Annotated in this window: 98 protein-coding genes and 1 pseudogene (2 of these 99 cut by a window edge); 43 read left to right on the plus strand and 56 right to left on the minus strand. The window is 64.6% G+C overall.

The features are described from left to right. Positions 1–142 carry the beginning of a DUF6331 family protein gene (locus AC54AF_RS01160; RefSeq protein ID WP_496634718.1) on the minus strand. Its footprint begins 251 nt before the window's first position, so 142 of the gene's 393 nt are visible here — the first part of the coding sequence; the start codon lies at positions 140–142; the stop codon falls past the left edge of the window. A gap of 81 nt (positions 143–223) precedes the next feature. Then, positions 224–1,123, minus strand: a complete 900-nt coding sequence (gene lpxO, locus AC54AF_RS01165) for a lipid A hydroxylase LpxO (RefSeq protein ID WP_496634720.1) — start codon at positions 1,121–1,123, stop codon at positions 224–226. 143 nt (positions 1,124–1,266) lie between these two features. Between lpxO and AC54AF_RS01170 the strand changes: the two genes are divergently transcribed. From AC54AF_RS01170 to AC54AF_RS01180, 3 genes are all read left to right on the plus strand, one after another. After that, a complete protein-coding gene (locus AC54AF_RS01170) occupies positions 1,267–1,701 on the plus strand; it encodes a hotdog fold thioesterase (protein WP_496634722.1) in 435 nt (144 codons plus the stop codon). A gap of 268 nt (positions 1,702–1,969) precedes the next feature. Then, positions 1,970–3,550: a methyl-accepting chemotaxis protein gene (locus AC54AF_RS01175; RefSeq protein WP_496634724.1), complete on the plus strand. Its 1,581-nt coding sequence runs from the start codon at positions 1,970–1,972 to the stop codon at positions 3,548–3,550. Positions 3,551–3,644: 94 nt separating this feature from the next. Continuing rightward, on the plus strand, positions 3,645–4,181 hold the full coding sequence (locus tag AC54AF_RS01180; protein ID WP_496634726.1) for a hypothetical protein: 537 nt from the start codon (positions 3,645–3,647) through the stop codon (positions 4,179–4,181). On the opposite strand, the gene AC54AF_RS01185 is transcribed toward AC54AF_RS01180, so the two are convergent. Further along, a complete protein-coding gene (locus AC54AF_RS01185; protein ID WP_496634728.1) occupies positions 4,163–5,662 on the minus strand; it encodes an MFS transporter in 1,500 nt (499 codons plus the stop codon). The genes AC54AF_RS01180 and AC54AF_RS01185 overlap by 19 nt on opposite strands. A gap of 109 nt (positions 5,663–5,771) precedes the next feature. Between AC54AF_RS01185 and AC54AF_RS01190 the strand changes: the two genes are divergently transcribed. From AC54AF_RS01190 to AC54AF_RS01235, 10 genes are all read left to right on the plus strand, one after another. Next, entirely contained in the window at positions 5,772–6,665 is an 894-nt protein-coding gene (locus AC54AF_RS01190; protein WP_496634730.1) for a LysR family transcriptional regulator, read from the plus strand. Continuing rightward, on the plus strand, positions 6,662–7,306 hold the full coding sequence (locus AC54AF_RS01195; protein WP_496634732.1) for a DUF6000 family protein: 645 nt from the start codon (positions 6,662–6,664) through the stop codon (positions 7,304–7,306). The genes AC54AF_RS01190 and AC54AF_RS01195 overlap by 4 nt, the downstream gene beginning before the upstream one ends. A gap of 295 nt (positions 7,307–7,601) precedes the next feature. Next, positions 7,602–10,646 carry a calcium-binding protein gene (locus tag AC54AF_RS01200; protein ID WP_496634734.1) on the plus strand — a complete coding sequence of 1,015 codons (3,045 nt, stop codon included), beginning with the start codon at positions 7,602–7,604 and terminating at the stop codon, positions 10,644–10,646. 90 nt (positions 10,647–10,736) lie between these two features. Then, positions 10,737–12,908 (plus strand): type I secretion system permease/ATPase, encoded by a 2,172-nt coding sequence (locus AC54AF_RS01205; RefSeq protein WP_496634736.1) that lies wholly within the window; start codon positions 10,737–10,739, stop codon positions 12,906–12,908. Further along, a complete protein-coding gene (locus tag AC54AF_RS01210) occupies positions 12,905–14,248 on the plus strand; it encodes an HlyD family type I secretion periplasmic adaptor subunit (RefSeq protein ID WP_496634738.1) in 1,344 nt (447 codons plus the stop codon). Before AC54AF_RS01205 ends, AC54AF_RS01210 begins: the two co-directional genes overlap by 4 nt. Beyond that, on the plus strand, positions 14,238–15,599 hold the full coding sequence (locus tag AC54AF_RS01215; protein WP_496634740.1) for a TolC family protein: 1,362 nt from the start codon (positions 14,238–14,240) through the stop codon (positions 15,597–15,599). Before AC54AF_RS01210 ends, AC54AF_RS01215 begins: the two co-directional genes overlap by 11 nt. 204 nt (positions 15,600–15,803) lie before the next feature. Then, complete coding sequence (purT, locus tag AC54AF_RS01220) at positions 15,804–17,033, plus strand: formate-dependent phosphoribosylglycinamide formyltransferase (RefSeq protein ID WP_496634742.1); 1,230 nt, start codon at positions 15,804–15,806, stop codon at positions 17,031–17,033. A 40-nt stretch (positions 17,034–17,073) separates the two neighbouring features. Then, the gene (locus AC54AF_RS01225) at positions 17,074–17,787 is read left to right on the plus strand and encodes a DUF6058 family natural product biosynthesis protein (RefSeq protein ID WP_496634744.1); all 714 of its coding nucleotides are present in this window, start codon (positions 17,074–17,076) and stop codon (positions 17,785–17,787) included. Next, the gene (locus AC54AF_RS01230; protein ID WP_496634746.1) at positions 17,784–18,254 is read left to right on the plus strand and encodes a DUF6678 family protein; all 471 of its coding nucleotides are present in this window, start codon (positions 17,784–17,786) and stop codon (positions 18,252–18,254) included. The genes AC54AF_RS01225 and AC54AF_RS01230 overlap by 4 nt, the downstream gene beginning before the upstream one ends. Next, positions 18,247–18,984 (plus strand): hypothetical protein, encoded by a 738-nt coding sequence (locus AC54AF_RS01235; protein WP_496634748.1) that lies wholly within the window; start codon positions 18,247–18,249, stop codon positions 18,982–18,984. The genes AC54AF_RS01230 and AC54AF_RS01235 overlap by 8 nt, the downstream gene beginning before the upstream one ends. Here AC54AF_RS01235 and AC54AF_RS01240 read toward each other — a convergent pair. Continuing rightward, positions 18,971–20,278 (minus strand): hypothetical protein, encoded by a 1,308-nt coding sequence (locus AC54AF_RS01240; RefSeq protein WP_496634750.1) that lies wholly within the window; start codon positions 20,276–20,278, stop codon positions 18,971–18,973. The genes AC54AF_RS01235 and AC54AF_RS01240 overlap by 14 nt on opposite strands. A gap of 259 nt (positions 20,279–20,537) precedes the next feature. Between AC54AF_RS01240 and AC54AF_RS01245 the strand changes: the two genes are divergently transcribed. Next, the gene (locus AC54AF_RS01245) at positions 20,538–21,716 is read left to right on the plus strand and encodes a chymotrypsin family serine protease (RefSeq protein ID WP_496634752.1); all 1,179 of its coding nucleotides are present in this window, start codon (positions 20,538–20,540) and stop codon (positions 21,714–21,716) included. 170 nt (positions 21,717–21,886) lie between these two features. Further along, positions 21,887–22,219 (plus strand): PDZ domain-containing protein, encoded by a 333-nt coding sequence (locus tag AC54AF_RS01250; RefSeq protein WP_496634754.1) that lies wholly within the window; start codon positions 21,887–21,889, stop codon positions 22,217–22,219. Positions 22,220–22,258: 39 nt separating this feature from the next. Here the strand turns inward: AC54AF_RS01250 and AC54AF_RS01255 are convergent, their stop codons facing one another. From AC54AF_RS01255 to AC54AF_RS01285, 7 genes are all read right to left on the minus strand, one after another. Then, complete coding sequence (locus tag AC54AF_RS01255; protein ID WP_496634756.1) at positions 22,259–23,695, minus strand: catalase; 1,437 nt, start codon at positions 23,693–23,695, stop codon at positions 22,259–22,261. Positions 23,696–23,978: 283 nt separating this feature from the next. Beyond that, on the minus strand, positions 23,979–24,671 hold the full coding sequence (locus AC54AF_RS01260) for a tetratricopeptide repeat protein (protein ID WP_496634758.1): 693 nt from the start codon (positions 24,669–24,671) through the stop codon (positions 23,979–23,981). Between the two features lie 56 nt (positions 24,672–24,727). Next, positions 24,728–26,830, minus strand: a complete 2,103-nt coding sequence (locus tag AC54AF_RS01265) for a bifunctional 2',3'-cyclic-nucleotide 2'-phosphodiesterase/3'-nucleotidase (RefSeq protein ID WP_496634760.1) — start codon at positions 26,828–26,830, stop codon at positions 24,728–24,730. Between the two features lie 83 nt (positions 26,831–26,913). Further along, positions 26,914–27,369, minus strand: a complete 456-nt coding sequence (locus tag AC54AF_RS01270) for a TlpA family protein disulfide reductase (RefSeq protein ID WP_496634762.1) — start codon at positions 27,367–27,369, stop codon at positions 26,914–26,916. Then, positions 27,366–27,833: a DUF3299 domain-containing protein gene (locus tag AC54AF_RS01275; protein ID WP_496634764.1), complete on the minus strand. Its 468-nt coding sequence runs from the start codon at positions 27,831–27,833 to the stop codon at positions 27,366–27,368. The genes AC54AF_RS01270 and AC54AF_RS01275 overlap by 4 nt, the downstream gene beginning before the upstream one ends. Positions 27,834–27,844: 11 nt before the next feature. After that, positions 27,845–29,032, minus strand: a complete 1,188-nt coding sequence (locus tag AC54AF_RS01280) for an FtsX-like permease family protein (RefSeq protein WP_496634766.1) — start codon at positions 29,030–29,032, stop codon at positions 27,845–27,847. Then, entirely contained in the window at positions 29,029–29,685 is a 657-nt protein-coding gene (locus AC54AF_RS01285; RefSeq protein WP_496634768.1) for an ABC transporter ATP-binding protein, read from the minus strand. Before AC54AF_RS01285 ends, AC54AF_RS01280 begins: the two co-directional genes overlap by 4 nt. A gap of 145 nt (positions 29,686–29,830) precedes the next feature. On the opposite strand from AC54AF_RS01285, the gene zigA reads away from it, so the two are divergent. The 3 genes from zigA to AC54AF_RS01300 are packed head-to-tail and all read left to right on the plus strand — an operon-like array spanning position 29,831 to position 32,893. Further along, a complete protein-coding gene (gene zigA, locus AC54AF_RS01290; protein ID WP_496634770.1) occupies positions 29,831–31,057 on the plus strand; it encodes a zinc metallochaperone GTPase ZigA in 1,227 nt (408 codons plus the stop codon). 22 nt (positions 31,058–31,079) lie between these two features. Then, positions 31,080–32,108 carry a CobW family GTP-binding protein gene (locus AC54AF_RS01295; protein WP_496634772.1) on the plus strand — a complete coding sequence of 343 codons (1,029 nt, stop codon included), beginning with the start codon at positions 31,080–31,082 and terminating at the stop codon, positions 32,106–32,108. Next, positions 32,105–32,893 (plus strand): HoxN/HupN/NixA family nickel/cobalt transporter, encoded by a 789-nt coding sequence (locus AC54AF_RS01300; RefSeq protein ID WP_496634774.1) that lies wholly within the window; start codon positions 32,105–32,107, stop codon positions 32,891–32,893. The genes AC54AF_RS01295 and AC54AF_RS01300 overlap by 4 nt, the downstream gene beginning before the upstream one ends. Before the next feature lie 55 nt (positions 32,894–32,948). Here AC54AF_RS01300 and AC54AF_RS01305 read toward each other — a convergent pair whose 3' ends face one another. The 9 genes from AC54AF_RS01305 to AC54AF_RS01345 all read right to left on the minus strand — a co-directional run bounded on the left by AC54AF_RS01305 (position 32,949) and on the right by AC54AF_RS01345 (position 43,641). After that, entirely contained in the window at positions 32,949–33,374 is a 426-nt protein-coding gene (locus tag AC54AF_RS01305) for a Fur family transcriptional regulator (protein WP_070218730.1), read from the minus strand. Between the two features lie 102 nt (positions 33,375–33,476). Next, positions 33,477–34,829: an alpha/beta hydrolase gene (locus AC54AF_RS01310; protein WP_496634776.1), complete on the minus strand. Its 1,353-nt coding sequence runs from the start codon at positions 34,827–34,829 to the stop codon at positions 33,477–33,479. A 107-nt stretch (positions 34,830–34,936) separates the two neighbouring features. Continuing rightward, complete coding sequence (locus AC54AF_RS01315; protein WP_128141527.1) at positions 34,937–35,815, minus strand: proteasome-type protease; 879 nt, start codon at positions 35,813–35,815, stop codon at positions 34,937–34,939. Positions 35,816–35,906: 91 nt separating this feature from the next. Then, complete coding sequence (locus AC54AF_RS01320; protein WP_496634778.1) at positions 35,907–36,716, minus strand: transglutaminase family protein; 810 nt, start codon at positions 36,714–36,716, stop codon at positions 35,907–35,909. Continuing rightward, positions 36,716–37,660 (minus strand): alpha-E domain-containing protein, encoded by a 945-nt coding sequence (locus AC54AF_RS01325; protein WP_496634780.1) that lies wholly within the window; start codon positions 37,658–37,660, stop codon positions 36,716–36,718. Before AC54AF_RS01325 ends, AC54AF_RS01320 begins: the two co-directional genes overlap by 1 nt. Further along, entirely contained in the window at positions 37,654–39,108 is a 1,455-nt protein-coding gene (locus AC54AF_RS01330) for a circularly permuted type 2 ATP-grasp protein (RefSeq protein WP_496634782.1), read from the minus strand. The genes AC54AF_RS01325 and AC54AF_RS01330 overlap by 7 nt, the downstream gene beginning before the upstream one ends. A gap of 128 nt (positions 39,109–39,236) precedes the next feature. Beyond that, positions 39,237–40,394, minus strand: a complete 1,158-nt coding sequence (locus AC54AF_RS01335) for a sensor histidine kinase (protein ID WP_496634784.1) — start codon at positions 40,392–40,394, stop codon at positions 39,237–39,239. Between the two features lie 68 nt (positions 40,395–40,462). Then, on the minus strand, positions 40,463–41,338 hold the full coding sequence (locus tag AC54AF_RS01340; RefSeq protein WP_496634786.1) for a hypothetical protein: 876 nt from the start codon (positions 41,336–41,338) through the stop codon (positions 40,463–40,465). A gap of 95 nt (positions 41,339–41,433) precedes the next feature. Next, a complete protein-coding gene (locus tag AC54AF_RS01345) occupies positions 41,434–43,641 on the minus strand; it encodes a TonB-dependent receptor (protein WP_496634788.1) in 2,208 nt (735 codons plus the stop codon). A 233-nt stretch (positions 43,642–43,874) separates the two neighbouring features. Between AC54AF_RS01345 and AC54AF_RS01350 the strand changes: the two genes are divergently transcribed. After that, positions 43,875–44,552, plus strand: coding sequence for a hypothetical protein (locus AC54AF_RS01350; protein WP_496634790.1), 678 nt, complete (start codon positions 43,875–43,877; stop codon positions 44,550–44,552). A gap of 241 nt (positions 44,553–44,793) precedes the next feature. Beyond that, complete coding sequence (locus AC54AF_RS01355) at positions 44,794–45,744, plus strand: 2-hydroxyacid dehydrogenase (RefSeq protein ID WP_496634792.1); 951 nt, start codon at positions 44,794–44,796, stop codon at positions 45,742–45,744. 15 nt (positions 45,745–45,759) lie between these two features. On the opposite strand, the gene AC54AF_RS01360 is transcribed toward AC54AF_RS01355, so the two are convergent. From AC54AF_RS01360 to AC54AF_RS01380, 5 genes are all read right to left on the minus strand, one after another. Further along, complete coding sequence (locus AC54AF_RS01360; protein WP_496634794.1) at positions 45,760–56,301, minus strand: LysM peptidoglycan-binding domain-containing protein; 10,542 nt, start codon at positions 56,299–56,301, stop codon at positions 45,760–45,762. Positions 56,302–56,366: 65 nt separating this feature from the next. Beyond that, entirely contained in the window at positions 56,367–57,866 is a 1,500-nt protein-coding gene (locus AC54AF_RS01365; RefSeq protein WP_496634796.1) for a hypothetical protein, read from the minus strand. Further along, positions 57,863–61,531, minus strand: coding sequence for a hypothetical protein (locus AC54AF_RS01370; protein WP_496634798.1), 3,669 nt, complete (start codon positions 61,529–61,531; stop codon positions 57,863–57,865). The genes AC54AF_RS01365 and AC54AF_RS01370 overlap by 4 nt, the downstream gene beginning before the upstream one ends. 180 nt (positions 61,532–61,711) lie before the next feature. After that, a complete protein-coding gene (locus tag AC54AF_RS01375; RefSeq protein WP_071077346.1) occupies positions 61,712–62,089 on the minus strand; it encodes a hypothetical protein in 378 nt (125 codons plus the stop codon). A 460-nt stretch (positions 62,090–62,549) separates the two neighbouring features. Beyond that, positions 62,550–63,008 carry a hypothetical protein gene (locus AC54AF_RS01380; protein ID WP_496634800.1) on the minus strand — a complete coding sequence of 153 codons (459 nt, stop codon included), beginning with the start codon at positions 63,006–63,008 and terminating at the stop codon, positions 62,550–62,552. Positions 63,009–63,176: 168 nt separating this feature from the next. On the opposite strand from AC54AF_RS01380, the gene AC54AF_RS01385 reads away from it, so the two are divergent. Beyond that, on the plus strand, positions 63,177–64,367 hold the full coding sequence (locus AC54AF_RS01385) for a low temperature requirement protein A (protein ID WP_496634802.1): 1,191 nt from the start codon (positions 63,177–63,179) through the stop codon (positions 64,365–64,367). Positions 64,368–64,380: 13 nt separating this feature from the next. On the opposite strand, the gene AC54AF_RS01390 is transcribed toward AC54AF_RS01385, so the two are convergent. Further along, complete coding sequence (locus AC54AF_RS01390) at positions 64,381–64,911, minus strand: GNAT family N-acetyltransferase (protein WP_496634804.1); 531 nt, start codon at positions 64,909–64,911, stop codon at positions 64,381–64,383. Positions 64,912–65,002: 91 nt separating this feature from the next. Here AC54AF_RS01390 and AC54AF_RS01395 point away from each other — a divergent pair, with 91 nt between their 5' ends. Further along, the gene (locus AC54AF_RS01395) at positions 65,003–65,569 is read left to right on the plus strand and encodes a helix-turn-helix domain-containing protein (RefSeq protein ID WP_496634806.1); all 567 of its coding nucleotides are present in this window, start codon (positions 65,003–65,005) and stop codon (positions 65,567–65,569) included. Between the two features lie 13 nt (positions 65,570–65,582). Here AC54AF_RS01395 and AC54AF_RS01400 read toward each other — a convergent pair whose 3' ends face one another. Beyond that, on the minus strand, positions 65,583–66,476 hold the full coding sequence (locus AC54AF_RS01400) for a LysR family transcriptional regulator (protein WP_496634808.1): 894 nt from the start codon (positions 66,474–66,476) through the stop codon (positions 65,583–65,585). 63 nt (positions 66,477–66,539) lie between these two features. On the opposite strand from AC54AF_RS01400, the gene AC54AF_RS01405 reads away from it, so the two are divergent. From AC54AF_RS01405 to AC54AF_RS01415, 3 genes are all read left to right on the plus strand, one after another. After that, positions 66,540–68,045, plus strand: coding sequence for an MFS transporter (locus AC54AF_RS01405; protein ID WP_496634810.1), 1,506 nt, complete (start codon positions 66,540–66,542; stop codon positions 68,043–68,045). A gap of 115 nt (positions 68,046–68,160) precedes the next feature. Further along, on the plus strand, positions 68,161–69,729 hold the full coding sequence (locus AC54AF_RS01410) for an EAL domain-containing protein (protein WP_496634812.1): 1,569 nt from the start codon (positions 68,161–68,163) through the stop codon (positions 69,727–69,729). Next, the gene (locus tag AC54AF_RS01415) at positions 69,726–70,079 is read left to right on the plus strand and encodes a hypothetical protein (protein ID WP_496634814.1); all 354 of its coding nucleotides are present in this window, start codon (positions 69,726–69,728) and stop codon (positions 70,077–70,079) included. The genes AC54AF_RS01410 and AC54AF_RS01415 overlap by 4 nt, the downstream gene beginning before the upstream one ends. A gap of 90 nt (positions 70,080–70,169) precedes the next feature. On the opposite strand, the gene AC54AF_RS01420 is transcribed toward AC54AF_RS01415, so the two are convergent. Further along, positions 70,170–71,255 carry a serine hydrolase domain-containing protein gene (locus AC54AF_RS01420; protein WP_496634816.1) on the minus strand — a complete coding sequence of 362 codons (1,086 nt, stop codon included), beginning with the start codon at positions 71,253–71,255 and terminating at the stop codon, positions 70,170–70,172. A gap of 122 nt (positions 71,256–71,377) precedes the next feature. Further along, positions 71,378–72,322 carry a VirK/YbjX family protein gene (locus AC54AF_RS01425; RefSeq protein ID WP_496634818.1) on the minus strand — a complete coding sequence of 315 codons (945 nt, stop codon included), beginning with the start codon at positions 72,320–72,322 and terminating at the stop codon, positions 71,378–71,380. Between the two features lie 189 nt (positions 72,323–72,511). Here AC54AF_RS01425 and AC54AF_RS01430 point away from each other — a divergent pair, with 189 nt between their 5' ends. The 3 genes and pseudogenes from AC54AF_RS01430 to AC54AF_RS01440 all read left to right on the plus strand — a co-directional run bounded on the left by AC54AF_RS01430 (position 72,512) and on the right by AC54AF_RS01440 (position 73,907). Further along, on the plus strand, positions 72,512–73,120 hold the full coding sequence (locus AC54AF_RS01430; RefSeq protein WP_496634820.1) for a hypothetical protein: 609 nt from the start codon (positions 72,512–72,514) through the stop codon (positions 73,118–73,120). A gap of 59 nt (positions 73,121–73,179) precedes the next feature. Next, positions 73,180–73,359, plus strand: a pseudogene (locus AC54AF_RS01435) (DUF1801 domain-containing protein); the annotation flags it as partial. Then, a complete protein-coding gene (locus AC54AF_RS01440; RefSeq protein WP_496634822.1) occupies positions 73,356–73,907 on the plus strand; it encodes a hypothetical protein in 552 nt (183 codons plus the stop codon). The pseudogene AC54AF_RS01435 and the gene AC54AF_RS01440, both read left to right, overlap by 4 nt. Positions 73,908–73,962: 55 nt before the next feature. On the opposite strand, the gene AC54AF_RS01445 is transcribed toward AC54AF_RS01440, so the two are convergent. Further along, positions 73,963–74,985 carry a DNA-binding protein gene (locus AC54AF_RS01445; protein WP_496634824.1) on the minus strand — a complete coding sequence of 341 codons (1,023 nt, stop codon included), beginning with the start codon at positions 74,983–74,985 and terminating at the stop codon, positions 73,963–73,965. Between the two features lie 221 nt (positions 74,986–75,206). Between AC54AF_RS01445 and AC54AF_RS01450 the strand changes: the two genes are divergently transcribed. After that, complete coding sequence (locus tag AC54AF_RS01450; protein WP_496634826.1) at positions 75,207–76,226, plus strand: tyrosine-type recombinase/integrase; 1,020 nt, start codon at positions 75,207–75,209, stop codon at positions 76,224–76,226. Positions 76,227–76,947: 721 nt separating this feature from the next. Here the strand turns inward: AC54AF_RS01450 and AC54AF_RS01455 are convergent. The 3 genes from AC54AF_RS01455 to AC54AF_RS01465 are packed head-to-tail and all read right to left on the minus strand — an operon-like array spanning position 76,948 to position 79,145. Next, a complete protein-coding gene (locus AC54AF_RS01455; protein WP_070288367.1) occupies positions 76,948–77,400 on the minus strand; it encodes a PaaI family thioesterase in 453 nt (150 codons plus the stop codon). 32 nt (positions 77,401–77,432) lie between these two features. After that, positions 77,433–77,924: a MarR family winged helix-turn-helix transcriptional regulator gene (locus tag AC54AF_RS01460; protein WP_496634829.1), complete on the minus strand. Its 492-nt coding sequence runs from the start codon at positions 77,922–77,924 to the stop codon at positions 77,433–77,435. A gap of 45 nt (positions 77,925–77,969) precedes the next feature. Next, positions 77,970–79,145 (minus strand): citrate synthase, encoded by a 1,176-nt coding sequence (locus AC54AF_RS01465; RefSeq protein WP_496634831.1) that lies wholly within the window; start codon positions 79,143–79,145, stop codon positions 77,970–77,972. Positions 79,146–79,245: 100 nt separating this feature from the next. Here AC54AF_RS01465 and AC54AF_RS01470 point away from each other — a divergent pair, with 100 nt between their 5' ends. Further along, positions 79,246–79,788: a GNAT family N-acetyltransferase gene (locus tag AC54AF_RS01470; protein WP_496634833.1), complete on the plus strand. Its 543-nt coding sequence runs from the start codon at positions 79,246–79,248 to the stop codon at positions 79,786–79,788. Positions 79,789–79,810: 22 nt separating this feature from the next. Then, positions 79,811–80,866, plus strand: coding sequence for an NAD(P)/FAD-dependent oxidoreductase (locus AC54AF_RS01475; RefSeq protein WP_496634835.1), 1,056 nt, complete (start codon positions 79,811–79,813; stop codon positions 80,864–80,866). A gap of 3 nt (positions 80,867–80,869) precedes the next feature. Here AC54AF_RS01475 and AC54AF_RS01480 read toward each other — a convergent pair whose 3' ends face one another. From AC54AF_RS01480 to AC54AF_RS01490, 3 genes are all read right to left on the minus strand, one after another. Continuing rightward, entirely contained in the window at positions 80,870–81,328 is a 459-nt protein-coding gene (locus AC54AF_RS01480; RefSeq protein WP_496634837.1) for a hypothetical protein, read from the minus strand. A 72-nt stretch (positions 81,329–81,400) separates the two neighbouring features. Beyond that, positions 81,401–82,021, minus strand: coding sequence for a hypothetical protein (locus AC54AF_RS01485; RefSeq protein ID WP_496634839.1), 621 nt, complete (start codon positions 82,019–82,021; stop codon positions 81,401–81,403). Between the two features lie 152 nt (positions 82,022–82,173). Further along, complete coding sequence (locus AC54AF_RS01490; RefSeq protein WP_496634841.1) at positions 82,174–83,055, minus strand: LysR family transcriptional regulator; 882 nt, start codon at positions 83,053–83,055, stop codon at positions 82,174–82,176. A 97-nt stretch (positions 83,056–83,152) separates the two neighbouring features. Here AC54AF_RS01490 and AC54AF_RS01495 point away from each other — a divergent pair, with 97 nt between their 5' ends. Continuing rightward, on the plus strand, positions 83,153–83,737 hold the full coding sequence (locus AC54AF_RS01495) for a GNAT family N-acetyltransferase (protein ID WP_496634843.1): 585 nt from the start codon (positions 83,153–83,155) through the stop codon (positions 83,735–83,737). Between the two features lie 128 nt (positions 83,738–83,865). Next, complete coding sequence (locus tag AC54AF_RS01500) at positions 83,866–85,344, plus strand: MFS transporter (protein ID WP_496634960.1); 1,479 nt, start codon at positions 83,866–83,868, stop codon at positions 85,342–85,344. Between the two features lie 379 nt (positions 85,345–85,723). Here the strand turns inward: AC54AF_RS01500 and AC54AF_RS01505 are convergent, their stop codons facing one another. Both AC54AF_RS01505 and AC54AF_RS01510 read right to left on the minus strand, forming a co-directional pair. Next, positions 85,724–87,163 (minus strand): alpha/beta hydrolase, encoded by a 1,440-nt coding sequence (locus AC54AF_RS01505; RefSeq protein ID WP_496634845.1) that lies wholly within the window; start codon positions 87,161–87,163, stop codon positions 85,724–85,726. An 85-nt stretch (positions 87,164–87,248) separates the two neighbouring features. Next, positions 87,249–89,528, minus strand: coding sequence for a heavy metal translocating P-type ATPase (locus AC54AF_RS01510; protein WP_496634847.1), 2,280 nt, complete (start codon positions 89,526–89,528; stop codon positions 87,249–87,251). Between the two features lie 99 nt (positions 89,529–89,627). Here AC54AF_RS01510 and cadR point away from each other — a divergent pair, with 99 nt between their 5' ends. Both cadR and AC54AF_RS01520 read left to right on the plus strand, forming a co-directional pair. Then, a complete protein-coding gene (gene cadR / locus AC54AF_RS01515) occupies positions 89,628–90,059 on the plus strand; it encodes a Cd(II)/Pb(II)-responsive transcriptional regulator (RefSeq protein WP_034787498.1) in 432 nt (143 codons plus the stop codon). Between the two features lie 12 nt (positions 90,060–90,071). Next, entirely contained in the window at positions 90,072–91,154 is a 1,083-nt protein-coding gene (locus tag AC54AF_RS01520) for a hypothetical protein (protein ID WP_496634849.1), read from the plus strand. On the opposite strand, the gene AC54AF_RS01525 is transcribed toward AC54AF_RS01520, so the two are convergent. From AC54AF_RS01525 to AC54AF_RS01555, 7 genes are all read right to left on the minus strand, one after another. Further along, positions 91,151–92,701, minus strand: a complete 1,551-nt coding sequence (locus AC54AF_RS01525) for a methyl-accepting chemotaxis protein (RefSeq protein WP_496634851.1) — start codon at positions 92,699–92,701, stop codon at positions 91,151–91,153. The genes AC54AF_RS01520 and AC54AF_RS01525 overlap by 4 nt on opposite strands. A gap of 60 nt (positions 92,702–92,761) precedes the next feature. Beyond that, positions 92,762–93,229: a cache domain-containing protein gene (locus AC54AF_RS01530; RefSeq protein WP_496634853.1), complete on the minus strand. Its 468-nt coding sequence runs from the start codon at positions 93,227–93,229 to the stop codon at positions 92,762–92,764. Positions 93,230–93,508: 279 nt separating this feature from the next. After that, on the minus strand, positions 93,509–93,910 hold the full coding sequence (locus AC54AF_RS01535; protein ID WP_496634855.1) for a hypothetical protein: 402 nt from the start codon (positions 93,908–93,910) through the stop codon (positions 93,509–93,511). A gap of 13 nt (positions 93,911–93,923) precedes the next feature. Continuing rightward, positions 93,924–94,310, minus strand: a complete 387-nt coding sequence (locus tag AC54AF_RS01540) for a hypothetical protein (RefSeq protein ID WP_496634857.1) — start codon at positions 94,308–94,310, stop codon at positions 93,924–93,926. Between the two features lie 103 nt (positions 94,311–94,413). Then, on the minus strand, positions 94,414–94,965 hold the full coding sequence (locus tag AC54AF_RS01545) for a DUF4142 domain-containing protein (protein WP_496634859.1): 552 nt from the start codon (positions 94,963–94,965) through the stop codon (positions 94,414–94,416). A 100-nt stretch (positions 94,966–95,065) separates the two neighbouring features. After that, positions 95,066–95,716, minus strand: a complete 651-nt coding sequence (locus tag AC54AF_RS01550) for an SMI1/KNR4 family protein (protein ID WP_496634861.1) — start codon at positions 95,714–95,716, stop codon at positions 95,066–95,068. A 3-nt stretch (positions 95,717–95,719) separates the two neighbouring features. Beyond that, positions 95,720–96,112 carry a MerR family transcriptional regulator gene (locus tag AC54AF_RS01555; protein WP_496634863.1) on the minus strand — a complete coding sequence of 131 codons (393 nt, stop codon included), beginning with the start codon at positions 96,110–96,112 and terminating at the stop codon, positions 95,720–95,722. Positions 96,113–96,182: 70 nt separating this feature from the next. Here AC54AF_RS01555 and AC54AF_RS01560 point away from each other — a divergent pair, with 70 nt between their 5' ends. Further along, positions 96,183–96,977 (plus strand): SDR family NAD(P)-dependent oxidoreductase, encoded by a 795-nt coding sequence (locus tag AC54AF_RS01560; RefSeq protein WP_131686602.1) that lies wholly within the window; start codon positions 96,183–96,185, stop codon positions 96,975–96,977. A 3-nt stretch (positions 96,978–96,980) separates the two neighbouring features. Here AC54AF_RS01560 and AC54AF_RS01565 read toward each other — a convergent pair whose 3' ends face one another. Beyond that, positions 96,981–98,282, minus strand: a complete 1,302-nt coding sequence (locus tag AC54AF_RS01565; RefSeq protein ID WP_496634865.1) for an NRAMP family divalent metal transporter — start codon at positions 98,280–98,282, stop codon at positions 96,981–96,983. A 76-nt stretch (positions 98,283–98,358) separates the two neighbouring features. Then, a complete protein-coding gene (locus tag AC54AF_RS01570; RefSeq protein ID WP_496634867.1) occupies positions 98,359–99,270 on the minus strand; it encodes a LysR family transcriptional regulator in 912 nt (303 codons plus the stop codon). Positions 99,271–99,371: 101 nt separating this feature from the next. On the opposite strand from AC54AF_RS01570, the gene AC54AF_RS01575 reads away from it, so the two are divergent. Continuing rightward, positions 99,372–100,808, plus strand: a complete 1,437-nt coding sequence (locus tag AC54AF_RS01575) for an amidase (RefSeq protein WP_496634869.1) — start codon at positions 99,372–99,374, stop codon at positions 100,806–100,808. Positions 100,809–100,817: 9 nt separating this feature from the next. Here AC54AF_RS01575 and AC54AF_RS01580 read toward each other — a convergent pair whose 3' ends face one another. The 3 genes from AC54AF_RS01580 to AC54AF_RS01590 form a co-directional block, all read right to left on the minus strand. Beyond that, complete coding sequence (locus AC54AF_RS01580) at positions 100,818–101,240, minus strand: DUF2061 domain-containing protein (protein ID WP_496634871.1); 423 nt, start codon at positions 101,238–101,240, stop codon at positions 100,818–100,820. A 241-nt stretch (positions 101,241–101,481) separates the two neighbouring features. Beyond that, the gene (locus AC54AF_RS01585; RefSeq protein WP_496634873.1) at positions 101,482–102,819 is read right to left on the minus strand and encodes a chitinase; all 1,338 of its coding nucleotides are present in this window, start codon (positions 102,817–102,819) and stop codon (positions 101,482–101,484) included. Between the two features lie 261 nt (positions 102,820–103,080). Then, a complete protein-coding gene (locus AC54AF_RS01590; RefSeq protein ID WP_496634875.1) occupies positions 103,081–104,679 on the minus strand; it encodes a M28 family peptidase in 1,599 nt (532 codons plus the stop codon). A gap of 212 nt (positions 104,680–104,891) precedes the next feature. Here AC54AF_RS01590 and AC54AF_RS01595 point away from each other — a divergent pair, with 212 nt between their 5' ends. Then, the gene (locus tag AC54AF_RS01595; RefSeq protein WP_496634877.1) at positions 104,892–105,530 is read left to right on the plus strand and encodes an SDR family oxidoreductase; all 639 of its coding nucleotides are present in this window, start codon (positions 104,892–104,894) and stop codon (positions 105,528–105,530) included. A gap of 443 nt (positions 105,531–105,973) precedes the next feature. Here the strand turns inward: AC54AF_RS01595 and AC54AF_RS01600 are convergent, their stop codons facing one another. Genes AC54AF_RS01600 through AC54AF_RS01610 form a run of 3 tightly spaced genes read right to left on the minus strand, consistent with a single transcriptional unit; the run spans position 105,974 to position 108,168 of the window. Then, positions 105,974–106,630, minus strand: coding sequence for a hypothetical protein (locus AC54AF_RS01600; protein ID WP_496634879.1), 657 nt, complete (start codon positions 106,628–106,630; stop codon positions 105,974–105,976). Beyond that, positions 106,617–107,480 carry a cupin domain-containing protein gene (locus tag AC54AF_RS01605; RefSeq protein WP_496634881.1) on the minus strand — a complete coding sequence of 288 codons (864 nt, stop codon included), beginning with the start codon at positions 107,478–107,480 and terminating at the stop codon, positions 106,617–106,619. The genes AC54AF_RS01600 and AC54AF_RS01605 overlap by 14 nt, the downstream gene beginning before the upstream one ends. Continuing rightward, the gene (locus AC54AF_RS01610; RefSeq protein ID WP_496634883.1) at positions 107,470–108,168 is read right to left on the minus strand and encodes a ferritin-like domain-containing protein; all 699 of its coding nucleotides are present in this window, start codon (positions 108,166–108,168) and stop codon (positions 107,470–107,472) included. Before AC54AF_RS01610 ends, AC54AF_RS01605 begins: the two co-directional genes overlap by 11 nt. Before the next feature lie 550 nt (positions 108,169–108,718). Here AC54AF_RS01610 and AC54AF_RS01615 point away from each other — a divergent pair. The 5 genes from AC54AF_RS01615 to AC54AF_RS01635 all read left to right on the plus strand — a co-directional run bounded on the left by AC54AF_RS01615 (position 108,719) and on the right by AC54AF_RS01635 (position 112,367). Continuing rightward, positions 108,719–109,009: a hypothetical protein gene (locus AC54AF_RS01615; protein WP_131686594.1), complete on the plus strand. Its 291-nt coding sequence runs from the start codon at positions 108,719–108,721 to the stop codon at positions 109,007–109,009. 125 nt (positions 109,010–109,134) lie between these two features. Continuing rightward, positions 109,135–109,653 (plus strand): 2'-5' RNA ligase family protein, encoded by a 519-nt coding sequence (locus AC54AF_RS01620; RefSeq protein WP_496634885.1) that lies wholly within the window; start codon positions 109,135–109,137, stop codon positions 109,651–109,653. A 78-nt stretch (positions 109,654–109,731) separates the two neighbouring features. Next, positions 109,732–111,075 (plus strand): sulfatase-like hydrolase/transferase, encoded by a 1,344-nt coding sequence (locus AC54AF_RS01625; RefSeq protein WP_496634887.1) that lies wholly within the window; start codon positions 109,732–109,734, stop codon positions 111,073–111,075. A 27-nt stretch (positions 111,076–111,102) separates the two neighbouring features. Continuing rightward, a complete protein-coding gene (locus tag AC54AF_RS01630; protein WP_131686591.1) occupies positions 111,103–111,807 on the plus strand; it encodes a hypothetical protein in 705 nt (234 codons plus the stop codon). A gap of 14 nt (positions 111,808–111,821) precedes the next feature. Beyond that, entirely contained in the window at positions 111,822–112,367 is a 546-nt protein-coding gene (locus AC54AF_RS01635) for a methyltransferase domain-containing protein (RefSeq protein ID WP_496634889.1), read from the plus strand. Here the strand turns inward: AC54AF_RS01635 and AC54AF_RS01640 are convergent. The 3 genes in view from AC54AF_RS01640 to AC54AF_RS01650 are tightly spaced (each overlapping or abutting the next) and all read right to left on the minus strand, a layout consistent with a single transcriptional unit that may run on beyond the window. Beyond that, positions 112,352–113,077, minus strand: coding sequence for an ABC transporter ATP-binding protein (locus tag AC54AF_RS01640; protein WP_496634891.1), 726 nt, complete (start codon positions 113,075–113,077; stop codon positions 112,352–112,354). The two genes, AC54AF_RS01635 and AC54AF_RS01640, sit on opposite strands and share 16 nt — an antisense overlap. Then, complete coding sequence (locus AC54AF_RS01645) at positions 113,077–113,886, minus strand: ABC transporter permease (RefSeq protein ID WP_496634962.1); 810 nt, start codon at positions 113,884–113,886, stop codon at positions 113,077–113,079. Before AC54AF_RS01645 ends, AC54AF_RS01640 begins: the two co-directional genes overlap by 1 nt. After that, positions 113,886–114,134: the final stretch of an ABC transporter substrate-binding protein gene (locus AC54AF_RS01650; RefSeq protein ID WP_496634893.1), read on the minus strand. It continues 735 nt past the right edge of the window; the window shows 249 of its 984 coding nt (coding positions 736–984); the start codon falls outside the window, past its right edge; the stop codon is at positions 113,886–113,888. The genes AC54AF_RS01645 and AC54AF_RS01650 overlap by 1 nt, the downstream gene beginning before the upstream one ends.

Genomic DNA, 114,134 nt, shown 5'->3' on the forward strand with positions numbered 1-114,134 from the left:
CCAGGCGGCAGATCAACGGCCATAGCCCGTCCAGCAGGGTATCGATGCCGATCGCCTGGTCATAGCGGCCGTCAAGGCTGATGAATTCGATCCATGTCTCATCGCCGATCTGGATATCGTACTGGCGGTCGCGTTCGGTCATTTTCAACATTCTCCTGCTCAGTGGCATCGCATGAAAAAAACCGCCCGAAGGCGGTTTTGATCAAACAGGCAATGCCAGTCTCTAGATATAGTAGATCAGCGCGATCACGCCCACGACGAGGGCCACGCGGGTGACTTGGTAGGCCGTCTTGTTCCACGCCTTGAAGCGGCGGCGGTACTGGCCCATGGTCCAGGAAATCTGGAACAGTTTGCTCACGCCCCCCACCTGGTCGCCCAGTTCGTTGGGCGAGGCGGCGGCCGTCATCAGGGTGCGGCCCAGCCAGCGGTTCAGGCCTTGCGCCCAGCGGTAGCGCATCGGGCGTTCGATGTCGCAGAACAGGATGATGCGGTCGCTGTCGGCATCGTTGCGTGCCCAGTGGATATACGTTTCATCGAACATCACGGCCTTGCCGTCGCGCCAGCTGTGGCGTTCGCCATCGACGTCGATGAAGCAGCGGTCGTCGTTCGGCGTCTGCAAGCCCAGGTGATAGCGCAGGGAGCCGGCGAACGGGTCGCGGTGCGGGTTGAGCTTGCCGCCTTGCGGCAGTTCCGCGAACATGGCCGCCTTGATCGACGGAATCGATTGCAGCAAGGCATAGGTTTGCGGGCACATCTGCTGTGCCGACGGGTGGTTCGCGTCATACCATTTCAGGTAGAAACGCTTCCAGCCATACTTGAAGAAGGAATTGAAGCCCACGTCATTGTTCTTTTCAGCGGCCTTGATCTTTTTCATTTCCTGCATGCGCAGCGCTTCATCGCGGATGATTTGCCAGTTCTGCTGCAGCGGCGCCAGTTCCGGGAATTGCTCGACGGACAGATAGGGCGTGGCCGGCACCTTGGAAAAGGTGTGCATGAACAGGTTCAGCGGCGCCATGAACGAGGAGTGATCGAAGATCTGGCGGCGGAACGGCAGGCGCACCTTGCCACGAAAATGAATATGTAAAACAGAAAACACAAAAATGCCCAGCAAGGCCCACTTCATACACAACCTCGTTTTTTAAGAATGGGGCAATTATAACCAGTTAATGCCATCGCCACCCCGGGCCAGGGTGAAGGAAAGATGAAGCGGCGCGCGGCAGCGCTCTGTCCTACAATGGCTCTAATTCACACTTATCCGAGAGAACAATGGAAATCTGGCACGCACCGCTCGACCTGGCCACCCTCAACGCCGCCAGTGCAGGCACGGCCATGCGCCACCTGGGCATCGAATTTACGGCCTTCGGCCCCGACTGGATCGAGGCGACCATGCCCGTCGACCACCGCACCATGCAGCCGTTCAAGCTGCTGCACGGAGGCGCATCGGTCCTGCTGGCCGAAACCCTGGGCAGCATGGCCGCGAATGCCTGCCTCGATGCCAGCCGGCACGTGAGCGTGGGCCAGGAAATCAATGCCAACCACCTGCGCGGCGTGCGCGGGGGCCAGGTGACGGGGCGCGCCACGCCGATCCACCGGGGCCGCAGCAGCCAGGTCTGGGAAATCCGCATTGTCGACGACGCTGGCAAGCTGTGCTGCATTTCGCGCATCACCATGGCCGTCATCGATGCCCCGGCCGCGGGCTGATACGCCCCCTTGTTGACTTGCATCAAAGCATTAAAAGTGAACGCGTGGAATCATCCATAACGCTGTTCGCTTATAATTCAGTGTGCTGTTGTATGGCGCAGGGTTTGTCCCGCGCGCCTGCATTGCCCGACATTAGAAGCTGACTGCCCAAAAAACGCCAGTTAGAAACCCCTCCTGCGCCATGCAGGAAAGGCAACACGACGGCGAGCAGATCGCTGGTTTTCAGATAACCAGCAACAATCAACTTTATTACAGGGCAATAACAACAATGATGTCATTCAATCGTTTGACGATAGGCGCGCGCCTGAGCGCAGGCTTCGGGCTGCTGGTGGTATTGATGCTGGCGCTGGCGGCCTTCGCGCTGCTGCGCATCGGCGCCATCTCCGGCGCCATGGACGCGCAAGAAAAAGTGCAACAGCAAAAACTCGAACCCCTGTACGTGGCGCGCGAAGCGCTCGACCAGACGGGACTGGCCGCCCGCAACGCGTATATCTTCCATGACCAGGCCGCCGCTGAAAAGGAGCTGGCCATCCTCGACAGCCAGAAGGCGCTGTACCTGGATGCGCTGGGCCGCCTGGCGCCGCAGTTCGCCGGCGATCCGCAATTCGAGAAAGTCAGCACGGGCTTGAAAGCCATGGCGCTGGAATTGCAGCGTCCGCGCCAGTTCCGCGCCTCGGGACAGATGGAGCAGTACGGCACCTTCCTCGTCGCAGAATGCAGTCCCCTGCGGCGCCAGATCGTCGCCGACATCGATGCCGTGCTGAAAAACGTGCAGCGCGAATCGGATCAGGCCAGCGTGGCCGCGCGCGCCATCTACGGCCAGTCGCTGCGCTGGATCGGCGTGCTGGCCGCGCTCAGCGTGCTCATTTGCATTGCGGTCGCCACCGTCATCACGCGGGGTTTGCTGCGCCAGCTGGGCGGCGAACCGGCGTATGCGGCCTCGATTGCCGGGCGCATCGCCCTCGGTGAACTGGCCATCGACGTGCACACGCGCGACGGCGACGACAGCAGCCTGCTGTTTGCGATAAAAACCATGCGCGACAACCTGGCTGCCATCGTCGGCAAGGTGCGCCACGGCACGGAAAGCATCGCCATGGCCTCGACCGAGATCGCCTCGGGCAACCGCGATTTGTCCCAGCGCACGGAGCAGCAGGCCGGCTCGCTGGAAGAAGTGGCGTCGTCGATGGAAGAACTGATTTCCACCGTGCGCCAGAATGCGGAGAACGCGCAGCAGGCAAATCACCTGGCGCGCGAAGCGTCGAAGGTGTCGGAGCAGGGCGGCAAGGCGGTGGCCGAAGTGGTGCACACCATGGGTCTGATCAATGCTTCGTCGAACAAGATCGTCGACATCATCGGCGTGATCGACAGCATCGCCTTCCAGACGAATATCCTGGCCTTGAACGCGGCCGTGGAAGCGGCGCGCGCGGGCGAGCAGGGGCGCGGCTTCGCCGTCGTTGCCACCGAGGTGCGCAGCCTGGCGCAGCGTTCCAGCGCCGCCGCGCGCGAAATCAAGGCCCTGATCGACGACTCCGTCAGCAAGGTGGGCACGGGTACCGTGCTCGTCGAACAGGCGGGCGTCACCATGCATGACGTGGTGGCCGGCATCGGCAGGGTAACGGGCATCATGGCCGAGATCAGCCACGCCACGCAGGAACAGGGCGCCGGCATCGAGCAAGTCAACCGCGCCATCGTCGACATGGACCGCGTGACCCAGCAAAATGCGGCTCTGGTGGAACAGGCGGCCGCCGCCGCACACGAATTGCAGCAGCAGGCGGCGCAACTGGAACAGGAAGTGGGCATCTTCAAACTGGCCCCGCCGGCCAACGGACCGCTGCGCCTGGCCGCCTGACGCCGGACGCGCTGCAGCACGGCGCGCCACCAGGCATGCGCCAATAGTCATATTCCGCGCTACAATGAGCGCTGGATCACCGCCAGGACGACTCATGCAAGTGCGCAGCAGCCATGATCTATCCAGCCCGCACGACGACGGACCGGCGCCGCCCGTGCTGCAGCTGGCCCTTGCCGGCCTGGGCTGGGGTTTACTCACCTGCATGCTGTGCTTTGCCATCCTGTTCCTCACCAAATGGCTGTTGCCGCCCGAATACTGGGGCGCACACACGGGCCTGTCCAAGTTCAAGCGCGAAATGTCGCTGCCCCTGCTGGTGTTCTGGGTCGTCATCTATTCTCCCATCCTGGAAACCTTCCTCGGCCAGCTGCTGCCGCTGGAAATCCTCAGGCGCCTGGGCGCCAGCCGCCAGCTGAGCATTTTTAGCGGCGCCATCCTGTGGGCCATCGTGCATTTCATCAGCGGCGGCTTGCTGCACGCTATCGTCGCTCTCGGTTCGGGCGCCATGTTCAGCTTTGTCTACCTGCGCTATCGCGGCCCCGGCGTGGCCGTTGCCTACGCGACGACGACATTCTCGCGCGCCTGCAACAATATCGCCGTCCTCGTTGCCGTGTTCTATGGCCTCGATGCGTGAGTCCCTTCCTTTCCAAGTAAATACAGCACCAGCGCCGCCAGCGCCACGGCCAGCACGGCCAGACCGTTCAGCAACTGGCGGAAGGCGGCGTCATAGCTGGCGCGCAGCAGCGCTTCGTGGCCGCCCAGCAGTTGTGTCGCCTGTTGGAGATCACCGAGCGCGGCGCGGCTGGCGGCGGCCAGCACGGGCAGCTCGGCGGGCAGTTGCCGCGCCAGGCCCGTGCCGATCAGGCCTGCCAGCACGGCGCCCGCCAGGGCCAGCGCCACGCCGTCGGCGCTGACGCGCACGGTATTGAAGATGCCCGTCGCCATGCCGGCCCGCTGCGTTTCCACCACGCTCAGGGCCATGCCATCCATCAAGCCCCACGGCAAGCCGATGCCCACGCCGATCAGCAGCAGGGGGCCGGCCAGCGCGTCGGCGCCACCGCCGCCCAGCACCTGCGCCAGCCAGACCAGTCCAGCCGCCGTCAGCAGCAATCCCGCCGCGCACGCGGTGCCGGCCTGGGCCCAGCGCAACAGCAGCGCCGCCAGCATGGGCACGAGCAGCAGCGGCGCGGCCAGGGCGATCATCAGACGGCCCGCCGCCAGCGCGGACAAGTTGTCGATGCCGATGAAGCGCCCTGGCAACATGACGATGAGCACGATGAACAGGAAGGCGGGCGAGGCGGCCAGCACTTGCACGGCAATAAAGCGGCGCTGGCGGAACAGCGATAGATCGAGCAGGGGCATCGCGGTCCTGCGTTCGACCGCGATAAAAAGCCAAAACAGCAGCGCGGACGCGGCGACGGACAGCAGCACGGCGCTGCTGCGCCAGCCATGTTCGGGCGCCAGCAGCATGCCGACGGTCAACAAGCCCAGCGCGGCGCTGAAGCTGAGGGCGCCAGGCCAGTCCAGCCGGCCCTTGCCGCGCGGCGGATCGGCCGGTACGCTGCCCCATACCAGCAGCATGCCGATGGCGCCCAGCGCTGCCGTGGCATAGAAGATGGCGGGCCAGCGGGCCAGTGCCAGCATGGCGCCAGCCGCCAGCGGACCGAAGGCCAGGCCCAGGCCAAACGTCGTGCCCAGCACGCTCATCACCCGGTTGCGCGCCGCGCCGTGGAACAGGGGCGCCAGCGACGACATGGCGGCGGCGAACGCGGCCGCGCCGCCGAGGCCCTGCGCGAAGCGCAGCGCGGCGATCCATGCCACCGAGGGCGCGACGGCAATGGCCAGGGTCGCCGCGCAAAATAGCGCCAGCCCCGCCAGCCAGACGCGGCGCCGTCCCAGCACGTCCGTCAGGCTGCCGGCCACCATCATGGCGCTGCCATAGCTGAGGATATATGCATTGATGACCCAGTTCAGGGCGGCGGCGCTGCCGTGCAATTCGGCGCCGAGCGCGGGCAGCGCCACGGCCGGACCCGTGAAGCACAGGGGAATCAGCAAGCCCGTCAGGCAGGCGGCCAGCACTTGCAGGGGGAGTGAAAGACGTGAGGAATAAGGCATGGGTGTCGGATATGAAAGAAAGAGGGCGAGTATGGCGCACCCATCATTGAAGAAAAATGGGCTAAACTGATCAGCATATCGGACAAGAATGTCTTCAATGGGAAATTGCATGGATAGCTTGGGTGGCATCGCCATGTTCGTGCAGGTGGCCGACAGCGGCAGTTTTTCGGCCACGGGCAGGCTGCTGGGCCTGTCATCGTCGGCCGTGGGCAAGAGCGTGGCGCGCATGGAGGCGCGGCTGGGCGCGCGCCTGTTCCAGCGCAGCACGCGGCACCTGGCGCTGACGGCGGAAGGGGAAAAGTTCTTGCAGCGCTGCAAGCGCATCCTGGCCGAGGTGGAAGCGGCAGAGCGCGAGCTGGGCGAATCGGGCGGCGCGCCGAGCGGCCGCCTGCGCATCAGCCTGCCACGCTACAGCGGCCTGTTCGAGCCGGCCATCGGCGCCTTCATGCAGGCGTATCCGGCCATCGAACTCGACCTCGATTTTTCCGACGCCATGGTCAACATCGTCAGCGATGGCTTTGACGCGGCCGTGCGCACGGGCGAGCTGGCCGACTCAAGCTTGATGCGGCGCAAGCTGTGCGCGTTTCGCCGCCTGCTGGTGGCGTCGCCCGCCTACCTGGCGCGCCACGGCCGGCCCGCCGATGGCGCCGCGCTGCTGCGCCACGCGCGCCTGGACTACCGTTTTCCCGCCACGGGCCGCCTGGAACAGTGGCCGCTGATGGACGAGGCTGCTCAGCCGGCGCCCGGCATGGTCTGCAACAGCGTGGAAATGCGCGTCTTCCTGGCCGTGCAGGGGAAGGGTATCGCCTACCTGCCAGCTTTTGCCGTGCAGCGCGAGCTGGCGACCGGGCAACTGGTTTCGCTGCTGGACGAGCATACGCAGGCGCGCACGGCCTTCTGGCTGCTGTGGCCAGCCAGCCGCCACCTGCCGCCGCGCCTGCGCGCGTTCATCGATTTCCTCGTGGCGCAGTTACAGGATCAAACTTTTGGAGGTTTGCCATGACGCAGGACGCTTCCCTGACGCCCTTGCAGTTGCATGTGGCTGGCGCTACCGTGCGCCACGCGCATCCGTTTCCCTTGCCGCAGATGACCCCGCAGGAACCGCTGACGGCGGCCCTGCGCGATGACTGGGTGCGGCCCTTGTACATGGGCTTGCACCAGCCCCAGGCGCGCGCATGCGTGGCCCGGCTGGCGCTGGCCGACGATGCCGTCATTGCGCGCCTGCTGGGGCAACTCGACTGGCGCAGCCGCACGGCGGGTGCCTGCCTGGCCGCATTGACCGAGCAGACTGCTTTTACGGACCAGCTGGGCGGCCTGCTGTTGGCCAGCGAGGTCTGCTACGCGGGCAGCGCGTATTGCCTGGCGCTGGCCGTTTTCGATACGCCCGGCAGCCGCGCTTACCTGCACCGCTATCTTGCGCATTACCTGCGCCAGCCGCAGCTGTACTTTGATCAGGAGCAAGCCATGGCTGCCATTGCCTACCTCGATGGCAAGCATGGCCGGGATGAGGCGGCCCGCCACGCGCCAGCCTGGGCCGATTTCGCCGCCAGCCGGCCTGGCCTGGTGCTGGACGAAGCGCTCGCAGCATTTACTGACCGCATGGCCACCCTGCGCGCCTTGCAGGCCGCAGCGCCTGGCAAATAAGCGCCATCTCCCCAGGCGCGCACGCGCGCGCTTTCTTCCGCCTTTCCTTTTCCTTCCACCATGCAGTGTGACATTTGCATGACAAACAACAGTGTTGCGTCCGCTTGAACGTCAATAGGGGGTGCATGCGAGGCGACGCTCAACCGCGCGCCGTCCATGCGCCGAAAGTGCCGGACCGTTGACGGTGCACGCTGTACGGCAAGTGGATGCGGCCGGGACTTTTGCCTTGCATGTCAGCTTGCGCCGACATATTCAATCTTGGTTTTTAAGTTGTTTAACGACAGGAAACTGCAACATGACTGAAAAATTTGCATCGCAAACTTCCACCTCCGCTGACGACGGCATTTCCGCCATCGAGGCATACCTGAACAGTGCCGCTGCGGCGGTCCCGCAGCGCTTCATGGGCACGGCGGACGCCGATGTCCTCAGCGGCACGGCGGGCGCCGACGTGCTCGAAGGCCTGGCCGGTGACGACACGTATTATGTCAACGACAGCGGCGACGTGATCGTCGAGTTGGCCAATGGCGGCACCGATACCGTGTTTACCAGCGTCAACTACACGGTGGCCGACAACGTCGAGAACGTGCGCCTCGCCGCCAACGGCCTGACGGTGACGGGGAGCGCCAACACCAACAATATCTTTCATGTCAACGTGGCCGGCGGCAATGTGCTCGACGGTGGCGGCACGGGCAACTCGGTCAATTACCTTGGCTCCAGCGTGGGCGTGACGGCGACGCTGGCAAATCCGAATGCCCCTCACACGGCGCCGGCCGGCAGCGATGTGCTGCTCAATTTCGCCAGCGTCGTCGGCAGCAAGTTCGACGATGTACTGACCGGAAACGAGCTCAAGAACACCCTGGTTGGCAATCTGGGCAACGACATCTTGCGCGGCGGCAAGGGCGATGATTTGCTGGCCGGCCTGCAGGGCGACGATACCTATATCTTTGCCCGCGGCGACGGCGCCGACGCCATCATGGAGATGGAAGAGGCGGGCAGCCGCAATATCGTTTCCTTCCTGGCTGGCGTCAGCGCCGACCAGCTGTGGTTGCGCCAGGTGGGCGTGAACCTGGAAGTGAGCACCATCGGCACGAGCGACAAGATCACCATCAATGGCTGGTACAGCGCAGGCATCGCGCCCCGGATACAGGAATTCCGCACGGCCGACGGCCGCGTTCTGCTGGGACGCGATGTGCAAAACCTGGTGCAGGCGATGGCGGGCCTGGTGCCGCCCCCGGCCGGCCAGCTGACCCTGCCGGACAGTCTCGCCGCCATCCTGGCGCCAGCACTGGCGCAGAGCTGGCGCACGGAGGGCCCGAATCAGCCAAGCAACGGCGCTTTTGTCGGCACGGCGAACCCGGACATCATCAAGGGCACGGCGGGCGCCGACGTGATGGCTGGCCTGGCTGGCGATGACATTTATTACGTCAACCATGGCGGCGACGTGGTCATCGAACAGGCCGGCGGCGGACGCGACATGGTGTATACGACGGTCGATTACACGCTGGCCAGCCACGTTGAAGAGGTGCATGTCAGTGCCGCCGGCCTGAGCGTGACGGGCAATGGCAACGGTAACGTATTCCATGTCGATGTCGCCGGCGGCAATGTGCTGCGCGGCGTGGGGACGAACGTTTCCGCCACCTACGCGGGCGCCAGGGCTGGCGTGACGGCCAGCATGATTTCCATCAACGATAGCCCCACGGCGCGCCCGGGCAGCGACGTGCTGATCAACATGTCCAGCGTGGAAGGCAGCGCCCATGACGACGTGTTGTCGGGCAACGAACTGTCCAACACCCTGTCCGGCGGCCTCGGCAACGATACCTTGCAAGGCGGCAAGGGCGACGACATGCTGGCCGGTGGTCCCGGCGACGATATCTATGTCTTTGCCCGTGGCGACGGCGCCGACATCATTGCCGAATCGTCGGCCGAAGCCAATTACGACGCCATCGCCTTCCTGGCCGGCGTGCACATCGACCAGCTGTGGTTCCGCCAGGTGGGCGCCGATCTGGAAGTGAGCACCATCGGCACCACGGACAAGATCACCATCCTCTCCTGGAACGCGGCCAGGCCGAATATCGAGGAATTCCACACGGCCGCCGGCCACGTCATGCGCGGCGCCGATGTGCAATTGCTGGTGCAGGCGATGGCGAAGCTGACGCCGCCACCGCTGGGCCAGCTGACCCTGCCAGCCGCGACCGCCGCTGTCCTGGCGCCCGTGCTGGCCCAGGCCTGGCACTTCAATGGCCCGACGCAGCCCACCGGGCAAACCTTCACGGGCACGGCGAATGCCGACGTCATTTATGGCACGGCCGGCGCCGACCTGCTGCAGGGCCTGGGCGGCGACGACATGTATTACGTCAACCACGGCGGCGACTTCATCGCCGAACGGGGCAATGGCGGCAGCGACACGGTGTACACCAAGGTCAACTACACGGTGGCCGACAACGTCGAGATCGTGCGCCTGAACGGCGCCGGCCTGACGGTGACGGGCAGCGCCTACACGAGCAACATGTTTTACGTGGATGCCCCTGGCGGCAACGTGCTCGACGGCGGCGGCGCCGGCAACACGCTCAATTACGCCAGCGCCACGGCGGGCGTGACGGCCGCCTTCGCCCCGGTGGGCGGCCCCATGATTGGGCGTCCGGGCGCCGACGTGCTGGCCAATTTCAATATTGTCGTCGGCAGCAAGTTCGATGACGTGCTGAGTGGCAATGAGATCAAGAACATTCTCTTGGGCGGCCTCGGCAACGATACCTTCCAGGGTGGCAAGGGCGACGATACCCTGGCTGGCGCGCTGGGCAACGATACCTATCGCTTCGGCCGCGGCGATGGCGCCGACATCATCGTCGAGGTGGTGGAAGCGGGCAGCCATGACGTCGTTTCCTTCCTGGCCGGCGTCAGCGCCGAGCAACTGTGGTTCCGCCGGGTGGGCGCGCACCTGGAAGTGAGCACCATCGGCACGACGGACAAGATCACCGTGAATAACTGGTATGCGGACACGCCGGTGCGCATCGAGGAATTCCGCATGGCCGATGGCCGTGTCTTGTTGGGTGGCAATGTGCAAAACCTGGTGCAGGCGATGGCAAGCCTGACGCCGCCACCGGCCGGCCAGCTGACCCTGCCTGCAGGCACGGCCGCCATCCTGGCGCCGGCGCTGGCGCAGAACTGGCGTGCTGGCCAGCCATTCGGCGCAGCCGGCCAGGGCGGCTTGGGCGCCGTGCAAGCGGACGCGGCGCAACTGGTGCAAGCGATGGCCGGTTTTGCCGTGCCGGCCTCGGCCTCGGCGCCCTGGTCGGCGCAAGGCAACCCGTCGGCGCAGATCCAGCTGGCGGCAGCGCATTAAACCGTTGAGCAACTAGATCCACCAGCACGCAACCGGGCCGGGGTGAACAGCCTCGGCCTGGCTGCGCCGTTGAATTTCTGACATGATCCGATGACCGCAACTTTACATAGCAACGATTCGCCGCCCATTGCACCTGCGCCCGACACGGGCTTGCTGTCGCTGCTGCTGATGGCCGGCCTGCACGGCATCGCCGCCGATGGCGCCCAGCTCAAGCACGCTTTCGGCCAGGCCGTGTTCACGCGGCAAATCGTCCTGCTGGCCGCGAAACAGCTGGGCTTGACGGCCAAGCTGGTGCGCCAGGCGCCTGCGCGGCTGGCGCAAGCGCCGCTGCCGGCCATCGCCATCGATAGCGCCGGTCGTTTCTTTATCCTCGGCAAGGTCGACTCCGATGAGGACGGCGTGCGCAAGGTGCTCGTCCAGCATCCGGGCCAGCCGCCGCAGATCCTCGGCCGCGAAGCCTTTCTTGCCGCCTGGACGGGCGAACTGATCTTTTTCACCAGCAAGGCCAGCTTTGCTGGCGAGACGGCCCGATTCGACTTCAGCTGGTTCATTCCCGCCATCGTCAAGTACCGCAGGCTGCTGGGCGAAGTGCTGCTGATTTCCTTCGTGCTGCAACTGATCGGCCTGGCCACGCCCCTGTTTTTCCAGGTGGTGATGGACAAGGTGCTGGTCAACCACGCCATGCAGACCTTGAACGTGGTGGCCATCGGCCTGGTCTGCGCCGTCGTCTTCGAAGCCGTGCTTGGCCTCATCCGCACCTATGTTTTCGCGCGCACCAGCAGCAAGATCGACGTGGAACTGGGCGCGCGCCTGTTCCGCCACCTGCTGGCCTTGCCGATCGCGTATTTCCAGGCGCGCCGCGTGGGCGATTCCGTGGCGCGCATCCATGAACTGGAAAACATCCGCTCCTTTCTGACCGGCAACGCCATGACCCTGGTGCTCGACCTGCTGTTTTCCTGCATCTTCATCGCCGCCATGCTGTGGTACAGCGCCGCGCTCAGCGTGGTCGTGCTGGCCTCGATTCCCGTCTACGCGGCCCTGTCGATGCTGCTCACGCCCGTGCTGCGGGGGAGATTGAACGAGAAATTCAACCGCAGCGCGGAAAACCAGTCCTTCCTGGTCGAAACCATCAGCGGCGTCGACACGCTCAAGGCCATGGCCGTCGAACCGCGCTGGCAGCAGCAGTGGGAAAAGCAGCTGGCCGGCTATGTCTCGGCCGGGCTGTCGGCCAATAACATCGGCATGCTGGCCAGCGGCGGCGTGACGCTCGTGAGCAAACTGGTGACGGCAGCCATCATGTGGTGGGGCGCCACCCTCGTCATCGACGGCAAGATGACGGTGGGCGAACTGGTGGCCTTCAACATGCTGGCCGGGCAGGTGGCTTCGCCCATCCTGCGCCTGGCGCAGCTGTGGAACGATTTCCAGCAAGTGGGCATCTCCATGAGCCGGCTGGGCGACATCCTCAACGCCAGAACAGAAGCGGGCAGCCAGAAGGCGCGCCTGCCGCGCATCGCCGGCGCCATCGACTTCCAGCAAGTGGGTTTCCGCTACCGGCCCGATGCGGCCGAGGTGCTGCGCAATGTCTCGATCGCCATCGCACCGGGCGAAGTGATCGGCATCGTCGGGCGTTCCGGCTCCGGCAAGAGCACCCTGACGCGGCTGGCGCAGCGCCTGTATATTCCCGAGCGGGGCAAGGTGCTGATCGACGGGCAGGATATCGCCGCCATCGACACGGCCTCGCTGCGGCGCCAGATCGGCGTGGTGCTGCAGGAAAACATCCTGTTCAACCGCTCCGTGCGCGACAACATCGCCCTGAGCGACCCGGCGCTGCCCATCGATGCCGTCATCGCCGTGGCGAAGCTGGCGGGCGCCCACGATTTTATCTGCGAGTTGCCAGAAGGCTACGACACCATGGTGGGCGAGCACGGCACGGGCCTGTCCGGCGGCCAGCGCCAGCGCATCGCCATCGCCCGCGCCCTCATCGGCAATCCCCGCATCCTGATTTTCGACGAGGCGACGAGCGCGCTCGACTACGAATCGGAAAAAATCATCCAGGACAATATGCGCGGCATCTGCGCGGGGCGCACCGTGCTGATCATTGCGCACCGCCTGTCGGCCGTGCGCGAAGCGCACCGCATCGTCGTCATGGAGCGGGGGCAGGTGGCCGAACTGGGCACGCATGACGCGCTGCTGGCGCAGCCGGACGGCATCTACGCCCATCTGTTCAGCCTGCAGCAGGGCACGCACGGGAGCGCCGCATGAACGCCGGCCACCGCCTGGCCGCGTATGGCGAGCTGTTGCAGCGTTATGGGCAGGTGCTGCGGCATAGCTGGCGCAACCGCGCCGCCTTGAGCGGCTCCGTGCTCAGCGAAGACGAGGCGGCCTTCCTGCCGGCCGCGCTGGCGCTGCAGGAGCGGCCCGTGTCGCCATCGTTGCGCCTGACGGCCAGGGTGCTGATGCTGCTGGCCGCCTGCGTGGTGCTGTGGGCTGTCTTTGGCCAGGTCGACATCATCGTCAATGCGGCCGGCAAGATCATTCCGTCCGGCAACACCAAAACCATCGCCTCGGTCGACATGGCGGCCGTGCGCGCCTTGCATGTGCGCGAGGGGCAAGCCGTGCGGGCGGGCCAGCTGCTGGTGGAACTCGACAGCCGAGGCCCCGACGCCGAGCGTGACAAGGCCGCCGGCGACGCCGTGGCGGCCGCGCTGCAAATGGCCCGCGCGCGCGCGCTGATCGCCGCCATCGACACGGCGGCGATGCCGAAGCTGCTGGCGCCCGATGGCGCCTCCGCCGCCCAGCGCGAGGAAGCGCAGGGCCACCTTGACGGCCAGTACGCGAGTTTCCGCGCCAGGCTGGCGCATCTCGACGGCGAAATCGCCCGTTATGCCCAGGCGCTGCCGCTGGCCGCGCAGCGCGCCGGCGATTACCAGGCGCTGCTGGCCACGCGCGACGTGGCCGAACACGCGTGGCTGGACAAGGAGCAGGCGCGCATCGACCTGGCCGGCCAGCTGGCGTCGGCCCGCAGCGAGCGCGCCGCCCTGGTGGCGCAGACGCGCAAGGACGCCTTCGACGCATTGACGGAAGGGGCCAGGGTGGCGGCGGCCAGCGGCCAGGACGCGCGCCGCGCCGGCGCCCGGGGCAGCCTGCTGCGCCTGACGGCACCCGTCGACGGCACGGTGCAGCAACTGAAGCTGCACACGCTGGGCGGCGTGGTGCCGGCCGCGCAGGCGCTGATGCAGATCGTGCCGCGCCAGGGCAGGCTGGAAATCGACGCCGTGCTGGAAAACCGCGACGTCGGCTTCGTGCAGGAAGGGCAAGTCGTGGCCATCAAGGTCGACGCCTTCGACTACACAAAGTATGGCACCGTGCCCGCCATCGTCAGCAGCGTCTCGCGCGACGCCATCGAGGACGAGAAGAAGGGTCTCGTGTATGCCGTCAGGATCACGCTGCGCCAGCCGGCCATGGTCATCGACGGCAGATCGGTGCCGCTGTCGGCCGGCATGGCCGTGCGCGCGGAAATCCGCACGGGATCGAGAAGGGTGATCGAATACGTGCTCTCGCCGCTGGTGCAGCACCAGAGGGAGGCGCTGCATGAGCGCTAGCTGCCGCGCCGCCTTGCTCGCCGCTGGCCTGTGCCTGTGCATGAGCGCCGCGCCAGTCCGGGCCCAGTCCCTGGACGCGGGGCCATGCCCATCCACCTACGATTCCGGCGTGCCATTGAGCTTGCCGGCCGCCGTCGACCTGGCCCTGTGCCGCAACGCGCAGGTGCACGGCGCCTGGGCCGGCATCCGGCTGCAGGCGGCCGGCCTGGGCGAGGCCATGGCCGCCTTTCTGCCGGTCCTGAATGCGGCGGTGAGCCGGGTGCATGACCGCACGGCCTATCCGGGGGGCAGCACGCCCTCCGGCAGCTTGAACAGCAATACGGGATCGCTGAATCTGTCCTGGCGCCTGTTCGACTTTGGCGGGCGCGCGGCGGGCCAGCGTTCGGCGCAAGCCATGTTGGACGCGGCCCTGGCGAACCGCGACGCGGTGCTGCAAAAGACCCTGGCGGCGACGGTGAGCGCGTATTTCGAGGCGCAGACGGCAAGGGCGAGCATGCGGATGCGCGAGCAATACCAGGCGCTGGCCAACGAAACGGTGCTGGCCACGCAGCGCCGCGCCCAGCGGGGGCTCGGCGCGCACAGCGATACCCTGCAGGCGACGAGCGCCCTGGCCAAGGCGGCCCTGGGCGCCAGCCGCGCCGATGGCGAATTCCGGAAGGCCCGTGCCGTGCTGGTGTATACCCTGGGCTTGCCGGCCGATGCGGACGTGATCCTGGACGACGATGCCGGCGAGGCGGCCAGCGGCCTGCGCGAGGACTTGCAGTCCTGGCTGGCCAGGGCCAGGGAGCGGCACCCGGCCATCCTGGCCGCGCAGGCACAGCTGGCGGCCGCGCGCGAACGGGTGGACGTGACGCGCTCCGAGGGCCGTCCCAGCATCGACCTGACGGCCAATCTCTACCAGAACGGCCGGCCCAACCAGGGCTTGTCCGCCGCTGCCACGCGCGAAACCCTGGTGGGCATCGCGCTGAACATCCCCCTGTTCGACGGCTTTGCGCGCCACTACAAGGTGCGCGGCGCGCTGGCGCAAGCGGCGCAAAGGGAAGCCGAGGCCGAAGAAGTGCAGCAGCAGACCCTGATGCAACTGGTGAAAACCCATGCGGAGGCGAGCACGGCGCTGGCCAATCTTGCCGCGTCGCAGGCCTGGCTGGACGCGGCGCAGGAGGCCCTGGCCAGCGTGCGGCGCAAGTTCGGCCTGGGCGCGGCGGATATCATGGAAATGCTGAACACGCAGTCGGCGCTGCTCGAGGCGCAGCAGGAGCGCATACGTTGCCAGGCGGAATGGCGTTCGGCCCGGCTGCGGCTGCTGGCCAGCGCCGGCGTGCTGGAGCGGGAGGCCATTGCGGGACGGTAGCAGGCCCATCCGCGCGCCATGCCGGCGCACTTGTGACTATATTGGAGCAGCGTATCCACACACCGGCCAAGGGAGACATCATGCACAGCGTACAAAGATTACCCCGTGCTACTTTGGGCTAACACGCCAGCGGCGCGCCCTGTCCAAGAGGGCCGGCATTTGCTATAGTCCCAGCCATCTTTCCATCTGCCTACAGACCCTGCCATGACCTCAAGCACCAGCAGCACCATCGCGCCCCGCACCTTCGGCACGCCCCTGTCTTCCACCGCCATCAAAGTCATGCTGCTGGGCTCGGGAGAACTGGGCAAGGAAGTGATCATTTCGCTGCAGCGCCTGGGCGTGGAAGTGATCGCCGTCGACCGCTATCCGAATGCGCCCGGCCACCCGGTGGCGCACCGCTCGCACGTGATCGACATGAGCGACGGCGTGGCCCTGGCCGCCCTGATAGCGCTGGAAAAGCCGGATCTGATCGTGCCGGAAATCGAAGCCATCGCCACCGACACCCTGGCGGCGCTGGAAGCGGCCGGGCAAATCACGTGTATTCCGAACGCGCGCGCGGCCGTGCTGACGATGAACCGCGAAGGCATCCGCACCCTGGCGGCCGAAACGCTTGGCGTGGCGACGTCGCCGTACCGCTTCGCCAGCAGCCTGCAGGAGTTGCAGCTTGCCTGCCAGGAGATCGGCTTCCCGTGCGTGGTGAAACCTGTGATGTCGTCGTCGGGCAAGGGCCAGTCCAAGCTCGATGGCGCCGCTGATGTGGACGCGGCGTGGGCGTATGCGGCCAGCGGCAGCCGGGTCGATACGGGCAGGGTCATCGTCGAAGGCTTCATCGACTTCGATTACGAGATCACCCTGCTGACGGTGCGTGCCGTCGGCGCGTCGGGACAGATCGAGACGCAGTTCTGCGAGCCGATCGGCCACTTGCAGGTGCATGGCGACTACGTGGAATCGTGGCAGCCGGCGCGCATGGCGCCGCTGGCGCTGGAACGCGCGCGCGAGATGGCCCGCAAGGTGACGGACAACCTGGGCGGCCTGGGCCTGTTCGGCGTGGAGCTGTTCGTCAAGGACGACATGGTGTGGTTCTCGGAAGTGAGCCCCCGTCCGCACGACACGGGCATGGTCACCATGGCCAGCCAGGTGCAGAGCGAATTCGAGCTGCACGCGAAAGCCATCCTCGGGCTGCCCGTCAACGTGGCGCTGCGTTCGCCCGGCGCCTCGGCCGTCATCTATGGCCAGCTGGAAGCGAAAGGCATCGCCTTCGAAGGCGTGGCCGATGCCTTGAGCGTGCCGGGCGCGGACCTGCGCCTGTTCGGCAAGCCGGAATCGTTCGCCCGCCGCCGCATGGGCGTGGCGCTGGCCGCGGCCGACGATATCGACACGGCCCGCGCGCGCGCCGTGCTGGCCGCCTCGAAAGTCAAGCCGGTGGCGAAGTAAGCCTGTTTGCGGGTACCACCGCCATCAACATGGAAGCAGCATGACAGAACTCGATCATTATCTTTCGCAGCACTATCTGGACGAGACGCAGCTGGCCGCAGCCGCCGCCATGTCCATGCAAGAAATCGATGCATTGATCCAGGCCCGCCTGGTTCCCGCGCCCGCGTACGTGGTCGACGGCGGCGGCAATCTGTGCTCGTTCGTCTTTGGCGCCATGGCGGCGCCCGGGGCCCGGGCCGGCCGCTATTTTCCGCCGTCCCAGCTGGCCTGGATCGCCGTTGCGCGGCACGCTCTCGCCGAGGGACCGGAAACGGCGCCAGCGCGCCTGCAGGCGCAATTTGCGTGCCGCTACGGGGCCGCGCTGGCGACCCTGAATCTGACGACCTGGCGCTTGCGCGACAGCTTCGACGACAGCGGTGCGCCGATCGCCGATGGTTTGTTGGCACGCACCGGCAGCGCCTGGACGTATTTTTTGAACGGCACGTTTTCCCTGTGCGTGGCCAATCCCATGTCCGAGGCGCACATCGCCTGGAAGGAAGTGCTGCAGGAAAAGCTCGCGCAGCAAAGCGATAACGGCAGCAAGACGCTGTTGCCGCAACAGCAGGCGCAGGAAATGCATGCGCTGATCGATGCCTATGCGGCGGCCGCCATGCCTTTTTCGCCCATCGAATACGCCTTGAGCAGCCGCAAGCGCCTGGTCGAGGATCTGCGGGCGAACCTCCGCGTGAGCGACGAAGACGGGATGCCTGCATGACGGCATCAGCGACGCACAGCCTGCCGCAGGCCGACGCCGGCGGCGACGACATCAAGCGCAAGCTGCGCGGCCATATCGCGCGGCGCAACCTGGCCGGCGCCGCCAACGACTGCAAGTGGAACGAGCTGCTGGCCTTCATGCGCGGGCAGCCCGACTGGGCGCCGTCGTACCGTTACGGCTCCGTGTCCGGCTACGTCTCGGGCTGGGACACGGAGTGGGATTACCACCCGCCGTTCCCCTTCCTGGGCGTGGAATGGTTCGACATCAGCCTGTATTCGGAAGAACACGTGGGCATGCTGCTGCCGAAGACCATCATCGACCATGGCGTGTGGATCGTGCCCGAGCTGGCGCGCATCGGCTTCGATTTCGAGGTGCGCGGCCGGGTGGCGCGCATCTGGGGCTATTTGCCACGCTCGTACCACGATTTTCCACCCGCCGACGAATGCAAAGACCAATCTCATGCCTGATAACGACATTCCCCAAGTAGCGCAACCGGACGACGCCGTCGTCGGCAAGGAAGCGGGCGCGCAAATGCTGGCTGCGGCCTGCGCCGCGCGCGACGCGTTTTATGCCACCCTGGGGGCAATGGACGCCGACGTGCTGGCGCCGCTGCTCAACCCGGCATTCATGGGCGGCCCGCGCTGGCCCTCGTTGCGCCAGGCCTGGCGCGTGATCCGCCGCGCCGAGTCGATCATTCTTGCCAGCGATGGCTTGAGCGATCCGTTCGAGGACGACGACGACGTGTTCGTCCCGCGCGGCCACCTGCTGGAAGTGTGTATCGAGGCGCCGCTGTCCGCCTTCGACGGCCAGGAAGTGGCGCATTCCTGGCTCTTCGACGTGATCTATCAGGTCAGCCAGAACGTGGCCGACCACGGCTCCATCGATTTGCTGGTGCAGCGCCACGGCAGCGTGTCGATGGCGCTGGACTTGCGGGGTGCGCCCAAGGGACTGGAAGACGCAAACGAACAGGTGGGCGTGCTGCTGGCCCAGGGCGCAAGCAGCATTCCACCATCCATGGCCACGCCGTATGGCGAAGTGATGCTGCTCACGCTTACCGTGCTGCAGCCGGCGGAGCTGGAGTTTATCGGCACGGCCGAAGACAAGGCGCAATCGCGGCGCGACCTGGCCGCAGCGCTGGCGGCCTCGCCGACCGGGCATCTGAGCCTGGCCAAACGGCCGGCCGTCATTCCCCGCTAGGCGCTTCGGCCGGCGGCACGGCCGGTTCTTGCGGTACTTCCTTTGCTTGCATGACGGCCGGCGGCGGTTCTTTCCACTTGCCCGCCGCCTTCAGCTTGTTCTTCAGCCCGGGCAAAGGAAAACCCAGCGCATAGGCTTTTTGCGCATGCGCGCTGGCTTTTTCGTATTCCTTCTTTTTCACATACATCAGGCCCAGGTTGTACTGGATGGTGGCCTGCTCGGGCGCCAGGCGGCTGGCAGCGTCCAGCTGCTCCAGCGCCATCGCGTCCTGGCCCGTGGCCAGCAGGTAATTGCCATACACCATGCGCGCCGTCACATCGTGCGGCGCGAAGGCGATTGCCCGTTCGAAGTAGCAGCTGACCGTGTAGCGGGCGCCATGCGGCTGGGCGTTTTTCAGGCGCAAGCCCAGCTTGGCCATCGACGCCAGCGCCCGGTGGTGATTCGGGAAGTGTTCGAGCGTGTAGAGAAATTCCCGCTTGACCTTGAGGATTTCGATCATTTCCAGCATGCCGCGGCTGGCCGCATACACGGCGCCGGACCACGACCAGGCGCGCGGGTCGCCTTCGTCGCCGTACTGTGCCACTTTCGACAGGTCGACGGAACCGACGAGGTCGGCCAGGTCGGCCGTGGTGGGATCGTGCGGCGCATACGTGCCGATGCCGCAGCGGCCCGCTTCGGACAGGTGGATGCGCTCGACGGGCATGCGCAGGAAGTCGCCCGCGTACTGTTCCTCCAGGCGGGCGCGGCAATGGGGACACAGTTCGCCCTGCAGCTCGGCATCATAGCTGGCGCGAAAGTCGGCGCGCATGCTGTGCGGCACCAGGTGCAGCGGCGATTCGTGCACGGGACAACCGGCGATGCCGTACAGCGCCCCTTCGCTGCTGTGGCTGTATTCTTCCAGTCCCCGCTTGAGCAGGATTACCATGGTCGACTTGCCGCCCGACGGCGGACCCAGCAACAGCAACATGCGCCGGCCCACCTCGGAACCGGCGGCGGCCGCCTTGAAATAGGCGGCCACGCGGTCGATCGCCTCGTCGATGCCGAACAGCTCGTCGTCGAACAGGCGGCAGCGGAAGCGCCCGTTGTCATCGGTCTGGCCATTCCAGCGCATCATGTCCCACAGGTACTGGTGCGCGCTGCGCGTCAGCAGGGGCGCGCGGCCCGGCAGGATCTGCTCGATGAAGTCGGCAAAACTGCCGCGCCAGGGACTGACGCGGTGTTTTTCCGCCCAGGCCGCCATGCCATGCATAAAACCGGCATGTTGATCCGCAGGCGCGTCGTCGTGGCGTGTCATACCAGGGCTCGTCATTGTTTCCCCATCCATACCGTTGCTGCCGTGAACCAGGCCCGGTTCCAGCCTGTCAGCCAAGTATACGACGCTGCCTCTGGCCGCACGCCTGATCTCGCTCAACCTTGACGAGGGAACTATTTTTATCCTCGCTGCCCCCGCTGGAGTGGGGCAGCCACGCGTCGACGCGGTTCAATCCAGATCAATACCGGCCGGCGCGGCCCGTCCACACTGGTGCTTTGCGGCGACCCACGAGGAGAACATCATGATGGACAATGAGAATGGTTTCAGCGCCCCGCCTGGCAGCAGCGGCAGGGGCCAAAGCGCGGACGATGAAGAGGCCGTCGGCCAATTCTCCGCCCCCGGAGAAGACGACAATACGATCGAGAGCGCGTCCGTCTCGGACGTGCCCGACGCCCTGAGCGGCGTCAGCATGGAATTGCTGGAAATCAAGCGCAGCATCGAAGACGGCATGCGCCACAGCATCTCCCAAGCGGGCGGCGTGCGCGCGGCCGATGCCTTCAGCGACGGCGGCAATATCCAGGGCGTGTCCATTGGCCTGGGCGAGGGCGCCAGCGACAGCTCCTCCGGCGAACCGGGCTTGCCGGCCCTGACCCTGTACGTGGCCGAGCCCACCTCCGTCGACCGCGCCAAGGCTGCCATCGTGGGGGCCATGGGCGTGCGCGCCGTGTCCAGCGACAGGGTGCCCGTCAACATCGTCGTCACGGGCGTGATCGATGCGCAACCGCACCGCTTCCGTATTCGCCCGGCACCGGGCGGCGTGTCGGTCGGGCATTTCCGCATCACGGCCGGCACCATCGGCTGCCTTGCCGTGGGGCGCAGCGCGCCGCGCAACAGCCGTTTGATGATTCTTAGCAACAATCACGTGCTGGCCAATTCCAACGGCGGCGTGTTCAACGACTGCATCGTGCAGCCCGGCCCCATCGACGGGGGACGTTGTCCGCAAGACCAGGTGGCCGTGCTCGAGCGCTTCGTGCCCATCAATTTCAGCGGCGGCGTCAACTTTGTCGATTGCGCCACCGGCTGGGCCTGGCCAGACCGCGTGCGCCGCGAACTGGTTTACCTGAGCGGCGGCGTACCGGCGTACTTCCGCATCAGCAATGCGCTGGTGGCGCCCGCGCTGGGCATGATGGTCGGCAAGTCCGGACGCACGACGCAATTGACCCAGGGCCGCATCACGGGCCTGGGCGCCACCATCAACGTCAATTACGGCGGCGGCAGGATCGCGCTGTTCCAGGACCAGATCGCCATCACGGGTGTCAGCGGGGCGTTCAGCGCGGGCGGCGATTCCGGCTCGTCCATCTGGACCTGGAACCAGCAGCGCAATCCCGTCGGCCTGCTGTTTGCCGGCGGCGGCAATATCACCTTTGCCAACCAGATGCGGCGGGTGGTGGTGGCGCTCGACATCAATTTGTACACCTGAGCACGCAATACGGGCATGACGCGGCGGCGTTGCGCCGCCTTGCATAACGCTGCTTTTTGCACGATGATGATCTTGGTCAAGGGGCGCCGCCACGCAGGGTGTTTGCCGGCGAAGCGTGGTGCAATGCCGGATGGCCGGGTGTATCATGGAATGCATCAGGAGGGTGTGTCATGTCAAACAGTAAATTTGCACAATCGCCATATACCGTCTTCGAGGACGCCGCCATGCCGTATTTGCCGGATGAGAACGCTGGACAGGGCATGCCGCAGTACGCCCATGTCGCACCGCAGGGCCGCCTGGAAGCGGCAAAGCGGCGCAACGAGCGGGCGCTGATGGCCATCGATGGCGTGGAAGGCGTCAGCCTGGGGCAGACGGCCGTGGGCAAGGAAGCGCTGGTCGTGTATCTGCGCGACTCGTCCGTCAAGCGGCGCGTGCCGTTGCAGGTCGAAGGCTATCCGGTGGAAACGAGCATCACGGGCCAGATCGATATCCAGCGCGGCTAGGCAGGCCTGCGGACAGGCCTGCCTGTGCATCGGCCAGCCTTATTTGCTCAGGCGGCCGATCGCTTCGGCCACGCCCGCGCCATACGCGGGATCGCACAGGGTGCAGTTGCCGATGTGGCGTTGCTTGACTTGTTCCGAGGCGCCCGAGATGGCGCGCGCCGTGTTGTCGAACAAGGCTTGCTGCTGTGCCGGCGTCATCAGGTGGAACAGGGCGCGCGGCTGCGAGTAGTAATCCTCGTCGACGCGGTGGTTCCAGTGGTCGGCCGCGCCCTCGATGCTGAGCGGCGGTTCGCGGAAATCGGGCTGCTCGGCCCATTCCTGCTCGCTGTTCGGTTCATAGCCCAGGGTGCCGCCCTGGTTGCCGTCGACCCGCATCTGGCCGTCGCGGTGGTAGCTGTGGAACGGGCATTTCGGCGCGTTGACAGGAATATGGCTGTGGTTGACGCCGAGGCGGTAGCGCTGCGCGTCGCCATATGAGAACAGCCGGCCTTGCAGCATCTTGTCCGGTGAAAAGCTGATGCCGGGCACCACGTTGGCCGGATTGAAGGCCGCTTGCTCCACTTCGGCAAAGTGGTTGTCGGCATTGCGGTTCAGTTCCAGCACCCCCACTTCGATCAGCGGATAGTCGCCGTGCGGCCACACTTTCGACAGGTCAAACGGGTTGAGGTGGTACGTGCCTGCCTCTTTTTCCGGCATGATCTGCACGTACAGGGTCCAGCGGGGGAAATCCTTGTTTTCGATGCTTTCATACAGGTCGCGGTGCGAGCTTTCGCGGTCCTTGCCCACCAGCGCTTCGGCTTCGGCGTCCGTCAGGTTTTGAATCCCTTGCTGGGTTTTAAAGGTGAACTTGACCCAGAAACGCTCGTTTTGCGCATTCAGGAAGCTGAAGGTATGGCTGCCGAAGCCGTGCATGTGGCGGAAACTGCGCGGCAAGCCCCGGTCGCTCATCACTACCGTCACCTGGTGCAGCGCCTCGGGCAGCGAGGTCCAGAAGTCCCAGTTGCTGTTGGCGCTGCGCAATCCTGTGCGCGGGTCGCGCTTGATGGCGTGATTCAAATCGGGGAATTTCAAGGGGTCGCGCATGAAAAACACGGGCGTGTTGTTGCCGACCAGGTCCCAATTGCCTTCTTCCGTGTAGAACTTCAGGGCGAAGCCGCGGATATCGCGTTCCGCATCCGCCGCGCCCCGTTCGCCGGCCACCGTGGAAAAGCGCGCAAACATCGGCGTTTGCTTGCCCACCGCGCCAAAGATTTTCGCCCGCGTGTAGCGCGTGATGTCGTGCGTGACGGTAAACGTGCCGTGCGCGCCGGAACCCTTGGCATGCATGCGGCGCTCGGGAATGACTTCGCGGTCGAAGTGGGCCAGCTTTTCCAGGAACCACACATCTTGCAGCAGGGCCGGGCCGCGCGGACCGGCCGTCTGGATGTTCTGGTTGTCGACGACAGGCGCGCCAAAGGCGGTGGTCAGCTTTTTCATTGGACTCGTTCTTTCATGGCTAGGCAGAGCAATGGACGCACCGGCGCTACTCAAACACTGGCTGGGTTGAATGCACACTCACCGGGGCTGGTCCAGAGTAAAATTTCTAAAATGCTACTTCAGTGTAAACCTTTTTGTACGGAACGGCTTGCCACGCCGCCCATGCAAGCACCGGCGGCATCCTTGCATCATAAGCGCTGGACGGCCGCCGCTCCCGCACGCTTGCAAGTTGCCAGTATATAAAGGCAGGCCTCGCTCACGCCACTGGCCTTTTGTCCAGTCCTTAGAAACGGTTCCAATTGTTATGCCGATGTTCCGTCGCTTCCTTCATCAGGTGACCGGCGCGTAGCGCGTCGTCTGCCTGCACCGCCATGGCCAGTTCCTGGATGGCGGGCGGGTATTCGTGGTGGGCCGCTTCTTCCAGCAATTCGCGGCCTTTGGCCAGGTCGCGCGGCACGCCGCGGCCTTCGCGGTAGGCGTTGTACAACAGGAACATGGCGTGTGGATTACCCAGTTCGCCCGACTTGGCCAGCCAGCGCGCGGCGATCGCGGGGTCTTTCGGCACGCCTTCGCCATTCGCCGCCAGCAAGCCCAGCATCAAGGCCGCCTTCGCATGGCCTTGCTGCGCCGCCTGGCGGTACCACAGCCAGGCCTGCGCCGGCGTGGCCGCGCGCAGCATCTGGCCCAGTTCGAAGGCCGCTTCCGTGTCGCCCGCGCGCGCCGCCTGTTCGAACAGGGCGATCGCATCGGCGCGGCGTTCGGGACGGGGTTGGTAAATCAGCGCCAGTTCGCGTTCGGCGACAGGCATGTTCTTGCCGGCCCAGCTGCGCACACGGCGTTCGGCCTGGTGGTCGCCCGCCTGGCGCGCATGCATGGCGACGGCTTCGATTTCCGCCGCCGTGGGCGGCGGCGACGCCTGGCAGGCGGCCAGGACGGCGGCCAGCACGACGGCAGGGAGGGAGAGTGCGTGTTTCATCTGGATCAGCTTTCATCAAAACAGGCCGGAACTGCAACAGTCCCGGCCCATGGACCTTATTTGCTCAGGTCGATGCGGTACTTGGCGAAACCGCTGGCGTCGAGGCCCCCTTCGGCCGCCACATTGGCGATGCCGCTGCCTTGCGCCAGCGCCAGGTGGCCAGGCGCCGAGCGCAGGATCACGGGGCCGGCCGTGGCCGTCTTGACGAAGCTCCAGCTGCGCGCGCTACCATTGGCCGCCAGCGTCACCTTGCCGCCCTTGGTGCTGAGCGACGCCAGATAATTGCTGACCACGGCCTGGTTCGCATCGGGCGACTTGATGATGGTCTTGCTGCCATCGATGCCAGGCACGGCGCCGCCGCCACCGGCGCGGTAGTCGTTGGTGGCGACGATGAAGTCATCGCCATCGGCGACAGGTGCGCCCTTGTACGTGAGGTTGACGATGCGGCTGCCCGGTTTTTTCGTCACGTCGATCTGGTACGTGAGCGCATTGTTTTCCGCGTAGAACACGTCATAGTTATAGATCGTGCCATACGAGGGCACCAGATCCTGCTCGGCCGTACTGGCCGGGTCGATCTGGTTGAATTGCTTGGCCGACGTTTCCAGCCACGCCTTCAAGTCCGCGCCCTTGATTTTGACGGCTTGCAGGTTGTTATTGCTATACAAATACAAGTCGCCCGGATTGCGCACTTGCAAGCCGATTGGCGCGGCCGGCGTGGCGCCGGATGCCACGTCCGTGAAGTCCGACGGCCCGTTGCGGCCCGCCTTGAATGGCGCGCTGCAGGAAATGACGGGGATATTCTTGTAGCTGGACAGGGTGGCATCCGTGCTGGTGGCGATGAAGTTCTTCACGTAATCGAGCTGCGCCTGATTCACCAGCTGGATGGCGCTCACGTCGCCCACCAGTGCAAAATAGGCGGACATCGCGAAATCCGTGCTGATGCCCAGCGGCTGTTTGGCGTAGGCGATGGTGGCGGCGTGCTCGGTGGCCACCAGCGGCGCGATGGCCGGGTCGGCTTTCACGAGGGTCTTGCCATCCGTGTATTTGAAGCCGCGCGATTCCACCGTCGTCTTGGCCGGCTGCACCACCCATTTACCGCCCTGGTACGCCAGCGTCAGCTGGATGATGCCCAGACGGCGGCCCCAGCTTTGCGCCATGACGGTGGGCACGCCGTTGACGAAACCCTTTTCGGCGTCGATCTTCGCGCTGGCCGGGAAGGCGGCAAACGAGGCGTCCAGCGCGGCCGCGCCGTTTTCCTTGCCCTTCGGGAAGATCAAGTGCGAGTGGCCGATCATCAACGCGTCGATGCCCGTGCTGGTCAGGTGGTAGCTGCCGTTTTCCATCTTCGGGCTGTAGGCGCTCGTGTCCAGGCCGCCGTGCGACAGGGCTACGACCAGGTCGGCGCCCTTGCTGCGCAATTCGGGCACGTACTGTTTCGCCGCTTCCTGCACACCCGTCACGCTGACCTTGCCAGCGAGCACTTTCTGATCCCATTCGAGGATTTGCGGCGGCACAAAGCTCAGCACGCCCACATTGATTTTTACCGTCAGCTTGCTGCCATCGGGCGCCGTGGCGGTGAAATCGCGGGGCAGCAGGGTGTAGGGCTGGAAGATGGGCTTGCCGCTGGCCACGCCGACGACATTGCTCAGCACGGAAGGGAAGGCGGGCGCGCCGCAGGTGCCCGTCGGCTTGGCCACGCCGGGAATGCCGAAATCCGTGTTGGTGATCTGGCTCAGGTAGGGCAAGCCATAGTTGAATTCGTGGTTGCCCATGCCGCCCGCGTCGTATTTCAGCGCGTTCATGGCCTTGTGCACGGCCAGCGTGCCGGAGCAGGGCACGGGCGCGGCCACGGCCTGCAGGTCGGCCAGCAAAGTACCCTGGATGACGTCGCCATCGTCGAGCAGCACATTGTTCGGATTTTCCGCGCGCGCCGCCTGGATCAGCGTCGACGTGCGCTCCAGGCCCAGGCTCGTGTCTTCGGCCAGCGCGTAATAGTTATAGCTGAGGACGTTCGAGTGAATGTCCGTGGTTTCCAGCAAGGCCACCGTGACCGTCGTGCCTTCGGGAATGGCCGGCGCCGCCGGGGTATTCGAACTGCCGTTACAACCGACGAGACCTGCACTTGCCAGCGCCGCCAGCATGACCCAATTTGTTTTCATTACCGCCCTCGGAAAGATTCAAAGGACGCGACTGTAACGCCGCCATATGACGCGGCGATGACAGCCGTGCAAGGCGCATGGAATCAGGGGCGCGCGCAGGCTGCCCCGGCCTTGGCTAGCCAGGCCGCATCGCTGGGACCCAGGCGGCGGGTGCAGAAGCGATGTTCAGAAGTGAGTATCACTGTGTACGGCAAGCCCTTGATTTGATTGCCAAAGGTAGACAGCAAGGCAGGCGACGCCAAGCCCTGGGGATAGCTGGCCGGGTGCTGCCGCAGGAACGCTTGTGCGGCCTCCCGCGTGTCGATGGCGATGCCGATGTGGAGCAAGCCGGGCTGGCGGGCGGCGTGGGCATTGAAAATCGGCAACTCCTGGATGCACGGCAGGCAGTCGCTGGCCCAGAAGTTCAGCACCACGGCCTGCCCCTGGAAATGGCTGAGCTTCAACCGGCCATCGCCATCGAGGCGGGGCAAGTCGAATGACGGCGGCGCGGCGCTCGCATGGCCAGCCAGCAAAAGCAATAGTGCCGGCCAGCGTGTCATGGCGGCACCACGGCCGCGTCCGTCATGCGGTAATACAAGCCCATGGGGTCGCTGGCCAGCACCTTCAGTTTGCCTTGCATGATGAAGGGCGCGTAGCTGAATTTCACAGGGGTGCGGCTCTTGATTTCCACCACGCCTTCCGGGCCGGCCGGCAGGCAAAAGGGACAGCTGGCCGAGGTGACGGTCAGCAGGAAGTGTTTCTGCTTCTGTCCAGGTTCCAAAGGCATCATGAAACCCTGCACTTTCACTTCCGTGTTGTCGAGTGCGCTGATTGCCGGCGTGTACTTCGGCACCATGCGGCCCTTTTTCGCCTTCACCGTGGTGGCCTGGCCCAGCAGTTTCCACGAGACCACGCCGGGCAAGTCCGTCAAGGGCGCGAAGAACGACGGTGGTTCGTCGGCGGGTGCCGCTGCGGCGCTGGAGGCCAGCAGCAGGCAGGCACCCAAAACAAGGATTTTCAGCATGTTCTTTCCTTTCAGGGACGCGCCAGGGTGGCGGCGATATCGGTGCGGTAGGCGCGCAGGGCGGGCAGGGCGGCGGCCAGCAGGCCGACGGCCACGGCAATCAAGGGCAGCCACGCTTCGCCGGGCGTGATGCGCCACGCTTGCAGGTGCAGGTCCTGCATCGCTTCCTGCCAGCCCAGCAAGCCGACTGCCGCATGGCCCAACAGCCAGCCCAGCGCCGCGCCCGTCAATGACAGCAGCAAGCCTTGCGCCAGCAGCAGCCGCAGCAGTGTGGCGGGCGAGGCGCCCAGGGTGCGCAGGATGGCCAGGTCCCACTTGCGCTCTTCCAGCGCGCCGTACAGGGCCACGAACAGCGACAGGGCCGCCACCAGCAGCACGCCGGCGGCGATCGCCCGCAGCACATCGATGCCCACGCCCAGCAAATTGAACAGGCGTGCCGCCTCGAAAGCGGGCTGCGCCGCCTGCAGGCGCGGCTGGCCATTTACCCAGCGCGGCAGGCTGACGGCGGCCAGCGGAGAGGCGTAGTGCACCAGCACGGCTGTCAGTTCGCGCTCGGGCGCGCCAGCGGGATGTTCATCGGGATCCGTTGCATGCACTTGCCACACGGAAGCGACGGGCGTGAGGATCAGCCGGTCGAGCACCGTGCCCGTGGGCGCCAGGATGCCCACTACCTTGTAGGGCGCATGCGCGTGCACTTCTCCGCCGGCCGCCAGCCCGTGCGAACCGGCAAAGGTGGCGCCCAGGGTGGCTCCCGTCTCGTGCGCGGCCCGGGCGCCGAACACGGCTTGCATGGGCTGTGTGAACAGTGTGCCTTGCGCCAGGCGCGCGCCATAGTGCTCCAGCAGCGCCGTGGTGCTGCCGACGATGCGGAAACCGTGAAAATTGTCACCCAGCGCAAGCGGGATCGCGGATTGCACCAGCGGTTGCGCGGCCAGCGCCGCCAGCGCGCTATCGGGAATGTTGCCGGTCGGGATATCGGCGTGATACACGGACGACAGGATCAGTTGCAAGGGCGAGCCTTTCGCGCCCACCACCAGGTCGATGCCTTGCGCATCGCGCTCGGCGTGCTCTTCCAGCTGGCTGGATACGGCAAGGATGAAGGTCATCATGCCGATGCCGATGGCCACCAGCAGCAGATTCAGGCTGGACGCCAGCGGCTTGTGGCGAAGGGCGCGCCAGGCCAGGGTGGCCGCGTTCATGCCGCCCCCCCGGCGCGCGGCAAGCGCAGCACGAGAGCATGAGGCAAGGCGGCCAGCACCCTGGCGTCGTGGCTGGCGATCACCAGCGAGGCGCCAACTTGCGCGGCCTGGCTGGCCATCAGGGTGACGACGGCGGCGCAGGCGGCGTCGTCGAGGTTGTCCGTCGGTTCGTCGGCCAGGATCAGTTGCGGGCGCATGACGACGGCGCGCGCGATGGCGGCCCGTTGCCGTTCGCCGCCGCTCAGGGCATGCGGGTAGGCATCGAGCTTGTTGGCCAGGCCCAACTGGCCCAGCAGGCTGGCCGCGCGGGCCGGATCGGGCCGCTGGCCGCTGGCATAGGCGGGCAGCAAGACATTATCGCGCACGTTCAAGCTGGGCACCAGCGCCAGTTGCTGGGGCAGCAAGCCGATGGTGCGGCCGCGCCAATTGTCGCGCTGGCGTGGCGTGAGGCTGGGCAGGGACGTGCCCGCCACGTCGAGGCGGCCCGCCTGGGGCGCCAGGATGCCGGCCAGCAAATGCAGCAGGGTGGATTTGCCGGAGCCGGACGGCCCCAGCAGCAGCGCGTGGCGCCCGGCGGGCAAGTGGAAGGCGCCGATATCGAGCACGGGGGTGGCGGGGTCATAGCCATAGGTCAATGAGGCAAGGTGGAGCATGGAATTCTTTCGGGTGGCCGTTCGGTAAAAATCGCCGCACAAATGCAACTGAGCTGCATTATAATTCAAACGCAATCGACTTGCATTTAAAATGCGACCGCCCATTGCTCACCCTCAATCGACTCCATCCCGAAGGATTTCCAGCATGCACCAGCGCAAACTCCCCGTCACCGTCCTGTCCGGCTTTCTCGGCGCCGGCAAGACCACCTTGCTCAATCACATACTGCGCAACCGCGAAGGCAAGCGCGTGGCCGTCATCGTCAACGACATGAGCGAAGTCAATATCGACGCCTCACTCGTCAAGGATGGCGCCGCGGCGGCCGGCGCGGCCCTATCGCGCACGGAAGAAAAACTCGTGGAAATGTCGAACGGCTGCATCTGCTGCACCCTGCGCGACGATTTACTGCTGGAAGTGCGGCGCCTGGCTGCGGAAGACCGCTTCGATTATCTGCTGATCGAATCGACGGGCGTGGGCGAGCCGATGCCCGTGGCCGCCACCTTCGACTTCGAAGACGAGCACGGCGACAGCCTGAATGACGTGGCGCGCATCGACTGCATGGTCACCGTCGTCGACTGCGCCAACCTGCTCAATGATTTCCATAGCGAAGACAGCCTGGAACAGCGCGGCGAGATCGCGGGCGAGGGCGACGACCGCCAGCTGGCCAACTTGCTGACGGAACAGATCGAATTTGCCAATGTCATCGTCCTCAACAAGGTCGATATGGTCGATGCGGCCGAGCGCCTGCGCGTGCTGGCCATTGTAAAAGCCCTGAATCCCGGCGCGCGCATCCTCGAAACCAACCAGTCCGTCGTGCCGCTCGACGCCATCCTGGGCACGCACTTGTTCGACCTGGAGCAGGCGGCCAGCATGCCGGGCTGGGCCCAGGAATTGGCCGGCGTGCATACGCCGGAAACGGAAACGTATGGCATCAGCAGTTTTGTGTACCGCGCGAAAGCGCCATTCCACGCGCAGCGCCTGCACGATTACATTGCCCAGCCGATCAAGGGCGTGGTGCGCAGCAAGGGATACTTTTGGCTGGCCAGCCGGCCCGAATGGGTGGCCAGCCTGTCCGGCGCGGGCAAGCTGATGAATATCGAACCCGTGGGCCTGTGGTGGGCATCCGTGCCCAAGGAGCGCTGGCCGACGGATGCCGCCTCGCTGGCGGAAGTCAAAGCGGGCTGGAGCGAGCCATATGGCGACCGCTACCAGGAGCTTGTCTTCATCGGCCAGGACATGGACCAGGCAGCCATCGAAGCGGACTTGAAGAAATGTCAACTCAACTATACGGAAACGCGCCAGGGCATGGCCGCCTGGCGCAAGCTGCCCGACCCGTTTCCCCAATGGCAGCGCATGGAAGAACTGGAAGACTAACCTTGAAAAGAAAGCACACCCCATGACAGAACTGATCCCCGTCACCATCATCACGGGTTTTCTCGGCAGCGGGAAAACCACCTTGCTCAAGCGCATATTGCAGGGCGATCACGGCGTGCGCATCGCCGTGATCGAAAACGAATTCGCCGCCGAAAGCATCGACCATGGCTTGCTGGTGCAAGACAGCGACGAGCAGATCGTGGAAATGAACAATGGCTGCATCTGCTGCAGCGTGCGCGGCGACCTGATCCGCATCCTGGACGAGCTGCACGCCAAACGCGCAGCGGGGACGATCGCCTTCGACCACGTGATCATCGAAACGACGGGCCTGGCCGCGCCCGGTCCCGTGGCGCAAACCTTCTTTGCGGAGCCGTCCGTCAGCGAGCATTACATGCTCGACGCCATCTTGACGGTGGTCGACGCGCGCCATGCACAGCAGCAATTGACGGCGCACAAGGAAGCGCAGGAGCAAGTGGGCTTTGCCGACCGCATCCTGCTGTCGAAGACGGACCTGGTCAGCAAGGACGAGCTGGCCGCGCTGCGCCAGCGCTTGATCGCCATCAATGGCCGTGCCAGCATCCAGAAGGTGCGCTTTGGCAATGTTCCGCTGCGCGACATCCTGAACATTCGCGGTTTCAATTTGAACGCCATCGTCGAGCTGGAGCCCGATTTCCTGGGGGAGCTGGGCCACCGCCATGGCGACGGCGTGCAGTCGTTCGTCTACCACCAGTCCCAGCCGCTTGATCTGCTGCAGGTGGAAAATTTTCTTGATGCCGTGGTGCAGCTGTTCGGCAGCCAGCTGATGCGCTACAAGGGTATTTTGTACGTGGCCGACCTGCCATGCCGCGCCGTCTTCCAGGGCGTGCACATGCTGATGGGCTCGGAACTGGGCGCGCCGTGGCGCGATGGCGAGCCGCGTGCCAGCAAGATGATCTTTATCGGCCGCGACTTGCCGCGGGAGATGCTGACGCGGGGCCTGGACCGCTGCGTGGCCGGCGCCGCCACCCCAGCCAGCATGATGGCCGAGGTGATGGCCGAGGCGGCGGCATGAGCGTGGAAGCGGGCTTGCCCGCCCTGGCGCTGATCTTTCTCCTCGGCATGCGGCATGGGCTGGAACCGGACCACCTGGCCGCCGTCGATGGCCTGACGCTGCGCAGCCAGTCCGCCCATCCGCGCTGGGCCCCGTGGATGGGCGCGCTGTTTGCGCTGGGGCATGGCGTCACCGTGCTGGCCATCGTGGCCGTGGCCGCCGTGGCGTCGGCGCAATTCACGCCATCGGAAACCGTGTTCGGCTGGCTGGAGTGGCTGCCCATCGCCTTGCTGCTGCTCATCGCCGCCATGAATGCGCGCAGCTTGCTGACCGGCGCCCAACTGGCCGAGGTGCGTGGCCGGCTGCTGCCGCGCTGGTTGCGGGGCGCTTCCGGGCCGCTGGCCGCCATTGTCGTCGGCATGCTGTTCGCGCTGGTGTTCGATACGGCCCTGCAGGCGGCCGCCTGGGGCTATGCGGCCGTCGCGCTGGGCGGCATGCAGCCGGCCTTGCTGACCGGCCTGGTGTTTGCCGTGGGCATGGGCGTGACGGATGCCTTCGATGGCTGGGTCACGGCACAAGTGATGCGCACCGGCAAGATTGACCTCGTGCGCGCCTTCCGGCGCCGCCTGGGCTGGCCCATCGTCGCCATCTGCGTGGCCATGGCTGCCACCATGGCGGCCGGCAAGGTCGATCCCGCCTGGTCGCTGCCGGAAAGCTGGACGGCGGCCCTCGGCGCAGCCATGGTATTGCTGATGGCGGCCCTGTACGGCTGGACTTTGCTGGGTTTACGCCGCGTGCGTGCGTGAGGCGGGGGCGTGGCTTTGTTGATCAGGAAACAGGCAATGCCGCCGCTGGCAGCGCTTACTTGCAGCGCGGGCATAGGCCCTTGATCAGGTAATCGACTTCGCCGCCGCTGAAACCTTCCGGCAAGAGCACGGGCGGCGGCAGCTTGACTTCATTGAAGCAGGTGACGTTGGCGCACTTGGTGCACTGGAAATGCGCGTGCTCGTGCGCCTGGTGGCCAGCGCCGGCGCTGAAGCGCCACACCTGGTCGGCGCCCGCGATACGGTGCACCAGTTCATTTTCCGTCAGCCATTCCAGCACCCGGTACAGGGTGACGGAATCGATATCGCTGTCCTGCGACAGCGCCTGCTGGATTTCATGGTGGGTCAGCGAACGGCTTTGCGCCATTAGAAAGTCGAGCACCTTCACGCGCGTCTTGGTGACGCGGGCATTGGTGTTGCGGATCAGCGATTCGGCGTGCGGTGTAGAAGATGATGTCAACATGATAGGCCTGCTTGCGGGGGATCGGCTGGCGGCGTCATCGCCGTGCCTTAGCCACCCTCTGGGCCGTATCTTAGCATGCGTGCCGCACCGGATGGAACGGTGTCATGGTTTGAACGTCCAATAGCGGCCGGCCACCGTATCGACGGGGTCGAGAAAGCGCTGATCGGCGCGCGCATGGTTGCGTATCAGATAGAACATGTCGGACAGGGCGGAGCGCTTTTCCGCAAAATACGCATGTTTCATGAAGCTCGTGTCGACCCCGGTGGCGTCGATGGTTTCCACGCCCGCCACGATCAGCATGCCGGCGCCGCTGTCGCCCGCGCGCGCGTAGCCGTGCACGGCTTTCGAGGCGGCCAGGGCCAGGTCTTGCGACGAGGCATACAAGGTGACGGGGTTGCGCGCGCCGGCCAGTTTTGGCGCGATATCGTGCTTGAAGACGGCGGCGTCGATATCGGGCGCGGACAGGATGATTTCCGTGATCTTGTGCGCCAGCTGCGGCTGCGCGGCCAGCAAGCCGGCCACGGCGCGCGCCAGGCCCCGGCTGCCCATGCTGTGTCCGACCAGATACACTTGCGCCGCCTCCGTGCTGGCGAGAAAGTCGGCCAGGAAGCTGGTAATGTGGGGCGTGCTCCACTCGATATTGTTTTCATCGATGGTGTAGGCGGCCAGGTCGCCGCGCGAAGGCCAGCTGTAGAACACGGGCGCGCCGTCAAAGCCCAGGTCGTAGGCCATCTGTCCCGTGCGCCGCGCCGCATCCTCGAAAGTCACGTGATAGCCATGCACGAAGACAAAGGCGCTCTTGCCGGCCGATGCGCGGATCTGCGTTTTCAATGCGGCAAAAAAATTGTCGCGGTCCTGCACCTCGGCGCTCAGCAGCACCACGTGCTTGGCCGGGTCGTCGCGAAATTCCAGGCGCCACAGCGACGGCGATTCCAGCTGGCCCATGCGGTGGTCGCGGGGGATGCTGATGTCACAGCTGCCATAGCTGAGCGGGCCATCGCCGCCGCCATTGCCTCCCGTGATGCTGCGTTCGCCGCTGAAGCGCTGCGCCGGCGGCTTGCCCACGTCGCGCTGGCGGTCCGTGGCGAAATACACTTTGACGACGGCATAGTTCGAGACGACGGCGCTCTTGTCGGCCGGCGCGGGCACGGCTTCCACGTCGGGGACCTGGGGGAAGGGCCGCTGCAGAGAGTCGAGCAAGCCTTGCGCGGCAAACAGGGTTTCCATGTCATCGGACACTTTCGCGCTGGACAGGGCGGCCGACAAGGCCAGTTGCAGCCGGGCATCGACAGGGTCAGCTTCCAGCGCGGTGATGGCGGCGAGGATGGCGGCGGCGCTGTCGAACTTGGCGATGGCCTGCATGAGCCTTTGATAGTGGCTGGCGACGGCCTCGGGCGCGTGGCCGGGCGCGCCATGTCCGATGGCCGCCACGACGGCGGAAGTGATCAAGTCCATGCGCAAGCTGCCTTTCGTTCAATATGGATCGAATGTCAATCCATATTGCCATAAAAGCACGCGAAAAGCGACTTGTCCAGCGTCACGCGCAGCGGGCGCGTCACCGGTCAATGCTGCTTGTCGTCGCTGAACTGCTGCGCCAGCGATTGCAGGGGCGCTACTGTCAGGCCGCCGCGGCTCACATGCTCGGGGATGGCCACGCGCACGGGCTTGCTGTGCATGTTGGCTGACGACAGCACGTTCGTCGTGGTCTCCGGCGCCGCGTTCCACACGGGATCGACGATGCCTTCGAACACCTGTTTCAATTGCTCGCCCCAGGTGTCGCGGATCATGCGGAAATACTGGTTCTTTTCATCGATGGTGACGAAGCGCGTGACGGCCAGGCTGCCCGTCTCGTAGACGAGCAGATCGAGGGGCAAGCCGACGGAAATGTTCGAGCGCAGGGTCGAATCCATGGAAATGAGCGCGCACTTGGCCGCTTCGTCCAGGCGCGTGAACGGATTGATGACCCTGTCGATGATGGGCTTGCCATATTTCGCTTCGCCGATCTGGAAATACGTGTTTTCATCGTGCGATTCGATGAAATTGCCGGCCGAATACACCTGGAACAAGCGGCAGCGCTCGGCGCCTATCTGGCCGCCCAGGATGATGCTGACATTGAAATCGATGCCGCAGTCGGCCAGGGCCTTCGCTTCGCGCAGGTGCACGGTGCGCACGGCTTCGCCCACGATGCGCGCCGCGTCGTACATGCTGGCCACGTTCCAGATGCTGCGCCCATCCGCATCCACGTGTTCGGAGACGATCTGGCGGATCGCCTGCGAGATCGACAGATTGCCGGCCGTCATCAGGACCAGCATGCGGTCGCCCGGGTTTTCGAACACGCTCATCTTGCGGAAGGTGCCCACCTGATCCACGCCGGCGTTGGTGCGGGAGTCGGACAGGAAGACCAGGCCTTCGTTGAGGCGCATGCCTATGCAATAAGTCATCGTCGTAAATCAAGTCAAAAGGGGGTGCATTCTACACCAGCCGGACCGTGCCACCTGCTGGCAAGGCCCTGCCAGCCTCATTCTCGCTATGTCATACAGGCACAATCTGCACATCGACCCGTAGCGTTTCCGTGCCGCCGCCCTGGCGCACGCCGCGCACGGGGGCGGCCGAATCGTAGTCGCGTCCGATGGCCAGGCGGCAATACGCATCCGTCATCAGCCGCGCATGCGTGACGTCGATGCTGACCCAGCCCGCGAAATCCGTGTCTTGCGTCCAGGCGTCGATCCAGGCGTGGCTGGCCGCGTGGCCCGTCGTGCCCGGATCGATATAGCCGGACACATAGCGGGCCGGGATGCCCCAGGCGTGGCAGCAGGCCAAAAACAGGTGGGCGTGGTCCTGGCACACGCCGCGCCCCAGGGCCAGCGCGTCGCCGGCCGTGGTGGTGACCATGGTGGCGCCGCTTTCATACGCCACCTTGCCGACGATGTGCTCGGCCAGGCGCAACAGATGGCCCGTGCCCGCCGTCACGCGCCGGTCCGGCAGGCTGGCGGCGCTGAGCTCCAGGATGGCCGGATCGGCCTGCGTCAGCGGCGTTGGCATGGTAAACAGCAGCGGCGAGAGCGTGTCGATCAGGTTCAGCCGTCCCTTGTGCGGGTAGATGGTTTCCACCACGCCATGCGCCACCAGGCTGAGCGACTGGTGGCTGCCGCTGATCGTCAGCATGTGCGACAGATTGCCGTAGGCATCCGTGTAGGCGTGGCAGCGGCCTGGGGTCGTGATTTGCCAGGACAGGGCCCGCTGCTGCGGCTCGATGCGCGGCGTCAGGTGCAGCTGCTGGATGGTGTAGGCCAGCGGCGCACTGTAGGCGTAGTGGGTTTCGTGGCGAATGGTGAGTTGCATCAGGCCGCCAGGGGAACGAGGAAGTCGCGGCTGACCCGGTTGCCCAGGTCATTGATGTTTTCCAGAAACTCCGTCAATGTATGGTGCAAGCCAGCCTTCATGATGTCGTCGATGTGGCCGAATTTCAGCTCCGCGTGCAGCTTGCCCGCAAACCGTTCCGTATCGGCGGACACGTCGTTGCGGATATGCTTGAGATTTTCCACCACATCATCCATGCAGGCAAGCAGGGAGCGCGGCATGTCGCCGCGCAGCATCAGCAGTTCCGCCACCCGTTCCGGGGTGATCACGTCGCGGTAGACCTTGCGGTAGATCTCGAAGCCGGAAACGGAACGCAACAGGGCTGCCCAGTAATAGAAGTCGCGCTGGGCGATGTCTTTCGAGGTGTCGCGCGCGCCGTGGAACTTCACGTCGAGGATGCGCGCCGTGTTGTCGGCCCGCTCCAGGAAGGTGCCCAGGCGGATGAAGTGGATCGCCTCGTCCTTGAGCATGGTGCCTAAAGTCACGCCGCGCGACAGGTGCGAGCGGTATTTGACCCATTCGAAGAAGGCGCTGGGGTCCGTTTCCAGCAGATTGCTTTTCAGGCGCTTCTGCATGTCGAGCCAGGTGGCGTTCTGGATTTCCCACACTTCCGTCGTCAGGGTGCCGCGCACGGCGCGGGCGTTTTCGCGCGCGCCCGTCAGGCAGGCGAGGATGGACGACGGGTTGTTCGGGTCGCGCACCATGAAGTCGAGCACGTCGCGCGTGTGGAAGCGGCCATATTTGTGGTCGTAGGCGCTTTGCAGCTCGGAAATGCCCAGGGTGGCGCGCCAGCCTTGCTCCGCGTCCTGCTCGGACTGGGGCAGCATCGACGTCTGCATGTTGACGTCGAGCATGCGCGCCGTGTTTTCCGCCCGCTCCGTGTAGCGGGCCATCCAGAACAAATGATCGGCGGTGCGGCTCAGCATGTTTTCTCTCCTGCAAAAGCGGATGTGGCTTCGAGTACCCAGGTATCCTTGGTGCCGCCCCCTTGCGAGGAGTTGACCACCAGCGAGCCTTCGCCGAGCGCCACGCGGGTCAGGCCGCCGGGCACCATGGAGATCGTCTTGCCGGACAGCACGAACGGACGCAAATCGATGTGGCGCGGCGCGATGCCGGCGTCCACGTACGTGGGGCAGGCGGACAGGGCGAGCGTGGGCTGGGCGATGTAGCCGCCCGGATTGGCCAGCAGGCGCTGGCGGAAATCCTCGATCTGCGCGGTGCTCGACGCTGGTCCCACCAGCATGCCGTAGCCGCCCGCGCCATGCACCTCCTTGACGACGAGTTTTGCCAGGTTCGCCAGCACGTAGGACAAATCGGCGCTCTTGCGGCACTGGTAGGTGGGTACGTTGTTGAGGATCGGCTCTTGCGACAGGTAGAATTTGATCATGTCGGGCACGAACGGGTAGATCGACTTGTCGTCGGCCACGCCCGTGCCGATGGCGTTCGCCAGGGTCACCCGGCCGGCGCGGTACACGGACAGCAGACCCGGCACGCCCAGCGAAGAATCGGAGCGGAAGGCCAGCGGATCGAGGAAATCGTCGTCCACGCGGCGGTAGATCACGTCGACGCGCCTGGGGCCGCGCGTGGTGCGCATGTACACGGAATTGTCGTTGACAAACAGATCCTTGCCTTCGACCAGTTCCACGCCCATTTGCTGGGCCAGGAAGGCGTGCTCGAAGTAGGCGGAGTTGTACATGCCCGGCGTCATGACGACGACCGTCGGGTCATCGACGCCCATCGGGGCGACGGAGCGCAGGTTGTCGAGCAGCATGTCCGGGTAATGGTCGACGGGGGCGATGCGGTTGCGGGCGAACAGTTCCGGGAACAGCCGCATCATCATCTTGCGGTCTTCCAGCATGTAGGATACGCCGGACGGCACCCGCAGGTTGTCTTCCAGCACATAGAACTCGCCCTGGCCCGCGCGCACGATGTCGACGCCGGCAATGTGGGCGTAAATGTCGGAGGCAACGGCAATGCCCTGCATTTCCGGGCGGTACTGGGCATTCTTGTAGATTTGCTCGGCAGGAATGATGCCCGCCTTGATGATGTTTTGCTCATGATAAATATCATGGATGAACATGTTCAAGGCTTGCACGCGCTGCACCAGGCCCGTCTGCATCTGCGCCCATTCGGCGGCGGGGATGATGCGCGGGATGGTGTCGAACGGAATCAGGCGTTCCGTGCCGGCATCGTCGCCGTAGACGGCGAATGTGATGCCGACCCGGCGGAACGTCAGGTCGGCTTCGGCCCGCTTGCGGGCGATGGTCTCGGGCGATTGCTGCTCCAGCCAGCTGCTGAATTCACGATAGTGTTCACGTACCTTGCTGTCCGTCCCCACGTCATCTGCAGTCATTTCATTGAAAAAATTTGCCATGTTGTGATTTCCCTTGAGCCGTGTCTATGCATAGCTCAGCAGGAAGCGTGCCAACAGGGTGGGCGTGAACCGGTGCAAATATGACCATTTTTGTGGCGTCGCGCCGCCACTCGCACCAATTCGGTGCGCTAGTTGTCACTCTTGGGGACGTCGGCGGGCTGGACGAAGGGGCGGCAATCGACTGGCACGTCGAAGATGAAGCTGGTGCCCGTTTCAGGTGCGCTGTCCACGGCGATGCTGCCGCCGTGGCTTTCGGCCACATTCTGCACGAAGGGCAGGCCGATGCCCCAGCCTGGCGCGGGGCTGTCGTTCTCGCGGCGCAGGTAGTCGAAGATGCGTTTTGCCTGTTCCGGCGCGATGGCGGGGCCGCCATTGTGGACGGTGACGATCAGGCGTTCGTGGACCGCTTCCACATGCACCTTGATGGGCGCGTCGTCGCCATACTTGAGGGCATTGCCGAGCAGATTTTCCAGCGCGCGCCGCAGCGAGTTCTCGCACCACCAGCCAATGACGGATTGCCCGCTGACCTGGCATTTGTCCGGCCGCTGCAAGTTGACCTGGCCAGCCACGGCGCGCACCAGCGGCAGCACGTCGAACTGGCTCAGCACCAGTGGCAACTGCTGGCCCTGGTGGTAGCTGAGGCCATCGAGCAATTCCTCGATCATGCTGTCGAGCCGTTTGCTGTGCTCGGCAATCTTGTGCGCCAGCAATACCACCCGTTCCGGGTCGGTTTGCCTGAGCAGCAACTGGGCGCTGGTGCTGATCACGGCCAGGGGGTTGCGCATGTCGTGCGACAGACCGGCCGCGATGCGGCGCTGGAAGCCTTCGTGCATGCTGGTAAATTCGCGTATCGATTCGCGGATGCCCACGTCGATCGAGGCGTTGATCACTTGCCATTCCTTGCCCCGCAAGGTAATGCCGCTGTCATGCGCGACGGCGGCGAAGCAGTCGCGGAAAATCTGGTATTCCTGGATCACTTGTTCCGGGCCGTAATTGGTCATGCGCGCCCGTTCGTTGCCATGCACGGCAGGAACGTTGCTGTTGCTGGTGGCATTGTCGCGCGGGTGGCCCGGAGTCAGCGCCTCGGCCAGGTTGTCGAAAAAGGCGGGCAAGGTATTGGTGAGGATGGGCGTGAGCAACTGATCCGCGCCGCGCACACTGGCGCGCACGCGCTGTTCCCAGGCGCTGAGGACGGCGTCGCGCATGGCAAAGATGCGCTGCGCGCGTTGCAGTGGCGCCCGCGCGCTGGCCTGGCGATCCGCCTGATGATCCGTGGCAATATTCACCTGAGCTCCCTCACAGGAATGGCTATGCTCATAATAGTATGCGCCTAATCCACCGCCAGGGAAACGCCTTATTGTCCAGTATCTGCCTGCCGCAGGGCCGCATGCAGGCGGGAAAGCGAGGCTGACCACTCGTCCAGGGAAAAGTTTTGCGGATCGTCATGACCGTTCGCAAAGCCCGTATCGAGCACGGCGTGGAAAGCGGGGATCAGCCACCTGCCCTTGCGCACGCTGGCAGCCATATACAGCAGGGCCAGCCGCTCGTATTGCGCGGGCGTAAAGCCGGGATCGGGCGCCAGGCCATCGTTGCCCTTGCCGCCGCCGGGCACGGAGTTGCGCGGCTGCACCAGTTCCACGTGCAGGAACAGGCCCGTCAGCGACGGCTTGTCCTTTTCCAGCTTGCTGGCATAGCTGGCCGTGCCAAAGTCGCGCACTTGCAAGGAGCCGCCCAGGCGATTCACGTAGACGTGGCCTTTCGGACCGCCGCCATGGGCGGGATTGCGTAGATTGAAATCGTTGAAATCCCAGCCGGCGTCGTTGATGTGGACGGGAATGGGGGCGGCAAGGAAATTCGGGTAGCTGGTGTCGTGGATGACGAAGTAGCGCGCCATCGGTGCGGCCAGCCGGCCCACGGCGCGCGACAGGGGGGCGTCGACGGCGCCGCCCACGTCCTTTTCAGCGATACCGTGCGCGGCAAGGTATGTGCGCAACTGGGCCGCTTTCAGCGTGGTTTTCTTGCCGACATGGCTATCGAGAAACTCCGGCAGCGGCGCGCTGGCGCCCAGCCGCGCATATAACTTGACGGGGCGCAACAAACACGTGGCTTGCGCCCGCGCATCACCCTTGAAACCGCTTTTCCAGGCGGCATACGGGCAGGCGGCTTGCTTCTGGGCAGCGGCGGGCAGGGACAGGCACAGCAAGAACAGCAGGGCAGGGAGACGTTTCATGCGGGTATTGTCGCCGAAGCGCCGCTTGCGGCACAGGCGCGCACGCGAAACCGCCCAAGGAAGGGGCCGTTTCGCGCAGGCGGGCAGAGGCTGCGTTAAAACGCCACGCTGGCCGACACGACCACGGTGCGCGGCGCGGCCAGCACCAGCGAACCAATATTGAAGGACGACACGGCCGACGACCAGTAATTGCGGTCCGTCACGTTGTCCACGCGGGCGCGCAAGGTCACGTCATGGCCTGCCACCTGCGTCAGGTAACGCGCGCCGATGTCGAGACGGGTCCACGATGGCAGGCGCTTGGTGTTGGCCTGGTCCGCATACTGCGTCGAGGTGTAGATGGTGCGGGCGTTCAGGCTCAAGCCTGGCGCGCCGGGCAGATCCCATTCGCCGCCCACGCTCATCTGCGTTTGCGGTGCGCCGATGGGTTTCTTGCCATTATTCGTGGCCACGTCGGTATTGCTGAGCTTTGCATCGAGCCAGCTCAAGCCACCCAGCAGGCGCACGCCCTGCATCGGCGTGCCGAAGATCGACAATTCCAGGCCACGGTTGCGCTGCTCGCCATCGAGTTCGGCCCGCTTGCCGACCACGGCCAGCAGGGGCTTGGCGGTGCTGAACAGGGCGGCGCTCATGCCCAGCTTGCCACCGTCATACTTGACGCCGATTTCCTTTTGCTTGGATTTGTACGGCGCAAACACGTCGCCCATGTTGTCGACATTGCGCTGCTGGCCGTCTTCCACGTACGTTCCCGTGGCCGCCGGGCCCTTGACCAGCGCCTCGATGTAGTTGGCGTACAGCGACACGTTCCGGTTCGCCTTGAAGACGATGCCAGCCACGGGTGTCGTGGCGCTCTCGTCATAGGCCTTGCCTTGCGGCGCCGACGTGTTGTAGTCGTAGCCGGCATCCTTGATCTGCTGGCGGCGCAAGCCGACGGTCAGCAGCAGCTTGTCGTCCAGGAAGGCCATGGTGTCGGCCAGGGCATAGCTGCTGAGGATGGTTTTCTGGGTGATGCGCGGGTCGCTCATGATGCCGCCCGTGTACGGCGTTGTCGGCGGGGGCACACTGACCGGCGCGTCTATATTGGTGGCGAACTTGTCGCCGATGGCGTACGCATTCTTCGCTTCATTCCAGTGCCCCGACCAGCTGGCCACCAGGGTGTGCTCGACGGCGCCTGTCTTGACCTTGCCGCGAATGCCCAGCTCGCCCGTGCGGATTTCCTGCTTGCGGGCATTGTCGAAGCGCGACACCGTGGCGTCGCCATTGCTTGAGGTCAAGGATGGCTCGGCCAGGCTGTTGGCTTCCTTGGTCGAACGGGAGCCGAATGCGGCCCAGGCCACGACATCCTTGGCCAGGTCCACTTCGGCGCGCGCCGTGCCGAACACATCGTGTTCCTTCGAATAGCTCCATGGCTGGGCAAAGTTCTTCGAGGCATCGGGCGCGGATGGCAGCACGGCCACGCTGCCAATGCCGACCGATGGACGCGGCGATGTCAGGTTGAAATTCTGGTAGCCGGCATCGGCCGACAGGCGATAGCTGCGGCCGCGGTAGTCGAGGCCCACCGAGAACATGCCCACGTCGTGGTCTTCGCGCTGGATACTGGTCACGCCCTGGCGCTTGGCGGCGTTCACGCGCACGCCGAATTCCTGCTGTTCGCCAAAGCGGCGCGCCACGTCGATGGCCGCATAGGCGTGGCCGCCCGATTCCACGCCCACGGTCAATTCCGTCAACGGCGCATTGCCGGCGCGCTTGGGCATCAGGTTGATGGCGCCGCCGATGCCGCTGCCGCCCGGCGCGGCGCCGTTGAGGAAGGCGCTGGCGCCACGGAACACTTCCACGCGCTCGAGCAGTTCCGGCGATACATATTGGCGGGGCAACACGCCGTACAGGCCGTTATACGCCACGTCGTCCGAATCGAGGGCGAAGCCGCGGATCACATACACTTCCTGGAAATTGCCATAGCCGCGCGACATGCGCACGGCCGGGTCGCTCTGCAGCAAGTCGCCCACGCTGCGCGCTTGTTGGTCGGCAATGAATTGCTGCGTGTAACTGGTGCTGCCGAATGGCGCGTCCATCATGTCCACGGCGCCGAGGATGCCCATGCGCCCGCCGCGCGCCACCTGGCCGCCCGCATACGCCTTCGACAAACCTTCCGCCGAGGCGTCGGCCGAGGCATTCACGACCACTGTGGGCATGCTTTGCGCGTCGCCGGCCGGCGTGGCGGGCGTGGTTTGGGCGTGGGCGGCGGCGCTGGCCAGCAGGAAGGCTGCCAGGGCGAACGGGGTAGGGGCGAGGTGGAAGGGGCGCATGGTGTTGTTGGGATATTAATGAGAATGATTATCATTATATTCCAGCGTGGCGCACTGCGTGGGAAAGTGTGAGAAAGTGATCAATCTGTCGCCATGTGTACAACACCCGGCATGCGAGGGTACTGAAATCTGGCGAAAAAAGGCGCGCCGAACGATACCTTGTGGATTTATTAATGCCTAAGCTTAAGTTTCGCTAGAATGGACCATCGCGCCCGGCGCCCACAGGAAACCGCATGTCATTGCACCGCCATCCACAGTCCGCTTCCATGCGCATGCGCATATGGCGGGGCTTGAGCTTGAGAAGCGCGGCCGTCGCGCTGATCCTGGCCATGCACGTGCTGGGCCTGTATTTTCTGCTGCTGCCGGCGCGGCAACTGAAGCAATACACGGAAGTGGCGTTCATGACCTTGCTGCCGCCCCGGCCCACGCCGCAGGCGCCGCCGATGGCCTTGCCGCTGCCGATGCCGGCTCCCTCGCCGCGTGCGCGGGTCCAGGTTCCGTCCGTCGTGCCTGACCTGCCTGCCGTGACGGCGCAAACCATTACCGTGCCGGCCGAAGAATTGCCCGCAGCACCCGCCACGGCGCCGTCCGGTGCAGACTTGCGCACGCGCGCCCGGTTGGCTGCAGGCGCCGCCGACAAGGCCGTGCGTGGCGAACTGAAACAAGACAAGCCATGGCTGGCCGCAGCCGACCTGAAGAGCGAAAGCAGCTTCCAGAAGCTGGTCGCCTCGGCCTGGCGCGGCGGCCCCGTCATCCGCGTGGAGGAATTCCTGACGGCCGATGGCCGGCCCGCCACGCGCGTCGTCAGCGCCGGCGGCGCCACGTGCTTTGGCATGGCCGAGAATCCGGGCGCGGGCGCCGACCCGTTCAAGATGGGCGGCAAGGTCAAACGCGTGCCTTGCCCGGGTTGATCCGGATTGAAGGCTGTGTAGGTCAGATGAGCGCAGCGTAATCTGACATGCTGCGTGGCGGCGCCTGTCGGCTTACGCCCGTTGGGCTAAGCCGACCTACGATTGAATCGGGTCGCCCCACGCACGCAAAGACCGTGCGGAGGACCGGATTTTAGGGGCTGTAATAGGGTTTGCCATTCCCGCTAGGGCCTCAAATATGCTAAGTTGCGTCTGCAAATCTTGCCGACACCAACGGACGCCCATGCTCCCCGAACTCCTCATCCTCGCCCCCAGCCCTTCGGCTGCCGTCAACGCGCAACTGGAACAGCAATATTGCTGCCACCACGCCTGGCAAGTGCCGGCGGACGAGCGCCACGCCTGGCTGGCCGAACGGGCGCCGTCCATCCGCGCCGTCGTCACGACGGGCGCGCTGGGCTTGAACGCCGCCGACATGGCCCTGTTACCAAAGCTGGAAATCATCGCCGTCAATGGCGTCGGCCTCGATGGCGTGGCGCTGGACCTGGCCCGCGCGCGCGGCATCGCCGTCACCACCACGCCGAACGTGCTGACGGACGACGTGGCCGACGTGGCGCTGGCCTTGCTGCTGGCCAGTGCGCGGCACATCGTGGCACTCGACCGTTTCGTGCGCGACGGCGGCTGGGAACGGCGCGAGGCCATCGCGCCCGCCTCCAGCCTGCGCGGCAAGACGGCCGGCATCTTCGGCTTCGGCCAGATTGGCCAGGCCATCGCGCTGCGCCTGGCCGCCTTTGGTGTCAACGTGCGCTACTTCCAGCCGCGCGCCATTGCCGGCACCAGCGTGCCGCGCGCGCAATCCCTGCTGGCCCTGGCGCAGGAAAGCGATTACCTGATCGTCTGCGCGCCGGGCACGCCGGCCACGCGCCAGAGCATCGACCGCAGCGTGCTCGACGCGCTCGGTCCGCAAGGCACCCTGATCAACATCGCCCGCGGCGCCCTCATCGATGAAGACGCCCTGATCGCCGCCCTGCAGGATGGCCACCTGGGCGCGGCCGGCCTCGATGTGTTTGCGGACGAACCGCGCGTACCAAACGCCCTGCGCGCCTTGCCGAACGTGGTGCTGACGCCGCACGTGGGCAGCCTGACCGTGGAAACACGCCATGCGATGGGGCAGCTGGTGGTCGATAACCTGGCCGCGCACTTCGCCGGCTTGCCGCTGCACACGCCCGTGCCCTGACGCTGGGCCGCCGCGTCAGGGCCGCACCACCCAGCGCACGTCTTCGAGCGACAGCAGCAGTTGCTCGGGCGCGCCATCCGTAAAGAAGTTCAGGCGGAAATCCATGGCGGCGCCGCCACCCGTGGTCGGCTGCTGCGTGTCATACCATTGCTGCACCTGGGCCACCAGCGCCATGGGCGCGGCGGGAGGCTGGGCCGCATCGATGGGCGCGAGCACGGCGGGCAGCAGGCTGACCGGCAGCGAGGTGCGGGGAAAGCCCGCCACGGCCGGCATCACGCTGTAGGAATAGCTGCCGTCCATGGCGATGCGCACGCTGCCCGAGGCGCCCGTGAAGAGGGCGTTGAAGAAGCCTCTCATGTAGGCCGCCACGTCGCTGCCGCCCACCGGTGCGACTTGCCGCAAATCATAGCCTTGCCAGCTCAGGCGCGGCAGGATGGGGTCACTGAACTTGACGACCGGCGTCTGGTACAGGAATGCCTGCATGGTCGACACCTGTGTCTGGCTGGGCGGGCACAGGTAGCGGTTGCGCTGCACGTACAGCGAGGCCTGGGCGTTCTTGTACACCATCACGTTCAGCCCCGGCATACGCACCTCGCGGCCGGTATTGGCCAGTGCGGCGGCAAACGACAGGTCGGGCGCGTCGGCGGCGATGGCCGCGTAGCGGTAGGCCAGCAGCGCATCGGGCGGCGTGGGCGTGGCCGGCGTGGCCCGGTACTGCTGCGCATCGATGTCGAGCACGGGCACGGGCACGCTGACGGCGCCGTTGCTCAGGGTGCCGGCCAGCGGGTCGTAGGTGGCGGGCGCGCCGCCAACGGTGACATTGAGCAGCGCATACCAGGCGTCGCCGCCATGGTCTTCCAGGCGCGCGTCGAATTCCACGGCCACGCTGGCTTCTGCTTGCGCCGCCGCCAGCCGCGCCGCGCCGAAATGCTCGCCATAGCTGGCTGCCACCTGGCTCACCAGCCGCTGGAAGGCGGTGGTGGCCAGCGTTGCCTTGGCGATACTATCGGTCGTATCCTGCTTGCCATCGAGGGGCGCGAGGAACGCGTCGAGGTCAGCCGAGATGAGCGGATAGTTGCTGACGAAGGCGGCCAGCGCCGTGAACAGGTCGGGACCGGCCGCCGCGGACAGTCTGGCCGTCTGCGGCGGCACGTTGAGCACGACGCTGACGTGCACGGCATCCTGCGCCGCCTGGCGATAGGTATAGCTGAAGCTGTAATCCCACTGGGCCAGCTGGGCCGGCTGCAAGCCGGCGGCGGCCAGGCGCATGCGGCCGGCCTGCGGCGCGGCGGACGCGGTGGCGGTCTGCCGGTTGACCGTGGGCGGTACGGGCAGGGCGCGGTTCAGCACGGGGATATATTGCGTGCCATTGCCCAGCGGTACCTCGAACGGACCGGTGATGAACAGCAGCCACTGGCTTTGCGCGTAGTTTTCGATGCCGGGCACGAATTGCTGGTCGAATTCCATGTGCGTGATCTGATAGCGCAAGTCCAGCGGCACATAGGCCTGGCCTTCGACGTTCTTCGAGATGAAGTTGAATGACAGCCGGCTCTGGTCTGGCGCGGCCGTGCCGAGCAAAGGCAGCCGGGTCGGGAACAAGGTGTAGTTCTGGTTGCCGTCGCCGTCCGCGCCGTCCGCGGTGCCGCCGGCTGTGCCCGCGCCGGCGGGCTGGCCGTACAGCGCGGGCGGCCCCGCCGCGTAGACGCCGTCCACGCCTGTGATCTGGTCCACGCCGTACACCACCACGGCGCCGGCGGCAAAGGCCGGCCCCAGGGTGGTCAGCAGTTGCTGTCGCATGGTGGCGGCCGCGCTGACGCGCGTGGCTTCGTCCGCCGCGCTGCTGCTGAGCACGGGGCTGACCGTGGCGCTGATGGCGTCGGCCAGCGTCTGTTTCGCCTTGAGTACGAGGCCCAGCTGGCCGCTCTGCAGCGGATCGGCGATGCCGTTGAGGCGATCGAGGATGTAGGCGGGCGGCGCATAGGTGGCCGAGAGGAACTTGTCGATGGCGTCGAGGCAGCTTTGCAGCCACAGGTTCAGGTCGACGCTATTGAGCGTCAGCGCATGCGGCGTGTTGGTCGGATAGGCGTCGATGCTGACCGTGCGGCTTTCCAGCGAATTGGCGACGGGCAGCGGCGCGTAGTAGCTGGCCTGCTGGCCCAGGCGGAAATGGATGCCCTGGCCGGGTGTGTCGCTGAAACGCACGGCGAACAACTGCTGCGTCTGCTGGCCGGCGCTGCCCACGCGCGTCAGCCCCGCGCCCGCGCGCATCGACCATTGCGGCGTCTTCAGGCACGCTTCGAGCGCCTTGGCAAACGTCGTGTAGCTGGACGCGCCGCCATCCGTGTCGGCCTGCGGCAGCACGGCGCTGACCACGCTGGCGCCGTCCGGCAGGGCCGCCAGCACGGGGTCGAGCAGGATGGCCTGGCGCGTCAGCACCAGTGCCACGTCGAGCGCGATGCGGTTGGCGCTGGCCAGTTGCGCCAGCGGCACCGGCACCGACAGCGTGGCGGCGGGCGCCGTGGCGCTGCCGCCGCCGGCCAGCGCCTGCAGGTAGATGGCGCAGGCGGCGACGAAGTCGCGCACCTGCCGCGACTGGGCCTCGCCCAGCGGCTGCAGCGGCGTGGCCAGCAGGGAGTTGCTGAGGCAGATGCTCACCGCATTTCCGCTCAGTCCGGGCACGCCCAGGCCCGTATAGTCCTGGTGCAGCTGGAAGTACAGGCGCTGGTAGGTGGGCAAGTCTTGCGCCGCGTCGGCTGGCGTGGCATACGCCAGGCCATCCATGCGCAAGGTCAGCAGCAGCGCGGGTGCGCCGCCCGCATCCGTGTCGTACAGGTAGCTGGCCTGGACTTTCGGCCAGGCGGACAGGCCCAGCAGGCGATCCGTGTAGCGCAGCGCGGCGGGGGCCTGGTCCAGCGCCCCCGTGTAGCCGGCTGGCGGCGCCTCGAACGGCGTGACGGTGGTGTTGCCGAACAGGTCTTGCCAGCGCAAAGCCAGCGACGCATGGCCGCCCACGCCCAGGTAGGGACTGTCGGCGGCGGGCGGCAGGCCGGCTGGCGGATTGGCCGGCGCCGCATTGAGCGTGGCGAACGGCCGTCCGTCGCTGTTGTTGCCCAGGTAGCCCAGCGCCTGGCGGTAGTCGTAATCGGCCAGGGCCGCGGCCGCATAGCGCCGGCGGTGGGCCTCGCCAGCGTCGCCGCCATCGCCGTCGCTGTCGTTCGCATGGTCCTGCGGTCCGAAGGGCAGGCTGTAGGGACTGGGCAGGAAATACGGATTGTGGCCCAGGCCGGCCGACAGCGTGTTGTACAGCGCAGACAGGGTCGCTTGCGCATATTGCTGCTGTTGCTGCGGCGTGGGATCGGGCGGCAGCACGGGCACGCCGTCGTTGCTTCGCTTGAGCTGGAACGACAGGTTGCCCGGCGCCAAGGTCGCTTGCGCATCGAGGGCCAGGCTGTCGACGTCGAGCACGGCGCCATCGGCGTACAGGCCTGCGGTGGCTGCCGCGCCCAGGGCCAAGGCGTCCACCGACAAGCCATAGTAGGCGGCCAGGGCGGCGAAGGTATTGCCGGGAGCGTCAGACGTGGCTGGCACGCGACAGACGAGCGGCGGAATGCGCATGGTCGCGCCCAGCGCCACCGTCACGCCGGGATTGTAGGCGGCGATCTGCGCCGCGCTCAGCGCGGTGGCGCCGGCCGAGTAATACGCGGCCAGCTGCTCCAGCGCTTGCGCGGGCGCGGCCATGTCTTGCTGGTTCAGCTGGTGCAGGATGCCGGTCACGGGCACGCTGGCGCCGGCGCGCAGCGGCCGCACGGCGTTTTGCCGCGCCAGCTGTCCCACGCCCATGCCATACGTGGCGGCCAGGGCGCTCAGGGTGCTCGTGGCGGCGCGGGCCAAAGGCTGGGTCCTGGCCGGCTTGCTCAGCGATTCGAACACCAGCACGTCCTGCTGCGGATCGATCGCCTGCGTTGTCAGCAGGGCGTTGACGAAGTTCGGCACGGTGTCGGCGGCGCCCGCCGCCGGGCGCGCCAGCGGAACCACCAGCGTCAGTGTGGCCGTGCCCGTGGCGTCGAAGACGGATGGGGGCAGGCCGGCGCCCGACACCATGTCCTCGAAATACAGATAGTAGCCGCCGCCGCGCACCACCGATTGCTCCCACAGCAGCTTGATGAATTGCGAGGGGCTGTTGGCTATGCCGCGCGGCAAGGCCGTCCCCGCCGCGTCAAGCAGCATGCGGCTGGCCGGCGGATGACTTTCCGTGGACAGATTGGTTTGCGTCAGGAAGCACAGGTAGTCGGCATCGGCCTGGCCCGTCAGCGCGACCTGGTCGCTTCCGCCTTCGCTATACAGCAGGAACAGGCCGGCCACCAGGGTTTCGCCCACGGCGGCCATGCCGCTCAGCAGGTATTGCAGGCGCTGGGCATCGGCGGCCGACGGTCCCACCAGTTCGTAGACGTGGGCCAGGGTGGCGGCGCTGGCCAGCGCGGTGCCGCTGGCGTCGTTGGTGGCCACGATGGCGGCCGGCATGCGCGTGATCTGGAAGTCCACGCGCGTGGCGTACGCATAGCCGCTCAAGTCCTGGAACACCGTGCTGCTGCTGTTGGGCGGCGTGTTGCCGATGCGGGGACGATAGGCGGGCATCAGGGCCAGCATGTCCGCGTATTGCGCCTGCGTGTACAGCGCCTGCAGCGTATCCTGGCGCTGGGCGATGCTGGCCAGCATGGCGTCGGGCAATTGCCACAGATACGGCGCGGGCGTGGCCTGGCTGGCGGCGCGCGCCGCTGAGGCGGCGCCGGACGTCACGGCCGTCAGGCGCGCCAGGTCGGCGGTGATCCAGGCGGCGTAGCCTGCCGCAGGGAACTGCCGCGGCTGCAAGGAAGCCAGCGGCAGGATGTGCAGCACAGGCGACGGCACGAAGCTGCCCGCCTGCGCATACGCCAGCACGCCCGACAGCAAGCCGTACGCGGCGTCCAGGTCGATGGGCAGGCTGGTGCCGGGCGCGCCGGCGAAAGTGATGAAATCGAGGGCGACGCCATGCGAAATGGCATTGCGTCCCAGGCCGATGCGGTAGCCGCCGACGGCGCTGGCGGGCGTGGGGAATTGCTGGCCCGTCAGCTGGTACAGCGCGTAGTCGGTCTGCGTCTTGCTATACAGAAAGGATGGCGACAGGCTCAGGCCCGGCGCCACCGGCAGGCGCAAGCCATAGGTGATGAAGCGCGCGACCTGGCCGGCGGCCTGGGCCACGGCGCCGCTCGCCTGCACGCCGCTCCACAGCTGCTCCAGCGGCAAGGCGTCGAGGCGGGCGATGGCCAGCCGGCCCGGGGCGGCGGCGAACAGATTGGCGACGCCGGCATTGTCGCGCCCCAGCGCGGCGGCCGTGGCGGCGAAGCGGCTGGCGATGCCGGCCAGGGTATCACCGGCGGCCGATGCATACGCCAGCGGCGGCACGGCGAGGATGGCCGTCGGCAGCAGCAGGTCGGCGCGGGCATACAGCGATGCCTGCTGCGCCAGGGCGGCCAGCGGCACGCCCAGCGCGGCGGCGATGGCGCCGAAGCTGTCGCCGGGCGCGGTGACGTGGCTGACGGCGCCGGCGCCGAAGTCGAAGACCAGCGTCACGCCAGTGCGCAGCGCGCGCAGCGCCGCATTCGCGCCGATGAGCTGGGCCGCGGTGGTTTGCCAGCGCCCGCCAGCGCCGGCCGGATCCGTGTAGCGGGTGGCGATGGTCGCCAGCGTATCGCCGGCCTGGATCACGGCGGACAGGCCGCCGACCTGCAGCGGCAGCGCGCCGTTCAGCGGATAGGTGGCATTCGGCAGCGACACGTCGTCCGCGTCGATGGCGTTGCCGGCCAGGTTGAAGGCGCCGACGATGCTGGCGATGCTGTCGCCTGGCTGCAGCGCATAGCTGTAATTGTCGAAGGCATCAATGGCCGATTGCAGCAGCGCGCGGCCGATCAGGCTGAAGACGTCGACGAAGATGAAGGCCGCCATCGATTCGGCGCCAGCGTCGTCCTGCGCCAGCAGCGCGGGCCTGGCGGGCGCCTTGCCCACCTTGGCGGCCACCTGGCGCAGCACGCCGGCCACCGTGCTGCGGTACTGTTCCGTCGCCGTCGCGTAGGTCTCGAGGTCGATCACGTGCGTGCCGGCGCCGCCTTGCGGGTCGGGGACGTCCAGCCGCAGCCCGTCGAACAGCGGGAAGAGCGTGGCGCCGTCCATATTGGCGCCCGGCGCGCTGATGTTCACGACGAAGCTGTCGGCAAGAAATTGCAGCAGGTCGCCCATGCCGAATGGTTGCATGGCGGGGTCGGCCAGCACCTGGATGCCCGCCACCAGCTGGGCCAAAGTGACGCTGGCAGTCGCGGCGGCAGCCAGGTCCAGCGCCGCGCCGTCGGCCCGCGTCGCCGGCTGCAAGGCGTCGAGCAGCCACGGGAAATACGCCTTGCACAGCAGGTCGAAAGAGGTCGTGCCTGTTCCCGCGCCGGCCGCGGCCGGGTCAGGCGCATCCATGGCGAACAGGCAGACGAACGCGCCTTGCTGCGCGCTGCTGGCGGTGGCGCCCTGCGGCGCCAGCACCGTGAATTGCGGCGCCGTCACCAATTGCAGCAGCGGCTTGGCATCGGTGCGCAGCACGCGGCGCGGCTGGCGGTGCGGCCCGGCGCGCAGCATGGCGGCCTGCAGTTCCATCGGCAAGGTGCGCGCGCGGCCGCGCGCCACACTTTCCAGGCGCAGCGCGCCGCCGCCATCCCACGGCGCGCGGCTGTCGCTGCCGATGCGGAATTGCGCGCTGACGGTGGCGGAAAAGCCCACGGAAATGGTGAAGCTGAAGATGCCCAGGTCGATCTTGACGCGCAGGCTGATACGCACCGAGGCCGTCACGGACAGGGGGATGGCGCGGTAGGATTCGTAGCCGATCTGCACCGACACGGTGATATTGACGAGCAGCGAAGCGCTGATGATCTTCAAGTCCACTTCGCCGTACAGCATGCCGATCACGCCGAACGTGCCCGTCAGCTTGAAGTAGCTGCTTTCCTGTACGCTGCCGGACGCGCCGGCGTTGGCCAGCGCCACGGCGTTGCTGCGGTCGTACGGATGGTAGGTGGCGATCACGCCTTCGATGATGCCGAACACGGTCAGCGCGAAGCCGGCTTTCAGCGGCCCCTTGACGAAGTTGTAGCCCAGGCCCAGCTGCAGGCCCAGGCCGAAGACGATAACGGGATTGAAATATCCGAGATCGGTTTTCGGCACCTGCGTCGCCGTCGCGCTCGACAGCTTGCCGAAATACACGCCGCCCGAGCCCATCACTGGCACGCCGTAGACGATGGCGCTAAAGCTGAATGAGCGCGTAAAGTCCATATTGTAGGGAAAGCCGATGTCGATCAGGAAATCGCCATTCGTGTAGATCTTGATGCCTATCATCGGCAGCACCACGCTGACGGCGCCGAAGTTCAGGTTGCGTATGCTGTCGGGGAAGGTGAAGTCGATCTGGAACAGGCCCACGTCGTCGCTGATTTTCTTGTACAGGATATCGACCACCAGGCCGGCCAGGCCGCCCATCTTGGGGCTGCCCAGGGTCAGGCGCAAGCCGTACAGGTTGGGATCGTTGAAGACGATCTGTACGTCGACGGCCCACACGCCGGCTGTTTGCAGCACGCCGAAATGCGCGGCGATCAGCCAGTTGCTGTCCGGCTGGTAATACGGCTGGCCCTGCACGCCGCTGCCCGGGTTGACGGGATTGTTCTTGCCCGTGGTGGGCGGCACGCCGGCCAGCGCGTCGATGACGGCCTTGGTCGAGCTGAAGTCGGACGCGCCGTTGATGGCCACGCGCTGGCCCAACATCAGCAGGAAGACCTTGAAATAGCTGGAACCGGCGCCCGGCACGCTGGGCATCTCTTCTACGTCCTGTCCCTTGTTCGGGTCCAGCAAGTCGCCCATGCTGCCTTTGAGCAATGGCGGCACGGTGGCGTCCAGCGCCAGGGTCACCTTGCCGTCCGTATTGCGCTTGAAGACGATGCTGCGGATGACGATGAAGCCGAGGTTGAGGGGGGAACTGAGCGTGTAGGTGGCGCTGAGGCGGTTCTTTTCGCCGGTTTTCAGCGACACGTTGATGGACAGGCCGTCCAGCGTGACCTGGTTCAGCAAGTCCCACGGCGACGGCAGCACGAAATACGGATCGCCCAGCGTGCGCACGAGCGCCTGGATCAGGCTGCCCAGAGACCAGCCCGCCAGGGTGAAGCTGAGCATCTCGTTGCCGCTGGTATAGGTTGCCGTGAAACCTTCCCAGCTCACGTACAGCGTGTGGTTCGGCCCCTTGTCCGTCGGCTGGAACGCATAGCCGAAGCCCAGTTTCAGATTGATGGCGGTATAGATCCATACGGCATCGGCCTTGCCCGAGAATTGCTGCGCGGCCGGCTTGGCGCCGTCATACTGCACCGAGAGCGTGGCTTTCTGCAAGCCGATCTGTTGCTGGCCAAGCATGAACAGCCAGGTAAAGGTGGTGTCGACCGTGTAGCTGGTGGCCAGGTCCGTGCCGGGCTTGCCGCTGGGAATGACCGCTTCGATGGCGAACGCGGAAATCTTCAGGTTGCCCGGCAAGAAGAGGGGGAAATCATAGATGCCGCCGGCGGCAAAGAATTGCTTGATCATCTCGCCCACGTCGAGTTCTTGCGCGAGGGCGGCGGAGAGGGTCCAGCGGGGCGGCGTTTCCTGGCTGCTGTAGGCCACGCTGACGGCCGCCTGCAGGCTGGCGCCCACGCCCAGCAAGCCGGAAATGGACCCGGCCCAGGCCGTGCCGGCGCCCGCCTTGCCGGCCTCGACAAGGGCCGGCGCGCCTTCCTGCTTGTCCGCGGCCACCGTGGCGCTGATGCCCGACAGGCTGATCTGGCCTTCCGAAATGCTCAGGATGGGCGCGCCTCCCACCGTCAGGAAGGACAGGCTGATGGCGTAGTCGCTGGAAAACGCGAAGGACTGGGCCGCGCCGTCTATGCTCAGCGCGATATTCGACACCTCGGCCTGGATGCTGTCGGGCAGGCTGACGAGGCCGTTCGAGACGACGGACAGGAAGTCCGACAGCGTGGCCTTGCCGGGAAAGCTGGCCTGGAACAGCTGCGCCGAGTTGAACTGCACGTCGAATTCGCCGCCCGGCGTGCCGTCGAGGTTGCGAAATACCGTGGGCAACAGGGTGAAGGTGGTGCCGAACAGGTATTCATAGCGCGACTTTCCGCTGGCCTTGCTCGCCAGCGGCTGGTAAGCCGTCCAGTCGAGGAAGAACGAGGTGACGGTAAAGCTCAGCGCGGGCGTGGGCGCCGGGATAGGCTGCCAGCTGAGACCGCGCACGGTGCGCAGCTGCAGCGTGACCTGGTCCACCGTGGGCGGCGCCTTGGGCGGGATGCTGCCGCTGATGGTCATGCCGCCGAGGCCGAACGAGGTCAGGAACTCCTGCAGCACGGCCGGGGTGGCGCGGAAATAGCTGGCGCCCCCGCCGATCAGGCTGATGGCGGCGCCGGGACTGAGGGGCGGCCCGTCGCTGCCCGCTTCCAGGCTGACCGCGTAGTTGCCGTCGCCGTCGGCATTCGATGGCTGCAGCAGCAGCGACAGCGTGTAGTCGCTGGCGCCTGCGCCTTCCACGCTGAGCGTGGCCGTCAGGGCCAGCGTGGCGGCCTGGTCGCCGTCGGCCGCTTCCTCGTCTTCCGGTTCGCCGGAGCGCAGCAGCAGCTGCATGCCGCCGTCGAGCAGCAGGGCGTCGGGCGGCGGCGCATCGACGGGCGGCGGGATCGTCACGGTCAGGCTGGGCGCAGCCACGCGCAGGTAGCCGGCGAAGGTGCAGTCGAGCTCGCTGAGCGTGGCCGACAACACGCCGCTGGGCATCAGGCCGCCCAGTTCGAACGTCTTGCCGTCGTACAGCGCCATGTCCAGGTAGCCGCCGATCTGCAGCTTGCCCGGCGGCGCCGCCAGGTCGGAAAACAGTTCCAGAAATGGCGTCACGAAGGCGGGCAGGGCCACACTGGCGCTGAGGTTCTGCTTGGCGCCGCCCGTGACGGACAGCGCGCCGTCGCCCCCCCATGGATAGACGCCGTCGGCGCTGGAAAACACCAGCAGCGCGCCGGCCAGCGGCAACTCGCTGAATGGCCAGCCGCCCATAAAGGGAAAGCTGCTATCCCAGTTCCAGTCGGCGGGACTGGCGGCCACCTGCACCACCAGCACGGCCGCGTCATCCCCGTCGTCATCCCCGTTGTCGCCCGGCGTGCGCGCGGCGGCCAGCTGCGTGGAAAATACCAGCGTGGCCGGGGTGTGCAGCAGGCCGCCGATGAAGGGCAGGCTCGCCTTGCTGACCGTAAAGACGCCGTCGCTCACGGCGCCCACGTCGGCTGCCGCGCAGCTGATCAGGAACTGCGCCGCGTCGATCTGGAATGCCTGGCCGATGATGGCGTCGAATTTTTCGGGCGGCGCGACGTCCGGGGCGGCCAGGCCCGCTTCCAGGAAGGCGGCATCGAGGGCGAACGGGCCGCGGCTGGCCGCGTTGACGATGGCTTGCTGCAGGTTTTCCAGCGCGGTATCGGTGGTGGCCATACGAACTTGCTCCTTGAATCAGTCATGATGTCCAGGCGGACGCTTGCACCCGCCCGACGCTCTGTCTACAGCACGGCAAACAGCGCCAGGTGGTCGCTGGTGCTGCGCAGGTAGCCGTAATTGGCCCAGCCGTTCAGCGTGCGCGCCTGGCCTACGGCATACACGGCCGCCGGCGATAGCGGCCAGGCCGTGCCGGCAGGCAAGTTCGTAAATTGCGCGGGCAGCGGGCGCGTGCCGATGGGCACGCCCGCTGGCATGGCGCCCGCCAGCGTGAACGGCGTGCCCGACACGGGATTCATCACCGTGAACTGGTAGTTATTCGCCGGCACCAGCGGGTTGACGAGCATATTGTCGATCGAGAAAAAGTTGCTCACCATATCGCTGCCGATATAGTTATAGCCCGGATACGGCGCCGCCAGCAGCGCGCCGCCGGCCGTATTGTCGGACCACAGGAAGCGCGATTGCTGCGTCAGCTGCTGCTTGGTGCGCTTGGGGCGGATATGCGTGGCCAGGTAGCCCTGATATGCGTCCAGCGTCAGGTTCGGTGCCACCGGCATGGCAGGAGGCGGGTTCAGCAGCGGCACGTAGTTGATCGCGCGCAACTGGTCGTAGGCCGTGGTCCGCCCGCCCGCCCCGGGCGGCTGCGCGTAGATGGCGTTCAGGTTGAAGTCGCCGCAGATCAGCTTGACTTCATTGTGCGGCGCGCCGGCGGGCGGCGCCGCCACGTCGAGCACGCCGCGCAGCAGGATATTGATGAAATTGGTGGCGCCGCCGTGGTTGGGCGGCGCATGCACGGCAAACAGGGTCAGGTTGCGCGTGATGGCGTTGGCCTGGTTGGTTTCCACGAAACTGACCATGAAGGGCTGGCGCACGCCGTTGAAATTGACCAGGCCGCCAACGACGGGCGGCACGGCTGGCGCCGGCGCGGGCGCGAAGGCGATGCGCGCCGCCGCCATGCCCTCGGCCAGGCCGCCGTTGTACTGCGCGCCGGCCGGGATGGTGCGCGCCGGCTGGCCTTGCGGGTTGAGCAAATCCTGGATATTGGGCGCGCCGGCGCCCCCGGCCGGGTAGGCGGCGGGCACGGCGCCGGCCGCCACAGCCGACACGCCACCGCCCGTCCACACGTTCGGCCCCGTGAAATAGCGCCGCACTTCCGTGGGCGTGCCCGCCGCGCCCGATATGCCGCGGTACAGCACGGCGACCGATTCCGTGCGTCCGCCCGTGCCCACTTTCAGCGGCGGCACCATGCGCCAGGCATCGCGGTTGGGGTCGGTGGGATCGCTGCGCAGCTGTTGCAGCAGGAAGAGCGCGCCCTGCAGGCCGCCCGTGGCGGGCGCCAGGTCGCCGGCGCCGGTCGCGCTGGCCGACACCTCGATCAGGACGAAAATATCGGGCTGCGTTGCGCGCAGGATGGTCAGGATATGGTTGCGGCGCTGCAGCGCGGCCACGGCCGGCAGGTTGCCGCCGCAGCGGCCGCCTTCGCCATAGCGGGGCCGCTTGCGGCTGGGATTGTTGACCTTGTTGATGCCGAAGTTCTCGATATTCCAGTACACGACGTTGGTCATGCCGCGCTCCCCAATGAAATGGCAGGCAATGGCAGCGCGGCCAGTGCCGGCTCCTGCCGGACGGCCGCATCGGCGATGTACGCGGCATACCAGCCCAGGCTGCCCGTATTCTTCGGGTCGCCAAACAGGAAGAACTGGATGTTCGCGTCGGGCGGCAGCTTGGCAATGCCGAGGAACTTGATGGCGATATTGTCGAGCCGCAGGCAATAATAGTAGGCGTCGCCGTCGGGCACTTTTTGCCGCATCAGCCCGATATTGTCGATGGCCAGCTTGAAGATGCCTTGCAGGCTGATCAGCCGGGCGCCCGGCGCCGCGCCGGGCAGCGAGAGACCGACGAAGACGGCTTGCTCGTCGTCGCCGGCGGTGCTGGCGGGCGACCAGGCCAGCAGCAGGGTCGAATGGAAGCCGGCGGCCGAGACGAGCGCGCCCGGCCCGCCCATGGTGACGTCGTACACGACGCCGTGCCAGGGCCCGTCGAGCGTGCCCAGGTTCAGCGCCGTGCTGACGGGCAGGAAGCCGAAATCGGCCGGCTTTTGCCCGTCGGCGGCGGCGATGAAGCCCGCCAGTTCCAGGCCGAAGCCCTTGAACAGGCTGTCCGGCCTGGCCTGGCTGGCGTCGAGGTCGTAGGCCAGATTGACCGTCACCTCGTCGAAGCGCACGGCCGACGGCGTCGTCTGCGGATAGCGCATGTCGATCACCAGGTTGGAGAAGGCCAGGCCTGCGCCGTCCGGCGGCAGGTCCGGCGCCAGCGCGCCGAACGACAGCAGGTCCAGCACGGCGCCCGTGCGGTCGTCCAGGCTGGCGAAGTCCAGCGTGCCCCACACGGAAAAACGGTTCAGCACGGTCGCGCCCGCGTCGATGGTACCCAGGCAGTTGAACTGGATGCGCTGGAAAGCCACGTGGCGCAGCAGGTTGCTGTCGAGGCTGAATATCGACGGCGTGGCTTGCTCGAAGATGTAGATGCCGGTGCCATTCTGGTCGATATAGCTGCCGTCGAGTACCACGCCGTTGTTCGGCATCGCATTGCCGCCGAAGGTGGTGGCCGTGACGCGCGAGCCGAGCAGGCCGTTGACGGCCAGCTGCACGTAGCTCTTGAAGGTCTTGATGACGGCATTGTCGAACAGCACCTGCAATTGCAGCACGCGGAACGCATAGTTGTCGGTGTCGGGCAGGGCGATGGGTGTATCGGGCGGCAAGCCGTTGCGCTGGCCTGCGGCGAAGGCCGGGTCCTGGTAGTCGACCAGGCCGAAGGTGCTGGAATTGCCGTCGAGGGTGATGCTGCCGTCGCCATGCACCGTCACGCGGCTGGCCGTGAAGCCGAAATGGTGGGCGACGAAGCGCGTCAGGTCGAGGCCGGCCGCGATTCCCTGCAGGCCAGCCGGCAGACTGGACGGATCCAGGTCCGCCTGCAGCACCAGCACGCCCGTCCAGGCGGGATCGCTGACCAGTTCCAGGAAATGCCGGTACGGCGATTCGGGCTTGTCCGCCGCCAGCACCTCGGCCGCTTCGATGACATCCTGCAACCACTGCGACAGCCCCGTGTAGGCGATGCCCTGGACGCTGGGGCCGGCACCGGCGGCCAGCGAAAAATCGGGCGCGCCCGACCAGGCATTCGGATTGGCGACGCGTTCCCTGACACTGCCGCTGCAATACTTGAGCAGCATCACGTTGCGGTAGGACGTGGGCGTCACGCCGAGGCCCACCTGCGCTTGCATGGTCCAGCCCGCGATGCCCACGGTATTGTCGAAGCGCGCGCCGCCGTCCGACAGGTGGGCCGCGTTGACGGCCACCAGAAACAGCTGGTTGGTCTGCAAGGCATCCTGCAAGGCAGCGTCCGGGAAGCGGAAGCCGAACGGCAAGACCTGGCCGCCGTCGCCCAGCGTCTGGCCCAGGGTCACCGACAGGAAGGCGTCCTGGTCCTGCTCCTGGCTGGACACGGTGGCGACAGCGCCCTGCGGCGTGGTGCGGTAGTGCGGCGCTTCCGCCACCGCCCCGCCGGCGGCCAGCCCGCGCACGCGGTGGCTGGCGGCCGCGCGCGCGCGCCAGGTGGCGCCGGCGCCGCTGGAAATGACGGCCTTGCGCGTGGCGGCCACGATGCTGCTTTCAAAGCTCGACAGCAGGGAGGCGCTGATCTCCAGCGGGCCGCCAATGACGGCGCCGCCATACGGCAGCAGGGGAAAGGCGTGCGCGGCGCCCTGCGGCACGGGCAGCGCGGGCGGGGTCGAGGCGAGCACGGTATCGGCGGCCACGGCGCGCAGCAAGGCGGCCTCCCGGGCGGCAGGCGGCAGGCCGTACATGGGACTGCCCGCCGGCTCCGCATGGTATTGCGGCATGGCCGCGCCGCCCTTGCGCACGCTGGCCCAGGAACTGAGGTAATCGGCCGTCAGCGGCGTGGCCACGTTACCCGAATCGGGCAAGTCCAGCGTCGCGGCCTGGAACGGGAAGACGGACGCGTAGGCGGGCGAGGCGGGCACGAACAGCAGGCTGTCACTCTGCGGCGCGGCGCCATCATAGGTGGTCATGCTCAGCTGTTCCGAGCCGAAGATGCCGCATAACAAGTTTGTCTGCGTTCCGGCAGCCTGGCCGCTGGCGCTCAGGCCGAAGCGCCCGGCCGGCGTCAGCAGGGCCTTGCTGGTAGCGGGCTGGGAGGGTGACAGCGCGGCGCAGCCAAAGGCCAGGGCGCCCGACTGCAGGCCGACCACGGGCGGCTGCCCGCTGGTGGCGCCCAGCGGCAGCAAGGCCGTCGCATGGCCCAGCGCCGTGCGGTAGGTGGACGGCAAGGCGGGCTGGCCGGCCGGCAGCAAGCCGCAGCGCAATACGCCTTCCAGCCTGGCCTTGGCGGACAGCTTCTGATTGTAGGGATCGAGCGGGTCGACCGTGCCGACCCAGGCCAGGTTGGCCGGCAGCGCGGCGGGCGCGCTCAGCGCCGGGTAGAACAGCTGCTGCAGCTGGCCGCTGGCCGTGTCGCGCGCGCTCAGGGGGAAGCCGACGGCCAGGCCGCCGGGGCCGAAGGTGACGACAGGGTTGACGGTGGCCGTAAACGTCAGGCAGCCCGCATTCGGGCCCGCCAGCGGCACGAAAGTGCGGATCGTGTTGCCGCTGCCCGTGACGCGTATGCCGATATCGCTGGCGTTGCGCTGGAAGGCCAGCGCCGGAGGCGTGGCCAGCGGCGCGGACAGCCGCAGACTGCCGCTGACGGCGTCGATGGACAGGCCGACGCCGGACAGCACGTTGAACAGCAGGTCCTGTCCCAGCCGGAAATTGACATTGCTGCTGGTGGCAAAGCCCTTGGTCAGCTGGTTATAGCTGTAGCTGCAGCCGTAGTTTTTGAAGGAATCGGCCGGCACGGCATCGGCGTCGCGCAGCCACAGCAGCGCGTTCAGGTTCAGTCCCGGCGCCGGCGACTGCTGGTCGATATACGCGGCGAGGGCGGCGATGAAGGGGCCGGGCGCCGCGTCCAGCGCCGCCGGACGGGCGCTGGCAAACACATAGCTGCCCATGCGCTGCGGCGACAGGCTGTCGGCATAGCTGATGCTGTCCGGGGGCGTGGCCGGCGGCGCGACGGGCGGCAGCAGGTAGCCGGCCCAGGCATGGTCCGCCTGCGGCGGCGATTCATATAAGCTGACCTTGCTGGCGGGATCGGTGGCGACGAAGCTGAAACCCATGACTACCTCCACTCAAGACGCGACTCGGGCTGCGATGCGCCGGCATGGCGGCCGCGCGGCATCGCACTCGTTTACAACGGGTGGGCCCGGAAGGGCGTCGGATGGCCAGGCTGCTTGCCTGGATGCGGTGGCGGGCGGCCATCCAGGGCGCCCGTCCGCAGGCGGGCGCGGAACCGCCGCTTACTGCGAGTTGGAGGTAAAGGTAGCCAGCACGAAGCCCGTGTACGTATACAGGGTGCCGCTGTCGACGATGTCGCCGGAGAGCAGCACGTTATACAGCCCCGTGCTCTGCGGCGAGTAGGTGACCGTCAGGCCGGCTTTCCACGTGACGACGCCATTGCCCGTGTCGCTTGCCAGCTTGGCCGTCGTGAAACCGGTGCTGACGCTGGGATTCCAGTACGTGGTGCGGCCCTGGAACTGGAAGGCGATGCCCGTCTGGTTGTTGCTGTCGCTGCTGGCGATGGACAGCGCGATGCTGTTCGGCGTGGTGTTGGTGGTGACGCTTTGGCCGGAGGCCAGCGTATGGTTGGTGACTTCGACGCGAGGTAAGTTAGACATGACATTCTCCATGAGGTGATATCGGCCTGCACTTGCGGTGGGCGCCCCGTGGCCGACAGGTTCGGGGCAGTTGGGTAAGTCGGGGGAAACGGTATGGCAACGGCTTTGCGACCATGCCATAAAAATATGGCAGGACAATACGCGATTTCAAATAAAGACAAGGCATTTGATATTAATCAATCCGGAATTGATTAATATATTCTTTATTTGATTATTCAAAAAAATAGTTTCCGGCTATTCGAAATATAACCATGCCGGCTCTTGCACATCACGAGTAGCGATTCTATGCCTATTTTTTTGCGCGATTCTCTCGAATTGTCGCAAAGGCAGTGGTGGCGCGGCATCCGGGTGCGGCGCGGGAAAACACCGCCGGCCATTCTTCGCGGCGGCAGGCAATCTGGACAGGGAATGCAATGGAATATAAACGGTTTATTGACTTAAATGGATGGGCTGCGCGGCTTTATTGCGCGGCCGGTGTGGGCAGGGCCGGACAGCGTTCAAAAACGGCTACCACCTTGCCCGTCAGCGTGTACTGCGTGCCGTCATCGAGGATGGGGCCATCGATGAGGATTTGATATTGCTGCGGACCGAGCGCCTGGAAACGCAGGGTCAGTCCTTTCTGGAACGTCACGATGGTATCGCCGCGGTCGGCGCCCAGCTGCAGCAGGATATTCGCGGTCGACAATAAAACCGTCCAGTACGCGGTGCCGTTGGCGCGCAGCGCCACCAGGGTGTTGTCATTGATATCGTTGCTGGACGTGGCGACGGCGTCGCTGTTGACCGTCAGCGCCATGGTTTGCGGCGCCCGGCACGCGGGAGCCGGTTCGGCCAGCTGGCGCGCCAGCGCCGGGGCGTCGCCACCGAGCGATAGCAGCAGCGCGGCAGCCAGCCAGGGGCCGCGCCAATTCAGCTGATACATGGTGGAGGTGGTGTCCCGCGCATGCGGCCCATCGTAGCGAAATTCGGCCGGAAGAGCAAACGCATGCCGACCGCAGCGCGCCGCCATGGCCGCCATCCCCATCTGCTATCATCGTGCCGTTTTGGCCGGCGCCGCGGGCACCGGTCCGATATTTATGCAAGGAAAAAAATGAATAATCGCATTTCCCTGCTGCGTCAGCGCGGCGCGCAGGACAGTGGCAAGGTGGGCATGATCGAGCTGTTCTTCGACCTCGTGTTCGTGTTTGCCGTCACGCAACTGTCGCACGGCTTGCTGGCGCACTTGAGCGCCATGGGCTGGCTGCAGACGGGCTTGCTGCTGATGGCCGTCTGGTGGGTATGGATATTTACATCGTGGATCACCAACTGGCTCGACCCGGAACGCATTCCCGTGCGTATCAGCCTGTTCGCCTTGATGCTGGGCGGCCTGATCATGTCGGCTTCGATTCCGGAAGCGTTCGGCACGCGGGGCCTGGCTTTTGCGGGCGCGTATGTCGCCATGCAGGTGGGGCGTCCCCTGTTTGCCTGGTGGGCCGTGCGCAATGACACCGTGGCGCGCCGCCGCAATTTCCAGCGCATCGCCCTGTGGGCTGTGCTGTCCGGTATCTTCTGGATCGCCGGCGGCCTCGCGTCACCCGAGCAGCGCATCGTCTGGTGGGGCGCGGCCCTGCTGATCGACCTGGCCGGTCCCTGGATGCAGTTCGGCTTGCCGGGCCTGGGCCGTTCCTCGACGGCCGACTGGGATGTCGATGGCGGCCACATGGCCGAACGCTGCGCCCTGTTCGTCATCATCGCCCTCGGTGAATCCCTGCTGGTGACGGGCGCCACCTTCGCCGGGCTGGAATGGACGGCCGCCAACTGGCTGGGTTTCCTGTCGGCGCTGGCCGGCAGCATCGCCATGTGGTGGATCTACTTTGACACGGGCGCCGAGGCGGGCCACCACCGCATCGCCCACTCGAAGGACCCGGGCCGCATTGCCCGCAAGGCCTACACGTATATCCACGTGCTGATCGTGGGAGGCGTGATCGTTTCCGCCGTGGCCGATGAGCTGGCCCTCGTGCACCCGGACGAGGCGAGCTTCGCCGGCATCAGCGCCTTGCTGGGCGGCCCGATCCTGTATCTGCTGGGCAATGCGCTGTTCAAATGGGTCAGCAGCGAGCGCGCCGCGCCGCCGCTGTCGCATCTGCTGGGCATTTTGATCATCCTGGCGCTGATCCCGATGGCCTATGGAAGGCTGTATTCGCCGCTGATCCTGGCCTGCATCACCAGCTGCGTGCTGGTATTGGTGGCCGTGTGGGAACATGTGGCGCTGCGCCGTCCGCCGCCGGAGATCGATCCCTGATGTTTGCCTGAGCTTAGCCGGGCGGCGTGATGCCGTCCGGATCGCTGCGCGTATCGAGCTGCAGCTGCAGGAACGCCAGGTCCAGCCAGGCGCCGAACTTGGTGCCCACTTGCCGCATCAAGCCCACTTCCGCAAAGCCCAGCTGCTTGTGCAGGGCGATCGAGGCGGCATTGCCCGCTTCGATGCCCGCCACCATCACGTGCTTGCCCAGGCCGCGCGCCCGCGCGATCAATTCCCCCATCAATGCCTTGCCGATGCCGGCGCCGCGACTGTCGGCGCGCACATACACGGAATGCTCGACCGTATGCCGGTAGCCCTCGAACGGGCGCCAGTCGCCGAACGAGGCGTAGCCGGCCACATTCTGCTGCGCATCGATGGCGACGAGCACCGGATAGCCGGCCCGCTGGCGCTCGGCCAGCCAGGCGGCGCGGTTGGCCGCATCGACCGTCCGTTCATTCCAGATGGCCAAAGTATTGCTGACGGCATCGTTGTATATGGCCGTGATGGCCTCGATGTCGCCCGTTTGGGCATCGCGTATCTGCATGTTGCTCTCCTCGTCAAGCGTCCACTATAATGGACAAATCATAGATTGCCACCCGGTGCTTGTCCAATATAATTCGAATGGAAGCTGATATATGTCCACTAAACCAGACGAGTTGAACCAGCGCATCGGCGCCAGGGTGCGCCTCGAGCGGGAAAACCTGGGCTGGTCGCTGACGCAGCTGGCGGCCCGCTCGGGCGTGTCGCGCGCGATGGTGCACAAGGTGGAACGGGGCGACTGCAGCCCCACGGCCACCTTGCTGGCGCGCCTGTCGGGCGCCTTCGGCCTGAGCATGTCCGAACTGATCGCCCGCGCCGAAATGCGCGCAGGGCGCTTGCTGCGCCAGGCCGAGCAGCCCGTGTGGATCGACCCGCAGAGCGGCTATGTGCGGCGCCACGTGTCGCCCGCGTCCGACATGCCGCTCGACCTTGTGCATATTACCTTGCCGCCGGGCGCCGTGGTGGCCATGCCGGCCGCCGCCTATGTGGCGCGGCGTCAATTGATCTGGTCGCTCAGCGGCAGCCTCGTCTTCATCGAAGGGGACACGCGCCACGTGCTGGACGCGGGCGACTGCCTGGAGCTGGGGCCGCCGGCCGATTGCGTGTTCAGCAATGAAACGGCCAGCGCCTGTACCTATGCCGTGGCCGTATTGAAGAACTGAGGCTACGCCAGCGTTACAGCGCAACAGCGCGCAGCTGGGCGATGAAGGCGCGCGCGGCGGGCGCCTGTTCGTGGCGGCGGAAAGCCACGGCGATTTCCGAGCTGATCTGCGGCCCTTGCAGCTCGCGGAAGACCACGCCGGGCAATTGCACGCTGGCCATCACGGAGTGGGGCACGATGGCGCAACCGACGCCCAGCGACACTTCCGTCAGCACGGCCACCAGGCTGCCCGGGCGCGACACCACCTGCGCCGCAAAGCCGCCGCGCCGGCTTACCTCCAATGTTCCCAATTCCTGTTCCGGCACGATGAATGCCTGCTGCGCCAGCGCGGCCGGCCCCGCCACATCCAACAAAGCCAGCGGGCTGTCGGCTTGCACGGCCAGCACGAAGCGGTCGCGCAGCAAGACCACGCTGTCGAGTCCGTCCGGCAGGTGCAGGGGCGGGCGCACGAAGGCCAGGTCCACCCGGCCCTGGTCCAGCAAGCCGGGCAGGGCATCCATCGCGTATTCGCGCGCACCGATATGGATGCCGGGGTGGCTGACGCGAAAGCGGGCGAACTGGTCCTGCAGCACGCCGGAATACGCGGCCGAGGCCACGTAGCCGATTTCCAGCCGTCCCAGTTCGCCCCGTCCCGCGCGCCGCGCCACTTCCTGTGCCTGCGCCAGCTGCCCCAGCGCGCGCGTGGCCTCAATGACAAACAGTTCACCGGCCGCCGTCAGGGCCACGGCGCGCTTGCTGCGCTGGAACAGGCGCGTGCCCAGCAGCTGTTCCGTTTCCTGTACCTGCTTGGTCAGGGCGGGCGGCGAAATGCCCAGTTCCGCTGCCGCCCGCGCGAAGTGCAGGCTGTGCGCCACGGCCAGCACGCAGCGGAAATGCCGCAGTTCCATGTCTTTGACAATATTCACCATGAGTGAATTATAAGGCGGCTGTCTTATAATAGGAAATAATACAAGCCTGCTTACAATCGAGGCATGAAGAATACCGACTGGACCTTATATACGTGCTCGGGCGTGTGCGCGCTGATCATGCTCGACACCAACGTGGTGGCCGTCTCGCTGCCGTCCATCGCCCGCTCGCTCAACGCCAGCTTCGTCGACGTGGAATGGGTGGTCAGCGCCTACATGCTGGCGTTCGCCTCGTTTCTCTTGCCGGCCGGCAGCATCGCCGACCGCCTGGGACGGCGCAGGGTCATGCTGTATGGCCTGGCCGTGTTCGCGTTGGCGTCCCTGCTGTGCGGCCTGGCGTGGACGCCGTTCGTGCTCAACGTGGCGCGCGCCGTCAAGGGCCTTGGTGCGGCGCTGCTGCTGACGTCCGCCTTGGCCGTCATCGGCCACACCTTTCACGCGGAAAAGGAGCGGGCGCGCGCCTGGTCCGTGTGGGGCGCGGCCATGGGCGTGGCCATGACGGTGGCACCGCTGCTGGGGGGCCTGATCACGAGCGCCATCAACTGGCGCTGGATTTTCTATCTGAACCTGCCCGTCGTCGCCATCCTGATGCTGCTGGTGCAGCGTCATGTGGATGAATCGAAGGATGCCTCGAACGCCAGTTTTGATCCATTGGGGGCGCTGCTGTTCTCCGCCGGCCTGTTCTGCATCATCTGGGGCTTGATCGACGCCAGCGTGGCGGGCTGGTCCAGCCGCGCCACCGTGCTGCGTTTCGTCGCCGGCGCGGCGCTGCTGTTGGTCTTCGTGCTGGTGGAACGGCGCCAGCGCGCGCCGATGGTCGACTTGCGCTTGTTTGGCCGGCGCGTCTTCGTCGGCGCCGTGCTGGGCATGTTCGGCTACGCCATCGCCGCGCAGGTGATGATGACCTTTTTACCTCTGTATTTGCAGAACGCCTTCGGCTTTTCCGCCGTGCTGGCCGGCTGCGCCATGCTGCCGTTTGCCGTCGCCATGGTGGTGCTGTCGCGCCTGGCGCCGCGCGCCATGCGGATTCTTGACGACCGCGGCATTTTGGTGACGGGCTTGCTGATCGTCACCGTGGGCAACGTCGCCACGGCCTTCGCCGCCGCCAGCCTGCAATACGGCTGGGTGGCGGCCGGCATGCTCGTCACGGGCGCGGGCGCGGGATTGCTGAACGGCACGACGCAAAAGGCCATCCTTGCCTGCATCCCCCGCGAACGCACGGGCATGGGCTCCGGCATCAGCACCACCACGCGCTTTGTCGGCATCGTGCTGGCCGTGGGCGCGCTGGGCGCCGTGCTGGCCATGCGCACGGCGGCCTCGTTCGAGCAACTGGCGTGGCTGCACGGTTTGAAGGCCTCGCCCGAAATGATCGGGCGCATCGTCGCCGGCAACGCGGCCGAGGCCTTCGGCCAGCTGCCGCCCGCCCTGCAGGCCGTGGCGCAGGAAGCGGCGCGCCACGCCTTCATCGACGGCTTTGCCAGCGTGCTCTACCTGGCTGGCGGCCTGGCGGCCGTGGTGGCGGCGCTGGTCTTCGTGCTGGCGCGCCCCGTGCAAATGGCGGGAAAAGTGTAACTGTTCAGCAAGTTCCGCGTGCGCCGCCTCTGCTTGTAATATGATGCCATCGAGCAATACATGGCAATCATATAACTACCGCAGGTAATCCTCGGTCACGGTGCGGGAGGCGCGCATGCGCAGGAAACGAATTATTATTACGAGCGTGCTGGTCGCCGTCATCGGCGTGGCCGCCCCCCTGAGCCTGGCCTTCTATCTCTCGTCCGTGCGGGCAGAGCAGGGCGAGCAGGAACGCCTGCGCCTGCTGGCCGGCTACGCGCTCGAGCGCGCCCACCGTTCCATCGCTTCGGCCAGCATGGCCCTGCGCAGCGCCGATGCGCTGGACCTGGCGCCGTGCTCGGAAGCGCATGTGCAGCAGCTGCGCCGCATCACCATGACCACGCGCAGCATCGACGATATCGGCTATGTGGAAAACGGTTTGCTCAAATGCACGTCGACAGGTATCGAGGCAGGGCGCATTGCCATCACGCCCACCGACTTCACCCTGGACAACGGCATGGGGCTCGATTTCAACCTGCGCCCCGTCGTCAGCGGCGGCAAGCGCATGGTGGGGCTATCCTACCGCGCGTATAAGGTGCTGATCGATCCCGTACGCTTTTCCGACGTCATCATCGACAGCGATATCCAGATGGCCGTGGCCATCGGCAAGGGCGGCGTGCTCGACACCCTGCACCATCCGGATCCGGCGCAAGTGCAGGCCCTGCTTGCCGGGCTGCCAGCGGCGGGCGATATCACGCACGACGGCAGCATCCATGCCATCCTGTACCGCGACGGCTTGACGGCCGTCATGATCGAGCCCCGTAGCAAGCTGAACGACAGGCTGCGGCGCGAACAACTGCTGCTCCTGCCGCTGGGCTTGCTGATGGCCGCCTTCATCGTCGGCATCGTCGTGTGGCTGTCGCGCCGCCGTCTGTCGCTGATGGGCGAGCTGAAGATCGCCATCGAGCGGCGCGAATTCTTTGTCCATTATCAACCGATTATTGCGCTCGACACGGGCGTGTGCGTGGGCGCCGAGGCGCTGATACGCTGGCGCCGTCCCGACGGCAGCATGATACGGCCCGACCTGTTCATCCCCGTGGCCGAGGAAGGCGATCTGATCTTGCCCATCACCGACCAGGTGATCGATTGCGTCATCGCCGACATGCGCGCCGCGCTGCTGGCCGACCGCGAACTGCACATCGCCATCAACCTGTGCGCCAGCGACATCGAAACGGGCAGGGTGCTCGACGTGCTCGAACGTGCCTTGGCCGGCACCGGCATCGAAGCGCAGCAGATCTGGCTGGAAGCGACGGAGCGGGGCTTCATCAATGTGGAAGCGGCGCGCGCCACCATCGAAAAGGCCAGGGCGCGGGGCCACGCGGTGGCCATTGACGACTTCGGCACGGGATACTCAAGCCTGTCGAGCCTGCAGAACCTGCCGCTCGACGCCCTGAAAATCGACAAATCCTTCGTCGACACCATCGGCACGGACGCCGCTACCAGCAGCGTCACGCCGCACATCATCGACATGGCCCGCACCTTGAACATGCTGATCGTGGCCGAAGGCATCGAAACGCAGCAGCAAGCCGATTATCTGCTGGAGCGCAGAGTCGAATTCGGCCAGGGCTGGCTGTTCGCGAAAGCGCTGCCGGCTGCCGAGTTCCTCACCTTTTATCGGGCGCGCCGCGCGCCATCGTCCACATGAAACAGCCACGCTTTCCCTATCCCTTGCAACCGCTGCGCGTACCGGGCGGCTGGCACATCACCGTCAATACCCTGTTCGAGGTGGAGCCAGGCCCCGATACCATGCAGTGGTTCAGCAGCGCGCTGCTGCTGTGGGGCAGCTGCCGCGACACCGGTTACTGCTTCAACTCGCATTTTGAACCTGAGGACGATCCGCAGGGCGAATTCGTGCTGGAGATGGGCAAGGTGGAATACGACCGCCACGGCAAGATCGTCCAGGGCAGCGACGCCTTCCTGGGCGAGTTTCGCACGCGCAGCAAGGCGGTGTTTGTCGCCCGGGTCGAGCAATTCATGCAAGACCCGGCAGCTTGAATTTTCGCTTACTGCTTGCGCGGCAAGACGACGCCCGTGCCGGCCACTTTCTGCCGGCGCGGCGCGGGGAACTGCGATGGCGGCCAGCGGCTATTTCAGCGGCGGCAAGGGCGTGCCGGGCAGCAAGGCGGACAAGCCCAGCGCATCGACGTCGCGCACCGTGTTGGTCAGCACGATCACGCCCCGCTTGCCGTCCGTCGTGAACGCCGCATAGCTGGCGTAGCCGCCCGTCTGGCCGTTGTGCCAGGCGTAGCTGTGTCCCTGTTGCTGTTCCAGCAGCCAGGCCAGGCCGATTTTCGAGCTGCTGTCGGGCGCCAGCGGACGCTGCGGATGGATCGCCAGCGCATACGGGCGCAGCGGTTTATACATGTGGGCTTGCAGATAGGCGATCATGTCGCGCGCGCTGGAGTACACGCCGCCGGCCGGCGCCACCACGTTCATGTTCCATGCCGGCGTCGGTTCGCCCGACAGCTGGTGCCCGGGCGCCAGGCGCGCCAGCATGCTGCGCGTGGGCTTGTTCGAGGTGGAACGCATGCCCAGCGGCACGGCGATACGCTTTTGCAGCAGCGCTTCATAGCTGCTGCCGGCCTGGGTGGCCAGGGCCGTGCCCAGCACGGCGTAGCCGATATTGGAGTATTCAAGTTTCGTGCCCGGCGCGCGGGGCAGCTGGTAGGCGGCAAGGAACTGCCGCTGTTTGGCTGCCGTGTAATCGGCATACGGATCAGCGGGATCTCTGGGTGCGAAATTGTCGGGCAGGCGCGGCAGCGAGGAGTAATGCGTGGCCAGGTCGAGCAGGCTGATCGTCTTGCCCTCGAACGCAGGCACCGTATAGCCGGGCAATAATGCCGCCACCGGCTCGTCGAGTTTGACCTTGTTTTGGACGACGGCGTCGGCCAGCAGCAAGCCCGTCATGGTCTTGGTGACGGAACCGATCTGGTAGACGGTGTCGGCACCCGGTTTGATGTGCTTGCCGGCATGAATGCTGCCAAAGCCGTAGACGGCGCTGTGCTTGCCGTCGATCACGGCGATGACGATGCTGGCGTGCATGCCCGTGCGCGTCAGTTCTTCCGCGCGCTGGCGCACGGCGTCGTCGAGCGCGGGCGCGGCCAGTGCAGGGGAGGCCAGTGCAGCAGTGCCGGCGAGGCAAAGGGGGAGGAAGGCAAAAGTGGGTGTCATGGGAACCTGTCAGGTGATCAATGAAAAAGGCTAGTTCACGCCAGCCCCCGATAACGTGGCTGGGATGAATGCCGAGCATAGGCCGCTTACATGAAGGGTGCCTGAGTTTTATGTCATTCTTGCTATATTGGAAAACTGCCGGCCGCAGGCGCCTCCAGCAAACCCGCCAGCTGTGCCCGCATGTCGGCCGACATGCATTGCAGCAATTCGCCGCGCCGGCGCGCATCGGCGCGTTTCTTTGACGGCACGTCGGCCAGGTCCGGCGCCCGGTAGGGCGCGCAGGGCAGGTGATAATTACCGTCGCGCATGCGCAAGGCGTGCAATTCCTGCCACGCCAGATCGTAATCGGCGGCGATATGGCGCCGGCGCCGCGCATTCAGGGCGATGCGGTTGTCGTTGCTGATCAAAAACAGGTTATTGCAGGCAAAAAAATCGCCGAAATCGCGCAGGGCCGTCACCATCAGGTTTTTTGGGCGGCAGCCATGCAGCGCCCGCGTGGCTTCCTTGACGGCCAGCTTGCCCGCCTCCGAGCGCAAGCCTTGCAGCGCGCCCAGCTGCAAGGACACGCCATCGGCGCGCGGCAGGAACAGGAAGCTGGCCAGATAGAAAGCTTGGCCGTCGCGCGTCAGGCGCAGGCACAATTCGCCTTCGCGGTGGCTGTCGTGGATGGCCGTCAGCTGCAATCGATACAGCGCCGCGTCCTTGCCTTCGAACGCGGCCAGCACCACGGGCTGGCGCGCGGCCCGCTCGACCAGCGCGCGCGCCCCGGCCTGCCACAGGAAGCGGTAATGCCCTTCCAGCAAGGCCAGGCGATCCGTGCAACCGAGCTGGCGCGATGCGTATGGCCGGTAAATCTTGAAGCGCAAACAAGGATGCAGCTGTGCCAGGGAATGCAAGCCGGGCATGCTGCCCAGGAAGGCTTGCCAGCGCGTGCGCTGGCGGGGAAAGAAGAGGGCGCCCAGCGCCGCTTTCAGGCGGTGTCCGCTGGCGGAAGGTGGTGGCACGGTGGGGGGCACGGTGGGTGGCAAGGCGGCGCCGTGGCGCAGGGGTACAGCGATGTCATTCATGATTCGGCCGGAAAATGGCAGGCGCTGCACAATGAGAGCCTTGCCAAGCTGAATGCTACGTGGGCCAGGTGAAGTTCATATTAAGAAGCTCTCGGCACGGGCATTTAGAGGATGACAACTAAACATTTGCCTTTTAGTAACGCTGACGCTTATTCTGCCTGCTCGCCAACCCGATGACTGATACCTTTCATGAAGCACCGCCATTTGCTTGCCATTCCCATGCTCATTGCCGCCCTCGCCGCCCAGGCGCAAGAGCGCACGGCCGATCCTTTGGCGCCACTTGCGCAATGCATCAACCGCAGCCAATTCCAGTTCAAGCAGCAGGACCGCTTGCCCGCGCATGTGACGACGCGCAGCGTCAAGCTGGCGACGGGAGAAGGCCAGGTATCGGTGGCCGATGGCTATCGGCTGATGTTGTTCCACAAGGGCAGCTTGCCCTTCGTGAATCTGAAAATCGAACGCAGCGCCGACGGCCGGTTTGCCGCCGACCGCGGCACCATCGTGGCACAGATGCAGCAGATGTCGGCCAACAGCAAGCCGCCCCAGCTGGTGCCGCTGGAGACGGACACGCGCCAGGGCGTGGAAGTGCTAGCATTGAACAACCCCTATATCACGCGATCGTCCGGCGTGATCAGTCTATACACCTTGCTGCATGCTGCCAGCGGGACGGTCGCCACCGCCTACCTGCTCAATCAACCAGCGGACAAACGGGAATTCGCGACGGATGCGCAGTACCAGGCCTTGCGCGACCAGTTTATTGCCGTCCTGGCCAGTTGCATGGCCGAGTCGGCGCACTAGGGCATGCATACGTTGAAGGGGGCATTTGCATGAAAAAAGCACAGCCAGGCACGCAGTCCGCCAAGGGCGCCGCCTTGCCCGATCCTGCCGGCCTGTTCAATGCCAGTCTGGACGGCAACACGCGCCGGGCCATCGACCTGCACGAAGGCGCGCAGCGCGATACCTCGGCATTCAAGGCGCTGATACGCGCCGCCGTGGCGTTGAATGCGGCGCCGAAACCAGAACGGACGTCGACTTGAGACATTATCTGTATCTCTGGCACGACCCGGCCGCGCGCATGCTGGTCGCTTCCGGCATCGAATTCAAGGATTGTATGCCTGCCCTCGGCAAGGCTGGCGGCATCGTGCTGCGCCAGGGCGGCGCCGGCACGGCCAGGAAGCCTGTCAGCTACCAGACCTTTACACATCAGCAACTGCCTGCCCTGGCGCATGAAGATATATATGCCTGGGGCAGCCATGCCTGGGCCGATTGGAATGGCGCGCCGCCAGCTTCCCAGGATGCGGACGTGGCCGCGATGCTTGACCATCGTGGCGCGCTCACGCCGCTGCCCGCCTTGCGCAGCCGCTTTCTCGCCTTTGCCCACGACGACGGCTGGTACCTGAAACTATTCTATGCGGCATGGGACGACGTGGCGACCTTGCTCGTCGGCACCATTCCGCCAAGCTTGGGCGCGCTCGATCTGCATGCCCTGCGCCAGGGGGATGACGGCTATTGGCTGCAAGACGGCGCCGTCCAGGTGGAGCTGAAAACCCACGCTATCGACAGCGTGCTGAACCGCCGCCTGTAATCGCCGCTGGCAACTTCCTGCGCCACGCTATGGATACCGGGCCATACAGACCGGTTCAGACATCGCGCTTCCCCCTGCTATCCATGAGCAAGGCCAGCCTGGCCGCCATGCCGGCATTCTCGCGCAGCAAGCCGTCGCGTTCCTGCGCCAGGCTTTCCGCCTTCTGCTGCGACGCCTGTGCATTTTCGGCCAGCATGTCGAGCTGGCGGTCTTGCGCGGCCAGCGCCACCCTGGCGTCGTTCAGCGCCAGCAGGGCCGCATCGAGCTTGGCCAGCAGGGCGTCGGCGGACGCTGCCGCCTGCAAGTACTGAAATTCGAACTGGTCGCGCTCGGGACGCACGGTGGCCAGCGCGTCGCGGTCGGCGGCCGCTTCGCTGGATAAGCGCGCGTGTTCCGCCTGCAGCTGCGCCAGGCGCATGTCTTGCTGCACCAGGGTAGCTTGCTGGCCTTGCACCCGCTGCTGCAGCTGGGCGTTATCCTGTTCCAGCCGGCTTTCCCGTTGCTGCGCCTGGGCCCGTTCCTCGCTGCGCTGGGTCGCGGCCGCTTCCTGGTAATGGTCGAACTGCGAGCGCACCTGCGCCAGCTGGCGATTGAGTGCCGCGATCTCCTCGCCGCGGTCGGCCAGGCGCTGCGTCAGGCCCGCGTTGTCGCTGTGCAAGGTGGCCAGGGTGACGGCGCGGAAATGGTGTTCTTCCTTCAGTTGCGCCAGCGCATGCTGGGTGGCGCGCAACTCCTGGGTGAGGGCGGCGCGCGCCTCCGTCAGTTTCAAGCGCTCCGTTTCCGTCTTCTTCAGCTTATCCAGCGCCGCGTCGAGTTCGGCGCGGTTCTGTTGCATGCCCGTTTCCAGCTGCTGCGCCAGATCGCGCTGCTGCTTCTCGTACACGCCGCGCATCGCTTCCATCAGCTCGGCCGGCAAGCCTGCCTCCGTTTTCACGGCGCCTGCGCCATGGAACTCTTCCTTCCAGCGTTTTAACAGGGGAGCGATGGTGCTCTTGCTGCCCGTGCTGCCCAGCGCTTCGCGCACGCTGTCGACCGTGGGATTGCGCCCATCGGCAGCGACGATTTGGGCCGCTTTCATAACATCAGAGTACAAAATGCCGGTACGGGCCATAAAACCACCTATGAGCGAAATTTAGTAACGTATTACATGATACGTAATATCAGATAATATTACGATATAAATTTTGCTTGTTTTTGAAAATTATAAGAGGCGATAAGATTGCTTATCGCGTGTTATGGGGGTGGTTTGCATGCTATTCTGCGTACTTCCCAGTACAACACCGCGATTTCGCCACCGCCATGCTTGAATTCCCCCTCTCGAAACGCCGTGCCGCCGCGCCGAAAAGCGCCGCCATCGCCGTGGCACCGTTACATGGCGCCCTGATCGATGCCGAACTGGCCGCGCGCCACCAGGCGTTTCTCGCCGCTGCCACCTCGGACAACACGCGCCGCACCTACCGATCCGCCATCCGCCACTTCCAGGCCTGGGGCGGGGCGCTGCCCGCCGACGAGTCGACCGTCATCCGCTACCTGCTGGCGTATGCGGACAGCCTGAACGCCCGCACCCTGGCGCTGCGCCTGACGGCCCTGTCGCAATGGCATGTGTACCAGGGCTTCGCCAACCCCGCATCCACGCCGACCGTGCGCAAGACCCTGGCCGGCATCGCCCGCCTGCACGGCAAGCCGAAAAAGAAGGCCAAGGCCCTGCCGCTGGAAGACCTGGAGTTGATCGTCGCCAAACTGGCCGCGCTGGGCACGAACAAGGCTTTGCGCGACAGCGCCTTGCTGCAACTGGGTTTTTTTGGCGGTTTCCGGCGCAGCGAACTGGCGGGCTTGACGGTGGAAGACGTGAGCTGGGAGCCGCAAGGCATGGTGATCACCTTGCCCCGCTCGAAAACGGATCAATTGGGGGAGGGCATCGTCAAGGCGATCCCGTTCGGCGACGGCGTCTGCTGCCCGGCCACGGCCCTGCGCGCCTGGCTGGCCGCGGCGCACATCCGCACGGGGCCGCTATTGCGCACCGTCAACCAGTGGGGCCATGTAAGCGTGAAGGCGCTGCACGCGAGCAGCATCAACACGATCCTGGCAAGCTGCGCCAGGCTGGCGGCGCTTGATTACGTGCCGGAACTATCGAGCCACAGCCTGCGCCGCGGCATGGCCACCAGCGCCCACCGGGCCGGCGCCGATTTCCAGGCCATCAAGCGCCAGGGCGGCTGGCGCCACGACGGCACCGTGCATGGCTATATAGAGGAGGCGGGGCGCTTTGAGGAAAATGCGGCCGGGAGTTTGTTGAAGGGGAAGAAGAAGCCGATGGGCTGAGGGCGCCCGACAACATTCAGTCCGGCGGTGAACAGGAAGGCCAGCCTGATGCCTGCACCATGGCGTTGTAGGTCGGTTTCACCCAATTGTGTTGAGGCTGTCTACCGGCGAGTGCCCCAACACCATGCTGGCCATGTCCATGTCCGCCGGTGGCCGAGCTCATGCACGCGTATGCCGGGCTATCTAGTCGCCATTGCTGCCAAGCGCTTTTGGATGCTTTTTCCCAGTTGCACCCCTATAAAGCCGATGATGGTGTACAAGATTGTGAGGCCGACAAGATGCAGGCTAACAAACATCATGTTGGTCGATGGGAGACCGAACCCAGCAAGGACTAGTACAGAGGGTGCTAGCGCCACAAGACAAACCGGCGGCCAGACTCTTGTGTTCCGGAGCCCCAGAAATACAGCGACCGCGAATGCGCCCGCAATGAAGAAGTAAGCTTTGTCCAATGAAGAACCCCCGGGTTGGCAAATACGTGTTTGAACGCTCGATCGCTATGGGGCGACAGCGCACGACCAGAAAATCTCAGTGTATGGTGGCGTTGCTCCTTTGGCAAGCAAGAAAGAACAAGTGGCTTTGTTATGCGTTCCAGGACAAGGGTTTGATGAAGTAAATGCGCTCCCTGGCCGGATCGCCGAATGCTCCACGGCGCGTAGCCGATAGCCATTGCGGAGCAGCAAGTGCAGCACGCGCCAGGCTTCCGCTATGCTGCCGGGCCGTATCATGCGGCGGCCTGCTCCCGGGGGCGGATGATCATGCAGGTGGCCGTCGCGTGCGCGTACACCTTGCCGGCCTCGTCGCGGATCGTGCCTTCGGAAATGACCAGGTTGCGCCCTGCATTGATGACTTTGCCTTCCGCAAAGACCGTCACGTTGAAGGGCAGGGGACGGCACATCTTGATGTTGAGGTCTGTTGTGCCATAGCTTTCGCCGGCCGGCAAGACCGTGTGCGTGGCGCAGCCCGTGACCGTGTCGAGCACGGTGGCGGCGAAACCGCCGTGCACGCCGCCCATGGGATTGGTGTGGTTTTCATTCGCCGTCGCCGTGAAGATGACACGACCGTGCTCGATCGTGTGGGCATCCATCGGCATGGTCTTGGAAATGCCGGGCCGTGGGAACAGGCCTTGCGCGAAAGCTTGCATCAGTTGCAAGCCGGTCATGTCGTTGGGGTGCATGGGTAACTCCTGTGGTGGTGATGGGGGGATGGTCAGACGTCCTGCGCGAAACGCAGGCGCGAGGCGTGCAGCAGGAAGCGGGCGACGACGGCCAGTTCTTCCTCGCTGAAACCTTGCTTCAGTTGTGCATTCAGGCTGTCGAGCAAGGGCAGGGCGGCGGCCAGCACCTCGCCGCCCCTGGCCGACATGTGCAGGGTGCCGGCGCGCGCATCAAACGCCGACTGGCCGCGCACGATCAGGCCGTTTTCCTCCATGCGCGCCACCAGCCCCGTGACGGCCGAGTTTTTCAGTTGCAACAATCGCCCCAGATCCTTCAACTGGCAGCCTTCTTCGCCTTTCAGCGCAAACAGGGCGACCACTTGCGTGCCGGAAAATCCCAGTTCGCTGGTGAAGACGGCATCGGCCGAGCGAAACAGGTTCTGGCGCGCCAGGTTGAGCAGATTAAACAGGCGCGGCGAACGCTCGCCCAGCGGGCAGGCTGCGGCATCGGGAAGGTCTGAGGCGGGGGAGGTATTGGTACGCATGCGAAGTATACTACTACGTATGCGTAATAAATCAAGCGACGATTGTCAGTCGCGCTCGCGGCGTCCGATGTAGCGGGCGCGGGGACGGATCAAGGCCGCGCTGGCGGCTTGCTCGGCCGCATGCGCGATCCAGCCGGCCGAGCGGGCCAGCGCAAACACGCTCATGCCGGCGCCTTCGGGCCAATCAAACGCCAATTCCATGGCGGCCAGCGCCAGGTCGGCATTCGGTTTTACTTCGAGCAAGTCGCCCGCCGTGGCGCACGCGGCCAGGATGGCGGACAGTTGCGGGTACTCGTGTGTCATCGCTGCCAAACGGCCCAGCAGATACGCGGCGCGCGGGTCGCCCAGCGGATACAGCGGGTGGCCAAAGCCGGCGAATTCCGGCGCGAACATCTTGTAAAAGGCGCCGATGGCATCCTTGGCGTCTGGCGCGGCCAGCGCCTGCGTCAACATGCACCGCGCCGCCGCACTGCCGCCGCCGTGTTTGTCGCCGGACAAGGCTGCCAGCCCGGCGCCCAACGCGGCGGGCAAACTTGCGCCCGTCGAAGCGACGCAGCGCACGGCAAAGGTCGACGCATTCAATTCATGGTCGGCCAGCAGCACGAGTGCGGCGCGCAGCAATGCAGTCTGCTCCGCGTCGGCTCGCCACGCCTGGGCCAGTTGCAAGTGCAGCGGCAGGGCGGACGGCGCCGTCTGCAGCAGGGCGGCGGCCAGGATGCGCATCAGTGCCGGGCCCGACTGTAGCGTGTCCGCCGACGCTGGCATGGATGCCAGCACGGCCATGGCAAGCATGGTGCGCGCCAGCGGCGGCGCATCGGGCGCGCTGGCCAGCTCCTGCTGCAGTACAGGCGCATCCTGCCGGAAATAGTCGCCCGCGCCATCGTCCCACAGCAGGTTGGCGGCCGCCTCCAGCGTCGCGGACTCGGCCAATGTCGCCGCATCGCAGCCCCGGTACAGCAGCCGCCCATCGAGAATGTGGGAAATCTGTGTCTCCAGCACGGGCAAGCCCCAGTGCATGGCGGCCACGGCCGTCTGGCCGCCCCGTTTCGCGTCATTCTTGCGTGCCGCCAGGCGCAGCACCTCTTCCTGCGGATAGCGCTTGCGGCGCGATTCTCCGTTGCTGACGGAGGCCAGCAAGCCCCGGCTCACATAGGAATACAGGGTGGGCAGGCTGACGCCCAGGAGGCGCGCCGCGTCAAGGGCGGACAGATCGTTGTTCATGGCCGCCATTGTAGCGTTTGTCACTTTATATTGATTTGTGGAATCAAGATTGACGGCCCGGGTGGCGCGTCACTAGACTGATGCCTTTCCAGGAGTCTGCATGAGCACATTTACCATCCGCACCCTGCGCCGGGACGACGCCGCGCCACTGCTTGCCTTCGAGCAAGCCAACCGGGCCTGGTTCGAGCGCCATATCGACGGGCGCCCGGACGATTTTTACAGCATTGACGGCATCCACGCGCACGTCGCGCAATTTCTGGACGAGCACGCACAGGGGCGCATGCACCCCTGCGTCATCGTCGACGAACACGGACAATTGATCGGGCGCGCCAACCTCAAGGACATTGACCGGGAGCAAGGCGTAGCCGAAGTCGGTTACCGCATCGGGCAGCAGCAGGCGGGCAAGGGCCTGGCCACGGCCGCGCTGCAGCATTTGATCGCCCTGGCGCAAGATGAATGGCGGCTGAGCACCCTGTGCGCCTACGCCATCGACGGCAACGGGGCCTCGATCCGCGTGCTGGAGCGCTGCGGTTTCGCGCAGGGAATGGCCGTACCCGATATTGCCATGGTGGCAGGCAAGGCCGTCGATGGCCACCGGTTTGCGCTGGATTTGCGGGCGGCTGAGGTAGACTCTGCACTATGATAAATATGCAAAGTTGCCAGATATGAATCAGGAAACCTCAAAACGCATCATCGTCATCGGCGCCGGCATCGTCGGCGCGTCGCTGGCCTACCACCTGGCCAGCAAGGGGGCAAATGTCACCGTGGTGGAGGCGGGCGGCATCGCTTCCGGCGTGACGGGCACCTCGTTTGCCTGGATCAACGCGTCCTGCGCGGGGACTGACCCCATCATGGCCCTGCGCTGCGGCGCCATCGCCGCCTGGCGCCGGCTGGAAACGCAGGTGCCGGGCTTGACGCTGCGCTGGCATGGGGCCTTGTCGTATGGCACGCAGGATGGGCGCGTGTCGCCCTCGTGCATATTGATTGAGCGCGCCCGCATTTCCCAGCTGGAACCGCATCTGCGGCAACCACCGCAACAGGCCGTCCACGAGCCGGAGCAGGGCGCCCTCGACGCCGTTGCCGCCACGCACGCCTTGCTGGCAGCGGCCCGGGCGCTCGGCGCGACCGTCCGCACGCACGCGCCCGTGTTGGGTTTTGTCGTCCAGGACGCGAAGGTGACGGGCGTGGAAACGGCCGCTGGCGTCATCGAGGCGGATATGGTCGTATTGGCGGCAGGCACGGGTACTGCCGCGCTGGCGCAGAAACTGGGCGCCAGCCTGCCCATCCACGCCTCGCCCGCCATCTTCCTGCGCTACCAGGCGCCACCCGGCCTGGTGCAGGGCATCATTTCCAGCCATGCCATGGAAGTGCGGCAAGCCGAGGACGGCACCATGCTGGCAGCGGAAGATTACCTGGACGACGCGCCGGAAAACCAGCCCGCCGCCATGGCGCTGCGCACGGCCAACGCGATCCGGGAAGAACTTGAGGGCGCCGAAGCCATCGCGCCCGAGTTCGCCTGCATCGGCCTGCGCCCCATGCCCGTCGATGGCGTGCCCGTCATCGGCTCTTTGCCGCAGGTGGAAGGCGTGTACGTGTGCGCCATGCATCCTGGCGTGGTGCTGGCAGGCATCGTGGGCCAACTGGCCAGCGGGGAAATCGTCACTGGCGAGCCAGCGTCAGCCCTGGAGGCTTGCCGGCCCGCGCGCTTTCTGGCGTGCTGATTCTTAAGGCACAGCTACCACGAACACGGGCAGGACGAATGGCGCTTCCTCCTGCTCATCGCCTTCCTCCGACGGCTCCTGCATATGGTCCGCGTTGCGCCAGTCCCCGTTTACCACGCGGTCAGCGATCAGCGCCAGATCCTGCGTTTCGCGCAGTTCGCAGCGAAACGGCAGCCGCCGATGCGAGCGCGACACCAGGCTGTAGCGCAGCTGGCGGCATTGCGCATCGTGCCAGCAATACAACAGCATCTCCCCGCCACCGAGCGCGCTGCTGCGGGCCGCGATCACCTGGCCGATGAACTCGACGATATCCGCCGCTTCTATGTACGGCGTTTCCTCGTCCGTGGGCGAGAAGCTCCACATATTGGCCCGGGCTTCGTGATTGATGTCGTCGGGATCAACGAGCACCTCATCGTCTTGCGCCATCTCCATCCAAGCATTGACTGTCTTGCAGTTCATCATGTCATTACTCTGCCAGTAATTGAGCAAGCATCGGGAGCGCAGACGAAGCATGCAAGGCGAGCCACACGCAGGTCAATTGGCATCCCATGTTTTAAAATCCGTCGATACCGACCGCCATGCGCCATGCGGAAGTTTGGCCTGCATCGAAATGGAAAGTCCGCCCGCGCCCAAACAATCACCCGGCTGCCATTGGGCATTTTTCAAACTAAGCGCCCGCGCTCTTCCCAAGTCGACATTTGTCAGTTCATTTGTGTCATAGCCAACTTCCAATACTGGATGCAGTACTTTTCCAATGGCTGCTACATATAAGGTATTGACATGGACCTCGGGTTTGTCGAAACGTTCATAAAGCCTTGTTGCCGCTGATTTGAAACCCTGGCGAATGGCAATGCTGATGGTCGCAGGACCATTGCACCCCAGAAGCGAAGCAAGCGCCCAATAATCATGATCAGCAGTAACAAGTCTGGCCAGACAACGTTCTATCCATGCCGATTCATCGGATCTGAATTCCTTCCAATATGGAGACAAGGAATTTTGAAGGTAGCCGACTTCATGCAATGCCCCGACCAGGTTGATTTGCTTGTCCAGGCAGTCGATATCTTGCAACAAATGGGCTGCGGCTGCGGCGACTGCATACTCGCCCTTATCCGTGGCTTTCTCTGCGAGTTTTTTCAGTTTGGCGTTAATACTCATGACTCTCCTGGCGCGGGCGATACCGCGCTCATCGTGGTTTTTGGTGACTCCGGGAAGCGGGGACCGCGTTGATTGTCGTCGCGTGGCGCGCGTCGACGCAAACCTGGTCTGGATTGTGCCATACCTCGACCTTTAAGCTCCGCTTCCTTGACTCAACCCCTCGGCCCATCCGCCAGCAGCTCTGCCAGCCTGGTCGTCAGCCACAAACTCGTCTCGCTCAGCTTCTTCCCATGGATCGACAGCCGCCGTACGGGCAGGCGCGACAAGGCCAGCGCAGGACAGGGCACTTCCTGCAGGTAACCCTTGTAATTGTCGTAATTGGCGATATTCAGCGGCAAAATAGCCCAGCCCAGCTCGTCCGCCACCATTTCCGCGATGCTGTAAAAACTGTCGGAAAACCAGACGGCGGGGCTGAAGGCGTGTTCGCGGTTGAGTTCGGAATCCATGATCAGCTGGCGGTAGCGGGTCAGTTCGTTGCGGCTCACTTCCTGGCCGTGTGCCATCGGGTGGCCTTTTGCCACGAACACGCCTTGCGCCACGCTGCCGATGTGCTGCTGTTCCAGCACGGGCGAGATGGGGCCGCGGTCAAAATGAAAGGCCACGTCGGCTTGCTGCTGCTCCACGTACTGCGCCACCTCGGACGCCGTGGCGTTGAGCATCACCAGTTCCAGCGCCGGGTAGCGCGCCGCCAGTTCCTTGACCAGGGTGCTGATTGCCAGGTAGGGCAGGGCTTCGTCCAGCGCCAGGGTCAGCTGGGCTTCGGGCGCCGCGCTCAGCAGTTGGGCGCGCAGCTGCAGGCGCTCGGCCTGGCGCAGCAGTTCGCACGCTTCCAGGTGCATCACCTTGCCCGCTTCCGTCAGCACGGCGCTGCGGCGCGAACGGTCGAACAGTTCCACGCCGAATTCCGCTTCCAGCAAGCCGATCGAGGTGCTGACCACCGATTGCGCGCGGCCCAGCCGGCGCGCCGCGCCCGAGAAAGAACCGGCCGCGACGGCCGCCTCGAAGTAGCGCATTTGTTCCAAAGTCCACTGCATGGCATCCACCTATCTGTTTTACAGATGGATTTTAACTTGAATGCCATTCAGGGGCGACATAAAATGCGTTGACTAATTCAATAACATGAGATCCGCCATGAAAAACGCCCAAGCCAATTCCCCCGCCATCAGCTTTGCCTGGTGTCACGACGCCACCGCTGAAGATGCGCTGTGCAAGTTATATCTTGATAACGTCAGCGCCGACTATATCTCCCACTCTGAGCTGCAGGGCGAACGCGCCGATGCGCCCGGCAACTGGCGCGCGGACTTGCCTGAGGTGATACGCGGCGAAATCCGCGCCGCCCTGTCGCATGACTGGGCGCATGGCGATTCGACCCTGCTGGCCGTCGCCATGTCGGGTGATGCCATCGTCGGCATGGCCCTCGTTTCCATCGACACGCGCCAGCGCGCCTCGAAATCGTTCGCCGCGCTGGACGACCTGGTCTTGCTGCCCGCCGTGCGCGGCAGCGGCATCGGCAGCTTGCTGGTGGAGTGGGTGGCCGACGAGCTGCGCGGCCACGGCATCGCCCGCCTGTTCCTCGAATGCGGCGCGCACAACTTGACGGCGCAACAATTCTTCCAGGGCCGTGGCTTCAAGCAAGTATCCGTCGTCATGCTGCGCGAACTCGAGGCGCCCGCAGTGTCCGCTGTGGTGGATGACAAGGATGGCGACCGTGGCTGACGCCCGCCGCCCCCGACAAGCCCAGGCCCGAGGCAGCCTGGAACGTAAATATTTGCGCAGCACCAAATTCATCCACACCGATAGTTGTTAAAAGTTACACTAAAATCCATCAATTGTTTATGCATCCAATGAAAAAATGGCTGACGCTGGCCATCGTCTCCAGCGCCTTGTTCCTCATCGTGGTCGACATGACCGTGCTCTACACCGCCTTGCCCGCGCTGACGCGCGACCTGCAGGCATCCTCTTCACAAAAACTGTGGATCATCAACGTGTACGCGCTGGTCGTCTCCGGCTTGCTGCCTGGCCTCGGCACCCTCGGTGACCGCTTGAGCCATAAACCCGTTTTCCTCGCCGGCCTGGCCGTGTTCGGCATCGCCTCGCTGTGCGCCGCGTTTTCGCCCGCGCCGGAATGGCTGATCTTTGCCCGCGTGTTGCTGGCCATCGGCGCCGCCTTGATGATGCCGGCCACCTTGTCCATCATCCGCCTGACCTTTACGGACAACCGCGAGCGCTCGTTCGCCATCGGCGTGTGGGCGGCCATCGCCTCCGGCGGCGCCGCGTTCGGCCCCGTGCTCGGTGGTTTCCTGATGGAGCATTACTGGTGGGGTTCCGTCTTCCTGATCAACGTACCCATCGTGCTGCTGACTCTGGTGCTGGCCGCCGTCGTCCTGCCGAAACGGGCTGGCAACCGCGACAAGCCGTGGGACTTGAAGGGCTCGCTGCAAATCATGATGGGTCTGCTTGGTGGCGTGTATGCGATCAAGGAACTGGGCAAGTCGCAGCCGTCGTATGCGCTGGCCGCCGCCTCGTTCGCCGTGGGCGCCTTCTTCATGCTGACCTTCGTGCGCCGCCAGAAACGCCAAGCCAAGCCGTTGATCGACTTCGCCCTGTTCCGCGAACTGCCGTTTTCCAGCGCCGTGGCCGCCGCCATGGTGGCCTCGGCCGCCCTGATCGGCATGGAACTGGCGCTGAGCCAGCACATGCAGCTGGTGCGGGAATTGTCGCCGCTGGAAGCGGGCTTGCTGCTGCTGCCGCTGCCGCTGGCGTCCGTGTTTGCGGGGCCGCTGACGGGTTTCATGCTGCCGCGCGCGGACAAGGCCAAGGTCCTGTGGGGTTCGCTGTTGCTGTCCGGCATAGGCATGGCAGCGTATCTGGTGCTGCATGACGCCGCCGTCTCGGCGCAAGTAGCCAGCCTGGTGATCCTGGGCCTGGGCTTGGGCGCCGTCATGACGGCCGCGTCGAGCGCCGTGATGCTCAACGTGGCGCCGCAGCAAGCCGGCATGGCCGCCTCGATCGAGGAAGTGTCATATGAGCTGGGCGCCGTGATCGGCGTGACGGTGCTGGGCACGATTCTGTCGGCCGTCTACAGCGCCACCCTGGTGATCCCGGAAAGCGCGGGCCTGTTGCCGAATGCGCATGACACGCTCGACGCGGCGCTGCTGGCCGCCGAGCAATTGCCGGCCGAACTGGGCTTGCAAGTGTCGGAACTGGCCCGTTCAGCCTTCGACAAGGCGTTCATTGTCGTGCTGGCCACGGCGTCGGGCATTTTGATGGTCTCGGCCATGGCGATTCGCCACCTGCACCTGCGGGCGCGCCGGGCGATTTAATTGCTCAATCGCCGATCAACGGCGCCACCTTGTCGCGCAGAATCGTCCATTGGGCGTCGAGCACGGCCTGGTTGGGGTCGTGCCCGGCTCGTTTCACCAGGGTAAAACTCTTGTACGGCGCCGTGATGCTGTCGAAATACGTGCGCGATGGCGGGCGAGGTCAGCAAGTCCGCTTCGCCCATGATGAAAAACACGGGCAAGTCAAGGCGCGTGCCCAGCGCGGGCAGGTCGACCTTGGCGAACATGCCGTCGCCGCGCAGGCCGATGTACTGGATGTACGAATAGTCATCGGCCGCCTCGGCGGCGGCCAGCGCTTGTGGCGTGGCGTAGAACGGCGCCGGCTGCCACCAGTCGTCCTCTTCTATCTAGTTGCTGGAAACTACAGCGTGCAATCTCGCGCCGCCTTGCCGGCGATAAAGCGGGTGCTGGCCTGTTCAAAACAGGCGGGCGCCGTCCATAAAAGGAAATGCGGGGCGTTGTGCACGGTGGACAGGGCCACCTTGCCGGCCTTGCTCTGCGTCAAAGCCTGTACTTGCGCCTGCGCGCCCGCGTACGGCGTCTTCGGGTCCAGGGTTCCCTGCAGCACCAAAGTTGGCGGCACTTTCGCCGGCAAGGCGCCGAAATAGGCGTCGCGCGGGTAGGTCGGCAAGCCGCCGCCCAAGAGGATGCGGGGCAGGGGACTGGTAAACAGCAAGTCCGCCTCTTCGCGGTCGGTGTCGACGGCGGCCCAGTTGGGGCGCAACGACGGCTGCAGATTGTTTTCCGAGTTGCTGATAATGCTGACCAGCGGAATCGACAGCGGCGACTGGGGGTAATTGCCCAGGCCAGCTGCCGCCTGCGTCAACGTGGCGCGCACGGACGCCAGTTCACCATCCTTACCCTGGTCCAATTCCTGCAGCAGATACGGGATGCGGGCGCGGGCGGGCGGCACGTCGAGCATGCCACCGAGGAAGTTTTTCAGGTTCTTGCCCGGAATCTTCGCCAGCACGGTGGGGTCGGCTTGCGCCTTGTCCAGCACGCGGCGGTACAGCGTTTCGGCCGACTCGCCCAGTGCCGCATGGCAAGATGCATCCGCGTCGCAGCGGGCCAGCACTTGCATGCCGACCTGGTTGACCACCTGCGAGCGCTGGCTCAAGTCCCAGCGCGCATCCGTTTGCGGGGGCACCAGCGAATCAAAAATGACGCCCTGGACGGGCAGCGGCCCCAGCTGCAAGGTGCGCAAGACCAGCTGCGTGCCGTACGACACACTGTATACATACACGGGCGGTTTGTTCTTGCTCCGTTCGCCGTCGATCAAGGCCTTCAAGTCGCGCGCGGCCGTGGTGATGGCAAACTGCGCCGCGTATTCCGGCATCAGATTGATGCCCGTAAAGCAGCTGGCCCATTCGGCGCCCGCCAGCGCGCGGCCGCCGGGGCTTGGTTCGGATTCCTCCACCTTGCACAGGCGCGACGAATGGCCCGTGCCGCGATGGTCGGGGATCAGGAATTCAAAGCCGGGAAAGCTGCGGCGCAAGGTGGGCAGCAGGCTGTAGAACGAGGCGCCAGATTCGCCGGGGCCGCCCGCCACCAGCCACACAGTGCCCTTGGGGAGCTTGCCGGCAGGCACATCGGCGGCAAACTTGCGCACGAAAACGTGCATGGCGTCCGCCTCGCCGACGGCGCGGCCCTGCGCATCGTAGCTGCCGGGCACGTTCAAGCCCGAGCACAGGCTGCCGGGAGCGGCCGTATCGGAGCAGGGCGTGAAAAACATCGGCTCTGCATGCAGGGAGGTGCCGGCCAGCAGAGTGGCCAGCAGGGTCAGGCGGGGAAGAAAGGTCATCGGCTACCTTGGCGGCGGTGGGGAACAGCCGCCAAAGTAGCGTTTTTTGCAGCAATTGTCCAGATGGAAATATTTCTGCTCGATACTATGCTTGCTTGTTATTGCGCAGCAAGCGCAAGCCGTTGGCCACCACCAGCAGGCTGGCGCCCACGTCGGCGAACACGGCCATCCACAGGGTCGCCATGCCGGCCAGGGCCAGGCCGAAGAAGACGGCCTTGATGCCGATGGCAAAGCTGATGTTTTGCACGAGGATGCTGCGCGTGCGCTGGCTCAGGCTGATGAATTCGGGCAATTTCCCCAGCTCATCATCCATCAGGGCCACGTCCGCCGTCTCGATGGCCGTGTCGCTGCCGGCCGCGCCCATGGCAAAGCCGATGTCGGCCTGCGCCAGGGCCGGGGCGTCGTTGACGCCGTCGCCCAGCATGGCCACCACGCCGAACTGCTGCTGCAAGGCCTTGATTTCATCGAGCTTGTTTTCCGGCAGCAATTCGGCCTTGACCAGGCTGACACCGACTTCATCGCCGATGCGCTGCGCCGTCAGCAGATTGTCGCCCGTCAGCATCACGGTGGTGACGCCCAGCGCATGCAATCTGGCGATGGCAGACGCCGCCGTCGGGCGCAGCACATCGGCCACGGCGATCACGCCCAGCGCGCCGGCGTTGGTCGCCAGCACCATGGCCGTATAGGCGAGCTGTTCCAGTCCGGTCAGGGTCGCCTGCAGTTCCGGCGTGAGCACATTGAGTTCCGTCATCAGGCGCGCATTGCCCAGGTAGTATGTCTGGCCGGCGATATCGCCTTGCACGCCGCGCCCATGCAGGGCGGCAAACTGGCTGACGGGCAAGTGGCTGCTGGCGGGCGGCCCGGCCTTGACGATGGCGGCGGCCAGTGGGTGGGCGGAATTGGCGTCCAGGCTGGCGGCCAGCTGCAGGATGGCGTCGCGGCTGCTGCCTGCCAATGCCACCACGTCCGTGACGGCCGGTTTGCCCATGGTCAGGGTGCCCGTCTTGTCCACGGCGATGGCCTTGATGCGGTAGCCCGTTTCCAGGAATTGCCCGCCTTTCACTAAAATGCCGCGGCGCGCGGCCGCCGTCAGGCCACTGACGACGGTAACGGGCGTGGAAATGACCAGCGCGCACGGGCAGGCGATGACCAGCATCACCAGCGCTTTATACACCCAGGCCATGAAGGGCTGGCCCAGCAGCAGTGGCGGCAGCACGGCCACCAGGATGGCGAACACGACGACAGCGGGCGTGTAGTAGCGGGCGAAATTGTCGACGAAGCGCTGCGTGGGCGCCTGTTTTCCTTGCGTTTCCTCGATCACCTTGACGATCTTGGCCAGGGTGCTGTTGCCGCTGTTGGCCGTGACGGTGACGTCGAGCAAGCCCCGTTCATTGATGGTGCCCGCATACACGACGTCGCCCACGGCCTTGTCTACTGGCATGCTTTCACCCGTGATCGGCGCCTGGTTGACGGACGATTCTCCACTTTGCACGATGCCGTCGAGGGCGATGCGCTCGCCCGGTTTCACGCGCATGAGGGTGCCGATGGCCACCGTGGCCACGCTGACCGACTGCCAGGCGCCGCTGGCGTCGGCGACTGTCGCCGTATCGGGCGCCAGCTGCATCAGGCTGTGCACGGCGTTGCGCGCGCGGTTCAGCGACAATCCCTCGATCAGCTCGGCAATGGCGAACAGGAAGATGACCATGGCCGCTTCCGGCCACTGGCCGATGGCGATGGCGCCGAAGACCGCCAGGCTCATCAGGAAATTGATGTTCAGGGTGAACGTTTTCAGGGCGATCCAGCCCTTTTTCAGGGTCGGCCAGCCGCCCGTGGCGATCGACAGCAGGGCCAGGGCGATGACGAGGGGCGAACTGTCTGCATGCGTGGTCCATGCCAGCGCTTCGGCCCCGGCCGCCGCCAGGCCGGACACCAGCAGCAAGCCCTTTTGCATGCCGCTGAGGTTGCCTTCGTCCGGGTTGCGCACGACAGCGGCGTCCGCCTGCATGGGGATGGCTTGCATGCCGATGCCGTGCAGGGCCGCTTCCACCGTGGCCAGTGTAGGCAGGGTGTGGTGCACGTCCAGCACGCGGTTCATCAGGTTGAAGTCGAGGCCCACCACGCCGGCCATCGTGGCCAGCTTGTTGCGGATCAGGCGCTCTTCCGTGGGGCAATCCATGTTGGCAATCCGGTATTTGGCCGTGTTCGCGCCGGCGATGGGGGCGCTGGGCAGCGCCGGGCCAGATGGCGCGGCGGGCGTGGACGAGCACGCATGCTGGCTGGAGCAGCAACTGGCGGCCTTGGGCGCATGGTCATGCGCATGGTCATGCTTGTGCTCGTGGGTGTGATCGTGGCTATCGTGCGGCATCGCATTCGTCCTTCCGGTTTCGTGTATGCTTCCATTAGAAACCCTGTAGCGGCTACAGGGTCAAGTGGAATTTGCATGAAAGAATGAAAAGGGGATCCCATGCGTATCGGAGAACTGGCCAAACGGACAGATTGTGACGTGGAAACCGTGCGTTACTATGAAAAAGCGGGCTTGCTGCAGGAACCGGGCCGCAACAGCGCCGGCTACCGCGAGTACCGCGAAGAACACCAGGAACGGCTGCAATTCATCCGCCATTGCCGCTCGCTGCAGATCGGCTTGACCGATATCCGCGCCTTGCTGGAATTTAAGAACAATCCGGCCGAAGGCTGCCAGAGCGTCAACGAATTGCTCGATCACCATATCTTGCGCATCGCCGAGCAGATGGCGAACCTGCAAACCTTGCAGCAGCAACTGGTGACCCTGCGCCACCAGTGCGACCAGCCGCAGCCGTCGCAAGACTGCGCGATTTTGCAGAACCTGTCCGAAGCGGCCAGCGGCCACGACTGCGCCTGCCATACCGAACTTCATTGAACCGATTGCTACATGTTGAAACTGTTGCCTAAAAAAACTTTACTGACCTTATCCCTGCTGTCGCCGCTCTGCCATGCGGCCGATGCGCCTGCCGCCACCGGCCACTACCTGACCCTGTACGCCGTGCCCGGCGTGCCGCAAGACGACGACCCGTATACCTGGAGCACGGCTGGCGGCAAGCAGCTCACAAAAGGCGTGACGCAGGCGGACGGCCGCGCCTATGTCAAAGGGGAGGAGGGCGAAGAAAACTACATCCTGAAAACGGTCAGCATGCGCTGGCAGCTGAAGGTGCCCGCCGAATGCTGGCAGGGCGCCCCTGACGCCTTCCAGCAATGCATGCAACTGGCCAAAACCACGAGCCGCCATGATGAAGAGCAGGATGCGCGCAAGCTGGCCGAGCAGCAGAAGGGCGCCAAGATGCAGGCAAGAATCGCCGCCTACGCGGTGGAGGCCCGCGCCAACGACGATGCGCTGGCCTGGCTGGGGCGCTTGCCTTCGAGCTGGACAATAGAAAGTTATGGCACGCGCCTGCTGCGCAGCGGCGACAAGATCGCCAGACAGATAGGCGACGCGCTCAAGGATGGCGGGCCAGATGCGCGCCAGTTCGTCTGCCGCGCGCCCGACTACTACGGCCCCGTGCCGGACCAGGCCGCTGTTGAAGCGTGGATGACATTGCCGGGCGATGTGCGCAAGGTGCGCTCAGGCCCCGCCTGGGATGCGCTGGTGGCGGCTGGCGAAAAGGGCAACTGGATGGCCCGATTGGAACTGTATTACGCCTTGTCCAGCGTCAATGTCAGCGAACTGAGCTTGCTGGAACAGTATCGCATCGTGCAATTGATGGAATGGCTGCACAAGAAGCAGATCGGCGGCCTGTACAGCTACTTCAGCGCCGGCATGCCTGACGCGCCCGGCAATTCCCGCAGCGCCACCTGGCGCTTGCAGGACCAGGCCTCGCTGTATGCGGCCATGCTGGGCAGTTACGATGACCAGAACAGCAGGGGCAGCGTCTTGCAGACGGACGCGGATCCCGCGCTGGCCGAGGCGGGCAGGAAAATGCTGGCCTGCGCCCAGGCGGCCATGCCGCAACGTCGCTAACGCGCCAGCAACGGCGGGCCGCCATCGCCCAGGCGGAAGGCATCGACCACGCGCAATAAATCGTGCGCCTGGTCCTGCATGCTTTGCGCGGCGGCGGCCGATTGCTCGACGAGGGCGGCATTGCGCTGGGTCAATTCGTCCATTTCCGTGATGGCATTGTTGACTTCCTCGATGCCCTTGCTCTGGCGCTGGCTGGCCGCCGTGATGTCATTCATGATTTCCGTCACCTGCTGGACGGAGGCGACGATATCGCCCATGGTGCGCCCGGCGCTGTCGGCCAGCTCGCTGCCCGTTTCTATCCTGGCCACGGAATCTTCGATCAGCTGCTTGATTTCGCGCGCCGCCGTGGCCGAGCGCTGCGCCAGGCCCCGCACTTCGGTGGCGACGACGGCAAAGCCGCGTCCCTGTTCGCCCGCGCGCGCCGCTTCCACGGCCGCGTTCAGGGCGAGGATATTGGTCTGGAAGGCGATGCCGTCGATGACGGCAATGATATCGACGATGCGTCCGGAACTGGCCTTGATCGAACCCATCGTCTCGACCACCTGGCCCACGACGCGCCCGCCTTCCAGCGCCACGTTCGACGTCGACAGCACCATCTGGTTGGCCTGGTGCGCATGGCTGGCATTCTCGCGCACGGTATCGGTCAAGGCATGCATGGATGACGCCGTTTCCTGCAAGGAATGGGCTTGCGACTCGGTGCGGGCCGACAAGTCCGCATTGCCCAGCGCGATTTCACTCGCTTCCACCGTGATGGTGGAGCCTGCCTGGCGTATGTCGCCCAATAAGGTGTTCCAGTTTTTCAGCACGGTGGCCAGCGCGCGCGACAGCTTGCCCACCTCATCGTCGCCCTGCGCGTCGATGCGCATGGTCAGGTCGCCGGCGGCCAGCGATTCGGCGGCGCGGCAAGCCTCGTCGATGGGCCGCACCACGGAGCGCGCCACCCAGGTGGCGATCAGGGCCAGCAGGGCAAAGCCGATGGCCATGGTGCCCAGCGACAGCCAGCCGGCGCGCTGGCCCGCATTCTTGGTATCCTGCAAGGCATCGACAGTGCGGCGGTCGAGGTTGACCAGCACCTGACGCAGTTGTCCGCGCACTTGCTGATAGTGTCCGGCGGCATTTTGCATCGCCGCCACGCCCGTATTCGGGTCCATCGAAGCGAGGTCCAGCGCCTGCGCCACGCTGGCACGGTAGCGCTCGATGCCCGGCAGCGCCTGGCCCGCTTCCGTGGCGGCGCCCGAGAATTTCTGCAGTTCCTTCAAACCTTGCGCGATGGCGTTCAGATGGCCATCCGTTTGCGCGCCGAATTGCTGGAACTGCTCCTCCGACAAGCTGGCGGCGATGGCGATCTTCGCATACACGTCGGCGTGCACCTGGCCCAGGGCAATAGCTTGCTGGTTCGCAAGCCGCTCGGCCGTCAGGGTAACGTCTTTCAGTTCGCGCATGCGCTGCTCGTTTTGCTGCATGGCGAAGTACGACAAGGCCCCCATGGCCAGCAGGCAAGCCAGCGCGACCACCGGGACGATCAACATCTTCTGTGCGATTTTCATCGGAACCCATATCGTCAAGAGAGCGGAAAAGCATCCCGGCGCCGGCGGCGCGGCGGATGGCTACAGGTAGATGCCGCCGCAGACGACGGTCTCGGCCAGCTTTTCGCAATACATCACTTTCGGTTCGATCTTCTTGGTTTCCGGATTCGTGAATTTGTATTCCTGCCAGAAGGTGCCCTTGCTCTTGGCCAGGTCGACGCGTTCCTTGACGAAAGCCTTGCCATCGATATCCTTCAATTCGATCAGGTTCTTGCCCACCATTTTCGGGTTGGCGCCATGCGCGACGACGGTGCCGTCGAGTTTATAGACGACCAGGTACAGGTCGTGCAGGATGAATTGCGGCGACTTGGCCGTGATCTCGCCATACGCTTTGGCGTCGCCGGCGCTCTTGATGTAGGCCACGCCTTTCTTGACCATGGCTTCGGCGTCGGTGCGCGTGGCACCGCCTTCGGCGGTGCTGGCGATACCGGGCAAGGTCGCGGCGGCGAGCATGACCGACAGGCAAATGACAGGGGCGAAATTGGGCATGAGAATCTCCTTCACAGTGCGGCAGGGGAAAGCCGGCGGGGGACCGGTGCGGTAAGGCGGCGCCTATCGAAGTGCCGACGTTTCATAGTAGCGCGATGTAGCCAGACATGCGCTGGTGCAACAGATTTTTTTTGCGTGGGGCGTTTTTGCAACGCCGCGTGCAGATTGGCGCCAAGGCGTTTACAGAGTGAGGGGAGGGGAGCAGGCTATCGATACGATAGTGTGGTGCGTGCGCCGCGCTACCAGTCGGCCGGGTCTTCCGCCGCCGCGCGCGCCAGGTCAGCGTGCCAGTCTTGCCGCACCAGGCGGTAGATATCGGCAAAGAAGGCGCGCGGATCGGCCATCTCGTCCCACAGGGCAGGCAGCGCGTGCGTGCGTGCTTTCGGGGTCGTGTTCGAGGATGGCCTGAAAGTCATAATCGGGGTCTTGCAAGGCCCGCGCCAGCACGGCCACGAGCGCATGGCGGTGGCGGTAGCCGAGTTCCTTGTACTGGGACGTGATGTCGCGCCGTATCAGCGCCGCGCGCTGGGTGGCATCGTTCATGTCCCAGGTGTCCAGTTCCACGCCCAGGGTTTCTTCGCGGTCATACACGTCAAAGGGACCGAGGAAATGGTGCAAGGTGGGAACGTAGAGGGCGTTGCTCCAAGGGCCGCGCAAGCCCTTCAGTTTCTTTTTCTGCATGGCTGCTTTTCGTTCACGCGCATTCAGGCAAGGTCCAGCCCTCGTAACCCAGGTCGGTCGGGTAGATGGCGCGGTGCTGGTTCTGGCCCCAGCGGGCATGGTCGAGGATGCCGTCTTCATGCATGTCCAGCACCCATTCCGTGCTTTCCAGCAGGGTGCCATCCTTGTGATATACGCGGAAGAAGGCGGATGTGCTGAGGGCGCGCACGATATTGTGCGGCACGCCGTTGCCGTAGTGCGGTACATAGGTCTTGATCACGCATGTGCGCTGGTCGTTCCATTGCTGTGCATACACGGTGGCATTGCGCGCCGCGCTCACTTTGATGAAGAGCCAGCCTGCCAACACAATGAGGAGCAGGAAGGCGGCGGCGATCAGGCCGGTTTTCTTGAGTAGCTGCATGAGGTCATGGCATGGCCGAAAACAAAGTTTCTGCATTGTATGTCAAGAGCAGAAATACTTGCTGTACAGCACGTACAGCAAGTATCTACCACCGTATGGCTGTCTACTTCGTCAAAGCCGCCAGCAGGGTGTTCGCCATTGCCAGATGGTGTTGCAACGCTGGCAAGGTCTTGGCGGCAAAGGCCTTGATGTCGGGATCGCTGGCCTTCTGGCTGGCGTCCGCAAACAGTTTCACGGCGTCCTCGTGCGCCGCCACGCCGAAGCGGGCCGCATATTCCCTGTCGAAAGGCTGGCCTTCCAGATGGTCCAGCTTGTCTATCTGCGCCTGGTGTTTGGCGCGGGGCTGGTCGCTGACCTCGATCTGCTTGCTGCTGGCCAGCTGTTTCAGTTCCTCGGCCAGTTTGGCGTGGTCCGCGACCATGCGGTCGGCGAAGTTCCTCACCTCGGGATTGCTGCTCTTGCTTTGCGCCACTTTGCTGGTGGCAATTTCCGTGCTGCCCGCGTCGGCGGCCTTGCCGAGGAATTGCTTGTCGTACGCGCCCGGTGCGGCAGTGGCGATGCGGTGGATGGCGACGCCGCTCAGCAGCGCCACGGCGGCGCCGATGGCCACGCTCTTCAGGGAGGGACTGCGGGAACTGATGGTGGAGATGCGCATGGCGTATCCTTTCTAGTGTGGTTTTTTCTGCAAGCTGATGGCAATGTTAAGCCCGCAGCCTGCGCCCACCCATAGGACACGCACGAGCATTCCCGTAGGACTAGTCCTGTTCGTTAGCGCACAGTTCGACTTGTTTCAGCGCAAATAGGGCGGCGATGCCCGCATCGCGGCGCCAGGCGGGCATGCCGATATCGAGCCATTCTTCCATCGCATCCAGGTGGGAGGGCTCCGAGACGCTGTGTTCGAGTTCGTCGAGCACCGTGTCGCGGTCGATATACAGGCTGTCCAGCCAGGCATCGAACGAGGGCGCCAGTTCGATGAAACCGTGGGCGCGCTTGCCGGTCCAGTCCGGCAACTCCTGGACGTAGGCCAGTACCCGGCCGCCGCCGTCTTCCGTCAAATCCAGGTAGACCATGGAATTGCCGCCATCGCGGGCGAAGGGCAGGATGCGCGCCGGCATGTCCGTATGCTGGCGCGCGGCGCGGATCTCGCCGACCAAGGTTTCATCGCAGAAATCACCCTCGTCGGCGCTGAAGAAGGTATTGAAACCCATTTTTTCCACGCCGCCATTACCGTCCGGCACATCCGTGGTGTAGTCGAACCAGGCGCCGTTGGCCACTTGCAAGAAAGCCAGGAAGGCGGGCGGCAAGGGCGCTTCCAGCAGGGTTTCGATGGCGGCGATCTGCTGCGCCGTGGGGGCAGGCTTGCCGCCCTCGAGCGCCAGGTGGCGGTATTGCGTGTAATAAGTCATTGATTATCCTTGTACATTTCTTGCGACCGCGACGCCATCCTCGCAACCCGTCTCCACCTTGGCCAGCGCATCGACGAGGCCGGCGCGCAGCACGGCCATCGAGCGGGCCTTGTCGTCGATCTGCGCGATTTTCGTTTCCAGCATGACCCGCTTGGTGGCCGCATCGAGCGCGTTTTCCTGCCAGACGGCAATGACTTCGGCGATTTCCTTCAAGGTAAAGCCCAGCGCCTTGGCGTGGCCGATCAGCTCGATGCGCCGCAGAGCTTGCGCCGAATACTCTTTATAGTTGTTCGTCATGCCCGGCTGCGGCGCTTCATCCAGCAAGCCCTGGCGCTCGTAGAAGCGCACCGTATCCTTGCTGACGCCCGTCAGGCGGGTGATTTCTCCGATGCGCATCGTTTCCTCTTGACCGTGGACTAAAGACTACAGTTTACAGTGAAAACCTCATTTACTCCACACCACTGCCATGACCGCATTCAACTACACCAACCAGACCGTGCTGATCACGGGCGCCTCGTCGGGCATCGGCCGCGTCTTTGCGGAAACCCTGGCCGCGCGCGGCGCCCATTTGCTGCTGCTGGCCCGTTCCGGCGCCGTGCTCGACAGCCTGGCCAGGGAACTTTCCCAGCGTCACGGCATCCGCGCGCACGCGCTGGTGGCAGACCTGGGCCTGCCCGGCGCCGCTGCACAAGCCTATGCGCAGGCCCGCGCGCTGGGCATGCCGCCCGACGTGCTGATCAATAACGCGGGATTCGCCACGCATGGGCGCTTCGAGAGCATCGGCCTCGCGCGCCAAGGGCAGGAGGTGACCGTCAATTGCACGGCCCTGATGGAACTGACGCACTGCGCCTTGCCGCACATGCTGACGCAAGGGCGGGGCGCCATCATCAATGTCGCGTCCACGGCGGCCCTGCAGCCCGATCCCTACATGGCGGTATACGGCGCCAGCAAGGCCTTCGTGCTGTCGTTTTCGGAAGCCCTGTGGGCCGAAAACCGCCAGCGCGGCGTGCGCGTGCTGGCCCTGTGCCCGGGCGCCACGGAAACGGCTTTTTTTGACGTGGTGGCCGCGCCCGAAGCGGCCGTGGGCAAGCGCATGGCGCCGCAAGACGTCGTCGATGAAGCGCTGCGCGCGCTGGACCGGGGCCGCAGCAGCCACGTGGCGGGCCGCCCCAACCGGTTGCTGGCCTGGCTGCCGCGCTTGCTGCCGCGCCAGACCGTGCTGGGCATCGTCGAAGGCATGCTCAAGCCGAAGGCGGCATAGGGTTCAGAACGCCATGCTGGCGAACATGGCCAGCACGGCTGTTGCCATGACGATGGTCGCCAGCCAGCCCAGCGCCCGCAGGCGGCGTGAAATGGTCAAGGTGCCCATGATGGCGGGGCGCGAGGCCATCATCATCATCAGGGCCATGACGGGCACGGAAATGACGCCATTGATGACGGCGCTCCAGTACAGCGCCTTGATGGGGTCGAGCGGCGAAAAGCACAGCGCCGCGCCGATCACGGTGGCCGAGACGATGATGCCGTAGAACTTCTTGGCGGCCTTGGGCGCCAGTTCCAGGCTGTTTTTCCAGTGGAAGGCGCCCGCCACGGCGTAGGCGGCCGAGCCGGCCAATACGGGAATGGCCAGCAAGCCCGTGCCGATGATGCCCAGGCTGAACAGGGCGAAGGCGAAGTCGCCGGCGATGGGGCGCAGGGCGGACGCGGCCTGGGCCGACGTATCGATATGCGTGATGCCTTGCGCACCCAGGGTCACGGCTGTCGTCAGCATGATGAAGAACGCCACCAGGTTGGAAAAGCCCATGCCGATGGCCGTGTCCATCTTGATGCGCTGGAATTGCCGCGGCGCCTGTTCCGGTGCGTGGCGCAAGGCTTGCGCGCCAGCATCGGCCTGCAAGTCTTCCACTTCCTGTGATGCCTGCCAGAAAAACAGATAGGGACTGATCGTCGTGCCGAACACGGCCACGATCATCGTCACCGAGCCGGCCGACCAGGTGAACTGGGGCCAGACGGTGCGCAGCGCCACCTCGCGCCACGGGATGTGCACGGTCAGCACGGTGGCCACATAGGCCAGCAATCCCAGGGTCAGCCATTTCAGGATGCGTACATATTGCTGATAGGGAATGAAGACTTGCAGCAACAGGGACAGCAGGCCAAAGCCGGCGGCATACAGGTGCGTGGGACCGCCGATGATCAGGGTCAATGCATCGCCCATGGCGGCCACGTCGGCGGCGATATTGATGACATTGGCCAGCAGCAGCAAGCCGACGATGGCGTACAGCAAGGAACGGGGATAGTGGCGGCGGATATTCGTCGCCAGTCCATGGCCGCTGACGCGGCCGATCTTGGCGCTGATCACCTGGATGCCCAGCATCAGCGGGAAGGTCAGGCACACGGTCCACAGCATGCCGAAGCCGAACTGGGCGCCCGCCTGCGAATACGTGGCGATGCCGCTGGGGTCGTCGTCGGCCGCGCCCGTGATCAGGCCCGGGCCCAGCTTGCCCAGCCAGGTGTCGGATGGCGCTGCCGGATGGCGGACGGCGTCCGCGCGGCCGCTGTCGGTGTGCATGCGTCACTCCTGGGTCGTGGAGCCAGCAGCGTATCACAGGCGGGCGGCGTCAGGTCTCCGGTGTTGTGCAGAGAACTCACAGGGCCGCCATGATGCGCTCGCGCAGCCAGCGGTGCGCCGGGTCCAGGTGCATGCGCTCGTGCCAGACCATGGCCATGTCGTAGTCGGGCAGGGTGACGGGCGGCTCCCACGTGCGCAGCGCGCCCAGCGCGTTTTTCAACAGGCGCGATGGCAGCAGGGCCACCATGTCGGACGCCGCCAGCAAGGGCGGGACGATGAGGAAATGCGGCACGGACAGCACCACCTTGCGCGTGCGGCCCAGCTGTTCCAGGGCCGTATCGACGTTGCTGCGGAAGCCGCCGCCATTTGGCGAGACGACGATGAATTCCAGCGCGCAAAACTGGTCGAGGTCGGGCGGCGTTTGCAGCAGCGGGTGATCGTGGCGGCCCGCCAGCACATAGTGCTCGGTAAACAAGGTGCGGTGGCGCAAGCCGGGCGGCGCTTCTTCCTGCGCCAAAAAGCCCAGGTCGACCCGGCCGCTTTCCAGGTCTTGCGCCATGCGCGCTGGCACGGCTTCAAACACGGCCATGCGCGACTGTGGCGCCTGCGCGCGCAGGGCGGGCAGCATGGGCAGCAAAATCGCATATTCGGCGGCGTCGGCCGCCGCCAGATTCCAGCGCACCTTGGCCGTGGCCGGGTCGAACGCCGGTTCCGGCTGCAAGACCTGCTCCAGCTGGGCCAGCACGGCCTGCAACGGTGCGAACAGGGCCAGCGCCCGCGCCGTGGGCAGCATGCCGCGCGGGCCGGGCAAGAGCAGCGGATCGTCAAAGGCCGCGCGCAGCTTGCCCAGCTGCACGCTGACGGATGGCTGGCTCAGGTGCAGGCGCGCCGCCGCCCGCGTGACGTTGCGTTCAATCAGCAAGGCATTCAGGGTCAGCAGCAGGTTCAAGTCCAGCTTGTGCAAATCCAGCTTATGTAAATTGTTCACAACTATACCTTGTATATCGATTATTCATTTCTACTATGATAGTGCAAGCGCTAGAGTAGTTCCTGTGCTTTCCACTCTTCATCTTTTACAGGAACTAACTGATGCAACTGCATGAATATACAAACTTTGATGGTCTTGGGCTGGCCCAGCTGCTGCGCGAAGGCAGCGTCTCGGCTGCCGAATTGCACGATGCCGCCATGCGCGCCTGCGCCGCCGTCAACCCGCAGATCAACGCTGTGGTCGAGCTGTGGCCGGCCGACTGTTCAACCATCGACACGGCGGCGCCGTTCGCCGGCGTGCCATTCCTGATCAAGGACGTGGCCGTCACCATGGTGGGCCGGCGCAGCGAGGCGGGCAGCCGTCTTGGCGCCGGCCATGTCGCCGCGTTTGACTCCCATCTGATGACGCAGTTTCGCGCCGCCGGCTTGGCGACGTTCGGCCGCACGGGCACGCCCGAAATGGCGTTTGCCACCACCACGGAACCCGTGCTGTACGGCGCCACGCGCAATCCGTGGAACGTCAACCTGAGCGCTGGCGGCTCCAGCGGCGGCGCGGCGGCGGCCGTGGCGGCCGGCATCGTGCCCCTGGCCCATGCGACGGACGCGGCCGGGTCCATCCGCGTGCCTGCCGCCTCGACGGGCCTGTTTGGCTTGAAACCGAGCCGCGGCAGGGTCTCGAACGGCCCCGCCATGGACGAGATATTCAGCGGCCTGGGCGTGCAGCTGGGCGTGAGCCGCACGGTGCGCGACAGCGCCGCCTTGCTCGATTGCGTGCAGGGCGTAATGGCGGGCGAAGCGTATGTGACGAGTTCGCCTGGCCACAGCTGGCTGTCGCAGGTGGACGTGGCGCCGGGCCAGTTGCGCATCGGCGTGCAGCGCGCCGCCTGCAATGGCGCCCAGCCCGTGCCCGCCATCGATGCCGCGCTGGCCGCTACCGTGCGCCAGCTGGAAAGCCTGGGCCACCATGTGGAAGAAGTGGCACCGGTGCTGGGCGTGTCGTGGGCAGCGTTCGTGCAGGCGAACGCCAGTATCTGGTGCGCCAACCTGGTGCCGTGGATCGATGGCCTGGCGCAGGAGAGCGGGCGCGGCGTATCGCTCGATACGCTGGAACCGGCCACGCTGGCCTGCTACCGCCATGGCAAGACGGTCTCGGCGGTCGATTTTGTCGCTGCCCTCGACGTGCGCAACACGGTCACGCGCCAGGCCGGCGCCTTCTTTGCGCAATACGACATCTTGCTGACGCCCACCATGCCGGACGTGCCGTGGCAGCTGGGGCGCTATGGCAGAGACGAGGAGAAACTCGACGGCTTGGGCTGGACGGCGCGCCTGTTCGAGCATTCGCCCTACACGCCGCTGGCGAACGTGGCGGGCTTGCCGGCCATGTCCGTGCCGCTGTCCATGTCGCAGGAAGGGGTGCCAATCGGCATGCAGTTCATGGCCGGCTATGGAAAGGATGGCACATTGCTGCGCCTGGCAGGGCAACTGGAGCGGGCAGCGCCTTGGGTGCAGCGTCGCCCGCCCGTCTGGGCCGGTCATTAAGAAGGAGGACTACAGGGCGGCGAGGCGCGCCGCACCGCGGCTTTCCAGGCGAAAGCGGGCTTTTGCCCACAACCGGTCGTGGAAGGGCAGGACGATCACGTTGCAGATCGGCTCGACCACGGCCAGCAAGCCGCCGAAGGCCATGGAACCCGTGGCCCAGTACATGACGCCGAAGGCCACGCCCATGTGCAAGGTCGTCTGGCTGAGCTTTTCGCCGGCCAGAGCGGCAAGGCCCAGGCGGCTGGCGGCGTAACGGCGGCGCATCGCGTGCCACGCTTTTTCGTGCCATGGCAACAGGGCCACGTTGATGATCGGTTCGATGATGGCGGCCAAGCCACCGAGCGCCAGGGACCCCGTCAGCAAATAGGCGAGGCCGAAGGCGATCGACATATGCGTGCAGACCTGGCTGAATGTTTTGATGGCGGTGAACAAGGGATGCTCCTTTCTGTTGAATTCGCTTATCCTTGATTTAGATAGTAACGATTCTCATTTACAAAAGGAAATAAAATATTTCAACTGAATCCATAGATGCAAGCTATGGATTGAGGAATATCAATTGCTCATGCCGCACTATGGATGGTATCAAGCACACGCAAGGGCGAGGGGAGGCCATCGCGCGGCGCTGCTGCGCATGTGAGCGGCCAGGCTCGCATGCGCATTGGGGCCAAGGCCGTTACGGCAGGGTCTTCAGCACAGTCTTCGTCGGCACGGAGAAATTATAGTTGTCGTGGCGGTCCCAGTTGATCGACCACGTCATCACGCCGCGGAAGTCCGGATACGCCTGCAGCGGCTTGATGGTGCCGCAGTTGAGCAGGCGCGTCAGGCAATTCAGGGCGTTGCTGACGTCGGCATTCGTCGTGAAACCGGAGCCGGCCGAACTGCGGCCCGACGGCACGCCAAAGCCCACCTGGTCCGGGCGCAGGCCGGCGAAGGTATTGCCGCCATAATTGAACCCCTCGATCAGCATGCGCGCCGTGGCCACCAGCTGGTCTGCCGAGCCCGCCTTGATGGGGCCCGTGGCATACGGCGTGTAGATGTCGCCATTGTTGTAGTACTGCGGATGCAGCACCGTCAACTCGGAGCGCAAGGCATTGATGATGGGAATGTACGCGCCCCAGATGCTGCCATAGCTCGTGTATCCCCCTTCCACATACACCCATTCCGGCGCCATCGACAGGTAAAAGCTGCTGCCGACCTTGGTTTTCAGGTTTTTCACGGCGATCGGCAGATAGGTCTGGATGGCCGCGCCTTGCGCCACGCCGTTTTCCAGGTCCAGGTCGATGCCGTCGAAGCCATACTTGGTGATGATGGCGTACAGGCTGTTGGTGAAATTCGTCGCTTCGGCCGTGTTGCCTACGGAAACGGAGCCGTTTTGCCCCCCCAGCGACAGGATGACTTTCTTGCCTTTGGCCCGCTTGGCGGCCACGTCGGCGATGAATTGCGCTTCCGTGCCCGCGCCTGGGTCGATGGTCAGGCTGACATTGCCGCCGCCCGCGTTGTCGCCGAACGAGACGACAATCACATCCCAGTCATCGCTGACCTGGCTGATCGGATACGTGGCGCCGCTGGGGTTGGTGAAGTTGTGCCAGTAGCCGATCAGCGCGTGCTTGGCCAGGCCCGTGGGCGTCGGAGTCGGGGTAGGTGTCGGAGTCGGGGTAGGTGTCGGCGTTGGAGTTGGCGTCGGTGTCGGGGTGGGAGTCGGCGTAGGTGTCGGTGTCGGTGTCGGCGTGCCACAGTCTCCCACCGCCGTCCACGGCTGGCCGCTGCCGGCGCCGCCGTTGCTGGTCGACGGGTTATTGCCTTGCGTCCACCAGTTGGCCGTGTAGTTGACGTTGTTGTGGCTGGCCTGGCCGCCGCCGTTGTAGGCCGTACCGCTGTTCCATGGCGTGTAGCAGGCCACTGCTGTGGTCGCGCCGGCCAGCAACTGGCTTGCGCCGGCGCTGGATCCGCCGCTGCCGCCACCGCAGGCGGCCAGCGTCCCCCCGAAGAGGGTAATGATGAGGGTACTCATGACTGTCCGGTTCATCGCATCTCCTTGTGTGTTTTTAGTATGGCCGGGCGGCTGGACACCGTCCGATTTTTCAGAGTGCAAGCATTGCAGGTGGTAGTCAACTGGTTTTATTCTTTGCGCAAGATCACAATACCAGTTGTGCCATTGCCCCAGGAGATGGGTGATGCGGACCATACCAGTGCCTGTTTTCCAGTACGCTGGTATGGTGCCCGGAATGGTGACGGGAGCAGGGCGGGGAAGGGAGGAGGACTCGTGCGACGGTTACGGCGCTGTTTCCTTGCGCACATCGGCATATGGCTTGCGCGACAGGTCCAGCAGCATCTGCGTGAAAGCCACGGTCTGGCGCTGCATCAGCCGGTAATCCAACTGGGTCACGGTGTCGATGCCATGGTTGAGCAGGTAGGTCGCTTGCGTGACGTAGTGCACCGAGGGAATGCGCTGCGCCCTCCATAAATCCTGTCCAGCGCCTGGCCAGGCGGCATTCTTCGGATTGCCATCGCCGCCGGGATTGGTGGACGGCAGCACGAACGCGGGCGCCGCATCGGCCTGCTGCAACATGGCGTAGGAAGCGTCCATCAGCGCCGGCGTGCGCGGCGAAAACAGGATGGCCGGCTCGAAGCGGCCCGTGGGATGCAAATAGCCGCCGCTATCGGGTAGCACTTCCAGCGCGCCCAGGTGCCCGATGGTGAGCATCGTGGCGATGCGCTGCATCAAGCCATCGTCCTTGTGCTGCTCGAGAAACTGTTCGGTGCCCACGTCACCCGCGAGATGGCCGCTCGTCAGCAACAACATGACGCTGCGCGGCAGGCTGTCCCGCGGCAGTCGCGTCAGATACTGGGCCATGTCGACGATGGCGTTCGGTCCATTGTCTTCCAGCCCGTTCATGCCATCCGTGTGGCTACCCAGCACCATCAATTCCTCGGATTTGCCGGGGATGATGCCAACCAGGTTGCGCGTTTGCATCTGCCGCACGGTGGCCCTCATGGTCAGCCGCAAGACCGGCGCCGTGCCCGCCAGCACTCTTTCACGCAGGCGCTGACCACCGTCGCGGTCGATTAACACGCCGGGCAGCTGGCGCACTTTGCCGTCGTAGGGCGCATACAGGCCGTCCGCCGTCATGAAAGGCGTATCAAGAATGACGATCACGCCCGCCGCACCGGCAGCCTGCAGGCTGTCCAGCAGGGTGACGAACGGCCCCAGCATCTGGAACGGGCGCGCATACGGCGTGTCCGGCCCCATGGCGTTCTGCGGATCGTGGACGTGCACGGCAAACTGCTGGAAAACCTTGCCCGTCCACGCCACTTTGGGCATATCGACGAGTACCAGCTTGCCTGCCAGGCTGGCATCGGGCCTGGTCCCCGGCGCCAGATAGACGATGCGTCCCGTAATGCCGGACGGCGGCGTCACGCCCGAATACGGAATGTAGCCGGCCGAGGGCAAGACGCCAGACCTGTCGTCGTAGACCACCTCCAGGCCCCAGTCTTCCGCTTGCACCGACCATTGCCGGAAGCTGACGGGTTCGAAGCGCAGCTGTTTGACACCGGCACGTGCCAGGCGTTCATGCAAGGCGTCGATATACGCTTCATGCCGGGGCGATCCCGTGGCGCGCAGGCGGCGCTCGTCCAGGTCGACTTGCCAGTCCACCAGTTGTTTTCTGGAGAGGAATTGCGTGGCGTCGACCGTCACGGCAGCCGAGGGCGGCAGGCCGCGCGCTGGCCATGGACCGGGCTTGCTGGCGCAGGCGGACAAGGCGGCCACGATGGCCAGCGCGCCGGCAAGGGACAGGAAGCGGCGGCAATGCGGTATAAGAAACACGGTGCGTGGATGCGCGTGGATTATGCGTGTCTTGAGACTTCTCATTCAAAATAGTCGGCAAATGCCTGATTTTATTGCTGATTTATCGGTATTGCTGGCAGTGGGAAGTTTGCCGCGGCCGGCAATTTACCACGAGACAAGTCGATGGGCCGGCACGCATCACCGGGTTTTGCCTTTTTTCAAGCGCGCCGTGTTCTTTTCCTCAAAGAAAGCCTGTAACTTCCTGCATGGCACCGTGCCATGACGAAAGCGAGATAATGAAAAAGATATTGATACTGGGCGCAGGCGGACAGGTAGCGCAGTGGGTGATCCGCGCCTTCGCGGACCGTGACAACATCGCCTTGACGCTGTTGCTGCGCAACCCCGGCAAGCTGCCCACGCCAGTTCCGTCCAACGGCAGCGTGCTGGCCGGCGACGTGCTGGACCAGGCAATGCTGCGGCAAACGATGCCCGGACACGACCTGGTCTACGCCAATCTGGTGGGCGACGACATGGAAGACCAGGCCAACAGCATCATTGCCGCCATGCGGGCCTCCAGTGTCGAGCGCCTGATTTTCGTCTTGTCGATGGGCATCTACGATGAAGTTCCCGGCAAATTCGGCGAATGGAACAACGCCAGGCTGGCGGAACACCTGAAACCATTCCGCCGCGCCGCTGACACTATCGAAGCGTCGGGCCTGGCATACACCATCGTGCGCCCAGCCTGGATGACAGACGAAGACGAAGTCGACTACGAACTGAGCACGCGCCACGCGCCATTCAAAGGTACCGTGGTGTCACGCAAGAGCGTGGCAGACCTGATCGCCAGCATCATCGAAGCTCCAGACTTGCACGTGCACGCCAACCTGGGCGTGAACAAACCGAACACGGACGGGGACAAGCCGTATTTCATGTAGCTTGTTCAAGCGCCGGCGCCCAGCGTCGGCTACAGCAACGTGCAGATGGGGAAAATCGCATTTGCGATTGGGGAGTTGGCCAAATGGGGGTTTTTTCAAACGCATCCATAACTTCGCATAATTTATATTATGTCAAATTACTAAAGCAGTGCAGAACGTTGAAGAATCAAAGCAAGTACGCCGAAGTAAGCCGCCACAGTAAGCCGACACAATTCTCTGTCCTCTGTGGACACAATAGCCTCCCGTCGATGGTTTTTTATAACGGGACCTGCCCTTGCACATTTGCTGCGAACTTCCTTCCGTGCATTTTTACGCGGCTAGTTGACTTACCATGCCTTGCCAAGTGGCCATATGGGAAAGCAGTCTCGGAATCATTTCAAGGAATTTGCTTGTTCCAGCGTAAAAGTCGATCGCGACTCTTATCATTGGGATGGCGGTCGGCGCTACGACGAACGTTCGCTGAAAGGCCGGCGGCCATTGCGTATCGTTGCATCGAGCCAGTTCTCCTCGATTGCCGCCACATATTTACGATTAGCATCCTGCTCAATAAAACGCATCACATCGGCGCTCTCCCAGGCGATGGGGAAATCGAGCACCCTGGCCAGCCAGCGCAAATAATGGAGTTTATGCAGAAAAAGAGCTTCGTAATCGATGAAATGGACTGCATGCGGGCTACTCATCAAATGCATATAGTAATAATCCTGCGCCATGCCCAGAGTCACCTGGCCTCCCACGCGCTGCTGCTGAACGGCATTGATATTCTGGTCCCTGACCACGATGGCGATTTCGACCTTGATACCGAACGATGCAGCCCGGTCCGCCACTTCCCGTATCTTGGGCAAATAGCGCGTGCCGTCATAAAAAAATGGACAGCTGACATTGGCGAGAAAATACTGAGCCTCCGCAAATGCCTGTTCATCCAGGCGCCCCGGACGGATCCAGTATTCGGCAAACGGCTCCTCATCGCTGGGCACCCAGTATTTCTCCTTCAGCGCCGTCCAGCCCTGCACGACTGGATGCATGCTCAATATCCGGCTAAATAGATGATTGCCCGCCCCTTGCGGTCCCGTCAGGATTAATAATTTTTTAGTGTTCATCATTCGGCTGCCGACGCTGTTGGCCAACATAGGTGCGCACTTTCAGGGCATTGACTTCGTCCGTGGGACCGCAGCCCGAATCGGGAGCAAATACAAATAAAACGACCGGTACATCGCCGGTTATGAAATTATGCAATTCGTTCCTTCTCATGAAGAATGCACTCCCCTCCTCCACATTAAACATTTCCTTGTTATTCAATTCCACCTTTCCATTGCCAGAAAGAATCAATCCCACGCGATGACTCGGATGGGTATGCAAGGTCTGATACATATTCGACGGAAAATGCACATAATTCACGACAGGATCCCCCAACCTGCCGGGATTAATCGCCGTGGTATTCGTCCCGCCATCCATATAACTAAGATTGCCGATATCCAGATTCTTCTGCGTAAAATAACGCTGCTCTTCTAATCTGAGTCCCGGATAACGGACTACAAACGCGCTGGCATTCATGCCGCAGCTCACTGCATATTCCGTTTCAGCGCTGATCGCCAGGGCCCCATGCACGCCTTTGAAATCAACCTCTTGGCTGGAATAATTCGCATTCCTGAGCAATATATAATCCGTACCACTGGAGACAAACTGGCGCTGCTGTCCGGGAGCAATCGGGAATATATTAAACGGCCACCGGTCGGCAATAGAAATATCCGAATTTATTTTAATCATTTTCTTATCTCCACAGGAAAGGTATACCGTCGACATCCCCTTCTGCCCGATTCCCGAACAATTATTGAGCACCCATGGATAACCGAACGGAGACGATGCAGGGCGCCCATTGCTGGCACCACCGGGGGCCGCCCGGAAGCCATGGGCAGCCGGGGGCCTGCCTGCATCGGAACGCTTACCAGCCATAGGCCTCTTCAACCAGCTGCCTGGCCGCTGGCGCCGCAGCGGTATTGTGGCAACTGATCTCGAACAGGTCCCGGCGCATTTCCTTGATCAACGCTTCTGCATAAGCCTGGTCGGCTTCTGTTTTAAGCAGCTGCTCCAGCTTCATACCGCCGATATTGGAATGAAACCCTTCGTCCTTGGCGATTTTTGCATACGTCCGGCGAATGAATTCGTCGTCGATGCAATTGGCCATTTCACTCCAGACGGCTTCTGCGCGGCCCTCGGCAACCAGTTGGTATGCAGCCAGGGCAATAGGATCAGTTTCGGCTTCGTATTTTTTCAGCAAGTCTGCACCCTTTGCCGTCGGCTTGGCCGCTTCGGCCGCGATAGCCGCCTCAACATTCAAGGGTTTTCCCGTGATATGTTCGATCACGTCCTTGACCATGCGGAAATGATTTGCTTCGTCGTGCGCCTGCTTGGTGAGCAGCTGCAGTTCCTCGACCGACGTGTCAGCCGGCAGCCTGGCCACGCTTTGCGCAATTTCCACCATGTTCAAGCGTTCATTGACCATGCGGCCGATGAAATGGTCGATCATTTCATCCTGCGATGGCTTGGATTCAAAATAGGCTCGCACATTAATTTGGCTGGCCTTGAAAAGCGACTGATTACTTTCTCTCAAACCTGCAACGAATTCTTTTGACGATAACATTTTATTCTCCTTGAATGATTCATTGAAAAACTATTTTCAAAAATAAACCAAGAATACAAAAGTTTCATGGCAGCGTGAAATCCCTGAAAATAAATGATGTCCTATGCCACCACTTACCAGACCACATGCCAGCAATAAATTTATCACCTATCCTGATGCAGGTCAACGCGTTTACATGTTTAAAAAATATATTCATACATGATTTCCGATAGCAAACAACCAGTTGACGTTCCTGCAGCTGTTATAATCCGCGTATATTGCACCGACAATCTACAATTCATTTAATTGTTCAAAAAATCACCAATGTACACGCCAGAACTCCAAAATTGAAATACTCCCTCCAATAATCACAAAAACTATCAGCACATAATCGTATAACTATCAAATTGCTAGTAAATAGCATAAAAAAATGCGCTCTCCACTATTCCACAAGAGAGCGCATGGAATAAAAATAGGAAAATAAAAATAATCTGAAAAAAAGTAAATTGTGATATACCATACCTCTACACATTCTAGGATGGATGTGCATCGTAACTTTAGGAGGGTTATTATGTCTGGCAATGCAGCGGTACACCTGTCCGTGCAATCGGATACGATTGACGACACAAAGCAATCGGTACATGATCTTGTCCATAAGGCTGATACGGAGCTTTTCCAGAAGTACGGTACGCCAGCTTCGATGAAACTGCTGGCCAACGGCCACGTGGAACGGACCTGGAATATCGGCTCCGGCACCTTGAATGTCATTCATGACAAGACAGGCAAGGCTTCCGACGTCAAGTTTTTCTCGAAGATCACGGCCAAGGAGCTGGAAAGCATGACGCAAAATACCCAGGCATAAGCGGGTAGAACAGGATGGCGGTGGCTCCCCAACCACGGCCATCTTATTCATCGGCAGGTCACCTTATTGCAGCATGCAAACGCACTGGAGATGCCTTGGTCAGCCTAACTAGCCTCCGCAACCGCTTGAATCTCGATGCAATCAGCGACACCCATGAATGTGCGCTGGTGCTGAGCGTCGAGCCTGAGCTGCTCGATCATGTTATTGCCGAACGACACCGTTTTGGCAGAGATGAAGTGATCGCGCGCCAGCTTGATCCCCATATTACCCTGCTGTACGGCGGCTTCCAGCCTCTGGAGGTACTGCGGCAAATGGAACAGCTTGCCCTCTCGCTGGCAACGGCCCGGGTCAGCTTCGAGGTCGGCGACATCGCCACTTTCAGCAATCGCAACGGCTTCATCACCAACATCCATTTCCGCGTCCATTCAGCGCAGTTGCATGCCCTGCACCTCGACGCCCTGCGCCGCTATGGCGAGCTGGGCTTGAAGCTGCAGACCGCCTATGCCGGCCCCCACTACGTGCCGCACCTGTCAGTCTACGACCGTATTTTGCTTCCCAAAAATATAACAACCATGATCTCCAGGCCGCCCGCCACGCGCAGTTACCAGGCAGGCGCCTGCCATCTGGTTGGAGAGCCCAGATAGGCTTACGCCCACTGCCGGGCAAATCTTGACCGCAACTGGAATAGTCGGCAGTCCTGCCCTTTTGAAATGGAGACGTCCGTGTACGATCACATAGTCCTGTTGTCCATCGATACGCTACGCAGCGATTGCATCGGACGCAATCCCCTGAAACTGTGGCCCGCCAAATATCCCCACCTGAGCGCTCCCGACACGTCGGTGCTCGATGCCCTGGTCGACGAGGGTGCCTTCTTTGCCAACTGCGTCTCGGCCGCGCCATATACGTCGGCCTCGCACGCCTCCATCCTGAACGGCAAATGGCCGCTGCGGCATGGCGTCTACGAATTTTTCAACAGGAAACTAAGCGGCGAAACGCTGTTCACCCGCGCACAGCGTTCCGGCTACCGCACCATACTGAAAAGTGATTTTCCGCTGATACTCGGTCCGACCCTGGGTTTCGACCGCGGCATCGATCATTTCCTGGTCGAAAACGACGACGCCTATCTCGCGGCGCTGGGGCAGGCGGAACGCTCGGTCAGCCTGGCCCATTTTGGCGGCGTGCATGTTCCCTACGGCTTTCACAACCTGAAATATGGCGGCGACGCCTACCGCAGCAAGCTGGCCGAACTGGAAAAACGCGTCTGCACGTCGGCCAGCCTGCCCAAAGACCAGCTGTTCGAGACCTTGCGCGACGAAGAAGACATGCAGCATCTGATGCGCTACAAACGCGTGATTCAGGAACTGTGGAAGGCGGACCGTGCCGAAGACATCTTCGGTCTGTATCTAGAGGGCATTGAACACTTCCTGCGCTATCGCTTTGCCCCGTTCATGGAAAAACTCAGGCAGCGCCTCGCAGGAAAGCGCTGGCTGATCGTGCTGTTCGGTGACCACGGCGAGGAATACGACGAACAGAGTTTCGGCCACTTCAATTCCGTGGCCGAGGGCGTGCTACGGGTGCCGCTGCTCTTCATCGGCGACGATGTCGCGCCTGCCATCCATACCGAAAGGGTGCGCACGGTCGATATCCTGCCAACCATCCTGGACCTGAATGGCGACCGCAGGCGGCAGCGTGCCAGCATCGATGGCGTATCGCTGGCGGCAACCGTGCGCGAAAGGATGCCCTATGCCAGCCGCCACGGCTATGCGCAGGCATACGTCGCCGACACGGCCCGTTTCGTCAAGTTTCAGCAGCGCATGCTTTCTCATGGCAAAAAGCAGGGACACCTGCCCCATCTGCTGTTCAAGGAAACTGTCTGGGACGGCCAACACAAATTCAGCCGCACGGTGGCCGACTTCGAACAATACCTGGGCGGCATGGCGCCGATCGATCCGATCAACCGGCTCGAACGCTTCAACGACGCGCATTTTCCGCAACCGTCGAACGAAGCATCGATACAGCAGAAACTGGCAGAGATGTTAGTGCACTACAACACCATACGTGCCTGACGCCCACCTCACCGGACAAGGACCAGCATGTTTAAGGAAGACGGAGCAGATATTGTTTTTGTGGTGGGCACGCCAGGCTCGAAGTGGAGCGCCATCGCCCATGCGCTGATGTATGCGAACGGCGTCAATCGTTCAGACATGCGCTTGCAGCGCAGCCATGAGGGGGAAAGCCGCACTTTGCATTTCGGAAATTACTTCGGTCCAGGGATGGAGTACGGGCGCCAGTTCGACAACCTTGGCAGCATGAGCAAGACGGAACTGCTGGACGAATTCGCCGCCCCCTATGCCGCTGCCGGCGGCACCAAGCTCTTGAAAAGCCATCTGTTTGCCCGGCATTTGCCGTGGCTGAAACACACTTTTCCCGCAGCGCGCTTTCTGCTGGTGCACCGCCCTGACCACGCATGCCTGGCATGGTGGGAGGCGGCCGGCGGTTTCAGCATCTCCTATCCTGATTACAGCTGGTACAAAAGTTCGGCCAACATGGCAAACCAGATCGCCGCCGACAATGCGGACATCGCTGCGTTTGCCACCCAACATCAGCGGCAGCTAACGCGCCGGCGTAGCATGAAACCGATACTGAACGAACTGGGCCTGCACTACAGTCATTCCGAGGTCCAGGCCGTTTCAGAGTTGGAATTCGAACGGCAGTGGGGACTGGGCAACCAGCCCGTCACCGACGTGCTGACGGCCTGCCATGCCATGGCAGGGCTAGCGCGCACCTGCGTGATCTGAGGGAGACGCCAGACATGAACGACAACGCGAGGCTGATTGTCTTTTTTCACCCCCAAACCTGGCAAGCGTCGATCGACCGCTTTCCCCTCAGCGGTTATGCGCTGGTCGAACAGGTCAATGCACTGCGGCCACGCACAGTGGTCGACGTCGGCTGCGGATTCAATCCATTCAAAGGCAAAATTCCCAACCTGATCGGCATCGATATCGCCAATGATGCCGCCGATCTCGTCTGCGACCTGCACGATGCCCCGTTTGCCGAGGGCTCGATCGATGTCTGCCTGGCGCTGGGCAGCATCAACTTCGGCGGCGCGCAGCAAGTCGCCGCGGCATTGCGCAAGGTACATGGCTGGCTGCGGCCAGGCGGCACGCTTTTCATGCGCGCCAACCCCGGCGAACCGATAGGGAACGATATTGCCGTCTTCCCCTGGCATCCGCAATGGATACGGCAATTTGCGCATGAGGTGGGTTTCGAGCTGGCCTCCGCCATCGAGGAAGAGCGGCTTGTGCTCAGCAATGGGCAAGCGGCACGGCGCCTGTTCTGGCGCTACGCCAAGTGTTGAGCGGCCAGCAGGTCTAGCAGCAGCGCGTGCTGCTGGCGGCCATCGCCGGGTGGTATCGGCAGGTCGGCGGCAATGCTGGCCCCATTACCCGTCAGCACGATGACCCGCTGCGCCAGCCGTATGGCTTCCAGCAAATCATGCGTGACAAGCACGGCGGCACAGGCAAGTTGCTCAAACACCTCAGCCAGCTGCCCCTGCAGGTGTTCACGCGTCTTCTGGTCCAAGGCGGACAGTGGCTCATCGAGCAGCATCAGGGCGGGCCGCGCGACAAGTGCGCGAGCCACGGCGACGCGCTGCCGCATGCCGCCAGATAACTGGCTCGGGTAGAGGCGGCCGCTGTCGCCCAGACCGACCTGACGCAGGGCCGCCTGCGCCGCAGCCTGGCGCTGCGCTCTGGACACGCCATTGACCAGCAGGGGATACTCGACATTACCCTGCGCACTGAGCCAGGGAAACAACGCGTAATCCTGGAACACCATGGCCAGGCCTGACATGCCGGGCTGCACCTCACGGGCCGACAGCGTCACGCTGCCCTGCTGCGGACGCACCAGGCCCGCCAGTATGCGCAGCAGCGTGCTCTTGCCAACCCCGCTGGGTCCCACCAGCGCCACGACCTCGCGTTCGCCTAGCGTGAAAGAGCAATTGCGTATCACCTGGCGTGCTTGAAATGCATGGGAGACCGCGTCTACCCGCAGCAGGGGACGGGCCATCACCGTTCCTCCAGGTGCGGCGCGCATGCGCGCGCCAGCCATCCAATGGCGCCGTTAATGCCCAGCGATACCACACCAGTAACAACAATCGCGCCATACATCGCGGTCACCTGGAAGGTTTGCGACCACTCGAGAATGCGGAAGCCGATGCCGGCGTTTGCGCCGAGCATTTCGGCGGCGACGACGGCAAGCCAGGCGCTGCCCAATGCAAGCCGCAGGCCGGCCAGCAGGTGCCCGAATACGGCGGGCAGGTAGACGGTCGCCAGCAGCCAGGGCAGATTCGCGCCCATGCTCCGGGCCGCGTCGATCAGCGTACGGCAGGTGGCGTCGAGTCCGGCCAGGACATTAATGAACAGGGGCGGCCAGGCGACCCAGACAATGATGGCGATCGTGCTCTTGCCGCCCAGTCCGAAGATCAGCAGAAAAGCCGGCAGCAGCGCCAACGGAGCAATGCCGCGCACCAGTTCGACCAGGGGAGCCGTCAGCCACCGGAACGGCGCATGAAAATGGGCCAGCGCCGCTGCCGGCAGCGCGAAAAGGCAGGCCAGCGCCGTACCGGCCAGCACGGCATGCAGGCTGGCTCGCACGTCGGCCAGCAGCGGACCTTGCCACAGCAGGGACGGCAAGGCCGCCAGTACTTCGCCGGGCGGTGGCAGATAGACAGGGTCGAGCAGCTGCAGGCGGATCAACGCTTCCCATGCCAGCAGCGCAGCGGCAACGCCCAACAGGCCAAGCAGCTGCGGCGCGCGCCGACCCCGCCAGCGGCCCGCATGGCCAGGACCGCCCAGGCCGGTCGCAGGGCGCGCCATCACGGATTGAAGCGGTCCGTGGCGAAGGCATCGCCCCGCAGGCCAGGCGCCTGCCTCAGGCCTCCGTCCTGCCGCATGACATCGAGCCAGAACTGGACATCACGCATCCGCACCTGCGCATTGCTGGTATAACGGTGCGACACCATCAGGCTTTGCTTGAGGCCGAGCGCCCTGGCCATGATTGCATTCCCACGGTGGGTATCGCTCTGCAGGAAGGCGACGGCTTGGCGATAGCCGGCCAAAAAGCG

The sequence above is a fragment of the Janthinobacterium sp. JF4 genome, assembly GCF_059617925.1.

What these genes read in the sequence shown, in the direction of transcription:
- lpxO (WP_496634720.1), bottom strand. Translation starts at nt 1,123, where the DNA reads ATGAAGTGGGCCTTGCTGGGCATTTTTGTGTTTTCTGTTTTACATATT.
- AC54AF_RS01170 (WP_496634722.1), top strand. Translation starts at nt 1,267, where the DNA reads ATGGAAATCTGGCACGCACCGCTCGACCTGGCCACCCTCAACGCCGCC.
- AC54AF_RS01175 (WP_496634724.1), top strand. Translation starts at nt 1,970, where the DNA reads ATGATGTCATTCAATCGTTTGACGATAGGCGCGCGCCTGAGCGCAGGC.
- AC54AF_RS01180 (WP_496634726.1), top strand. Translation starts at nt 3,645, where the DNA reads ATGCAAGTGCGCAGCAGCCATGATCTATCCAGCCCGCACGACGACGGA.
- AC54AF_RS01185 (WP_496634728.1), bottom strand. Translation starts at nt 5,662, where the DNA reads ATGCCTTATTCCTCACGTCTTTCACTCCCCCTGCAAGTGCTGGCCGCC.
- AC54AF_RS01190 (WP_496634730.1), top strand. Translation starts at nt 5,772, where the DNA reads ATGGATAGCTTGGGTGGCATCGCCATGTTCGTGCAGGTGGCCGACAGC.
- AC54AF_RS01195 (WP_496634732.1), top strand. Translation starts at nt 6,662, where the DNA reads ATGACGCAGGACGCTTCCCTGACGCCCTTGCAGTTGCATGTGGCTGGC.
- AC54AF_RS01200 (WP_496634734.1), top strand. Translation starts at nt 7,602, where the DNA reads ATGACTGAAAAATTTGCATCGCAAACTTCCACCTCCGCTGACGACGGC.
- AC54AF_RS01205 (WP_496634736.1), top strand. Translation starts at nt 10,737, where the DNA reads ATGACCGCAACTTTACATAGCAACGATTCGCCGCCCATTGCACCTGCG.
- AC54AF_RS01210 (WP_496634738.1), top strand. Translation starts at nt 12,905, where the DNA reads ATGAACGCCGGCCACCGCCTGGCCGCGTATGGCGAGCTGTTGCAGCGT.
- AC54AF_RS01215 (WP_496634740.1), top strand. Translation starts at nt 14,238, where the DNA reads ATGAGCGCTAGCTGCCGCGCCGCCTTGCTCGCCGCTGGCCTGTGCCTG.
- purT (WP_496634742.1), top strand. Translation starts at nt 15,804, where the DNA reads ATGACCTCAAGCACCAGCAGCACCATCGCGCCCCGCACCTTCGGCACG.
- AC54AF_RS01225 (WP_496634744.1), top strand. Translation starts at nt 17,074, where the DNA reads ATGACAGAACTCGATCATTATCTTTCGCAGCACTATCTGGACGAGACG.
- AC54AF_RS01230 (WP_496634746.1), top strand. Translation starts at nt 17,784, where the DNA reads ATGACGGCATCAGCGACGCACAGCCTGCCGCAGGCCGACGCCGGCGGC.
- AC54AF_RS01235 (WP_496634748.1), top strand. Translation starts at nt 18,247, where the DNA reads ATGCCTGATAACGACATTCCCCAAGTAGCGCAACCGGACGACGCCGTC.
- AC54AF_RS01240 (WP_496634750.1), bottom strand. Translation starts at nt 20,278, where the DNA reads ATGACACGCCACGACGACGCGCCTGCGGATCAACATGCCGGTTTTATG.
- AC54AF_RS01245 (WP_496634752.1), top strand. Translation starts at nt 20,538, where the DNA reads ATGATGGACAATGAGAATGGTTTCAGCGCCCCGCCTGGCAGCAGCGGC.
- AC54AF_RS01250 (WP_496634754.1), top strand. Translation starts at nt 21,887, where the DNA reads ATGTCAAACAGTAAATTTGCACAATCGCCATATACCGTCTTCGAGGAC.
- AC54AF_RS01255 (WP_496634756.1), bottom strand. Translation starts at nt 23,695, where the DNA reads ATGAAAAAGCTGACCACCGCCTTTGGCGCGCCTGTCGTCGACAACCAG.
- AC54AF_RS01260 (WP_496634758.1), bottom strand. Translation starts at nt 24,671, where the DNA reads ATGAAACACGCACTCTCCCTCCCTGCCGTCGTGCTGGCCGCCGTCCTG.
- AC54AF_RS01265 (WP_496634760.1), bottom strand. Translation starts at nt 26,830, where the DNA reads ATGAAAACAAATTGGGTCATGCTGGCGGCGCTGGCAAGTGCAGGTCTC.
- AC54AF_RS01270 (WP_496634762.1), bottom strand. Translation starts at nt 27,369, where the DNA reads ATGACACGCTGGCCGGCACTATTGCTTTTGCTGGCTGGCCATGCGAGC.
- AC54AF_RS01275 (WP_496634764.1), bottom strand. Translation starts at nt 27,833, where the DNA reads ATGCTGAAAATCCTTGTTTTGGGTGCCTGCCTGCTGCTGGCCTCCAGC.
- AC54AF_RS01280 (WP_496634766.1), bottom strand. Translation starts at nt 29,032, where the DNA reads ATGAACGCGGCCACCCTGGCCTGGCGCGCCCTTCGCCACAAGCCGCTG.
- AC54AF_RS01285 (WP_496634768.1), bottom strand. Translation starts at nt 29,685, where the DNA reads ATGCTCCACCTTGCCTCATTGACCTATGGCTATGACCCCGCCACCCCC.
- zigA (WP_496634770.1), top strand. Translation starts at nt 29,831, where the DNA reads ATGCACCAGCGCAAACTCCCCGTCACCGTCCTGTCCGGCTTTCTCGGC.
- AC54AF_RS01295 (WP_496634772.1), top strand. Translation starts at nt 31,080, where the DNA reads ATGACAGAACTGATCCCCGTCACCATCATCACGGGTTTTCTCGGCAGC.
- AC54AF_RS01300 (WP_496634774.1), top strand. Translation starts at nt 32,105, where the DNA reads ATGAGCGTGGAAGCGGGCTTGCCCGCCCTGGCGCTGATCTTTCTCCTC.
- AC54AF_RS01305 (WP_070218730.1), bottom strand. Translation starts at nt 33,374, where the DNA reads ATGTTGACATCATCTTCTACACCGCACGCCGAATCGCTGATCCGCAAC.
- AC54AF_RS01310 (WP_496634776.1), bottom strand. Translation starts at nt 34,829, where the DNA reads ATGGACTTGATCACTTCCGCCGTCGTGGCGGCCATCGGACATGGCGCG.
- AC54AF_RS01315 (WP_128141527.1), bottom strand. Translation starts at nt 35,815, where the DNA reads ATGACTTATTGCATAGGCATGCGCCTCAACGAAGGCCTGGTCTTCCTG.
- AC54AF_RS01320 (WP_496634778.1), bottom strand. Translation starts at nt 36,716, where the DNA reads ATGCAACTCACCATTCGCCACGAAACCCACTACGCCTACAGTGCGCCG.
- AC54AF_RS01325 (WP_496634780.1), bottom strand. Translation starts at nt 37,660, where the DNA reads ATGCTGAGCCGCACCGCCGATCATTTGTTCTGGATGGCCCGCTACACG.
- AC54AF_RS01330 (WP_496634782.1), bottom strand. Translation starts at nt 39,108, where the DNA reads ATGGCAAATTTTTTCAATGAAATGACTGCAGATGACGTGGGGACGGAC.
- AC54AF_RS01340 (WP_496634786.1), bottom strand. Translation starts at nt 41,338, where the DNA reads ATGAAACGTCTCCCTGCCCTGCTGTTCTTGCTGTGCCTGTCCCTGCCC.
- AC54AF_RS01345 (WP_496634788.1), bottom strand. Translation starts at nt 43,641, where the DNA reads ATGCGCCCCTTCCACCTCGCCCCTACCCCGTTCGCCCTGGCAGCCTTC.
- AC54AF_RS01350 (WP_496634790.1), top strand. Translation starts at nt 43,875, where the DNA reads ATGTCATTGCACCGCCATCCACAGTCCGCTTCCATGCGCATGCGCATA.
- AC54AF_RS01355 (WP_496634792.1), top strand. Translation starts at nt 44,794, where the DNA reads ATGCTCCCCGAACTCCTCATCCTCGCCCCCAGCCCTTCGGCTGCCGTC.
- AC54AF_RS01360 (WP_496634794.1), bottom strand. Translation starts at nt 56,301, where the DNA reads ATGGCCACCACCGATACCGCGCTGGAAAACCTGCAGCAAGCCATCGTC.
- AC54AF_RS01365 (WP_496634796.1), bottom strand. Translation starts at nt 57,866, where the DNA reads ATGACCAACGTCGTGTACTGGAATATCGAGAACTTCGGCATCAACAAG.
- AC54AF_RS01370 (WP_496634798.1), bottom strand. Translation starts at nt 61,531, where the DNA reads ATGGGTTTCAGCTTCGTCGCCACCGATCCCGCCAGCAAGGTCAGCTTA.
- AC54AF_RS01375 (WP_071077346.1), bottom strand. Translation starts at nt 62,089, where the DNA reads ATGTCTAACTTACCTCGCGTCGAAGTCACCAACCATACGCTGGCCTCC.
- AC54AF_RS01380 (WP_496634800.1), bottom strand. Translation starts at nt 63,008, where the DNA reads ATGTATCAGCTGAATTGGCGCGGCCCCTGGCTGGCTGCCGCGCTGCTG.
- AC54AF_RS01385 (WP_496634802.1), top strand. Translation starts at nt 63,177, where the DNA reads ATGAATAATCGCATTTCCCTGCTGCGTCAGCGCGGCGCGCAGGACAGT.
- AC54AF_RS01390 (WP_496634804.1), bottom strand. Translation starts at nt 64,911, where the DNA reads ATGCAGATACGCGATGCCCAAACGGGCGACATCGAGGCCATCACGGCC.
- AC54AF_RS01395 (WP_496634806.1), top strand. Translation starts at nt 65,003, where the DNA reads ATGTCCACTAAACCAGACGAGTTGAACCAGCGCATCGGCGCCAGGGTG.
- AC54AF_RS01400 (WP_496634808.1), bottom strand. Translation starts at nt 66,476, where the DNA reads ATGGTGAATATTGTCAAAGACATGGAACTGCGGCATTTCCGCTGCGTG.
- AC54AF_RS01405 (WP_496634810.1), top strand. Translation starts at nt 66,540, where the DNA reads ATGAAGAATACCGACTGGACCTTATATACGTGCTCGGGCGTGTGCGCG.
- AC54AF_RS01410 (WP_496634812.1), top strand. Translation starts at nt 68,161, where the DNA reads ATGCGCAGGAAACGAATTATTATTACGAGCGTGCTGGTCGCCGTCATC.
- AC54AF_RS01415 (WP_496634814.1), top strand. Translation starts at nt 69,726, where the DNA reads ATGAAACAGCCACGCTTTCCCTATCCCTTGCAACCGCTGCGCGTACCG.
- AC54AF_RS01420 (WP_496634816.1), bottom strand. Translation starts at nt 71,255, where the DNA reads ATGACACCCACTTTTGCCTTCCTCCCCCTTTGCCTCGCCGGCACTGCT.
- AC54AF_RS01425 (WP_496634818.1), bottom strand. Translation starts at nt 72,322, where the DNA reads ATGAATGACATCGCTGTACCCCTGCGCCACGGCGCCGCCTTGCCACCC.
- AC54AF_RS01430 (WP_496634820.1), top strand. Translation starts at nt 72,512, where the DNA reads ATGAAGCACCGCCATTTGCTTGCCATTCCCATGCTCATTGCCGCCCTC.
- AC54AF_RS01445 (WP_496634824.1), bottom strand. Translation starts at nt 74,985, where the DNA reads ATGAAAGCGGCCCAAATCGTCGCTGCCGATGGGCGCAATCCCACGGTC.
- AC54AF_RS01450 (WP_496634826.1), top strand. Translation starts at nt 75,207, where the DNA reads ATGCTTGAATTCCCCCTCTCGAAACGCCGTGCCGCCGCGCCGAAAAGC.
- AC54AF_RS01455 (WP_070288367.1), bottom strand. Translation starts at nt 77,400, where the DNA reads ATGCACCCCAACGACATGACCGGCTTGCAACTGATGCAAGCTTTCGCG.
- AC54AF_RS01460 (WP_496634829.1), bottom strand. Translation starts at nt 77,924, where the DNA reads ATGCGTACCAATACCTCCCCCGCCTCAGACCTTCCCGATGCCGCAGCC.
- AC54AF_RS01465 (WP_496634831.1), bottom strand. Translation starts at nt 79,145, where the DNA reads ATGAACAACGATCTGTCCGCCCTTGACGCGGCGCGCCTCCTGGGCGTC.
- AC54AF_RS01470 (WP_496634833.1), top strand. Translation starts at nt 79,246, where the DNA reads ATGAGCACATTTACCATCCGCACCCTGCGCCGGGACGACGCCGCGCCA.
- AC54AF_RS01475 (WP_496634835.1), top strand. Translation starts at nt 79,811, where the DNA reads ATGAATCAGGAAACCTCAAAACGCATCATCGTCATCGGCGCCGGCATC.
- AC54AF_RS01480 (WP_496634837.1), bottom strand. Translation starts at nt 81,328, where the DNA reads ATGATGAACTGCAAGACAGTCAATGCTTGGATGGAGATGGCGCAAGAC.
- AC54AF_RS01485 (WP_496634839.1), bottom strand. Translation starts at nt 82,021, where the DNA reads ATGAGTATTAACGCCAAACTGAAAAAACTCGCAGAGAAAGCCACGGAT.
- AC54AF_RS01490 (WP_496634841.1), bottom strand. Translation starts at nt 83,055, where the DNA reads ATGCAGTGGACTTTGGAACAAATGCGCTACTTCGAGGCGGCCGTCGCG.
- AC54AF_RS01495 (WP_496634843.1), top strand. Translation starts at nt 83,153, where the DNA reads ATGAAAAACGCCCAAGCCAATTCCCCCGCCATCAGCTTTGCCTGGTGT.
- AC54AF_RS01500 (WP_496634960.1), top strand. Translation starts at nt 83,866, where the DNA reads ATGAAAAAATGGCTGACGCTGGCCATCGTCTCCAGCGCCTTGTTCCTC.
- AC54AF_RS01505 (WP_496634845.1), bottom strand. Translation starts at nt 87,163, where the DNA reads ATGACCTTTCTTCCCCGCCTGACCCTGCTGGCCACTCTGCTGGCCGGC.
- AC54AF_RS01510 (WP_496634847.1), bottom strand. Translation starts at nt 89,528, where the DNA reads ATGCCGCACGATAGCCACGATCACACCCACGAGCACAAGCATGACCAT.
- cadR (WP_034787498.1), top strand. Translation starts at nt 89,628, where the DNA reads ATGCGTATCGGAGAACTGGCCAAACGGACAGATTGTGACGTGGAAACC.
- AC54AF_RS01520 (WP_496634849.1), top strand. Translation starts at nt 90,072, where the DNA reads ATGTTGAAACTGTTGCCTAAAAAAACTTTACTGACCTTATCCCTGCTG.
- AC54AF_RS01525 (WP_496634851.1), bottom strand. Translation starts at nt 92,701, where the DNA reads ATGAAAATCGCACAGAAGATGTTGATCGTCCCGGTGGTCGCGCTGGCT.
- AC54AF_RS01530 (WP_496634853.1), bottom strand. Translation starts at nt 93,229, where the DNA reads ATGCCCAATTTCGCCCCTGTCATTTGCCTGTCGGTCATGCTCGCCGCC.
- AC54AF_RS01535 (WP_496634855.1), bottom strand. Translation starts at nt 93,910, where the DNA reads ATGCAGAAAAAGAAACTGAAGGGCTTGCGCGGCCCTTGGAGCAACGCC.
- AC54AF_RS01540 (WP_496634857.1), bottom strand. Translation starts at nt 94,310, where the DNA reads ATGCAGCTACTCAAGAAAACCGGCCTGATCGCCGCCGCCTTCCTGCTC.
- AC54AF_RS01545 (WP_496634859.1), bottom strand. Translation starts at nt 94,965, where the DNA reads ATGCGCATCTCCACCATCAGTTCCCGCAGTCCCTCCCTGAAGAGCGTG.
- AC54AF_RS01550 (WP_496634861.1), bottom strand. Translation starts at nt 95,716, where the DNA reads ATGACTTATTACACGCAATACCGCCACCTGGCGCTCGAGGGCGGCAAG.
- AC54AF_RS01555 (WP_496634863.1), bottom strand. Translation starts at nt 96,112, where the DNA reads ATGCGCATCGGAGAAATCACCCGCCTGACGGGCGTCAGCAAGGATACG.
- AC54AF_RS01560 (WP_131686602.1), top strand. Translation starts at nt 96,183, where the DNA reads ATGACCGCATTCAACTACACCAACCAGACCGTGCTGATCACGGGCGCC.
- AC54AF_RS01565 (WP_496634865.1), bottom strand. Translation starts at nt 98,282, where the DNA reads ATGCACACCGACAGCGGCCGCGCGGACGCCGTCCGCCATCCGGCAGCG.
- AC54AF_RS01575 (WP_496634869.1), top strand. Translation starts at nt 99,372, where the DNA reads ATGCAACTGCATGAATATACAAACTTTGATGGTCTTGGGCTGGCCCAG.
- AC54AF_RS01585 (WP_496634873.1), bottom strand. Translation starts at nt 102,819, where the DNA reads ATGAGTACCCTCATCATTACCCTCTTCGGGGGGACGCTGGCCGCCTGC.
- AC54AF_RS01590 (WP_496634875.1), bottom strand. Translation starts at nt 104,679, where the DNA reads ATGAGAAGTCTCAAGACACGCATAATCCACGCGCATCCACGCACCGTG.
- AC54AF_RS01595 (WP_496634877.1), top strand. Translation starts at nt 104,892, where the DNA reads ATGAAAAAGATATTGATACTGGGCGCAGGCGGACAGGTAGCGCAGTGG.
- AC54AF_RS01600 (WP_496634879.1), bottom strand. Translation starts at nt 106,630, where the DNA reads ATGATGAACACTAAAAAATTATTAATCCTGACGGGACCGCAAGGGGCG.
- AC54AF_RS01605 (WP_496634881.1), bottom strand. Translation starts at nt 107,480, where the DNA reads ATGGCTGGTAAGCGTTCCGATGCAGGCAGGCCCCCGGCTGCCCATGGC.
- AC54AF_RS01610 (WP_496634883.1), bottom strand. Translation starts at nt 108,168, where the DNA reads ATGTTATCGTCAAAAGAATTCGTTGCAGGTTTGAGAGAAAGTAATCAG.
- AC54AF_RS01615 (WP_131686594.1), top strand. Translation starts at nt 108,719, where the DNA reads ATGTCTGGCAATGCAGCGGTACACCTGTCCGTGCAATCGGATACGATT.
- AC54AF_RS01630 (WP_131686591.1), top strand. Translation starts at nt 111,103, where the DNA reads ATGTTTAAGGAAGACGGAGCAGATATTGTTTTTGTGGTGGGCACGCCA.
- AC54AF_RS01635 (WP_496634889.1), top strand. Translation starts at nt 111,822, where the DNA reads ATGAACGACAACGCGAGGCTGATTGTCTTTTTTCACCCCCAAACCTGG.
- AC54AF_RS01640 (WP_496634891.1), bottom strand. Translation starts at nt 113,077, where the DNA reads ATGGCCCGTCCCCTGCTGCGGGTAGACGCGGTCTCCCATGCATTTCAA.
- AC54AF_RS01645 (WP_496634962.1), bottom strand. Translation starts at nt 113,886, where the DNA reads ATGGCGCGCCCTGCGACCGGCCTGGGCGGTCCTGGCCATGCGGGCCGC.